Source organism: Micromonospora pisi (assembly GCF_003633685.1).
Classification (GTDB): domain Bacteria; phylum Actinomycetota; class Actinomycetes; order Mycobacteriales; family Micromonosporaceae; genus Micromonospora_G; species Micromonospora_G pisi.
Genome location: NZ_RBKT01000001.1, coordinates 7176765 through 7292107 on the forward strand (window position 1 = coordinate 7176765; position 115343 = coordinate 7292107).

The 115343-nt window shown below is 69.7% G+C and carries 73 protein-coding genes and 2 tRNA genes (2 of these 75 cut by a window edge); 42 read left to right on the plus strand and 33 right to left on the minus strand.

Going from position 1 to position 115343, the window contains the following annotated elements; all coding sequences use genetic code 11:
* On the minus strand, positions 1-299 hold the start of the coding sequence (locus BDK92_RS41320; RefSeq protein ID WP_211349425.1) for a GNAT family N-acetyltransferase. The gene continues 460 nt to the left of window position 1, outside the view; the window shows 299 of its 759 coding nt (coding positions 1-299); it begins with the start codon at positions 297-299; the stop codon falls past the left edge of the window.
* 401 nt (positions 300-700) lie between these two features.
* On the opposite strand from BDK92_RS41320, the gene BDK92_RS31060 reads away from it, so the two are divergent.
* Positions 701-2194, plus strand: a complete 1494-nt coding sequence (locus tag BDK92_RS31060; RefSeq protein ID WP_121159940.1) for a family 43 glycosylhydrolase — start codon at positions 701-703, stop codon at positions 2192-2194.
* A 259-nt stretch (positions 2195-2453) separates the two neighbouring features.
* Positions 2454-5999, plus strand: coding sequence for a rhamnogalacturonan lyase family protein (locus tag BDK92_RS40905; protein WP_211349426.1), 3546 nt, complete (start codon positions 2454-2456; stop codon positions 5997-5999).
* A 252-nt stretch (positions 6000-6251) separates the two neighbouring features.
* On the opposite strand, the gene BDK92_RS31070 is transcribed toward BDK92_RS40905, so the two are convergent.
* Positions 6252-6512: a DUF6766 family protein gene (locus BDK92_RS31070; protein ID WP_121159941.1), complete on the minus strand. Its 261-nt coding sequence runs from the start codon at positions 6510-6512 to the stop codon at positions 6252-6254.
* 213 nt (positions 6513-6725) lie between these two features.
* Here BDK92_RS31070 and BDK92_RS41325 point away from each other — a divergent pair, with 213 nt between their 5' ends.
* Together BDK92_RS41325 and BDK92_RS31080 are read left to right on the plus strand one after the other, a co-directional pair.
* Positions 6726-7181: a DUF6098 family protein gene (locus tag BDK92_RS41325; RefSeq protein WP_425462277.1), complete on the plus strand. Its 456-nt coding sequence runs from the start codon at positions 6726-6728 to the stop codon at positions 7179-7181.
* Positions 7182-7345: 164 nt separating this feature from the next.
* The gene (locus BDK92_RS31080) at positions 7346-9607 is read left to right on the plus strand and encodes a catalase (protein ID WP_121159943.1); all 2262 of its coding nucleotides are present in this window, start codon (positions 7346-7348) and stop codon (positions 9605-9607) included.
* Here BDK92_RS31080 and BDK92_RS31085 read toward each other — a convergent pair.
* A complete protein-coding gene (locus tag BDK92_RS31085) occupies positions 9568-9828 on the minus strand; it encodes a PRC-barrel domain-containing protein (protein WP_147457177.1) in 261 nt (86 codons plus the stop codon). The two genes, BDK92_RS31080 and BDK92_RS31085, sit on opposite strands and share 40 nt — an antisense overlap.
* A 296-nt stretch (positions 9829-10124) precedes the next feature.
* Here BDK92_RS31085 and BDK92_RS31090 point away from each other — a divergent pair, with 296 nt between their 5' ends.
* The 5 genes from BDK92_RS31090 to BDK92_RS31110 all read left to right on the plus strand — a co-directional run bounded on the left by BDK92_RS31090 (position 10125) and on the right by BDK92_RS31110 (position 13291).
* Positions 10125-10541 carry a CBS domain-containing protein gene (locus BDK92_RS31090; RefSeq protein ID WP_211349427.1) on the plus strand — a complete coding sequence of 139 codons (417 nt, stop codon included), beginning with the start codon at positions 10125-10127 and terminating at the stop codon, positions 10539-10541.
* Between the two features lie 802 nt (positions 10542-11343).
* Positions 11344-11730, plus strand: a complete 387-nt coding sequence (locus BDK92_RS38635; RefSeq protein ID WP_147457178.1) for a hypothetical protein — start codon at positions 11344-11346, stop codon at positions 11728-11730.
* 13 nt (positions 11731-11743) lie between these two features.
* A tRNA-Met gene (locus BDK92_RS31100) sits at positions 11744-11817 on the plus strand.
* 486 nt (positions 11818-12303) lie between these two features.
* Positions 12304-12606, plus strand: coding sequence for a hypothetical protein (locus BDK92_RS31105; protein ID WP_121159947.1), 303 nt, complete (start codon positions 12304-12306; stop codon positions 12604-12606).
* A 181-nt stretch (positions 12607-12787) separates the two neighbouring features.
* On the plus strand, positions 12788-13291 hold the full coding sequence (locus BDK92_RS31110) for a MarR family winged helix-turn-helix transcriptional regulator (protein ID WP_121159948.1): 504 nt from the start codon (positions 12788-12790) through the stop codon (positions 13289-13291).
* A gap of 71 nt (positions 13292-13362) precedes the next feature.
* Here BDK92_RS31110 and BDK92_RS31115 read toward each other — a convergent pair whose 3' ends face one another.
* The 4 genes from BDK92_RS31115 to BDK92_RS31135 all read right to left on the minus strand — a co-directional run bounded on the left by BDK92_RS31115 (position 13363) and on the right by BDK92_RS31135 (position 19313).
* Positions 13363-14271 carry an LLM class flavin-dependent oxidoreductase gene (locus BDK92_RS31115; protein WP_121159949.1) on the minus strand — a complete coding sequence of 303 codons (909 nt, stop codon included), beginning with the start codon at positions 14269-14271 and terminating at the stop codon, positions 13363-13365.
* A complete protein-coding gene (locus BDK92_RS31120) occupies positions 14268-16538 on the minus strand; it encodes an LLM class flavin-dependent oxidoreductase (protein WP_246017343.1) in 2271 nt (756 codons plus the stop codon). Before BDK92_RS31120 ends, BDK92_RS31115 begins: the two co-directional genes overlap by 4 nt.
* A gap of 761 nt (positions 16539-17299) precedes the next feature.
* Complete coding sequence (locus BDK92_RS31130) at positions 17300-18718, minus strand: amidohydrolase family protein (protein WP_211349428.1); 1419 nt, start codon at positions 18716-18718, stop codon at positions 17300-17302.
* A gap of 139 nt (positions 18719-18857) precedes the next feature.
* A complete protein-coding gene (locus tag BDK92_RS31135; RefSeq protein WP_121159953.1) occupies positions 18858-19313 on the minus strand; it encodes a hypothetical protein in 456 nt (151 codons plus the stop codon).
* Positions 19314-19462: 149 nt separating this feature from the next.
* Here BDK92_RS31135 and BDK92_RS31140 point away from each other — a divergent pair, with 149 nt between their 5' ends.
* Positions 19463-20341, plus strand: coding sequence for a LysR family transcriptional regulator (locus tag BDK92_RS31140; protein ID WP_170208748.1), 879 nt, complete (start codon positions 19463-19465; stop codon positions 20339-20341).
* A gap of 317 nt (positions 20342-20658) precedes the next feature.
* Here BDK92_RS31140 and BDK92_RS41330 read toward each other — a convergent pair whose 3' ends face one another.
* Both BDK92_RS41330 and BDK92_RS31155 read right to left on the minus strand, forming a co-directional pair.
* Positions 20659-21915: a transposase gene (locus tag BDK92_RS41330; protein WP_121159955.1), complete on the minus strand. Its 1257-nt coding sequence runs from the start codon at positions 21913-21915 to the stop codon at positions 20659-20661.
* 122 nt (positions 21916-22037) lie between these two features.
* The gene (locus tag BDK92_RS31155) at positions 22038-23105 is read right to left on the minus strand and encodes a LysR substrate-binding domain-containing protein (RefSeq protein WP_121159956.1); all 1068 of its coding nucleotides are present in this window, start codon (positions 23103-23105) and stop codon (positions 22038-22040) included.
* Between the two features lie 140 nt (positions 23106-23245).
* Here BDK92_RS31155 and BDK92_RS31160 point away from each other — a divergent pair, with 140 nt between their 5' ends.
* From BDK92_RS31160 to BDK92_RS39260, 3 genes are all read left to right on the plus strand, one after another.
* Positions 23246-24256, plus strand: coding sequence for an aldo/keto reductase (locus BDK92_RS31160; protein ID WP_121159957.1), 1011 nt, complete (start codon positions 23246-23248; stop codon positions 24254-24256).
* A gap of 37 nt (positions 24257-24293) precedes the next feature.
* On the plus strand, positions 24294-24719 hold the full coding sequence (locus BDK92_RS31165) for an SRPBCC family protein (RefSeq protein WP_121159958.1): 426 nt from the start codon (positions 24294-24296) through the stop codon (positions 24717-24719).
* Between the two features lie 271 nt (positions 24720-24990).
* Positions 24991-25091: transfer RNA gene (locus BDK92_RS39260), tRNA-Met, on the plus strand.
* A 524-nt stretch (positions 25092-25615) separates the two neighbouring features.
* Here BDK92_RS39260 and BDK92_RS31170 read toward each other — a convergent pair.
* Positions 25616-26884 carry an MFS transporter gene (locus BDK92_RS31170; RefSeq protein WP_121159959.1) on the minus strand — a complete coding sequence of 423 codons (1269 nt, stop codon included), beginning with the start codon at positions 26882-26884 and terminating at the stop codon, positions 25616-25618.
* A gap of 91 nt (positions 26885-26975) precedes the next feature.
* Between BDK92_RS31170 and BDK92_RS31175 the strand changes: the two genes are divergently transcribed.
* The 3 genes from BDK92_RS31175 (at position 26976) to BDK92_RS31185 (ending at position 29999) form a co-directional block, all read left to right on the plus strand.
* Entirely contained in the window at positions 26976-27617 is a 642-nt protein-coding gene (locus BDK92_RS31175; RefSeq protein WP_121159960.1) for a CGNR zinc finger domain-containing protein, read from the plus strand.
* 428 nt (positions 27618-28045) lie between these two features.
* Positions 28046-28636, plus strand: a complete 591-nt coding sequence (locus BDK92_RS31180; RefSeq protein ID WP_121159961.1) for a DinB family protein — start codon at positions 28046-28048, stop codon at positions 28634-28636.
* Between the two features lie 460 nt (positions 28637-29096).
* Positions 29097-29999 (plus strand): LysR substrate-binding domain-containing protein, encoded by a 903-nt coding sequence (locus BDK92_RS31185; RefSeq protein WP_121159962.1) that lies wholly within the window; start codon positions 29097-29099, stop codon positions 29997-29999.
* Positions 30000-30274: 275 nt separating this feature from the next.
* Here the strand turns inward: BDK92_RS31185 and BDK92_RS31190 are convergent, their stop codons facing one another.
* A complete protein-coding gene (locus BDK92_RS31190) occupies positions 30275-31114 on the minus strand; it encodes an oxidoreductase (RefSeq protein WP_121159963.1) in 840 nt (279 codons plus the stop codon).
* Between the two features lie 705 nt (positions 31115-31819).
* On the opposite strand from BDK92_RS31190, the gene BDK92_RS31195 reads away from it, so the two are divergent.
* Together BDK92_RS31195 and BDK92_RS31200 are read left to right on the plus strand one after the other, a co-directional pair.
* A complete protein-coding gene (locus BDK92_RS31195) occupies positions 31820-32287 on the plus strand; it encodes a nuclear transport factor 2 family protein (protein ID WP_121159964.1) in 468 nt (155 codons plus the stop codon).
* A gap of 241 nt (positions 32288-32528) precedes the next feature.
* A complete protein-coding gene (locus tag BDK92_RS31200; protein ID WP_121159965.1) occupies positions 32529-32951 on the plus strand; it encodes an ester cyclase in 423 nt (140 codons plus the stop codon).
* 172 nt (positions 32952-33123) lie between these two features.
* Here BDK92_RS31200 and BDK92_RS31205 read toward each other — a convergent pair whose 3' ends face one another.
* The 3 genes from BDK92_RS31205 to BDK92_RS41335 form a co-directional block, all read right to left on the minus strand.
* Positions 33124-34080 carry a cyclase family protein gene (locus tag BDK92_RS31205; protein WP_246017344.1) on the minus strand — a complete coding sequence of 319 codons (957 nt, stop codon included), beginning with the start codon at positions 34078-34080 and terminating at the stop codon, positions 33124-33126.
* Between the two features lie 166 nt (positions 34081-34246).
* A complete protein-coding gene (bla, locus tag BDK92_RS31210; protein WP_121159967.1) occupies positions 34247-35191 on the minus strand; it encodes a class A beta-lactamase in 945 nt (314 codons plus the stop codon).
* A gap of 152 nt (positions 35192-35343) precedes the next feature.
* The gene (locus tag BDK92_RS41335; RefSeq protein WP_121159968.1) at positions 35344-35703 is read right to left on the minus strand and encodes a response regulator transcription factor; all 360 of its coding nucleotides are present in this window, start codon (positions 35701-35703) and stop codon (positions 35344-35346) included.
* A gap of 219 nt (positions 35704-35922) precedes the next feature.
* Between BDK92_RS41335 and BDK92_RS31220 the strand changes: the two genes are divergently transcribed.
* Both BDK92_RS31220 and BDK92_RS31225 read left to right on the plus strand, forming a co-directional pair.
* On the plus strand, positions 35923-36501 hold the full coding sequence (locus BDK92_RS31220) for a hypothetical protein (protein WP_121159969.1): 579 nt from the start codon (positions 35923-35925) through the stop codon (positions 36499-36501).
* 390 nt (positions 36502-36891) lie between these two features.
* Positions 36892-37473 carry a lytic polysaccharide monooxygenase auxiliary activity family 9 protein gene (locus BDK92_RS31225; RefSeq protein WP_246017345.1) on the plus strand — a complete coding sequence of 194 codons (582 nt, stop codon included), beginning with the start codon at positions 36892-36894 and terminating at the stop codon, positions 37471-37473.
* 116 nt (positions 37474-37589) lie between these two features.
* Here the strand turns inward: BDK92_RS31225 and BDK92_RS31230 are convergent, their stop codons facing one another.
* Both BDK92_RS31230 and BDK92_RS31235 read right to left on the minus strand, forming a co-directional pair.
* Positions 37590-38276 carry a response regulator gene (locus tag BDK92_RS31230; protein ID WP_121159970.1) on the minus strand — a complete coding sequence of 229 codons (687 nt, stop codon included), beginning with the start codon at positions 38274-38276 and terminating at the stop codon, positions 37590-37592.
* A complete protein-coding gene (locus BDK92_RS31235; protein ID WP_246017346.1) occupies positions 38255-39439 on the minus strand; it encodes a sensor histidine kinase in 1185 nt (394 codons plus the stop codon). Before BDK92_RS31235 ends, BDK92_RS31230 begins: the two co-directional genes overlap by 22 nt.
* A gap of 132 nt (positions 39440-39571) precedes the next feature.
* Here BDK92_RS31235 and BDK92_RS31240 point away from each other — a divergent pair, with 132 nt between their 5' ends.
* Positions 39572-40993 (plus strand): alpha/beta fold hydrolase, encoded by a 1422-nt coding sequence (locus tag BDK92_RS31240; RefSeq protein WP_246017347.1) that lies wholly within the window; start codon positions 39572-39574, stop codon positions 40991-40993.
* A gap of 49 nt (positions 40994-41042) precedes the next feature.
* Here the strand turns inward: BDK92_RS31240 and BDK92_RS31245 are convergent, their stop codons facing one another.
* The 8 genes from BDK92_RS31245 to BDK92_RS31280 form a co-directional block, all read right to left on the minus strand.
* Complete coding sequence (locus BDK92_RS31245; RefSeq protein WP_121159972.1) at positions 41043-41561, minus strand: hypothetical protein; 519 nt, start codon at positions 41559-41561, stop codon at positions 41043-41045.
* Entirely contained in the window at positions 41558-42598 is a 1041-nt protein-coding gene (locus tag BDK92_RS31250) for a WXG100-like domain-containing protein (protein ID WP_121159973.1), read from the minus strand. Before BDK92_RS31250 ends, BDK92_RS31245 begins: the two co-directional genes overlap by 4 nt.
* A gap of 17 nt (positions 42599-42615) precedes the next feature.
* On the minus strand, positions 42616-42948 hold the full coding sequence (locus BDK92_RS31255; RefSeq protein WP_121159974.1) for a hypothetical protein: 333 nt from the start codon (positions 42946-42948) through the stop codon (positions 42616-42618).
* Entirely contained in the window at positions 42945-43286 is a 342-nt protein-coding gene (locus BDK92_RS31260; protein WP_121159975.1) for a YbaB/EbfC family nucleoid-associated protein, read from the minus strand. Before BDK92_RS31260 ends, BDK92_RS31255 begins: the two co-directional genes overlap by 4 nt.
* A gap of 90 nt (positions 43287-43376) precedes the next feature.
* On the minus strand, positions 43377-44030 hold the full coding sequence (locus tag BDK92_RS31265; protein WP_121159976.1) for a response regulator transcription factor: 654 nt from the start codon (positions 44028-44030) through the stop codon (positions 43377-43379).
* A gap of 55 nt (positions 44031-44085) precedes the next feature.
* Positions 44086-44811, minus strand: a complete 726-nt coding sequence (locus BDK92_RS31270; protein ID WP_121159977.1) for a helix-turn-helix transcriptional regulator — start codon at positions 44809-44811, stop codon at positions 44086-44088.
* Positions 44811-46109 carry a type VII secretion protein EccE gene (locus BDK92_RS31275; RefSeq protein ID WP_121159978.1) on the minus strand — a complete coding sequence of 433 codons (1299 nt, stop codon included), beginning with the start codon at positions 46107-46109 and terminating at the stop codon, positions 44811-44813. The genes BDK92_RS31270 and BDK92_RS31275 overlap by 1 nt, the downstream gene beginning before the upstream one ends.
* An 11-nt stretch (positions 46110-46120) precedes the next feature.
* Positions 46121-47893: an AfsR/SARP family transcriptional regulator gene (locus BDK92_RS31280; RefSeq protein WP_170208750.1), complete on the minus strand. Its 1773-nt coding sequence runs from the start codon at positions 47891-47893 to the stop codon at positions 46121-46123.
* Positions 47894-47982: 89 nt separating this feature from the next.
* On the opposite strand from BDK92_RS31280, the gene BDK92_RS31285 reads away from it, so the two are divergent.
* The 6 genes from BDK92_RS31285 (at position 47983) to BDK92_RS31310 (ending at position 56113) form a co-directional block, all read left to right on the plus strand.
* The gene (locus tag BDK92_RS31285; RefSeq protein ID WP_121162740.1) at positions 47983-48648 is read left to right on the plus strand and encodes a response regulator transcription factor; all 666 of its coding nucleotides are present in this window, start codon (positions 47983-47985) and stop codon (positions 48646-48648) included.
* Positions 48645-49895 (plus strand): sensor histidine kinase, encoded by a 1251-nt coding sequence (locus BDK92_RS31290; RefSeq protein ID WP_211349432.1) that lies wholly within the window; start codon positions 48645-48647, stop codon positions 49893-49895. Before BDK92_RS31285 ends, BDK92_RS31290 begins: the two co-directional genes overlap by 4 nt.
* A 62-nt stretch (positions 49896-49957) precedes the next feature.
* Complete coding sequence (locus tag BDK92_RS31295) at positions 49958-51859, plus strand: fibronectin type III domain-containing protein (protein WP_121162742.1); 1902 nt, start codon at positions 49958-49960, stop codon at positions 51857-51859.
* Positions 51856-52809, plus strand: a complete 954-nt coding sequence (locus tag BDK92_RS31300; RefSeq protein ID WP_121159980.1) for an AAA family ATPase — start codon at positions 51856-51858, stop codon at positions 52807-52809. The genes BDK92_RS31295 and BDK92_RS31300 overlap by 4 nt, the downstream gene beginning before the upstream one ends.
* 2 nt (positions 52810-52811) lie before the next feature.
* The gene (locus BDK92_RS31305; RefSeq protein ID WP_121159981.1) at positions 52812-53957 is read left to right on the plus strand and encodes a DUF58 domain-containing protein; all 1146 of its coding nucleotides are present in this window, start codon (positions 52812-52814) and stop codon (positions 53955-53957) included.
* A gap of 2 nt (positions 53958-53959) precedes the next feature.
* Positions 53960-56113 (plus strand): transglutaminase-like domain-containing protein, encoded by a 2154-nt coding sequence (locus BDK92_RS31310; RefSeq protein ID WP_121159982.1) that lies wholly within the window; start codon positions 53960-53962, stop codon positions 56111-56113.
* A 7-nt stretch (positions 56114-56120) separates the two neighbouring features.
* Here the strand turns inward: BDK92_RS31310 and BDK92_RS31315 are convergent, their stop codons facing one another.
* Positions 56121-57605: a serine/threonine protein kinase gene (locus BDK92_RS31315; protein ID WP_121162743.1), complete on the minus strand. Its 1485-nt coding sequence runs from the start codon at positions 57603-57605 to the stop codon at positions 56121-56123.
* 235 nt (positions 57606-57840) lie between these two features.
* Between BDK92_RS31315 and eccD the strand changes: the two genes are divergently transcribed.
* Genes eccD through BDK92_RS31330 form a run of 3 tightly spaced genes read left to right on the plus strand, consistent with a single transcriptional unit; the run spans position 57841 to position 61085 of the window.
* Positions 57841-59223, plus strand: a complete 1383-nt coding sequence (gene eccD, locus BDK92_RS31320) for a type VII secretion integral membrane protein EccD (protein WP_121159983.1) — start codon at positions 57841-57843, stop codon at positions 59221-59223.
* Position 59224: 1 nt separating this feature from the next.
* Positions 59225-60646: a type VII secretion protein EccB gene (gene eccB, locus BDK92_RS31325; protein ID WP_121159984.1), complete on the plus strand. Its 1422-nt coding sequence runs from the start codon at positions 59225-59227 to the stop codon at positions 60644-60646.
* A 46-nt stretch (positions 60647-60692) separates the two neighbouring features.
* Entirely contained in the window at positions 60693-61085 is a 393-nt protein-coding gene (locus BDK92_RS31330) for a hypothetical protein (protein WP_147457180.1), read from the plus strand.
* A gap of 55 nt (positions 61086-61140) precedes the next feature.
* On the opposite strand, the gene BDK92_RS31335 is transcribed toward BDK92_RS31330, so the two are convergent.
* The 6 genes from BDK92_RS31335 to eccCa form a co-directional block, all read right to left on the minus strand.
* Positions 61141-61509 (minus strand): hypothetical protein, encoded by a 369-nt coding sequence (locus BDK92_RS31335; protein ID WP_211349434.1) that lies wholly within the window; start codon positions 61507-61509, stop codon positions 61141-61143.
* A 4-nt stretch (positions 61510-61513) separates the two neighbouring features.
* Positions 61514-62662, minus strand: coding sequence for a WXG100-like domain-containing protein (locus tag BDK92_RS31340; protein ID WP_121159987.1), 1149 nt, complete (start codon positions 62660-62662; stop codon positions 61514-61516).
* Between the two features lie 10 nt (positions 62663-62672).
* Positions 62673-63002 carry a hypothetical protein gene (locus BDK92_RS31345; RefSeq protein WP_147457181.1) on the minus strand — a complete coding sequence of 110 codons (330 nt, stop codon included), beginning with the start codon at positions 63000-63002 and terminating at the stop codon, positions 62673-62675.
* Between the two features lie 26 nt (positions 63003-63028).
* On the minus strand, positions 63029-64438 hold the full coding sequence (locus BDK92_RS31350) for a hypothetical protein (RefSeq protein ID WP_121159989.1): 1410 nt from the start codon (positions 64436-64438) through the stop codon (positions 63029-63031).
* A 34-nt stretch (positions 64439-64472) separates the two neighbouring features.
* Entirely contained in the window at positions 64473-64814 is a 342-nt protein-coding gene (locus BDK92_RS31355; RefSeq protein ID WP_121159990.1) for a type VII secretion target, read from the minus strand.
* A 120-nt stretch (positions 64815-64934) separates the two neighbouring features.
* A complete protein-coding gene (gene eccCa / locus BDK92_RS31360; protein ID WP_121159991.1) occupies positions 64935-68900 on the minus strand; it encodes a type VII secretion protein EccCa in 3966 nt (1321 codons plus the stop codon).
* A 191-nt stretch (positions 68901-69091) separates the two neighbouring features.
* Here eccCa and BDK92_RS31365 point away from each other — a divergent pair, with 191 nt between their 5' ends.
* Entirely contained in the window at positions 69092-69427 is a 336-nt protein-coding gene (locus BDK92_RS31365) for a WXG100 family type VII secretion target (protein ID WP_121159992.1), read from the plus strand.
* Between the two features lie 26 nt (positions 69428-69453).
* Complete coding sequence (locus tag BDK92_RS31370) at positions 69454-69750, plus strand: hypothetical protein (RefSeq protein WP_121159993.1); 297 nt, start codon at positions 69454-69456, stop codon at positions 69748-69750.
* Between the two features lie 102 nt (positions 69751-69852).
* Here the strand turns inward: BDK92_RS31370 and mycP are convergent, their stop codons facing one another.
* Together mycP and BDK92_RS31380 are read right to left on the minus strand one after the other, a co-directional pair.
* Positions 69853-71136 carry a type VII secretion-associated serine protease mycosin gene (mycP, locus tag BDK92_RS31375; protein WP_246017348.1) on the minus strand — a complete coding sequence of 428 codons (1284 nt, stop codon included), beginning with the start codon at positions 71134-71136 and terminating at the stop codon, positions 69853-69855.
* A 115-nt stretch (positions 71137-71251) separates the two neighbouring features.
* Positions 71252-74371 carry an AfsR/SARP family transcriptional regulator gene (locus BDK92_RS31380; RefSeq protein WP_170208751.1) on the minus strand — a complete coding sequence of 1040 codons (3120 nt, stop codon included), beginning with the start codon at positions 74369-74371 and terminating at the stop codon, positions 71252-71254.
* A gap of 237 nt (positions 74372-74608) precedes the next feature.
* Between BDK92_RS31380 and BDK92_RS31385 the strand changes: the two genes are divergently transcribed.
* From BDK92_RS31385 to BDK92_RS40560, 10 genes are all read left to right on the plus strand, one after another.
* The gene (locus tag BDK92_RS31385; RefSeq protein WP_121159995.1) at positions 74609-76933 is read left to right on the plus strand and encodes an exo-alpha-sialidase; all 2325 of its coding nucleotides are present in this window, start codon (positions 74609-74611) and stop codon (positions 76931-76933) included.
* A gap of 156 nt (positions 76934-77089) precedes the next feature.
* Positions 77090-78637 carry a CHAP domain-containing protein gene (locus BDK92_RS40550; RefSeq protein WP_246017349.1) on the plus strand — a complete coding sequence of 516 codons (1548 nt, stop codon included), beginning with the start codon at positions 77090-77092 and terminating at the stop codon, positions 78635-78637.
* Positions 78638-78731: 94 nt separating this feature from the next.
* Entirely contained in the window at positions 78732-80234 is a 1503-nt protein-coding gene (locus BDK92_RS31395) for an FG-GAP repeat domain-containing protein (RefSeq protein ID WP_121159996.1), read from the plus strand.
* A 460-nt stretch (positions 80235-80694) separates the two neighbouring features.
* Positions 80695-81528, plus strand: coding sequence for a shikimate dehydrogenase family protein (locus BDK92_RS31400; RefSeq protein WP_121159997.1), 834 nt, complete (start codon positions 80695-80697; stop codon positions 81526-81528).
* Between the two features lie 101 nt (positions 81529-81629).
* Complete coding sequence (ccrA, locus tag BDK92_RS31405; RefSeq protein WP_121159998.1) at positions 81630-82991, plus strand: crotonyl-CoA carboxylase/reductase; 1362 nt, start codon at positions 81630-81632, stop codon at positions 82989-82991.
* Entirely contained in the window at positions 82988-84004 is a 1017-nt protein-coding gene (locus BDK92_RS31410; RefSeq protein WP_121159999.1) for a 3-oxoacyl-ACP synthase III family protein, read from the plus strand. Before ccrA ends, BDK92_RS31410 begins: the two co-directional genes overlap by 4 nt.
* Positions 84001-84861 carry a 3-hydroxybutyryl-CoA dehydrogenase gene (locus tag BDK92_RS31415; protein ID WP_121160000.1) on the plus strand — a complete coding sequence of 287 codons (861 nt, stop codon included), beginning with the start codon at positions 84001-84003 and terminating at the stop codon, positions 84859-84861. Before BDK92_RS31410 ends, BDK92_RS31415 begins: the two co-directional genes overlap by 4 nt.
* 176 nt (positions 84862-85037) lie before the next feature.
* The gene (locus BDK92_RS31420; RefSeq protein ID WP_121160001.1) at positions 85038-100670 is read left to right on the plus strand and encodes a type I polyketide synthase; all 15633 of its coding nucleotides are present in this window, start codon (positions 85038-85040) and stop codon (positions 100668-100670) included.
* A gap of 25 nt (positions 100671-100695) precedes the next feature.
* A complete protein-coding gene (locus BDK92_RS40555) occupies positions 100696-111525 on the plus strand; it encodes a type I polyketide synthase (RefSeq protein ID WP_121160002.1) in 10830 nt (3609 codons plus the stop codon).
* A gap of 8 nt (positions 111526-111533) precedes the next feature.
* On the plus strand, positions 111534-115343 hold the 5' end (the start) of the coding sequence (locus tag BDK92_RS40560; RefSeq protein ID WP_121162746.1) for a type I polyketide synthase. Its footprint extends 13014 nt past the window's final position; only the first 3810 of its 16824 coding nucleotides appear in the window; it begins with the start codon at positions 111534-111536; its stop codon lies beyond the right edge, outside the window.

The window sequence follows — 115343 nt, forward strand, 5'->3', positions numbered from 1 at the left end:
AGGAATCCGACAACCGCACCCGGGGCAACCGCCGGGTCAATAACGACGTAGCCGACGCCGTGTCTCGAGTCGAGGAATGTGCGCTGCCAGCGACGGACAAAGCGGGCACCGAGTGACGGGAACATCCCAAACGGAAGCAGAGAAACGTGGGCACGGGACGTGGCTGGAAGGTCTTCTTCCGTCATCAGGCGCAGGACGAGTTGGCCGGGAGTTGGATTGGTTGCCGCAGAATCGGAGGTTGGCAGCGATGCCGTGGTGCTGGTGCTGGGACTGTTCTTGATCCTGCTGAGTAAGCGCATAACCTCGACAACCTCGATGTCAGGACGGAGACTCGGCCCGCCGCAGGTCACCCACCTCACCCTTGCTGGTGTATCTATCCGGCCTTCGGGTTCCTCCGGTGAGGGCACCCGTACACCACTGTCCCGTCCTGCCTCCACATCGCGCCAGCGCCGCGTACCCGTGGCCCCCGGTGTTATGCGTGCCGTAGCCAGCTGGCAGGGCAGCTGAACTGATTTGATTGATCAACCTGTGCGCTGTCCCTGGTGGCCGGCACCGGATGTTTGGAAGACCGCAGTTGATGACCCTGACGGGCGTGCCGGACGTCGTCGGTGCCGAGGTCATCAGCGGACGGCGTCTTATGGGTGTTTGTAGCGCGACCTGACGCTTGACGACATGAAGTAACACAGGCAAATATTGCTGAATGTCAATACTTGGAGGCATCCTCGGTAAGGTCGTTGCCGTCGCGGGAGTGCTCGCCGCCACCGCGGCGGCCGCTCCGGCGTCGGTCGCGCTGCCGGAGTACAGCACCGCCGAGGCGGGCAACCCGATCGTGGCCGGGTGGTACGCCGACCCCGACGTGGCGATCTACAACAACCGCTTCTACGTGTTCCCGACCGCTTCCCGCACGTACGCGGAACAGACCTATCTCGACGCCTTCTCCTCGACCGACCTGATCACCTGGACCAAGCACCCGAACGTCCTCAGCGCCGCGAACGTGAGCTGGGCGCGGTACGCCGTCTGGGCGCCCGCCCCGATCGCACGCAACGGCAGGTACTACCTGTACTTCGCGGCCAACGACATCCAGAGCAACAGCGAGCTCGGCGGTATCGGGGTGGCGGTGGCCAACCAGCCGGAGGGGCCCTACACCGACGCGATCGGGCGGCCGTTGATCGCGCAGTTCGTCAATGGAGCCCAGCCGATCGACCAGGACGTCTTCATCGACGACGACGGGCAGGCGTACATCTACTACGGCGGCTGGGGGCACGCCAACGTCGCCAAGCTGAACGCCGACATGACAAGCCTGGGCACGTTCGCCGACGGTACGACGTACAAGGAGATCACTCCGAGCGGGTACGTCGAGGGCTCGCAGATGTTCAAGCGCAACGGCAAGTACTACCTGATGTGGTCGGAGGGCGGCTGGACCGGGCCCGACTACTCGGTGGCGTACGCCATGGCCGACTCACCCACCGGCCCCTTCACTCGTCTCGACAAGGTCCTGGCGCAGGACCCCGCGGTGGCGCGCGGCGCCGGGCACAATTCGGTGCTGAACATCCCGGGCACCGACACCTGGTACATCTTCTACCATCGCCGGCCGTTGTCGGAGACCGGCGGCAACGCGCGGCAGGTCGCGTACGACCGGATGAACTTCAACGCCGACGGCACGATCCAGCGGGTGAAGATGCTCGTGGAGGACAACTTCGCCGACGGCAACTCGCTCGGCTGGAAGACGTACGGCGGGGTCTGGTCGGTCAACGGCGGCCAGTACCGGACGACCGCCTCCTACGGCGGCAAGTCACTGCTCGACGACAACCACGTCAACGCGACCTACGACCTCGACGTCACGGTCACGTCGGGTATCGGGGACGCCGGGCTGGTGTTCCGGGCCTCCAACGTGGGTACCGGAACCGACGCCTACCGTGGCTACTACGCCGGGATCACGCCGGCCGGGCGGGTGATTCTCGGTCGGGCAAACAACAGCTGGACCTTGCTCGGCTCGGCGCCGCTGCCGGTCGTCGCCGGCCAGCGGTACCACCTGCGCGTGGTGGCCAGCGGCTCGTCGATCAAGGTGTACGTCGGTGACCTGACCTCTCCCAGGATCTCGGTCACCGACGCCACCTACACGTCCGGCAGATCGGGCGTTCGCGTCTTCAACGCGGCCGCCGCCTTCGGCAACGTCGCTATCAGCAACCAGTAGGTGCCGGGCCGCGAGCGGGCTGAATCGCTAGGGCCAGGTGCGATCGCCTCGGCGGCTTTCCCCCCGGAGTACCAACACGCGGCTTGTCGAGGACGCGTTGGCCTGCTCGGCGACGGAGGCGAGCTGCGGATCGCGAAGTCAACGTTCGATCTTGCGGGACGGAGCGGGAGGCGGCAGGATGCAGGAAAGCGCTTGCCCAACGGAGGGCGATGCGAGATGGAGAACAAAAGTGCGAAAACCACTGCGTAAACTCGTTCCCTTGCCCCTGTCCCTGATGCTGGCCGCGAGCCTGTCCCCGTTCGGCTTCAGCTCTCCGGCTGCGAGCGCTGCCCCCGCGTCCAGTCTGCGGCAGATGGAGCATCTGACCCGTGGCTTGGTCGCCGCCCAGACCTCGAACGGAATATTCCTGAGCTGGCGTTTCCTGGGCAACGAACCTGACGGCATCTCCTGGAACGTCTACCGCAAGGATGGTGACGCGGACTTCGCGAAGATCACCACGATCGCGCCCAGGGACGTTCAGCCCGAGAGCAACTACGCCACGAACCCCGGCATCGTGAAAGAAGACGTCACCCCGTCCAACTACACCGACCCGGACGGCGCTCTGACCTCCATCTACGAGGTCGCTCCGGTCGTCGGCGGCGTCGAGGGCGAGCGGCAGGGCATGAGCGTGCCCATGCTGTCTGCCCTGGCCGGCCAGGCAGGCCAAGCCAACAGGGGCGCGGCGAGTTACATCCCGCTCAAGCCCGCGCCGGCTCCCGTACCGCTCGCGCACTTCACCTACCGCAACCAGCGCTTCGGCCCGGGCACCAACCTGAACGCGGCCAACATGGTCGTCCCGGGTACCGGGAACCAGAACTGGTACGTCGTCGACATGGATCTGCTGCGAGGCTTCCGTGTGGCGTATGACGATCAGGCAACCGTGACGCAGGAGCAGCTCGACCGTTGGGTCGCCACGCTCAACGAGCGCAACATGACCCCCAACGCTCTCGGCGTCGCCACCTACGCCACCGCTCGGCCGCTGATCAACTCCCTCGTGAACGGCAAGATCACGGAAGCGCTGTACAAGGAGCTGGAAGCCGAGTTCATCAAGTATGTAAAGAACCTGGATGCCGGCACATCGCTTCCGTACGCGAAGACCGGGACCGGCGCGATATACACGTCGCAAAGCAGCGCCTACTCCACGCATGACATGACGGTGGGTGATTTTGACGGCGACGGTGAGTACGAGATCGTCGTCAAGTGGCGCAGCACCCAGCAGGATCCCATGTACTCCGAGCCGATTTTCGGCGGCAGTAACACCACCACCGCCCCCGAGTACATCGACGTGTACAAGGTGGACGGCACCCTGCTGTTCCGTGTCGACATGGGCTACAACGTGCGGGCGGGCAACGACCACGAGACCACCCTGTTCGCCGAAGACTTCGACCGTGACGGCAGGTCCGAGCTGATGCTCAAGACCGGCCTGGGTACCCGCATCGGCAACTGGGACGAGGCGTCGCAGTCCGTCGTGTATCCGGACACCCTCAACACCGTTGTGGGCGGCGAGGACGGCCTGAACACGACCACGGACAAGTTCGAGGAATACTTCGCTACCGGCAACACCGGTGCTCTCGACACCTACTGGTCGCTCCTGAACAGCTTCGCCATCAGCTACCGCAGCCCCGTGGCGGGAGGCGGCAACGACGGAGTCAACGATCCGGCGGTCAAGCGGTGGATCAAGACGTACCACGTCGGCCCGATCGGCCCGGCAAAGGATGACCAGGAGTTCTTCTCGGCCTTCAAGTGGGACGCCGACGCCGGCAAGGGCGTGCTCGTGGACAGCGCCAGGTACCCGTTCCCGTACAAGGGCAGCGTCGACGGCGACAACTGGGCCATGACGCCCGCCACCCAGCGGGGCAACTTCTCCTATCTGGCGTACCCCGGCCCAGGTGCCGGCAGCGGCCCCGCCGACTACAAGTCGCAGATGATGGCCCCCTCGGAGGCCTATTGGCTCGAGCATCCGTGGAAGGCAGCCTCGTGGGGCGACGCGCAGGGCAACCGCGCCAACCGCTACGTCGGCGTCGTGGCAGCCCTGGACGGCAAGAACAACTACGCGGTGTCCCAGCGGGGCTACTACGCGAGGACGACTTTCGCCGCTTTCAACATCGTGAACGGCAAGGTCAACCTCCAGGCCAGCTTCGACTCGGCCGACCCGCAGTACTGGTCCCTGGGCGGCACCGCGTACGACTACCAGAACCGCGGCAACCATCAGACCCAATCCGGCGACCTCGACGGTGACGGCCGGGACGAGATCGTGATGAAAGCCATGGTCCTCGATCTGAGTGCCGACGGTACCAAGATCCTGCCCGAGGTGGTCAACGGCGACACCATGCCCACGATCGAGGGGCAGAACAGCGTCCCTCCGGTTGCCGGCAGCTTCGAGTTCGCCACCGACGCGGTCCGGAACAACCCGCTGAACAGGTGGGCGCCGCTGCGCCACGGCGACCGCAGCGCGCTGCTTCCGGTCGACAAGGACAACAGCATCCGCATGTGGTCCGGCAGCGAGGAGAACCTGCTGGACGACATCCGTACCGGCAGGCAGTTGGGCTGGATCCCTGGCCCGGAGGCCCACGACCCGATGAAGGGTCAGCGCCGCAACGACCAGGGCGAGATCGTCCACGAGAACTCGATGGTCTTCGGCGTGTACGCGGGTACGGACGCCGAGGGCGCGGTGGCGGGCAACTTCTCCAACCGCTGGCCGGGCGCGCAGGGACAGTCGCAGAACGGTGCCCGGAGCATGGTCACCGGCGAGCTTCTGAACGGCAGCAACAACCTGAGCAGCGGCCAGTACGCCATCTGGTTCGGCGGTGGCCTGACGGCTATGGCCGCCAGCAACGCGACCATCAGTACGGTCGACGACCTGACCTTCGCGACCTCCTCATACCTCGCGACCGGCCTCACGTCGACCGGCAACAAGAGCACTCCCACGCTCAAGGCCGACCTGATGGGCGACTGGCGCGAGGAGCTCGTGCTCCGTGCCTCCGGCAACCGTCTGGCCATCGTTACGACCCTGTCGCCGACCGAGTACGGCATCCGTACGCTGATGCACGACCCGATGTACCGCATGGGAGTCGCGAACAAGAACACCGGTTACGACCAGTTCGGTTTCGCCAGCTTCTACCTGGGCGACGAGGCTGAGCTGCCCGCGATGAGGACCGACATCGCTGTTCCGGCCGGGCCCGACAAGACCGCTCCGACGATCTCGGTGAAGCCGGAGTCGGAGGGTAAGGACGGGGTCTACAGCAGCGTTTCCTTCAAGCTGTTCGATGCCGGCAAGGTCGCCAAGCTCACCCTGAACGGGGTGGAGAAGGACCTGACCGATGACACCTACTCCGATCTCAACGGGGTGAAGCCCGGCGTGTTCGGGGCGGTACTCGGGGCGAACGAGCTGAAGGTGTACGACGTGGCGGGCAACGTCACGACCCTGACCTTCACACTGGTCGAGCCGAAGCCGGCGGTTCCGGCCTGGGACTCGAAAAAGGCCTACAACACCGGCGACCAGGTGTCCTACAACGGGGCGATCTACATCGCCCAGTGGTGGACGCAGAACGAGAAGCCAGGTAGCAGTGCGACCGGCTCGTGGAAGGAGCAGGGCGTCCTCGTCCCGGCGGCCGGGGCCGACGTCCGGGCCTGGACCGCGTCCTGGGTCTACACCGGCGGCGAGACGGTCGCGTACAACGGCCACACCTGGAAGGCCAGGTGGTGGACCCGGAACCAGCAGCCGGGCGATCCCAACGGCCCGTGGCAGGACCTCGGCACCTACTGACAACTGACGCCAAGGGGGGAGGGTCGGTCCGTAAGGGCCGGCCCTCCCTGCTGCACCAAGCCACGAATCGCACCCTTCTGCGCACACCAGTTGCGGCTCTCCGCGACCCACGAATGGCCGCCGTTGGTCCGGCTCGTGGTGGTCGGCCCGGACGGCACTCTGCGCGACGACAACGGAGCGGCCGGCCGCCCGGCATTGCTCCGGTTCAGAGGTCGTGCTTGTAGTTGATCTAGGTGTGGAATCCGAGGAGCCTCACTTGTCTCGGTCAGGGCTGTTGGGATCCAAATTCCGTTCCCGTAGCAGGGCGTCCAGTTTCGCCTCGATCCGTTCGTCCGACTCACGGGACTGCGACGAACCCCAGTAGTAGAAGATGGCCAGGTCGGCGGCCTGCCAGATGAGTTGCAGGAACTCGGATTGCCAGTTCTCGAAAGTCGATGAGAAGAACTGTGGTGGAAACTCGCTCCACGTGAAGGTCTGCCCGTGCTGCTGGGATTCATTGTTTACGGTTATCAACTGAAAGATGAGCCCAGGTCTGGCAGATGTTGCGGCGGAGCGGCGCCGTCCGGCACAGGGATCTGATACTCCCAGGTCGGGCAACCTGCCGGGCGTATCCGGCCCGCTGCGGGGCTGCCGGGCGCAAGGCTGAAGGAGGGGCGGACGACAGGAATGAGCGACCCGCGTTTCGGGCAATGCGGGAGGGTGGAGCGAGAGCATAATGATGCGGAAATGGACGTCATTGAGGATCTTGAGCAACTGGCCGCGCGCGTACGCGGAGCGGGCGAGGATCAGGAGCTGTATGTACGGTGGTCCCGTGGCCCGATGGCCGACCTGGCTGCCGGTCGGCGGAAAGAGCAATCCAGCCGGGATGCCTTGACCGGGGTTACGCTCCCGGGTCTCTCGGCCAATCCACTACGGGTGGAGCCCTGGTGGGGGAACCGATCCGTCCGACTGTGGGTCGCCCGCCGGCTTTACGACTACCGCCACCTCCGTGATCTCCGCCGTCCCGGCGCATCTCCCTGGGTATTTGTTGGCGAACAGTGCGGCCGGGGACCTGACAACGAGCCACTGGTGATCTGTCACCAACCAATTGCCTGGGTCTCCGAGAAGGCTCTCCAGGAGGCGGACGTCGCCATACGCGAGCAACACTCCGACGAGTGGGGACCGCTACATCGCAGCAACTAGAAGTTGATCGGGTCGACGCGGTCGGGGCGGACGGACTCTCTCAGGCCCGGTACAGGCGCAGCCCGGACAAGTGGGGTGTTTCGTATGCCCGGTCATGGGTAGGGCCCCCAGTTACGTGCTCGCCTAGTTTCGTGCTCGTCGCCGATCGAGAAGGGAACGTCCAGATGGATTCCAGCAAGCCGGCCAAGGCGGTCAAGGATGTCGTGGGGGCCGCCGCAGAGAAGGTGGCCGAGGTCCTGACCCCGGACGTTCCCGGCGCACCCGGCAGCGTTCCGCCAACGGTCGAGGAACCGACGGCCCCGCGTGACCCGTTGCCCCCGAAGGCGGAGCAGGGGGCTCCAGAGACCCGTACGCCGACCGGCGCGGAGACCGGCGCGCAGACAACCACGAACGGGCAGCAGGGCCGCTTTCTGACGACCGCGCAGGGAGCGCGGCTGCGCGACACCGACCACTCGCTGAAGGCCGGACCGCGCGGTCCGGTCCTGCTCCAGGACCACCACCTGCGCGAGAAGATCACGCATTTCGACCACGAGCGCATCCCCGAGCGGGTGGTGCACGCACGTGGCGCCGGAGCACACGGCGTGTTCGAGAGCTACGGCACAGCCGAGGAGATCACGAAAGCAGGCTTCCTCGCGAAGGGCAGGAAGACCGACGTCTTCGTCCGATTCTCCACCGTCCTCGGCTCACGCGGATCGGCCGACACGGTCCGCGACACTCGCGGCTTCGCGACAAAGTTCTACACCGACGAGGGCACCTTCGATCTCGTCGGCAACAACATCCCGGTCTTCTTCATCCAGGACGCCATCAAATTCCCCGACATCATCCATGCCGGGAAGCCACACCCGGACCGCGAGATCCCACAGGCCCAGAGCGCGCATGACACCTTCTGGGACTTCGTCTCCCTGCACACCGAGGCCCAGCACCACACGATGTGGAACATGTCCGACCGTGGCATCCCTCGCTCGTATCGGATGATGGAGGGCTTCGGCGTGCACACCTTCCGGCTCGTGAACGCGGGTGGGGAGACAGTGCTGGCGAAGTTCCACTGGAAGCCCAAGCTGGGCGTGCACTCCCTGACCTGGGAAGAGGCGCAGCTCCTGGGTGGCATCGACCCCGACTTTCACCGTCGGGACCTCTACGACGCGATCGAGGCCGGCGCGTACCCGGAGTGGGAGCTCGGCGTCCAGGTATTCCCCGACACGCCCGAGGAGACCTTCGCCGGGATCGACCTGCTCGACCCGACGAAAATCGTGCCCGAGGAGCTCGCGTCGGTGCAGCCGCTCGGGAGGTTGACGCTCAACCGCACGCCGACGAACTTCTTCGCCGAGACCGAGCAGGTCGCCTTCCACGTCGGCCACCTACCGCCGGGCATCGACGTCACCAACGACCCGCTGTTGCAGGGCCGGCTCTTCTCGTACGTCGATACCCAGATCACCCGGTTGGCCGGCCCCAACTTCTCGCAGATACCGATCAACCGTCCGCATGCCCCCGTCAACGACATGCTGCGAGACGGCTTCCATCAGCAGGCCGTGCACGCGGGTGTCGCCCCGTACCGACCGAACTCGCTCGACGGCGGCAATCCCTTCCCGGCGGGCGACAAGGACAACGCGTTCGTCGACGTACCCGTGACGGTTGCCGAGGCACCGAAGGTACGCCAGAACCCGGCCTCGTTCGACGACCACTTCAGCCAGGTTCGGCTGTTCTGGCAGAGCATGTCGCCGGTCGAGAAAGAGCACATCATCCGCGCCTACACCTTCGAACTTGCCAAGTGTTACCACCAAGCGATTAAGGAACGTCAACTCCAGTGCCTCGCCAACATCGACCCGGTGTTGTGTGCGCAGGTCGCCACCGGTCTCGGTCTTCCCGCCCCGGAGCCGACCGTGCCACTCGCCGAGGTCGCGCCCAGCCCTGCGCTGTCGCAGCTGGGCAAGGAGTGGCCCTCCGACGGTCGGACGGTCGGGATTGTCGTCGACCCCGACGCCGGCCCCGACAACATTGCCCAGTTGCGCGGAGCGGTGTTCGCGGCCGGCATGGTGCCCTTACTGATCGCCCCGCACGGCGGCACGGTCGCCGGCGTTCCCGTACAGCGGACCTTCGCCACCGCCCGATCGGTCGAGTTCGACGTACTCCTGCTGGCCGCGGCACCAGCACCGGCAGCGGACGCGATCCCCGCACGCGACGCCAAGGCGGGAGCGGCGAACACGGCCACAGTGGATCCCCGGGTGCTGCTCCTGGTCGACGAGTGCTGGCGGCACGCCAAGGCGATCGGCGCGTGGGGCGGTGGCGTCACGGTCCTGGAGCAGTCGGGACGGGCCGGCTCGCCCGGTGTCGTCACGGGTGATTCCTGGTCCGAGGTCTTCACCGCGGTGGAGCGGCTGCTGACCAATCACAGGGTATGGGAGAGATTCGCGGTGTCGGTCGCCTGACGTACCCGCTTGCCGACCCTGGGTGCGGTGGCGCCGTCGGCGGATTCCGCCTGGGCATCCGGCGACGCGCCCACCCGGGGCGGCGCGACGGGCGGTGCGGCCGGTAGCGAAAGCCGGGAGCCGGTGACCGGGGGCCGCCGGTCCCGTAGGTCGCGTACCGTCCCGATCGGTTTGCCGTCGACGCCGTAGACGGTCGCGCCGAGCAGGTCGGTGGCCCTCACGAGCCCGCTCCGGGGATGCGGTCGATGATGTGGTCCCCGGGTCCAGTCCCGGAACCGGTCGGCGTCCAACGGGTCGCGGGATACGGTCAGCCGCACCTGCAGCCGGTCGGTTTTCGCTCGTCCCAGCCTCGGCACGCCCCAGCACCCGCCGGCCGCGCAGCAGGAGGCGGCGGGGAAGCAGGCGCGTACGGGACGGACCATTCCGAAAGCGGAGAATCAGCGGTTGGCAGGATTGGACGCCGCATCGACGGGTACCGCTTACGAAAGCCCCCGACGAAGTGGAAGAGGTTGGACCAGTGACTACCGCACGAGACATCATGACTCCCGGTACCACCTGCATCGGCGAGGACGACGACATGCTGACGGCGGCCCGCCGGATGGCCGAGTTGGGCATCGGCTCGATGCCGATCTGTGGCAGCGACAATCGACTCAAGGGAATGCTCACCGATCGCGACATCGTGATCAAGGTGCTCGCGGAAGGCCGTGATCCGGCCAGCGTGACGGCGGGCGAACTCGCCCAGGGCAAGCCCGTGACGATCGGCGCGGACGACGACGCCGAGGAGATCCTCCACACCATGGGCAGCTATCAGGTACGGCGCCTGCCGGTCATCGACGGTCACGAGTTGGTCGGTGTGGTCGCCGTCGCCGACGTGGCCCGCGCCATGTCCGACCGTCCCGTGGGCGACCTGATCGACGCCATCTCGCAAAACTGAGGCCCACCGCGCATGTCTCAACAGATAACCGAGGCGACCACACCGACCCGCCCCACCGCATTGGCGGGGCGAAGGGCCTGAAACGTCAGCATCCGCGCATCGCGGTCGACGGTCCTGAGCCGAGCCGGCAGCGGTCCTGCCCCCGCAGCATGGGGCCACGAGCGGTCGCGGGCTCGCCGCCCACGGCGGCGAGCCCGCGACCGGGTTGCGAGCACGACAGTGAGCGGCCGTGGCACTTGCCGGTGTCGCTGCCGTATGGGGTGGCGCCGGGTATCTCACTACTGCCCCTACCGACTATCACGACTACCGGATCATCACCGTCCACTCCGCACAGTCCGCCTACAACGCGGTCGCCACCGCGCAGCTCGCGGGCCGGGGCCAGCAGCTCCGGCCTCGGCGTTGTCCTGCTCGCCGGTGCGGCCGGACTGCTCGTACCGACCGCCGCAGCCACCGGCAAACTCGTCGCCGCCGCCGTCATGGGCCTGAGTGCCCTGCGCTTCGCTGTCACCGGCATCGCCGAGATCACCGCATTGCCAGACTGGAGTAGCGCAGCCGGCTGGTGCGGCCTGGTACTGGCAGTGGTCGCGCTCCGCCTGTCACCGCTTGGACCGCGGATGCCGCCAGGCATGCCTTCCCGAGGCGCGGGTCGTCCGGCTCGGCCACAACGCCGGTGCCGCGGCTCGCGATGTCGGCGTCGAGTTGGCCCGCACTCCGTTCGTCGCCTTGCCGACGACGACTCCTACTGGGCCGGGAGCCCGACTCGTTGGAACATGCGGCGCGGCTCTTTCGGACTCATCCCCGCGTGCGCTTGCTGGCCAGGCATGTGCCAGTCGGCCCGGGGCAGCGCCTCGACCCGGTGTCGGCGGCGATGGCCGAGCAGCCGCTCGGAACGCCGCCAGACCTGCCCGGTCCGGCGGTTCTGGACTTCCTGGCCTGCGCGGCGGTCGTCCATCGCCGGGCATTCCGCCAGATCGGCGGGTTCTCGTGGCAATGTCCGAACGGGGTACTACAACGGCGCGTTGATCGCGCCCGTCGTACCAGTATCTATTTCCGGGCGATTGACCACGCCGCCGTCACGCGGGTGCACGATTCGGGCCCACCGGGCGAGCCGGCAGCCGTCTCGGCGTCGTGGTCGGGCGTGACGGGTTCGGATCCATCCGACGAAAGTGCGGACGGGCGACTGCGCTAAGCTCATCAGGCATCGCGGGGTGGAGCAGCTCGGTAGCTCGCTGGGCTCATAACCCAGAGGTCGCAGGTTCAAATCCTGTCCCCGCTACAAATGAAAGTGCAGGTCAGAGCCTGTCCCGATTTTCAGGGGGCGGGCTCTTGATCTTTATTCCGGGCGTAGTCCGGGCACACGAAAAGCGCGAGGCGACACGGGATGGCGGGACGTCGATCTTTTGCGTGTTGGCCGTCGGATCGAAACCCATCCTTTTCGATGCCTCTGGGGCCCCGTGCTCCGTCGGTCCCGATCCCCGAACTTGAGGGGCATCGATCCCGAGTGGGATATGGGGTTACCCCTGCCGCCTTCGCCAGCGGCCGACCTTGTGCCATGGGTCCCCACGTTGACTGCGGTTCCGGGCGCTGGGCGTGTATTGCCGGCACGGCGGCGCGGCCCTGTGGTTCGTCGGTGTAGAGGTCCTTCGCCATGTGGGAGCTTCTGCCGCTGGCGGAGAAGTACATCACCGCCGCGGAGTGGAAGGCGATGGGCGAGCACGGAATGCGCGCGACCCCGAAGTAGTACCTCGCGCTGATCACCGGTATGACGATGTACGAGGGGGACCCCGAGGTGATCAAGGGTGTTCTCGCCGAGGCTCCGCTGGTGATCCGGCTGGTCATGCCGATCATCGGTCGGCGCGCCTACGCCGCCCACGCCAAGCGGATCCACGGCACCGCGACCCCACAGCGCTTCTCCACCCCCCGCTCGCTGAGCCAACCTGCTCCCGGACCGGCAGTGGACAGCGCCACACCAGGTCCACCTCCGGCAGCCGCGATGAGCTACAAAGATCCACAAGCCGGTGAGCGCGATTCCCGGCCGGTAGTTTCCGGTGTTCAATGCGACTGATTGTGGTTGCCCTGACGAAAATCGATCCGTGGCTGAAGATCGATCCGTGGCAGACCGTCACAGCCGGGAACGACCAACCGAGATGCCCGTTGACACCCGGGCAGCACTCAGGGGGCTGGTGCGCCAGCGGGGCTCTCCCGGAAGGCTGATGCGTCAACAAGTCCGAGGTAGGCTGCCAGGTATGACCGAACCGCGCTGGCTGAACCCGCAGGAACGGCGGACCTGGCGGGCGTACCTCCGGATGCAGCGTGCGGTGGAGGTCGCCGCCGACCGGCAGTTCGGTGCGGCCGGGATCTCCCGTCCCGAATACGAGGTGCTCGTTCCGCTCTCCGAAGCTGAGGAGCGGACCCTGCGCGTACGGGACCTGGCCAGGTGGCTTGGCTGGGACCGCAGCCGGATCGCCCACCAGCTCCGCCGGATGGAGCAGCGGGGCCTGATCACCCGGTCCGACTGCCCGGAGGATGCCCGGGGCACGATGGTGCGGCTGACCGACCAGGGTTACGAGGCCGTCGCCGCCGCGGCGCCCGGACATGTCGAGATCATCCGCAGGGTCCTGATCGACCTGATCGACCCCGACGAGATGGCCCAACTCACCGCCATCGCCGAACGGGTGGCAGCCGCCGCCGGCTACGCCGACCTGCCCTATCCGGAATCGGGCGGTGGGTCGGCTGGCCAGCGGTTGTAACATCTCGGGACCGGCGCAAAACATTCTGCCGACCCGTTCGTCAGTGGCCGCCACCACGAGCGGTGCGACCGTCAACGCTGGACGGTGTTCCGCTCCGCGGCGACCAGTTCCCGGGTAGCCGGAGCGACCTCCGCAGCGAAGATCTCCACCGTGGCGGGGTCGTCGGCGGCCAGGATGAACGCACTCACCCCGTCCTTCAGGGTCAGGCCGGCGAGCTCTTCCGCCCACTGCACGGGCGGGCCGTCGAACTGCGCGCGACCGCTCGGTGCGAACCGCCCGGAGACGTTGAGCATCCGCCGAACCTCGGCCGGGTTCCGGCCAGCCGCCGTCGCGCTCGCGTCGATCTGCTCGTTCATGCCCGCGAGGTCGGCTGTCCCACCTGGCAGATAGGAGAGGCTGGGCAGCCAGCCGTCAGCGATCCGGGCGGTCAGCCGCAGCATCCGGGGTTGGTACGCGCCGAGCCAGACGTTGACGGGGTGGGCGGGGGCGGGTCCGCGCCCAGCGCCGTCGAGCCGGTAGTGTTCGCCCTCAAGGCGTACCCCGCCCGGCTTGTCGACTGCCCAGAGTTCGCGGATGAGGTGGACGGCCTCCCCGAGCGCCGTGATCGCCTGGCCCGGCGAAAGCCGCCGGCCGCCCATCGCCGCGATCCCGTCCCAGAGCGCCCCCGCGCCGATACCGAGTTCGAACCGGCCACCACTGAGTAGGTCGAGACTCGCCGCACTCCGGGCCACCACCGCCGGGTGCCGCAGCGGCAGGTTGAGCACGTTGGCGCTGAGATGAACCCGGTCGGTACGCGCGGCGACATAGCTCAGCAACGTCCAGGTGTCGTGGAAACTCGGCTGGTACGGATGGTCCTGGAAGGTGACCAGGTCCAGCCCGACACGATCGGCGAGCACCGCCAGGTCCACGGCGTGCCGGACTGGTTGCACGGTGGGTGTGGTGAAGATGCCGAACATCAGGTCGTGTCCGTAGTCGGTCATGACGCCGTCCTTAAAGTGGTGCCAGGGGTCAGGGTGACGTTGTCGTCGAAGAGGTTGTCCGGGTCGTACTGCGTCTTCAAACCGCGCAGCCGGGCCAGGGTCGTGGGCGCGTATGCCTCGGCGAGCCGTTCTGGACGCCCGTCGACCTCGAAGTTGAGGTAGTTGCCGTCCTGATGCTCGGCCATGACGGCGTCCCAGACCTCGTTCAGTCGTTTCTGGCTCCGGCCGAGCACGGCCAGGTGGAAGTTCGCGGTGCGGTTGCTCCAAGCGGTGGCGTCCGCGTCGATGTCGTTGACCGCCCCGCCGACCGCACGGATGTGGAAGTAGAAGACGGCACCGCTGCTTAGCAGGCGGGCGGCAGCCCGGGCGACCTCGGGCGTGAGGTGGGTGAAGAGGCCGGACCGTATGACCGGTTCGCCGTGGCCGTGGTGTGGGCCGTCGCTCGCGTTGGCCAGCACCGAGGCATAGGGCGTGATGACGACCCGCTGGTCGTAACCGGGTGCGATGTCGGCGATCGGCTGCAGGTGACGGACGATCGTGTCGGGGTCCGCCGAGTCGACCAGCGCGGACACCTGTGCCACGGGCTGCCCCGGTCCCAGGACGAGCGCGCTGGTCACGTCACGGGAGGACGCCTCGACGAAGGCGCCCCAGCGGGTGATGACCTCGGCCGGGTCGCTGGCGTCGAGCGTGAAGGTCGCCCAGCCGACGTCACCGATTTCGTCCACCTCGAACTCGAAGGCGGTGGCGACGCCGAAGGCCGCTCCGGCGCCGCGTACCGCCCAGAAGAGGTCCGGGTGTTCGGTCTCGCTGGCACGCACCGGGGTGCCGTCGGCGAGGACCAATTCAACCGCGCGCAGGTGGTCGATGGTCAGTCCGTGTTTGCGCGCCAGCCAGCCGACGCCGCCGGCGGTGGCGAGGCCGCCGACGGCCACCCCGCCATGATCACCGGAGGTGAGCGCCCAGCCGTACGGTTCGAGCGCGGCGGCGACGTGCATCCACCGCGCGCCGGGCCCGAGGCGGACCCGGCGCGTCGCCTTGTCCAGCACCTCGATTTCGTTCATCAGGCCGACGTCGATCACGATCCCGCCGTCGTTGGTGGACCGGCCGCGCAGGCCGTGCCCGCCGCTGCGGATACCGAGCGGCACCTCCCGATGCGCCCGGGCGTAGGCGAGCGCCTCGGCGACCTCGGCGGGGGTACGCGGTCGCAGGACCAAGCCGGGCGCCCCGCCACGGAAAAAGTTCGACCTGACCCCGGCGTACCCCGGGTCACCGGGCTCCACGGCCGTGTCGGCGAGCGAATCCGGCACCTCGTCATAGGCGATGCCCGGACGCCGCTGGGCGCAAACCGCCGCGCCGCGTCGCGGGCCGCGCGATGGGGCCGGGAGCGTCTGCTCGGCCGCCGCCCGCAGCGCCGGCGCCACCTCCCCGGCGAACCGTGCCATTGCCTCCACGTCGTCGCTGGCCAGGACGATGGTGCGGACGCCGTCGGCGACAACCAGTGGTAGCAGGTCCTCGACCCAGCCGGCGGCCGGCCCGTGCAGGAAGCCTTGGCGGGTGCCGGAGAACTCACCGGAGATGGTCACCAGCCGCCGGATCCCCGCCGGGTCACGACCCGCCTTCCTGGCCGCCTCGTCGATGATTCGGTTGCCCTTCCGGAGGTCGTCCGGCCCGTCTGGGCCGAGCGTGGTGAGCCACCCGTCGGCCTTTGCGGCGACCAGCCGCAGGAGTCGAGGGGCGGTGCCGCCGAGCCAGATCGGGATCTCGTGCGCCGGCAGCGGGCCGCGCGGTGCCCCGTCGAGTCGCAGGTGCCGGCCGGCGTAGTGCACCGGTCCTGGCTCGCCGGCGGCGAGCACGGCGCGGATGACGTCGACCGACTCGCCGAGCGCGTCGATCGCGCCGAGCGGGTTGAGCCGCGGGCCAGCCGGCGCGACGACGACCGCCTGGTTGGCGGCGCTGAGAGCGAGTGCCAGCCGTCCGCCGGAGAGCAGGTCCAGGCTGGCTGCGGATTGGGCGAGCACCGTCGGGTACTGCGGCGGTCCGCTGATCAGGTTCGCGGCAAGGCGGATCCGTTCGGTCCGGCCGGCGATCCAGGAGAGCAGCGTCCAGGTGTCCAGGTGTGCCGGCTGGCCCGAGATCCCGGCGAAGGTGACGAGGTCGAATCCGAGCGCCTCGCTGTGCCGAGCGAGTTCCACCGGCGTCTCGGGCGACGTGCTCACCGGTGTGACGAGCGTGCCGAACTCAAGGCGGTGGGTATTGGCAGATGACACGATTACCTCTTCGATATGCTGATGTGTCAGCAACATTACGACGCTCGCCCACGAAACAAGAGGTGACGCTCGCCACCCGGACCGGGGGTCGGGTGCCGTACCGCCGCCCGTGGACCTGCCTCGACCGGACGGCGGTGTCGCGGTGTGCGCGGTGCTGGCCGGGGCGTGCACGTTCGCCGCGGTCAGTAACTGGGTGCGGGATCTGGACCGGCCGGCCTGGGGACGGCTCGGGTTCACCGACCGGATACCAGCGGCCACGACGGTGTGGCGGCTGCTGACCGACCGGCGCCGGCCGCCGCTGGACCATGCGTTGGAAAGCACCCCTGAATGCCTTCCAGATCACCTTCGAAGGCCGACTCGACCCGGCCAACCACTGACTACCTCATTGACCTGCGGTCGAGATTGATCACCGACAACAGACAATCGATGGATACGCGGTGCGGCGATACCTAAGGTCATGGCATCGCCGCACTGCGGCGTCAGTGAACCGCGAAACCGGCTTGGCGTGGGCCTCGCACTCGGCGATCGCAGCATGCCGTGCCGCGTTCCAAACTCGACCCGGGTAGCTGGACATGCAGCCAGGGGGTTCCGTCGGCCTTGGTACCGGAGGGCCCCGTCGGCGGGCGGCGGCGACCAGGTTCTGCAGCCCGGTGTCGATCACCGCATGCTGAGTCTCCATGATTTCGACGAGTGGCCGTACCTCGCCGGGGCAACGCTCACACGATTTCGGAGCGCGGCCTGCCTCCGCCGCCCATCCAGTCTCAGCCGAGAAGGTTCCGGCGTACGCCCGCGGCCTGGAAGAGATAGTCGCGTGACTCCTCGAGTTCGTGGCCGAGCCGGTCCAGGTCGGCGTCGAGCAACTGTCCCTTCCACTTACGGATCTTGCCGGCCACGATCACCGTTTCCACGTTGGTACGGTCCATCAGCGATACCACAGCGCCGGGCGCGTTGTTGACCGGCACGACGTTGAGCGCGGTGGCGTTGAGCAGGACGATGTCGGCTTCCTTGCCAACCGTCAGAGAGCCTGTCCGGTGGCCGAGGCTCAGGTGGTCGGCACCGTTGACAGTGGCGAATCGCAGCACGTCGCGGGTGCCCAACAGCGGAGGCGTAGCGGGCTGGTTGCCAGCCTGGTCGAGAACGGCTTGATTGACGAGCATGCGCTGCACGGTCATAGCACTACGCATGAGCGTGAACGGATCGGCGGTCATCGTGGTTTCGACGTCGGAGCTCAGCGACGGCTCCATGCCCAGTTCCTGCATCTTCAGCAACGGCGGTGTGCCGTGCCGCATAACCATCTCGACGGGCACGGCCAGGGAGACCTTCGCGCCGGCGTCCCGGACTGCCTTCCAGGCGAAATCACTCATCCCGGTCATGTGAATGAGCAGCACGTCCGGGCCCAGCCTGACCTTCTTCGCCCCGCCTTCGCCGCGCACCAGCGTGTCGAAGAGCGAACTCCCCCCGGAGCTTCCGATGACGTGTGCCGCGATCGGCAGGTCCAGGGCGCGGGCGATGGTCCAGGACCGCGTGGGCACGTCGTCGCCGAGATACATCTCGCCGCCCATGACCATCGTCACCAACTGGTCATCCGAGGAGAACCACTCGTTGCGGACTCGATACGCGTCGTCCGGATAAGCCGCTCCAGCGCGGCCGTCGCCCTCGAAGTAACCGAACGCCGACCGGCGCCCTGTATCGACAAGAGCCTGAATCGCCGCGTCGGTGTGCTCGGGCGAGTGATGGATCTGCGAGACGTCGAGAACGGTCGTGACACCGGCGTCGAGCTGAGACAGCCCGCCGAACAACGAGTTAATATACACGTCCTGCGGGCGGTAGACAGGCGAGAACTTCTGCAACACGTACTCGAAGTACGAGGGATCGGCGCTCGGCGTACCGGATCCGTCGTTGAACAGCAGCGCGTCGGGCAAGAAGGAGCGCAACGCGGTCTCGAACAAATGGTGGTGCGTGTCGACGAACCCGGGCACAACGATTCGTCCGCGGGCGTCGATCACCTCCGCGTCGCCGGTGTCCAGCTCAGGGCCGATCGCGACGATGCTTTTGCCCTCGACAAGAACATCGGCGGTTTCGAAATCGCCCGCGGCGGGGTTCATGGACAAGACCGTGCCGCCGCGGATGACGTAGCGGCGGCCACGAGGCGGTGCTGACGGGACAGTGGTGTCAGGCACGAAACTCTCCTGTGATGAAGGGGATGGTGGGTAGGGACATCGCGCGGCAGCGCGACTTCGGTGCCTCAAGCGATCACTTTGTCGGCCTATTTCGGCCCGCATGTGGTCGAGGACGATTTTCAAATGCAAGGAGGACTGCTCAATTCAAGGATGCCGTACCCATCCGCGATCCGCCCGGCATTCGGGTCAGCAGCGGTATCGCGGTGCACAGGGCGATCGCGACGGTGACGACGGTGAAGCCGATGAGGGCCGTGGTGAGTGAGACCGCCAAGGTCGCGACACTGATGCCGACCACCGGCAAGGTAAGTCCGATGTAGCCGATCAGGAAGATGCCGGCGAGTACATCACCGCGATGACTGGCGTCGGCCAGCGAAGCGGCCACCGCCAGGGCTGCCTTGAACAACGGGCCACCACCGGCGCCGGTCAGGATGCCACCGGCGCCGAGATGCCCAGCGAGGAAGAGGCTGATCACCACACCGGCCGCGTACGCCGCGAATGCGAATGTGATCGCGAGCGTCGAGAAGCCATCGCGTTCCTGGTACAGCGACCAGGGCGGCGTCGGCACGGTGCTGTATGCCATGACGACCAGGAACATGACTGCGGCGATCCAGAACCCGACACCGTGGGTGACACTCCGGCCCTTCGGGGTTGTCTGAGCAGTTGCCACGTACACAACCGTCCCGCCAACAGCAATCGCTTGCCACGATATAATCCGATTGCTTCGATCGGAGATGGAGATAAATGATGGACAGGCGACATCTGGAGGTTTTCGTTGCCGTGGCGCTGGCGGGAACTTTCACCCGCGCCGCCGTCGACTTGCATCTGGTGCAGTCCGCAGTCTCCGCGACGGTCGCCGCACTCGAGTCCGACCTGAACGAGCGGTTGTTCGACCGGTCGACCCGGCGAGTGCGCCTGACGGCCGCGGGCCACGCCCTGCTGCCGAAGGCGATGGCAATCCTGGACGCCTTCCGAGATGCCCGTGAGACCGTGGACGCGGTAGGCGGCGGCCTCTCCGGAACGCTTCGCATCGGTTACATGACCAACGTGACCCTGTTCGACGTCCCACGCCTGCTCGGTCGGTTCCACGCCGACCACCTCGGTGTCACCATGCACCTGGCGCCGGCCCCGACCGGCACCGCAGGGCTGGCCGAGGGCCTTCGCGCCGGCGACCTCGACCTGGCCTTCCTCAGCGCCAAACCGGAGGACTATCCCGACCTGAGCGTCGCCATGCTGGCCAGCTCGCCCATGGGGCTGGTCGTTCCGGCAGGTCACCCGCTCGCAGACCGAACCCGGATGCGGCTGGCCGACACCGTCTCGGAACGCTTCGTCGACTACCGCACGGGGTTCGGGACCCGAACCCTGGTCGACGGCGAGTTCCGGCGCCGCGGCCTATGGCGGAACATCCAGATCGAAACTTCGGACGTCAACGATGCCACGGCTCTGGTCCGCAACGGGCTGGGCGTGGGTTTCCTGCCCCGATACTCGGTCGAGGGTGACAGCGGCCTGCACTGGATAGACATCGAGGACGCCGCGCTCGAGGCCGTCGTCAGCGTCGCAACCTACCGCGGCCGCAAGCCGAGCGCGGCCGCGTCTCGTCTGGCCGCCCTCGCTACGGTTTCCTAGGGCTGCCCTGCCGAAGTTCGTGGCGGGGTTCTCCCCTTCATGAGGCGCTGGAGCCCACTCGGTCGGTGGATTCCGGAGTCGGGATGTTCGGCATCCCATTCTTGGCGTGTTTGAGCGATGGCATCGCGGTGTTCGGCCGACCAGTACGTAAGGGCTTTGACAAGATGTGTGAGGCTGTGGCCCATCGTCGTGAGCCCGTACTCGACCTGCTGTCCGGGTACGGCTTGGAGTGCAGAGCTGCGTACGGGTAGAAGGGCTCTGGCGCTGATCTTGCGACGGGTTCCTCCACGCCCTACATTGCGGCCTTGTCAGGTTGGTCATGCAGTCGCTGGGCGGTATTCCATGCCTTCGGGACCGGGCAGCAGGGTAGCGGCGTATTGCTTATCGGTGGTGATGTCGGTGTCTTCGTCGATCTCGAAGCCAATGAGGGCGCGCTGGAAGGGCACGTCGGCGTGCACGGCGACGGCCACGTCGGCGAGCCATCGGTCGAGCGGTGCCCGCCAGGTCAGTGACTCAACACCGCTACGTTGATCGAAGGGATATCCGCCGGTCCTGCGGTCGAGTCGGGCCAGCGCACCGAGCGGTAGGTAAAGCTCGATGCTGTCGGTGCCCTCGTACCGGTATGAGTAGCCGCCACAGACCACCCGGCTACCGGACGGCAGGGCCAACGTCCCGCGCAGATGCCCATCCACCTCGAACGCGGCCGCACCAGGCTCGACGTCGACCAGTCCGGGCCCTATGCGGCACTCGCGGACACCGGCGGCCCGCCACAGAGACCGGATGGCTCGGTCGAACCTGGCGTCGTCGGTTGGGCCGAGGACCAGCATCAGTTCGTAGAACCCACCTGCCCAGTTTTCGGCGTCGTTCATGTCGTCCGCGGTTGCCATCGCACCAAGATTCACGATTCGGCAACCCCTGTCATCCGGGTTCCCCAGCGCTCCCAGCAGCGGCGCCCGCATCGGCGGCGAACCGATGGTCTCGGCTGAGGCGTCTTCGGTGGTGAAGGCCAGTTTGATACAGCGGTGATGAGCGGCGACCGTCTTGTCGACGGCTTCCCCGACGTTGTGCCACAAGTGCCAGCGGTCGACCACCTGCCGGGCCTGCGGAGCGGCTGTCCGCGCGGCCTCGGCGTAGGCCCTCGCGCGGTCGCGGCAGATGATCTCAACCTCGGGGTGCTGGGCGAGCCAGGCGGCCACCGGCTGCGCGTCCCGTCCGGCAGCACGTCGACTGGTCGGGGGGTCTCCAGGTCGGCCAGGATCGTCGCGTACACGTGTCGGCGGCGCAGCGCGAAGTCGTCGACACCGAGAACCCGCACTGTGGTCGAGGGATTTTCTGGCAGGGACCGGATCAAGCGCAGCACGGTGTCCTTCGCTGCTGGGTGGCCGAGTCGTCTGGCGAGTCTGACCGCCGGCCGAGCCGCGAGCGCCGTCGCGATGGTCGTCAACGATTCCCGGAGCATGGCGGTGTGCCGGGCGTACGGTCGGGGCGGGGGTGTCTACCTGTTCGGCGAACGTCACCACAGCGCATGCTGCCGATCCGCACTTGAACCGTCGGACCAGCAACTCGATGACCACTGGCGTGCCCTGCTGATGACCGCGCTCGGCTTCTCAGACGAGATGCGCGCCGCCGCCCGTACAGGGGCCAGCACAAACACAGGCAGGCTCCCTCTGTGTCATCCACGAGGGAGCGGGGCTGGTCAAGTCGGGGGAGTTTGTGCCTTTCGCCCTGCGGCCGTGCCTCCCTGCGGGCAGGCGGGAGTGCCGGGCGTAGCTGCGGTTCGCTGGTGGGGGATCTCTGGTTGTGGGTTGGTCGTCGTCGCCAGAATCCGGGTGATGTCGGAGGGCAGGCCGAGGGCTCGGCTGCCGGTCAACGCACCCTGTTCCGCGAGGACTGTTTCGCGGAATGACGCCACCACGGGCCGAAGATCGACCCGGTGCCAGGCCGCCCACAGATGCACGGACCCCCCGTGCCAGGGAAGTTCACGCACGACGATGCCCTCGGCGGTGCCACGTACCATGCTCCGCTGGATGAGCGCGAGGCCGAGACCGGAGGCGACCAGGCCCAGCGCGGTGAGCGGATCGGACGCGTTGAGGCGGATGTCCGGCGTGAAGCCGGAGGCCACGCACGACGCGACGAACGTGTCACGCCAGGCCGGGTCCTGTGAGTCGCCCACCGCGATCCACGGCTGCCCGTTCAAGTCATTGGGCGTCAACTCCTCCTGCTCTGCAAGGAGATGACTCGCAGGCAGCGCGAGCAGCAGCGGATCCTGAAGCAAAGGGGACGCCTTCAGATCCGGGTCGTCCTCGGGCGGCGGTGTGCGGACCAGTGCGATGTCCAGACTGCGCTGACGCAGGCCTTCGAACTGCTCGGCAGACTCCTGGTCGTACAGCGCAACATGAATCCCGGGGCGTTCCTCACGTAGGGCGCGAAGGGCAGTGGGCAGGACGCCCGTGTGCATGGCGCTGGCCACGTAGCCGATGCACAGGCCGCCCTCCTCGCCGCGGCCGAGCCGCCGGCCGAGGTTCTCCAATCTGTCCGCGTGGCGCAGCAGAGCGCGGGCCTCGGTCAGGAAGACGCGGCCGTCGGAGGTCAGCCGGATGCGCTGCTGGCTGCGCTCGAAGAGGGTGAGGCCCAGGTTCTTCTCGAGCTGGGCGATCTGCCGGCTGAGCGGCGACTGGGAGATGTGCAGCCGGTCAGCGGCGCGCCCGACGTGTTCGGCCTCGGCGACGGCCACGAAGTACCGGAGTTGTCGGAGGTCAAGCATGTGGGACCCCGAAGGACTCAAGTGAGTCCAAGTAAGTCTTGGACAGTCTCATGCATGGATCCTAGCCTTGAACCCGCAAGGCCGATCAATCGTACAGTAGCTCCTATATCGGTCTAAATCGACATCAAGAGGACTATTCCATGACCATCACCTCTCTCCTTCCTGGTGCGCTCGGATTCGGCACCGCGCCGCTCGGCAACATGTTCCGCGCCATCCCCGACGAAGAGGCAGTGGCCACCGTCGAAGCCGCATGGGACCAGGGCATTCGCTACTTCGACACCGCACCCTTCTACGGCGCGGGTCTCTCCGAGATCCGGCTCGGCGACGTACTGTCACAGCACCCGCGCGACGAATTCGTCCTCAGCACCAAGGTCGGCCGCGTCGTCCTCGACGAAATCGAAGACACTGCCACCCGCGACCTCGGCGAGAAGGGCGGCCTCTTTGAGTACGGCCGTCCGAACAAGATGGTCAACGACTACACCGCCGAGGCCACCCTGCGCTCCATCGAGGACAGCCTCAAGCGCCTCAGGACCGACCGCCTCGACATCGTGTGGGTGCACGACGTCGCGCAGGACTTCTACGGAGACGACTGGCTGGCCGCCTACGAGACGGCCCGCACGGGCGCCTTCCGCGTCCTGCAGAAGCTGCGCGACGAGGGCGTCATCAAGGCATGGGGTCTGGGCGTCAACCGCGTAGAGCCCCTGGAACTCACCCTCGATCTCAACGAGCCGAAGCCCGACGCCTTCCTTCTCGCCGGCCGCTACACGCTCCTCGACCACGGCCGGGCCCTGCAGCGCCTGCTGCCGGCCGCCTCGGCCCAGGAGGTGGACATCGTCGTCGGTGGCCCTTACAGCTCGGGAATCCTCGCCGGAGGCACGCACTTCGAGTACCAGAAGGCGCCCGCAGCCATCATCGACAAGGTGGAGCGGATCAAGGCACTTGCCGAGCGACACGGGGTCGGCGTCAAGGCCGCCGCACTGCAGTTCTCCCTCGCCCACCCGGCCACGGTCGCCGCAATCCCCGGCGCCACGAGGCCCAGCCGCATCGCGGAAGACGTGGCCGCCCTCGGCGAGACGGTGCCGGCCGCCTTCTGGACGGCCCTGCGCGAGGAGAAGCTGATCGCCGACTCCGCGCCCGTACCTGCCGCCTAACCCTTCATCCCCTAACTCAGTTCTTCAGGAGAATCCCGTGGCCACAACCACCGAGTCCATTGACATTCCCGTCTCGCCCGACCGCACCTGGCAGCTCATCGGCGGCTTCGACTCGCTTCCCGACTGGCTGCCCTACATCCCCACCAGCGAACTCAGCGAGGGCGGACGCGTCCGCACCCTCGAGAACGAGGACGGCGGCGTCATTGTCGAGCGTCTCGAAGCCTTCGACAACACGGCACGCACCTACAGCTATTCCATCCTCCGGGCCCCCTTTCCCGTCACCGGCTACCTCTCCACCCTTACCGTGCACACCATGCCCGGACAGGACACGGCCCGCGTGCAGTGGTCAGGCACCTTCACGCCGCATTGCGTAAGCGACGAAGAGGCCATCGCCCTGTTCCACGGCATCTACAGGGATGGCCTGGCCGCACTGCACCAGACACTCACCGTGGATGCCGCCTGACCGTTCAGGAGCGGGCATCGACGCAGACAAGAAGATCGTCGGATGTAACGCGGCATCGAGGGGTGTGCCGAGCGGTGAGGGCTGTCGCGACTTCTGGCCTAATGCTGGTCGAGAGGGTGGATCGCTCGCCGCCCTACCGAACAGGTCGTCGACGCTCCATGTTGGTAATTTTTGATGTCCCCGAATGCGAGCCAAGATCATCTCTTCGGGCAAATTCCGGACAGACGTCCCGCGATCGGGCGGCACCAGACATCATGGGGGATCACCCAACAGTAGGGTTGACCTGCGAAAATCGATATAAAGCAATCAGATTTTGACTCCCTCGTTGGGCTCATAACCCAGAGGTCGCAGGTTCAAATCCTGTCCCCGCTACAAATGAAAGTGCAGGTCAGAGCCCGTCCCCGATTTTCAGGGGGGCGGGCTCTTGATCTTCATTCCGGGCACAGTCCGGGCGCGGGGCGACACGGGATAGTAGGGCGTAGATCTATTTCGCGGTTGCTCATCGAGCTACAGTCCCCCTCTCGATGTCCCGGACAGTTCGACGCACTGTTCGCGGCGCCCTGGCAATCAAGAGCATCGATCGAAAGGTGTCGACGATTCGATCCCAGCTCCGGTCATGCGAGCGGCACGGATGGCATGAGAGAACTACTCCACATGAATCTTGCCGGACCACCGACTTTCTCGCCTGGCTGAACCACGCGAGACGGAACCTAGTCCGACGGCGTGTCTCGGTGTCTCCGCCTCAAGCGGAGGAGACGTTCGGCGAACGGGGGACGGTGGCTGGTGGTTGGTGCTTGTGGAAGCGCGCTTAACATGAGGCAGCCCTCGTATCGCCGTCCGTCGTCAGGTCTCATCGCTGCGAGCGCGGTGCCGATACCGGCGATGTTGTCCACGTACTACCTGGCCTCTCGATCGTGTGCCGCCGCACGGTGATGGTGCGTGTCGGTCGATCCGGATTCGGTGGTGCCCTCGTAGTCGAAGCGGCCAAGGGCGATCGTGCCTTCGACTGCGTATGCGCCGATGACCCGCCTGCTGAAGCCACCGGCGACCATAATCAGCGCGACAACGCCGAGCAGGGCGCCGATCAGCACCGTGCTGTGCACGCCGTGGCTTGGTAGTGCGAGGCCCGCGACCAGGGCCCCGCCGGTGATGCCGACGTTGACAGCGGCGGAGACGGTGGCGGCGGCGAGGTCGGAGCGTCCGGGCGCCACCTGCAGCACGAGGCCACCGAGGGTCGCGGTGAACGCCGCGAACGCCAGTCCGGCCAGGGCGAGCAGGCCGACGGCCGCCGTCGGCCGGTGGCCGAGCGTGTACAGCCCGAGCAGTGCGACCGACTGCAGCGCGATGGTCGCGATCAGGACGAGCCACGGGCTACGGTCCACCACCGCTCCGACGGCGAGGATTCCGAGCACGCTGGCGACGCCACGCGCCAGCAGGATGGCCCCGACCGACGAGGCGGAGAACCCGCTGACCTCGGTGACGAAGAGGGCAACATAGGTGTAGGCGACGATGGCACCGGCGGTCGTCAGGACGGCCACCGCGACCAGTAGCCAGAAGCGGTAGATGTCGGGTGCCGCGCCCCGGGCAGCATGTCCCTGGTTGGGCGGCGTCGAGGGCAGCAGTGAGGCCACCGCGACGAGCGTGATCGCGCCGAGCCCGGCGACCGCCAGGAACGACACCCGCCAGCCGGCGCGTTCGCCCAGCCAGGTGCCCGCAGGCACCCCCAGGACCAGAGCGACGTTGCCGCCGGCGAACACGATCGCGACCACCCGTCCGCGTAGCCCGGGTCGGAACAGCTCGGCCGCAGCCGGCACCACTACCGCCCAGAACAACGCATGGGTCGCCGCGGTTGCCATCCTGGCCGTCAGCAGCAGCGTGAACGTGCTCGCGAACACCGTGGTCGCGGTGCTGACGACGAAGCCGGCCAGGAGCGCCGACAGTAGTAGCCGGCGAGGGACTCTCCTGGCCAGCGCCGTCAGCGGGATCGAGGCGACGACGACCACCGCGCCGTACGCGGTGACGAGCATGCCCACTTGCGACGGCGATACGGCCAGGTCCGTGGCCATCGGGAGCAGCAGCCCGATCGGCAGCGCCTCGGCGGTGGTGTAGAGGAACGTCCCGCCGGACAAGCCGATCAGCGCTCCCACTGCCCGCCTGTGCCCCATCCGACCCTCCCATCGTTACCAGCTAAACCAGGTATGCCAGCAACAGGCTAGTGGTGCCCCCAATACGGGTCAACTGGTAAAGTCGGTTTTGATGGAAACAGTCGAGGACGTCACGCGGATGCACCTGGTGGGCGGCAACCTCGCCCTGGACTTCATCAACACCCGTACGGGTCCACCTGTCGGGCCCTCGGACGACGACGTGCTTACGGGCTATCCGGAGTTGGTCGCCTGGGGCGTGTACGCGGGCGCCCTCACCGACACGGAGGCGACAGTGTTGCGCCGGCTGTCTCGCGACGATCCTGACGGCGCTCACGCTGCCTTCGCGCGAGCGCTGCGCACCCGCGACTACCTCGACGAGGTATTCCGGCCACTGGCCGCCGGCCGAGATCCAAGCACGTCCGTACTGGCCCGGCTGCGGGACGACGAAGCAGACGCGCTCGGCCACGCACAACTTGAGCGTGGGAGCAGGTTCGTGTGGGCCTGGCGGGATGACCACACGCTTGCCCGGCCTCTACGGCCAGTGGTGCACGCAGCGGTCCAGTTGCTGGCCACGGGCACGCTGGACCGGATCAAGGGGTGCGGAGGCTGTCGTTTCATTTTCAACGACGAGAGCAAGAACCGCAGTCGCCGCTGGTGCAGCATGGATGACTGCGGAACCGCCGAGAAGATCCGCCGCTACGTCGCCGCGCGACGTACGCGTGCGCCTGGTGATCGGCCGCCGCCGGCTGTTTGATCATTAACGGGGGGCTGTATCCGGGCTCCGGTGACCACGTGTTCGTCGCCGGCACTCGCCATCGACCAACTGAAGCACGCGGAGACCGCGCCGTTGACGTTCGTGTCCGAAGGGGTCGAGGCTGCAATCGCGCAGGCCCGTGCGTTCGCCGGCCTTGACCGTGATGTCGACGTTGCAGGCGAGATCGGCGGGGTACCGTACTGCCCCGTGGTTCGTCTGCGCCGTGGTCGGCGCGGCCACAGCGGCCGGATTCTGGGCGCTGCTCACCGTCCCGCGCCGAGCCTCAGGCCATGCCGATGTGTTCCTGGAGAGCGAGTCGCCTCTCCTGGCCGGGGGAGAGAGCCGGGACGCCGAACCGTTCAGTCGCGCTGACCTTGCAGACGGCACCTCGAACGAATGGCTCGGGCGCATAAGGAAGACTGGCAGGCATGGCTGATCTGGGCGACCCGAAGGCTGCGCTGCACCACTACCTCCAGGCGACTCGGGACGACCTGATCTGGAAGCTCGACGGGCTGAGTGAACGCGAGGCCAGGCTGCCCCGCACCGCAACCGGTAACAACCTGTTGGGAGTCCTCAAGCACTGCCTCAATGTCGAAGCCGGCTACTTCGGGCCTACCTTCGGGCGCGAGTTCCCGACACCTGAGGAGCTGGTCCCCATGCAGGCGTACGAGGAGGACCCGCAGGCAGACTGGTACGCCCAGGAGGACGAGACAAAAGACGGGCTGATCGATCTGTATCGCCGTGTCGGGGTGTTCGCGGATCAGACGATCGAACAGCTACCGCTCGACGCGCCGGGGCAGGTGTCGTGGTGGCGGCCAGGTAGACAGGTCGTGACGCTGCAAAGGATCATCATCCACGTCACCTGCGACCTCGCCCGTCACGCCGGCCACGCCGACATCATGCGCGAGCAGCGCGACGGGACGATCGGCTTGCGGCGGGAGAACACCAACGTCCCCCACGGCTACGACTGGCCGGCGTACGTCACCAAGCTGACAAAGCTCGCTGACCGGTTCGGATAGCCCGCCCGATCCCCAGAGGTACAGGCCATCGGCTCGATTCGTGCGCTGAGCGCAACGATCTCCACCGTCACATGCGGTGCCCGTGTGCCATCAGGAAGACCACGCGTGCGGGATCGACGCGAAGACGTACGCCGTCGCCCTCGACGACTGGCCACTTGAGACACCCGGTTGGAAAGACGGGAGCTGTACGTCGTTCTGGTTTGCGGAACGCGTGGCGGACAACGGGACGACAACGCCCTAATGGAGAACTTCTGGTCCCCCTTCGCCTACATCCACCGCTGCTAGCGCCAGTTTGCGGCCGAAACCGGAGGAACACCCGGTGACGAACCAGACCCGCCCTGCATGTTGTTCTGCCTCGCCTTGCTCCCGTTACCTGTCGTCGTGAACAGGGAAAATGCTGCCGGCGGACGGTTGGTTACGGCCAACACCGGGTTACCTGGTGCGGCGGTAATCTCGGACTATGACCCCTGATCTTCGGCAGCTCAGATACTTCGTCGCCGTCGCTGAGGAGTTGAGCTTCACCCGTGCCGCCACGCGACTGATAATCACGCAGCAGTCGCTGTCGCAGCAGATCAACGCACTGGAACGGATCCTCGGTACGAAACTGTTCGCCCGGGACAGCCGGGGTACCAGACTGACCGAGACCGGGGCGTTGTTCCTGCCCGAGGCCCGCGCGGTGCTGGCCCGGGCCGACGAGGCCGTGGCCGTGGTTCAGCGGGCCGCGCGCGGCGAGATCGGCCAGCTGCGCCTGGCGTTCCTGGCCACCACCGCGAACCACCTGCTCCCACCGGTGGTCCGGGCCGCCCGGGAAAATCTTCCCGGTCTGGAGCTCAGCACCGAGGAGACCGCCATCGGGCCGCTGGTCGAGGGCCTGTTCGACGGCCGGTATGACCTCGCGTTCACCCGCCCGCCGCAGGTGCCGGGCCTTGCCGCCCGGACCATCGCCACCGAACAGGTGTGCGTCGTCGTTCCCGAGGGACACCCGCTCGCCAACCGCACCGAACTGACCCTGTCCGAACTTGCCGGCGAACGTTGGGTGATGACCCCGCGCAGCTCCTGGGAACCCTGGCACCATTCGTTCGACGAGAACTTCCGTGCCGCCGGATTCACCCCCGACATCGTCGCCCGGGACGCCAGCGTGCAAGGACTGCTCGGCCTCGTCGCGGCCGGCGTCGGGATCACCCGACTGGGCTGGTCGGCACACAACCTTCGTCGTACCGGCGTGGTGTTCGTACCGCTCGCCAAGGAGACCATGCCAACCGAGATGGTCTGGCTGCCGGACAACACCTCACCCGGACTACGGCGGATGGTGGACGTGGTGACCGACCTGGCCGGCACAACGGACCTCACCACCACCGGCTGACCATCAACCGGCCTGCCGGCCCACACCGCCGCTGGCCCCGTTCCCGGCCGACTGGCCCTGGCGGGTCATCGGTGGACCAGCGTGGGCAGCCGAAATCGCGCCACCGGGTCATCCGAACCCGGGGGCCGACCGCGTTGTGGGCATGGCGAGGCAGTCGGCGTTCCCACGGCCGGACGTGCACGCACGTCCGGCCGTGCAGCGCGAGAACTCAGCCGGAGTCCAAGACCCCGGCAGTAAGAATCAAGCCGGCCAGGCTCAGCCACACGCACAGCGGGTCAGGACGCCGCGGTCGATCGGCTCAGCTCTTCCCAAGCGGTCAGGTCGGCCAGGCGCGATTCGAGTTCGGCGCGGAGCCCGTCGACCGCGTCACCACCCAGCGCGAGTCGGAGGGGCGGATTGTCGCTGTCAACCGCGGTGACAATGGCAGCTGCGGCCTTGGCGGGGTCGCCTTCCTCGGAGCCTTGCATCGCGTTGACGTAGGTGCGGAAAGCCCCGGCGGTCCCACTGTAGGCGTCGATGACCGATGACTCGGTCTTGTTGCTGTTGATCTGGGTGCGGAAAGCTCCCGGTTCCACCATCAGGACTCGCACCCCAAGTGGGGCGACTTCTCCCGCCAGCGTCTGGGACAGGCCTTCCAGGGCGAACTTTCCGGCATGGTAGGCCCCGAAGGCATGGAAGCTTGTCTGCCCACCCATCGAGCTCATCTGCACGATCGTTCCGCTACCCCGCTCGCGCATGCTTGGCAGTACAGCCTTGGTGGTTTCGGCGGCGCCGAAGAACAGGACCTCCATCTGCTCGCGCAGCTGTTGCATGGTGATTTCCTCGACGGCGCCCATCATGAGGAATCCGGCGTTGTTGACCAGGATGTCGATCCGGCCGAATAGTTCGAGCGTCGCCTTCACCGCGACCTGAATGGAGCTGGGATCGGTGACGTCCAGAGCGTGGGTGCTCACCTGCCCGTTGCCGAGATCGACGAGGTCTTGAAGAGTTTCGGGACGGCGGGCTGTCGCCATCACTCGGTCACCTGCGGCCACTGCGGCGCGCACAATCTCGCGGCCGAAACCGCTTGAGCATCCGGTAATAAGCCACACGCGGTCCTGGGCTTGGTCTGTCATGTCTTTGCTTCCTGATCGGTGACGGTTTTCTGTAACGGCTTACGAGAACCATCCTGACCACAGGCGCGCGGAGCGGTCCAACACTCGTTTCCTGGAGCAGTGACAGGTTGCTCCTGTGACGTCCCCTGAGCTGCGGCAAACTGAGCTTTCTCGCCTGGCGCACGAAATAGGTTTCACGCTGGCGACCACCCTGACGATCTTCGAGGTGCCGCCTGTTCCCGAGGCCCGCTTGGCACATGATCGCGTCGGGCGGCCTGAGCAGGTCGTCGCAACCATGGGACAAGCCGTACGGCGAGGCCGGCCAACCTGCGTCCCCATGGTGATCGGCGCCCACGTCACCCCGACGCCGCCTCGTACGAGCCCTCAACTTCAGGGCAATGGGCAGCGAGAACAGGCTTAGACTGTGGTTGCCACAGGAAGAAGGTGTTGGACGCGGCAGCCTCCTTCGGGAATCATTTGTCTTGTCGGCCGACGGGCGGTTCAGGATGCCAAGGAGCGAGGCATGACGACCGAAACTCCGGCTCGTGCCCCGTTGATCAAATTGGTAGCGGACACCGGGCCGGGTGGCCCCGCCGGGGCGGCAGCATTGCCCAAACGCACCGTGCGGGCAGGGCCCGGCGTTCACCCGCCGCCAACAACGCCGAGGTGGCGAGTCAAGTCAGTTCGGCCACCGACAAACTCTTGAATATCCGCAAAGGAACAATAATGCCTTCGGAAGCCTCTCTTCAGCAGTTCGCCGACCGCTATGCCCTGCGCGATCTGGTCGATGCCTATGCCCATTGTGCAGACGTGAATGATTTCAGGGGCCAGGCGGCGCTGTACGCCGAGAATGGTCGGGTCGCCGTCTACACCGGCGACCCCGACACGAATGAACCAGTCCAGGTACTGACCGGCCGGGACGAAATCGAATCCGGTATTACGGCGACTTTACAGGACTTCGAGCAAACCTTTCACTTCAACGGTCAGAGCACGGTGTTGACGCTGAGCGGTAACCAGGCGACGGGCGAAAGCTACTGCATTGCCCACATGGTGGCCAACGTGGCCGGTGAGCGAACCCTGACGGCGATGACCATTCGCTACCGTGACACGTTCGCACGTGTCGACGGAAGGTGGCTGTTCGCCGAACGGCTGCTCATCATCGGCTACACCGACCGGCGCCCACTGGTTGCCTGAACCATCTTGGCGCACTTCGGATAGCAGTTGAAGGAACCTTCTCGAACATCAACAACGGGTGGGCTGCCGTCCTGTATGAACATCAGGTTGGCGCTCGTCGTGGCGGATCTAGTTCTCGGGACAGGCGGCGAAGGAATCATCTCCCAGCGGCCTCCAATCAGAGCCGACACCGCAAGCCGCCAGCGGCACTGGCAGCCCACGCGCGCCCGACATCAGAGGTAGATAGGAAGCTGGTACCGCCATGGTTCGCAATGATTCAGTGGAACTCGTGCATAATTTCTGGTCTGAAGTTTGGCAGCCGCCGCACAACTTGGATGCCATCGACCGGCTTGTCGTGGAGGATTTCGTCCTTACGTCAGGCGGCGAAGAGATTGTCTCCCGTGCGGCGTTCAAGCGTTGGGTCGCTGGTTTTCTGTCGCAGGTCACGGATCTACACCTCAACCCGGTGGAGAGTTTCCAGAACGCGGATGGTAGCCGCGTGGTGTCACGATGGGTTGCTGTTGGAAAAAATGCGGGCATCATGGGTACTGCTCCCAACCAGGAACCTATCCGTTTGACCGGCATTGCGGTGTGGGCGGTCCGGGCAGACGGGATGCTTCTGCACAACTGGGTGGAGCGGAGTTCCTGGGAGCTCTACCGACGGCTCACTGACGGCTCCCACTGACACGAACGGGCTGTCGTCGGCTCGGGCAGCACCTCGCCGTGGCCTGCGAGCACGCCTTGAGAGGCTCGTGCCGCCTGGTTCCCGACCAGTACGGCGTGTCCTCACCGACCACGACCGCGTTCCAGATGCGGGTCGGGCCGTTCAGGGCATCGCGCCCCCTCATGAACCGAGGTCAGAACGTGGCGATCGGGTTGACCAGGCTGCCGGACGTACCGGCGAAGCGGATCGGCGCGACTGCGAGCTGGAAGTCCCACTGGCCGAGCTCGGCAGCGGTTGTCGCGCACATCTCCAGGTCGCAGTTGTCGAGCAGCCACAGACCCATCGCGACGAGACTCACGGCGTGAACCGGCATCAACACGTCTTCGTACCCCGAGGGCTGAACGTCCTGGGGAGTGTCAGCGCCGATCAGCGCGACGTCGCGTTCATGTAGCCATGGCAGGCAGGACGCGTGCCAGCCGGCCTGCGTGAAACCGCTGGCCTCACCGGCCTCGTGCCGGACGCGGCCATAGCCGGTCCGCAGGAGTACCGCATCGCCGGGTCGCACCCGTACACCCTGGCGACGCTCGGCCTCTTCGAGATCGTCGGGGAACACACCCTGTCCCGGTTCCAACCACGGCACATCGCGGACCCTCGCGATGTCCAGCAGGACGCCACGCGTGACGATGCCGTTCGCCGCCGCTGTGACGGCCGCCCACGCCGATCCCGTTGCGGCGTCGACCAACGAGTGCGGCCGCCCGTTGTACATCGTGCCGTCCCAGAAGATGTGGCACGGCGAGTCGACGTGGGTGAGGGTGTTGCCGTGGAACGTGATGCCGAGCCGCTCGGACGAAAAGCCCCAGCGCCGGTCGTTGCGGAATGCGGGCACCGGTATGTTCTCGGCACCCGGCATGTCGGCGGCGCACGGGCACGTCGTCGTCGACCGCTCCATGTCCTCCGGTACGGCGACCTCCCATGCGCAGGACACGCTCCTGCCGTGGCGCACGGCCCGCGCCGCCGCCAGTCGGACGTCGTCGGTGATGTGGTTCAGAGTGCCGAGCTCGTCTTCCTCGCCCCACCGTCCCCAGTTCGACAGCATGTTGAAGTATCCGAGCACGTCGTCCTGTGTCGGCATCGGTCGCCCTGCCGTCATCCCAGCATCGACTCCTCCGGTCAGGCGGTTCGGGACACCGCAGGTAGGGTATCCCGCCGCTGGATCGAAGGCCGCAGTGACTGGTCGATCAGACGGCTCGTCCGCACCGCCGGCCGCTACCGCGTCATCGAAACTGCCGCACCTCCTCGGGTGTCTCGGTCGAGGGCTACGGCCGCAAGGCCGAGGTCACCACCCTTGCCGCCTCCGCGATCAACGCGTCGTCGTACGTGGCGTCCTGCTTGTCGCGGGTGGACAGGATCGCGAGCACGATCGGTTCCCGATCGGGTGGCCACACCACCGCGATGTCGTTGCGGGTGCCGTACCCGCCGGAGCCGGTCTTGTCGCCCACCACCCAGCCGGCCGGGACGCCGGCCCGGATCAGTTTGTCGCCGGTCGTGTTGCTCCGCAGCCATCCGGTCAACACGGCGCGGTCCTCGGCATCGAGCGCCTCCCCGAGGACGTACGCCCTGAGGTCCCCGACGAGGGCCCGTGGCGTGCTCGTGTCACGCGTATCGCCCGGCGTTGCCTCGTTGAGACTGGTCTCGGTCCGCTCGGGGTCGGTGGTCCGGTCGCCGAGACCGCGCAGTGCCCGCTCGAGGCCGTCCGGTCCGCCGAGTCGCTTCAACAGCATGTTCCCGGCCGTGTTGTCGCTGTACCGGACTGCGGCGTCGGCCAGTTCGCGCAGGCTCATACCGGTCTCCACCCGCTTCTCGGTCACCGGTGAGTAGGTCACCAGGTCGGCGGCGGTGAAGCGGACGACCTGGTCGAGTTCTGCCGTTGACGTCTCGGCCAGCACCGCCCCGGCCGCCAGCGCCTTGAAGGTCGAGGCGTAGGCGAACCGCTCGTTGGCGCGGTGCTCGACCGTACGGCCGGAGCCGGTGTCGAGGGCGTAGACGCCGAGCCGGGCACCGAATTTCGCCTCCAGGTGTCCGAACTCGGGACCGGTCGTCGGTCCGGACGCGGACGTCGGGCTCGGGGCCGTGGTCGGTGCCGACGGAGCCGGGGTAGGCGCCCCGGTGGTCGAGCAGCCGGCCAGCGGGACGAGCGCAAGCGTGGCCGAGAGTACGATCGCGGCCCCACGGGGCGAGGGGAGCAGAGAGCGGACCAGCATCGTCGACTTTCCTTTCCTGTTCCGATCCGGCCGACATGAGGGCCGTCGGCCGATCCGTTGGAAACGGGCCCACCAAGCCAAGAGGCGGAGCCCGTCGACTACATCATGGGTACGGAGGACGCCCAACACGAGGCAGTTCCGTCCGTGGATCGTCAGTCCGGCACCGGAAGGCCGTGCCGGTGCGCCATGGCCGCAGCCTCGGTCCGGCTGGACGCGTGCAGTTTGGCCGGGATGTTGGAGACGTGGTTGCTGGTCGTCTTCTGCGAAGTGTGGAGCTCATTGGCGATGCGGCGGTTGCTGTGAGCGTGATGCCGGCCAAGTTCGTCACGCCGAACTGATCCGGGTTCAACGCGGGTCTCGGCGGCGCAGCCCCATCGATGCCGACAGGTGGGCCGGGCCGAATCCGCGCTGAGGATCGTCGATGTTGCCGGGGCGGATCCAGGTGTGTTGGAATGACTCACATCGCCGCAGCGCGGGGGCAACCGTGCTGGGAACGGCCAGCGCGGGAGCATCGCAGTGCCGGCAGCGCGCCGCTTCGGCAGGCGCTCGCGTGCCGCATCGCCGGGCCATCTCTACGACGACGGGCGTCTTGCCGGGCAGGCATCCCCGCCCGACGTACGTATCCCTGGCACGTGTCTCCGCGACGGCCGACGCGCTCGACGTCTGACACGCCGGGGCGTCCGATGCGGTCTGCCAGTGCACCAGAACCGGCGACGAGGTGAGAAGCAATCATGATTTCCTGGGAGAGTTTCGCGGGGTGGTACCGAAACCGCCTGGTGTGGGTGGCGGTGATCCTGCTGGTGGTGTCGGTCGGTGTGGTCGTACTGGTCAACCGGGCCGGCCCGGAGGCGGAGCCGGCGGATCTGCAAGGGCAGATTGTGGCGCGGATGCGTACGACGCTCGAACAGGCGGACCCGGGGCAGCACAACCACGCCGGACACGGTGTCCAGCAGGCGACCACCGAGGAGAAGCCGGCGGTGATCTGCGGGGTCCGGGTTTACGGCCACGAGCCGGCCGAGGTGACCGTGCTCGCCGACGTGCAGAAGGTCTACGGCTTCCACCTCTGCGGGGTCGCCGAGCAGAAGCGCCCCTGGGACGTGGCGGTCAAGCTGGCCGGCCCGGTGATCATGGATATGTCCACCAGGCCTCCGGGTATCCAGGTGGTCGAGTCGACCGCCGACGTGATGTTCGTCGACCGGCTGCGGGAGATGTTCCCGGACAAGTACGCAGAGCTGGCACTCAAGGAGGCGCTGGCCGACTCGGAGGTGGCCGACCTGCGCCGCCGGTACGACGCCGCAGCCGGGCTTTGACCGTGCTGGGCGGCCGGGCGGAGCGGTGGTACCCGTACCCGCCCGGTTGCTCGGACCGAGCCTGCGAACCAGAGGCTGGACAGCTAGAAGACCAGCTCGCCGTGAAGCTGTCGGCAGTCCCGGTTGTCCGGCGTGGACAGCTTTGGGAGCTGGGCTCGACGACGAGTCAGGTCGGCTCGATCCAGATCCGGTCATAAATAGATCAACGTTGATATTTGAGTTCATGAATGTAATAGTTGTTTGGGAGCGTTCCCATTGTGATCTCTGGTACCGAAGAACGGAGGATGAACAGTGCGTTCAAACAAGTCCGATCAATCCGGCGGACGATCCCGGTCAGCCGTCCGTCAGTCCCTCCGAGGGCTCGTCCTGCTGTTCGCCATGGTGGTCGGTATGGTGCCCTGGACCGGCGCAGCCCAGGCCCACGGCACCATCATCAACCCGGCAAGTCGCGCCTACCAATGCTGGAAGACCTGGGGCAACCAACACACGAACCCGGCCATGCAGCAACAAGACCCCATGTGCTGGCGGGCGTTCCAGGCCAACCCCGACACCATGTGGAACTGGATGAGCGCGCTGCGGGACGGCCTTGGCGGCCAGTACCAGGCCCGTACCCCGGACGGACAGCTGTGCAGCAACGCCCTCTCCAGGAACGACACCCTGAACCAGCCCGGAGCCTGGAAGACGACCACCGTCGGCAGCAGCTTCACGGTTCAGATGTACGACCAGGCCAGCCACGGTGCTGACTACTTCCGGGTCTACGTCACCAAGCAGGGGTTCAATCCGACCACCCAGCGTGTCGGGTGGGGCAACCTCGACTTGATCACGACGACCGGGCGCTACGCGCCAGCGCAGAACATCTCGTTCAACGTCTCGGTGTCTGGGCGCAGCGGAAACCACGTCCTCTTCGTGATCTGGAAGGCGTCGCACATGGACCAGGCCTACATGTGGTGCAGCGACATCAACATCGCCTGATCCAGGACCGACAGCGCGGCAATACTCCGGCCCAGGGCATTGACGTCCTGGGCCGGATTGTCTTCTGCTAACGCACTACCGCGAGTGCGCGCTCGTCGCCCTTGCCGGCGGTGCTCTCACGGGAGCAGTTCGGCGTCGTGGATGAGCAGCGCGACCTGGACGCGGTTGTTGAGTTCCAACTTGGCCAGCAGCCGAGAGACGTGGCCCTTGACCGTGGGCACGCTCACGCCCAGCGCGGTGCCGATCTCCGCGTTCGACGCCCCGTGCCCGAGCGCGACGGCCACCTCGTGCTCGCGGTCGGTGAGCGTGGCCAGGCGCCTGCGGGCCTGGGCCCGCCGTGGGCCCGCCGCCGGGTCGGCGATGTGGTCGATGAGCTGACGGATCACCGTCGGAGACAGGCTGGCCGCACCTGCCGCGACGGTGCGGACGGCCTCGATGATGTCCTGCGGCGGGGTGTCCTTGAGCAGGAAGCCGCTGGCCCCACCGCGCAGCGCCTCGAGGACGTACTCGTCGGCGTTGAAGGTGGTCAGCACGATCACCTGCGGCGGCGATGGCCGGCACCGGATGCGTTGCGTGGCAATCAGACCGTCGACCCGGGGCATCCGGATGTCCATGAGGATCACGTCCGGCCAGTGGGCGTCCACGAGCAACACCGCCTGGGCGCCGTCCCCGCCCTCCGCGACCACCTCGATGTCCGGGGAGCCGCCCAGCAGGATCCGCAGCCCGGCCCGTACCAGTGGGTCGTCATCGACGATCGCCAGCCGGATCGGCCGGTCCCGCCTCAGCTCGGCCACGGTAGCCATGCCCGGAGCCGGAACGTGTCGCGGTCGACGCCGTACTCGACCCGGCCGCCCGCCAGCGCGACCCGTTCACCGAGGCCGACGAGTCCCATCCCCGCACCCGGTATCACCGGCGCCCCGGACGTGCCGGTGCACGGGTTGGTGATCGTGATCCGGAACTCCTCGCCGGGGGTGCCGGCGAGCAGCACCTCCACCGCCGCGCCCGGCGCGTGCTTCCGGGCATTGGTGAGGCCCTCCTGCACGAACCGGTACGCCGTCCGGCCGAGGACCACGGACGGGGCGGTTGGCGGCACCCGGCAGGTGTAGTCGACAGTCATCCCCGTCGTGCGGGCGCTCTCGACCAGGTCGGGTAGGTCGGTGAGGCCCGGCTGCGGCGGCTCCGGCCGTCCGGCCGCGCCCTCCCGGAGCACACCGACGACGGTTCGCAGCTCCTGCAGCGCCTCGTGCGCGCTGGCCCGGATCGCCCCGGCGGCGAGGGCCACCTCCTCCGGCCTCGCGTCAATCCGGACCTCCAGGGCGCCGGCATGCAGGCTGACCAGCGACATACGGTGGGCGAGCACGTCGTGCATCTCACGGGCGATCCGCGCGCGCTCGGTCAGCCGCGCCTGTTCGACGCGCAGGTGCTGTTCGGCCTCGACCCGGGTCGCGTGGTCGCGCAGTGACCGGGCCAGCCTCCGGTACGCCTGCACGAACAGCCCCCACCCTGCGGCGGCGGCGCTGATCACCAGACGCATGACGACGTCGAGCCAGAGCGGGTACGGCGGATGGTCCTGCAACAGGAAGTAGACGACACCGGTGAGGACGTTCACGGCGCCGAGCAGGAGCACCACCGGCGCCCGGCAGCGGATCGCGACGGTGAACAGCGCGACGGTGATCGCGCCGGTCGCCATGACGGACACCGCGCCGAACGGCAGGAGCACCAGAGCGAGCCGGAGCGGCCAGCGTCGGCGTACCGCCAGGGCGAACGCGCACAGCGTGCCGATTCCGACGTCAACCGGCCAGGGCAGCGCCGCCCCGGGCGCGGTCGCGTCTCCCAGCGGCACCATCAGCGCGCCGTAGCCGCAGGCCAGCCCGATGGCGATGCCGTCGGCGAGCCGGTTGCGCCGCGCCGACCGGCTGCTGCCCGTGGGCTCGGGCACGAGCAGGGCGAAGAGCAGGGCCGACATGTGCGCAGCCTACGAGGTCCGGGTGCCGGGCGGGACCTACCAAAGTCGTGGTCGCGAACGGATCGGGTGAAGGGTGCCGGACCCGACCGTCAGCCGATGTGCGGCGGAAGCCGACGGGCCATTCTCGGCCCCATGACAAGCAGAGAAATGTGGCGGATGGCCGCGGTGGTGGCCGCCGCGACAGCCTGGGGAGTCGTGGCGGCCCGGTGGACACCGCGCGGGCCGCTCACCAACGCGCAGGCGCTGTGGTCGATCGGGATCAGCGTCGCCGTGGGTCTGGGCGCCGGCTGGTGGAGCCGTTCGCGGTGGGCGATGCTCGCGGCCCCGGCGGCCTTCGTGGTGGCACTGGAACTGACCCGGATCGGGGTACGCGGACCGTCCGTGGACGCACCGCACCTGAGCCCGTTCGGGATGGTCGCCCTGCTCGCCGGTCGGGGTGTGCACGGTGTGCTGTCGGTCCTGCCGCTCGGACTCGGCGCCGCCTACGGTGCGGGTCTCACCCGCCGGGGCCACCGGGGCAGCAGGATCCGGCGGGCCGGTACGGCCGTGCTGACCACCGTCCTGGTCGCGGTCACGGTGGCCGTCTCCGTTCCGGCCCGGACGGCGCCGTTCCCGGGTCCGGGCGGCGTCGCCGAGCTGGCCCTCGTCGACGTCGGCCCGTACCGGCTCGGCATGATGATCCGCGGTGCCGACGTCGGGGCGCCGGTGTTGCTGTTCATCCCCGGCGCACCGGGCGGCACCGAGATCGGTTCGACGCGTCAGCAGCTCGCCGCGCTGGAACAGCGCTTTGTGGTGGTCACCCTGGACCGGCGCGGCGGTGGCTCGTCCTATCCGGCGCTGGAACCCACGGACACGGTCACCCTGGGCGGGGCGGTCGCCGACACCGTGGCCGTCACCGACTACCTACGGGACCGGTTCCACCAGGACAAGATCTACCTGCTGGGACACTCGGGCGGATCGATCATCAGCGTGCTCGCGGTACAACGCCATCCGGGGAAGTACCACGCCTATATCGGCACCGGTCAGGCGGTCGACCTCGCGGCCAGCGACCGGTTGTTCTACCAGGACATCCTTGCCTGGGCGGGTGCGACGGGCCACGACAGCCTCGCCCGGCGGCTCACCGACCAGGGCGCCCCGCCGTACGCGGACGTTTACCTCTACGAGCCGATCATGACGTACGCACCCCGCGTGTACGACTACGACCACGGCCCGAACGCGAAGGGCGCCACCGGGTTCGGTCTCGACGTCCCCGAGTACACGCTGCTTCAAAAGATCCACATGATGAACGGGGTCCTCGACACCTGGAGCGCCCTGTACCCCGACCTGCAGCACGTCGACCTGCGCCGCGACGCACCGCTTCTGGAGGTACCGGTGTACTTCGTGCAGGGCGGGCACGAAATGCGTGGTCTGGCGACGGTCTTCGACCAGTGGTACGAGCGGCTGCGGGCGCCGCGAAAACACCTGGACGTCTTCGAGACAGCCGGGCACCGGGCCATGTTCGAACAGCCGGACCGCTTTGTCGCGGTGATGGACCGGGTACTGACCGGACGGTGACGCGCGGACCTGTCGGGAGACGATCGTGATTCGGCGCGTGCGGCCGGGCTCAGCCGGGTCGTACGGTGCCGACCACGTTCACCAGGTGCAGGGTGTAGGTCTCCCACTCCGACAGGTGCTCGGTCGAGATGCCGAACAGCGCCATCGTCTTGCGGTGCGGCAGCGGCAGGGCCACCTGCATCTGCCGGACACCGTCCCGGTGGTGGCCGATGGCCAGCATCCGCCCGAGACGGGTGTCCAGGTCATGTACCTCGGCGTGCGGGCGCAACGCGTCCGCGAGCGGGGTCAACGGGTCGGCGATGTCGACGCGGTGCAGGCTGACGGTGAACAGACCGGTCGTGGGCACGGCCGGCTCCAGGACCGTCGCGGCGTACCGCACGCCGTTGGACCGTAATCTCTCGATCAGCAGTTCCTGCGTTGAGGTGATCGCATCCCGCTGACCCTCGGTACTGTCCGGCCACACCTCGGCCATCCGCCGGGTGGTCCGTTCGATCCGGTCCTCCGGGCTCGAGGCCAGATCCAGTGGGGTGAACTGCGTCGGCACGTCGAACCGGAACGGTAGCGTCACCGCAGTATCCGCAGCGTTTCCAGGGCGGGCTGCGGTACGAGCTTCGCACCGTTGATGGCGACCTTGGCCCAGGTCGCCTCGCTCTTGGCATCCTGCGCGTCGATGTCGCCCGGATGCGTCCAGGTCAGCACGGTCGGCACCTGCGAGGCGGCGGTGGCGCCGGCCTGCAGCGCCACCGCACCCTCGAACTGCTTCACCGGGTTGGTCGTCACGAGACCGGCGAGGTCCTCGAAGGTCCGCGCGGGGCTGGACGGGGTGCTGCTGCCCTTCAGCAGCCCGGCGAGGTTGTCCGCGTTCTGCGCCGCCTTCACCAGGTTCCCGCCGAAGCCGAGCAGGTCGCTGGCGAGGGTGACGCTGGTGGTGGGGGCCTGGTCGCCGTTGACCGCCATGTCCAGGCCGTGGGCGCCGAGCGCCACGGCGTTGCCGAGCAACGCCAGCGGCACGGCCACCGCGGTGGCCCCGGGAATGAACGCGGCCAGGCTCGCGACGGAGGAGAACACCGAGGCGGCGTCCCCGATCGTGCCCAACACCGTGGGTTCCTTCGGCAGCGGCGGCGGCTCGAACGGCGCCGGCGTCGGCCCCTGCCCGGCCAGTGAGTCGAGCATCTCCTGAATCCAGGCGGCGGTGTCGGTGACGAACCGTTGCTGCGCCGCGGGCGAGATCGCCGGGTCGAGCTGCAGGGTCAGGGCGTACGCCGGCAGGTTGCGCACGATGGTGTTGACGATCCCCTGCTTGGCGGCCGCGACGGTGTCGGCGAACGAGGTGACCAACGTCTGCAGGTCCCGCATCCCCGTACCGACGCCGTGAGTCGCGACGAAGAGGTCGAACATGCTGCGGCGGAAGGCGTCACCGGCCTGGTCGGTCCAGCCCACGAGGTCGCCCATGTCGAACTGGCGCAAGGTGTCCACGTGTCCGGCGGCCTCGCCCCACGAGGCGGCGAGTGCCCGTACCCTGTCCTCGTCGGTGTCGGGCCACTCCACCAGGGCGTTCACCCGTGGCCACAGTCCCAGGTCGGTTGGTGGCGGTGCGATCGGCATGGTGTCGTCCCGTCCGCTCAGCCGCCGGGGCCACGGGTGGCGAGGTCCGTGGCCGTACCGAACCCGCTGGCCCCGAACCGGTCTGCGGCAAGGTAGTCCTCGACGCATTGCCGCCCGACGGAGGCCCGGCCCAGGAAGGCGTCGGACAACTCGTCGGCGGTGCTGTTGACCGGGTCCGGCTGGTACCTGGGCAGGAAAGCCTGGGCGAGCTGCCCGGAGCCGATGCCGGCCTCGTCGGCGGCGATCCGGCCCTTGAGGGTGCTCCACGCGTTGCCGAACTCCCGCCCGGCGGTTTCGATCCCGTCCATCGCGCCGGCGGTGGCCGTGGTCTCCATGTGGACGAAGTTCACCGCCTGCCCCTCGCCATCCGGTCGAGGTCGGCCAGCAGCGGGTCGAAGTTCGGGTCGGTCGCCTCCGGTGGCATCAGGTGCCGGGTCAGGGCGACCACCTCGGCGTGCGCGAGGCCGGAGGCTTCCCTGACGGTGTCGAGGATGCGTCGGCTGAGCGCCCGCGCGTCGTGCTCCCGGTAGATGCGCGGGTCGAGCGCCAACTCCAGAAGTTCACCACGGCCGCCGACGGTGACGGTGATCAGGCCGTCCGATGATTCGGCGCTCGCCCGTACCTCGGCCATTCCCCGCTGTACGGCGCGGAGGTCCTCGGCGAAGCGTCCGTACGCTGCTGCGTCCATGTCCCCAGTGTCGACAGACGCGGCCGGGTTGCCGATCCCGCTGACCGCTTCCGGCCACCTTGGCAGCGGGGCAAGAACCGCCGGACCGCCTCAGCGGAGCAGGTAGCCGACGCCGCGCAGGGTGTGCAGGACCGGCGGGGTGCCGAGCTTGCGCCGCAGTCCGGCGATCAGCACGTCCAGCACGTTCGAGTTCGGTGCGACCAACTCGTCCCAGGCAACCGCGATCAGCTCGTCGCGGCGGACCGGATCACCCTGGGCGGTCACCAGCCGTTCCAGTACCACGAACTCCTTGGCGGTCAACGGAAGCGGCCGCCCGGCGCGACGGGCCGTGTACCTACCGGTGTCCAACTCCAGGTCACCATGCCGCAGCACCGGGGGCGATCCGGTGTCACCACGCCGGCAGAGGCTGCGAACCCGGACGACCAGCTCGGGCACCGCGAACGGTTTGCCCAGGTAGTCGTCGCCCCAGGCCAGTCCCTTGACCCGGTCGTCCGGCGTGTTTCGTCCGGTCAGGAAGAGCACCGGTACCGGCCAGCCGGCACGGCGCCGGTCCGCCACGTACTGCAGCGAGTCACCGGCCGGCAGGATCCGGTCGAACACGGCGCAGTCGTAGACGTTGACGCTCAGTGCCTCGTCCGCCTGCGGCAGATCGATCGCGGTGTCCACCGCGAACCCCGCGCCCCGCAGGGACGCGTCGACGGCCACCCGGAGATCCTCGTCGTCCTCGGTGACCAGTACCCGCACGACGCATACCGTAGCCGGCAGACGGGCGTTGTGCGATCAGGGCGGGTGCCGGCCGCTACGCCAGCCAGCCGCGGTCGGCGGCCTTCAACCCGGCCTGGAACCGGCTGCGCGCGCCGAGCCGGTTCATGATGGCGGACATCATGCGGCGTACGGTGCGTACGGAGATGCCGAGGCGGGCCGCCGCGGACTCGTCGGTGCAGCCCGCCGAGAGCAGCGCGAGCAGTTCTCTCTCGCGCTCACTCAGCCCGGTGCCCTCCGTCACCTCAGCGGCGGTGAGCGGCATCGCGGACAGCCAGAGTCGTTCGAACAGTTCGGTGACCGCGTTCACCACGCTCGGCAGCTGGAACATCGCGACATCACCCGGTCGGCCGTCCCGCCGGTCGCTGGGAAGCATCGCCAGGGCCTCGTCGACCACCGTCGCGTCAGCCGGCACATTGGGGAGCGTGCGGATCTCGGCCCCGGTCAGGCCGAGCCGGCGCAGCCGCATGGCCAGCACTGGAGTGTCCCGGATGTGGTCCGGCAGGATCACCCGGTAACGCAGCCCGCGCCGCAGGTTCTCATGGTCGGCACGGCGCAGCGGGTCGACCGGTTCACCCGGGCGCGCGCGGAGCGTACGGATGACGAGCACCTCGCGAGTCGCGGCGGCCACGGCGGCGTCGATGCTGGCGTGGGTGGACAGCACCGTCGGCTGCACGATCCGCGGGCTCGGCACCGGCTGCCACGCGGGACGTACGGGGGCCTGTCGGTCCCGCACGGTGGTGGGCAGGGATTGGACGGTCATCAGAGCGCTCCTCCGATCGGCAGCGAGGCCGTGACGGCCGGTCCGTGCAGACCGTCCAGCCGTTCCAGATGGACACCGAGGTCCGGGCCGAGCGACGTGAGCGACTCGACCGCCGCCTGCGCCGCCTCCGGTGTCGCGGCGGCGATCCGCAGTACGCCGGAGAGTTCCGTGCCCCCGGCGACCACCGCGACGGTGACCGCCACATCCCGTACGCCGTCAAGCAGCTGCTCCAGCACCTCGGCCGGCCCCGGTGACGGTGACGGTGACGGTGACCCGACGGTGGCCATCCGTAGCCCGATCTGGGTGACCGGGCCGGCCCGCCAGTAGTGCCAGTGCTCGCGAATCGCCTCCCGCCCCGGACCGGTGTGGGTCAACGAGGTCAACGTGGCGAGCAGTTCCCGCTCCGGCACCACTGTGAGGTCGAGGCCGGTATGGCGCAGCCGACGCCGCAGCCGGCGTACGGCGTTGCCGAGCGTGACCCGCAGCACCGAGTCCTCCGCGGCGTCCACGTCGCGCAACACCCGTACGGCGAGCCACGCGCGCGGGGCGACCTGCTGTGGGCCGCGGTGCAGCACCAGGTGCAGCCCGAGCCGAGGGGCATCGGGATCCCCGTCGCCCGACACGGCACCGGCGAGTACGGCCCGAACGAATGCCTCCGAACCGGGTCGTGCCGGTCGCAGGACCGCCACCAGTTCGTCAGCCCGGCTGACGATCCCGGCCTGGTCGCCACCGATCTCCGCCGTGTCGATCCGGGCACCGGGCAGCAGCAGCGCCAGCAGAGCGGCGGAACCCTCGGCGGCCGGCAGGTCGAATGCCCGACGGCGCAGCAGCAGGCGTGACCGCCGGCCGAGCAAGGTGGACAGCCACGTCCCCCGGACCCGGATCGCGGTCACCGCGAGCAGTACGCCGGCGGATCCGCCGAGCGCGACAGCGGCCGGCCAGTCACGTCCGACGGCGCCGGCACCCAGTACCAGAGCCAGCTGCCAGCACACGATCCGTGCCAGGGGCAAGGGCAGGGGGAGGCGCTGGGCGCGGGGGGCCGGGCGCACGGCGCCGGCCGGATCGGCGCCGGGATGGTCCGTGGCGGTGGAGGCACCCGCGTCGGTGGCAGGAACCGCGACCGTCGGCGGTGCGCCGGGAGCCGGTCGGACGCCTGGGAACAGGGGCGGTTGGCCACCGAGACGGGCGGCGGCGACCACGGTGCGGTTGCGGCGCGCGGCGGTACCGGGCGTGGTCGGTGCCGGCACCGGTGTCGTGGTGGCCTGCCGGACGCTCTCCGGCTGGGCGGTCGTGGCCATGCTCGTCCCCCTCATGCGACCCTGCGGTGCTCACGGTGGTCGTCCCGGGACGGCCGTCCCGCTGACGTCGCGCAACCGGCCAGATGCCGCAGCAGCACGTGGCTTCGGTAGCGCTCCGGCGAACTGACCGCCAACAGCCCCCGGTCGACCAGCTTCTCCAGCACCGGCCGGGCCGCCGTCGTGGTCATGCCCAGCGCTCGGGCCGCGACGGTGGCCTCGAACTCGCTGGGCAGGTCACCGAGGGCGTGCCAGGCGGCCACCTCCGGGCTGTCCAGCTGCGAGCTGGCGTCGGAGATCGAACGTCGGAGGGCGTCGGAGAGCACCCGGCACGGATCGTCGTCGAGTTCCTCGGCCAGCCGTCGTACGGTCCAGTGCGGCCGGGTCCGCAGCCGGGCGGCGGCGTCGCGCAGCGCGGCTGGCAACCCGCCGCAGTGGCGTACGACGGCAGCGACGGCCGCGTGGTCCACAACGGCCAGTGGGCCGCCGACCGCCGCCACGAGGAGTGCGGCGGCGGCCCTGTCGCCGAGCGGCTCCAGCCCGACCCGTACCGCGCCGTCCGGATGCCAACCCCGGTTGCTCGTCGTGACCAGGGTCAGGCATCCGGGTGCCGCTGGCAGCAGCGGCGCCAACTGGTCGCCGTCCGGCACATCGTCCAGCACCAGCAGTACACGTCGCCGGGCCAGTTCCGAGCGCCACAGCGCGGACCGTTCGTCGAGGTCGGACGGCATCTCCGCCGCGGGTGTGCCGATGCCGCGCAGCAGCCGGCCCAGCACAGCCGGCGCGGCCGGCGCCGAACGCGGGTCCGCACCCCGCAGGTTGACGAAGAAGTGGCCGTCCGGGTAGCCCGGTGCCAAGCGGTGCGCCGCGTGTACGGCCAGGGCGGTCTTGCCGACGCCGGCCATGCCGTCCACCAGCACCACTGGAGCCAGCTCGGTCGCGGCACGCCGTACGGCCGCCACCTCGGCCGTACGCCCGACGAGCGCAATGTCCCGGGGAAGCTCCCTGCGGGTCCGGGCCGGCCGCGCGACGCCCAGCACCAACCGCTGCGCCTCGGCGAGTACGGGCCCCGGCTCCACCCCGAGTTCGGTGGAGAGCAGTTCCCCGGCCCGCCGGCAGGCGGCAAGCGCCTCGGCGCGCATGTCGGCCGCGTGCAGGGTGCGGACGAGTTGCGCCCACGCTCCCTCGCGCAACGGGGCGTCTGCGGTGACGGTCCGCAGCGTGGCCACCGCGTCCTGACCGTGGCCCAGGACCAACTGCAACTCCGCGAGATGTTCCCGCAGTCGCAGGTGCAGTTCCTCGAACCGGGTCACCACAGCGGCGCAGACAGCCGCCTCGACACCCTCGAAGGGACGTCCCCGCCACAACCGCAACGCCTCCTGCACCAGGGTGAGCGCGGCGGCCGTGTCGTCGGTAGCCGTCCGCCTGGCCTCGCTGGCGAGTTCCCCCGCCCGGTCGGCGTCCAGGTCGCCCGGCCCGACCCGGAGCCGGTACGCGCCGGACCTGCTCTCGATCCGGGTACGCCCGTCGTGCTCCGGCAGCAGACGGCGCAACTGCCAGACGTAGGTCTTCAGGTTGGCCTCGGCCGACGCCGGCACGGCCTGTTCCTGCCAGGTGGTTTCGACCAGATGATCCACCGTCACCCACGAGTTAGGCTGCAGCAGCAAGGCCGCCAGCACCGTCGCCGGCTTGCTCGAGCCGAACCGGTGCACGGTCGCGTTGTGCACCTCGAGCGGCCCGAGTACGTGGAACAGCACCTTGCCCTGCACCTCCTCGAACGGCACCACCGGTTGGGGTGATCCTGTGCATCCATACGATCGGTCCAGGTACATGAGGATCAGATGACACAGCCATCGGGAGGCCGGTTGTGCGGGTGATGGTGGTCGAGGACGATGACGACCTGCGGCTCGCGGTGACCACCGAACTGGCCGGGACCGGGATGCGGGTCGACCAGGCGGGCGACATCGCCACGGCGCACGTCTCGTTGTCCACCGGGCACTACGACTGCGTGGTGTTCGACCGTATGCTGCCCGACGGCGACGCGATCACGTACGTGCACCGGCGCCGGCAGCAGGGATGGGCCGTACCGGTGCTCTTCCTGACCGCCCGGGACCGCCTCACCGACATCGTGGCCGGATTCGAGCACGGCGGTGACGACTACCTGGTCAAGCCGTTTGCCGTTGCCGAGATGACCGCCCGGGTGCTCACCCTGGGCCGGCGGGCCGGCACCGGCCGCCCGTCGGTGCTGCGCCACGCCGACCTCGAGATGGACTGCGCCCGCCGGCAGGCACGTCGGGCGGGGGTACTGCTCGGGCTGACCGCGAAGGAGTTCGCCGTGCTCGAGTACCTGTTGTCCCGGCCGGAGCAGGCCGTCGGCCGGGACGAGCTGATCGAGCACTGCTGGGACAGCAGTACCGACCCGATGTCGAACGTGGTGGACGCGGTGGTCCGGCGGCTTCGCGTGAAGCTGCGCGAGCCGGAGCTGATCCACACCGTACGGGGGCGCGGATACCGGCTCGCCGGCCCGGAGTCGGCGGCGTGAGGGGATCGGCGGTAGGTGGACTGCGTCGGCTGCCCCGGTTGCTCACCGCGCTGTTCACCGCGATGAACGCGGTCGGGCTGATCGTCTTCGCCTGGCTGCTGGTACAGGCCGACGCGCGCCAGGGTGAGCTGCGGCTGGACGGCGAGCTGCGCCGGGTCACGTCGAGCGTGGCCCGGTTGACGCAGTACGACGGCACGTTGGTCACGGCGTACGTCAGCGAGGACCCCCTGAACACGGGTTGCCCCGAGTTCGCGATCCTTCCCGGCCGGTCCGGGCAGTTCACCGGCCACTTCAGCCAGCAGGACTGCGTGTCGGTGGACCCGGCGAAGCTCGCCGGTCTGGCGGTGGAGGGGGTGAGCAGCGGCCGTCTGCTCAAGGGTTACGTCCGGGGGACCGACGGTGAGCTGATACGGGTCGGTGTCGAGCCGTTCGGCAACGACAGGGGGCAGTACATCGGGGCGGTGGTGGCGGTGACGGACGCCGAAGGCGAGCGGTCCCGGCACCGCCGGGTGGTCCTGACGGCGATCGGTGGTTGCGTGCTGCTGGTGGCCGCCGCCGCAGCCGCCGGTCACCTGTTCTCCGTCCGGGCGGTCCGTCCGGCGGTGGCCGCCCTGGAGCAGCAGGAGGTCCTGCTCGCCGACACCGCACACGACCTGCGTACCCCGGTGGCGGCACTGCGTGCGCTCGCCGAGACGGCGCTGCTCAACCCCGCCCAGCGGACCGAGCTGCTGCCGCGCACGGTGGAGCTGGCCAAGCGGATGGGGACCATCATCGACGGGGTGCTGATGCGGGCCAGGTTGGCCGCCGGGGTCGAGCCGTTGGCCATCCAGCCGGTGTGGCTGGACCAGTTGGTCAGCACGGTGGTGGAGGAAACCCCCACCGAGGGGGCGCGGGTGACGGTGACCACCGCGCCTACCAAGGTCAACGCTGACCCGGCCCTGGTCCAGCGGGCCATCGGCAACCTGCTGGACAACGCGTTGCGGCACGGCCGCGTGCCGGGCCGGGACGCCGTCGTGCACATCACCGTCGCCGGCGGGCGGGTGATGGTGGCCGATCACGGTCCCGGAATCGACGCCTCGGTCGCCCGGGAGACCTTCGACCGGTTCAAGAGCGCGGGCGGGTCGAGCGGACTCGGTCTGTCCATCGTGCGCTGGGTGGCCCAGGCCCACGGCGGTGAGCTGCGGGTATACAACGCCGAAGAGGGAGGGGCGATCTTCGAGCTGGTGTTGCCGCCCGGCGAACAGTGATCGGTTGTATCGGCTGTGGACCAATCATGTACCGCTTCTTCTATGCTCGCGGGGTGACCAGGATGGGCTTTCCGTGGCGCTTTGTTACCAGACTCGTGCGGGCCCGCGACCCGCTACGCCGTGGTCGACTGCCGCTGGTACTGCTGATCGGCACCTGTCTCGTCGCCGTCACGGCGGCGATGTCCGGTGCGGCCACGACGCCGCCGGGGCTCAGGTTCGCGCAGGTCGGGCACTGGGTCGCGAATCCGTCGCTGGGCATGATCTTCCACGTCAACGGTGCGGCGCGCACGGTGGACGCCCAGGCCGCGATCACCGGCATGGAGTCGGAAAGTCAGGTGGTGCAGGGCGACACCAGCGGCTATGTGGTCGGCCGATCCCGGATCATCGAGTTCGGCAAGTCGAACCTGTCGGTCGAGCAGACGCTGACCCCGCCGACCGGAGAACGCCCGGTCGCCATCGAGGCGAAGGGCGGGCCCTACCTGGTCTACCGGGAGGCCGGCAGCGTGGTGCGACTGGGCGACACGCCCGCGACCATTCCGGCCGGTCGCCTTCTCGGACAACCGGTCACCACCCCTGACGGCACCCTCTGGCTGCACCGCACTGATTCCAATGTGCTCTGTCACCTGGCCCCCAAGGCCGACCGGGTCTCCTGCCCGGCGACCGCGCCCCGTGGACACCCCGGCGCGCTGACCGTCGTGGACAAGCAGGCCGTCTTCGTCGACACGGAAACCGACACGATGAGTCCGGTCGCCGACGACGGTCTCGGCCGGCCGACCCGGATCGGTGTGGACCTACCGCCCACCGCCCAGGTCGCGGACGCCGACGTGAGCGGGCGGGTCGCCATCCTCGACCCCGCGGCGCGACGGATCCACCTGGTCGACGCCACCGGACTCGGTACCGACCGGGCGGCCGCCGCCCCGGTGAGCGTCTCCCTGCCCGATGGCACCTACTCGGCACCCACCGCCAGCAGGTCCTCCGTGGTGCTGCTGGACCTGCGGCACAACACGGTGCTCACCTACGACGGCGCGGGCCGGCAGCAGCAGGTCACCGCGATGCCACCCGAGACCGGTGAGCCCCGGCTCACCCGTGGCGAGGACGAGCGGGTCTACGTCGAGGGCGCCGAGGGCCGGCACGTGCTGGTCGTGGACCACGACGGCGGAATCGGCGTGGTGCCGGTGACCGGGAGCACGCCACCGACCCCCAGCCCCACGTTGGTGGCACCCCCGACCGAGCCGAGCCGGGGGCCGGAGCAGCCACCAACCGCTTCACGGCAGCCACCGGGGGAACCGGACCGCGCGACGGCCCCGACGGAGCAACGACCGCCCGCAGCAGGGAGCCGCACGGGCGCGCCGAACCAACCGACGCCCGCGCGCAAACCGCTGCCCGCCAGTCCACCGGGTATGCCGCCCGGTCTGAAGGCCACCGCCAACGGCGCGAACCTCGTGGTGACCTGGAGTGCCGCCGCCGCCAACGGCGCGACGGTGAGTGGGTACCAGGTGGCGTGGACGCCGACCTCGGGCAGCGGCGGCGGCTCGGCCACCCGGCCCGGCAGCGCGCGGTCGATGACGATCACCGGACTCACCCGGGGTACGGCGTACCGGATCACGGTGAGCGCGCAGAACTCGGCCGGTCGCGGCACCCCCGCCACCGCACAGGCGACAGTGCCGCCGCCACCCCGTTCGGTCACCGTGTCCCGGGGCCGCGCGACCACCTACCAGGACCTGTGCGACGCTCCGGACTGCGCGTTCATGCGGGTGGTGATGACGGGGTTCCGGCCGAACACCAACTACAGCATCAAGCCGCACTCGGACGAGTGGCCCAACTACAACCCGGGCGCCACGCTGCGGACCGACGCAAAAGGTAACCTCACGTTCCAGGACTTCCCGTTCGACGACGTCGGACAGCACGTCTGGGTCACCGTGGACGGCCTGGAGTCCAACCACTTCCTCTGGAGGGCCGGGTGAACAGCCCCCGGGCGGCCGAAGCCGCCACACTGATCGCGGAGAACGTGCGGCGGGTCATCCACGGCAAGCCGGAGCTGGTGCGCCTTACGGTCGCCGGGCTGCTGGCCGAGGGACATCTGCTGATCGAGGACGTTCCCGGACTGGGTAAGACGACCCTGGCGCGGTGCCTGGCCCGCAGCATCGGCGGGCGGTGGAGCCGGATCCAGTTCACCCCGGACCTGTTGCCCAGCGACATCACCGGAGTCACCGTCTACCACCAGCGCGACGAGCGTTTCACCTTCCACCCCGGTGCGGTGTTCGCCAACGTGGTCGTGGCCGACGAGATCAACCGCGGTACGCCGAAGACCCAGTCGGCGCTGCTCGAGGTGATGTCCGAACGCCGGGTGACCGTGGACGGCGAGACACACGAGGTCCCCCGGCCGTTCCTGGTCGTCGCCACCCAGAACCCGATCGAGATGGAGGGCACCTACCGGCTGCCCGAGGCGCAGCTCGACCGCTTCCTGATGCGGCTGTCGGTGGGCTACCCCGACCTCGACTCCGAGGTGCGGGTGGTCATGGGCGACCCCGCCGGCGAGAGCGACGACCTGCCGGCGGTGGTGGACATCGCGACGGTGCGGGAGGCGATCGCCGAGGTACGCGCGCTGCACGTCGACCGGGCGGTGGCCGAGTACGCCGTCCGGCTGGCCGCGGCCACCCGGGAGCACGCCGCCGTCCGGTACGGCGCCAGTGTGCGGGGCAGCATCGCGCTGGTGCGTACGGCCCAGGCACTCGCGGCGATCGACGGGCGTGCGTTCGTCACACCCGACGACATCAAGGACGTCGCCGTACCGGTGCTGGCGCACCGGCTGGTCCTCACCCCGGAGGCTGAACTGAACCTGCGCGGTACCGAAGAGATCGTCGCGGAGGTGCTCACCTCGACTTCCGCGCCGATGGCGAGCGCGGGCCGCTGACCGTGCCGCTGACCCGGCGCGGCATCGCCGTGCTCGTTGTCGCCGTGCTGCTGGTGATCGCCGGTTCATGGGGGCGCTACCCGTTGTTGGGTGCGCTGGGCGTGGTCCTGTCCGGTGCCGTTCTGGCCGCCGTCGGGCTCACCTCCCGCGGACTGCGGATCGACGTGCGGCGGTCGGTCTACCCGGACCGGGTGGAGCGGGGCCGACCGGCGCTCGCCCGGTTGCAGGTGAGTAACCCCGGTGGTCGCCGCCGCGCGGCGTTCCTGGCCACCGACACGGCGGGCAGCGTGACGCGTACCGTCCGGGTGCGCGGGCTGTTGCCCGGCGCCGAGGCGATTCACCACTACGAGCTGCCGACCAGCGTTCGCGGCCGACTCACCATCGGCCCGTTGATCCTGCACCGGGTGGACCCGTTCGAGCTGGCCCGCAGCCGGCTGCCCACCGGAGAGACCGCGACCCTCTGGGTACACCCCCGGCAACTGCCGGCGCGACCGTTGGCCGGCGGCCACCCGCGGCACCATCACGAGGGCGTCGGCACCGACGACGCGTTGCGCGGCTCGGTGGACCTTCAGGACGTCCGGGAGTACGTCCCCGGAGACGAGGTGCGGCACCTGCACTGGAAGGCGACCGCCCGGACCGGCCGGTTGATGGTGCGTGACCTGGCCGACCCGCAGCAGCGCCGGTTCACCGTACTGCTGGACACCCGGGCGCGGGTGCGGACCGACGACGGATTCGAGGAGGCGGTGGACCTCACCGCCTCCCTGCTCTGCGCGTCCGCCCGGGCCGGACAGCACACCCGCCTGATCACCTCGTCCGGTCTGGAACTGCCGGTGTCCGGTGGACCACAGGCCGTCCGGCGCCTGCTCGACGAGCTCAGCGAGCTGCGGCAGGACGGGGCGCCGGACGGCGCGGTGATCCCCGCACAGCTCTCCGCGAGCCGCGCTGTCGGCGGCGGACTGGTGGTGGTCACCCCCGATGGGGCCGGACTCGCCTCGCTGGCCTGGTTGCGGTCGCGATTCCCGACCATCTTCGTCATCGTGTTGACCGGTCCGGAGGGCGCCGCCACCGTCGAGGTGGCGGGGGCACGGGTGCTCCGGGCAGGCGACGCCGAGGAGGCGGTACGCCGGTGGAACGAGGCGATCAGGTGAGGATGCCAGCGCTGCGGGCCGTACCCACGGTGTGCCTGGTGCTCGCGGCGGCCATGGCCGGAATGCTGTTCGCGCCGGTGTTCGGCGTACCCGCGCTCCTGCTCGCGATCGCCGTGCCGGCAGCGGCGGTACTGCTGGTCGCGCTGCTCAGCGACGGGCGGAAGGCGGTGCGGGACTGGCGTGCACTGCTGGCGGTCCTGGCCGGTCTGCTCGCCGTCACCGAGACGGTGCTGTGGTCCACCACGACCGCCGGGCTGCCCACGGTGCGGACGGTGCGTGCCCTGGCTGCCGGCGTCACCGACTCCTGGCAGTTGGCCCTCCAGTCGACCTGGCCGGCGCGACCGGATCCGGCGCTGCTGCTCTTCGTCCCACTGCTGGTCGTCTTCGCGGCGGTCCTCGGCGTCGAGCTGTTGGACCGGGCGCGGGACCCGCTGGTGGCGCTCCTTCCCAGCTTCGCGGTCGTACTCCTGAGCCAGCTCTACGCGGCCCTGCCACCCCGCCCCGGCGCCGTCGCGGCGCTGGGCTACGCCACGATCGCCGGCACCGTGCTCGTGGCCAGCCGAACCGGACGCGAGGACGAGCGGCGACCGGTGCCGCAGCGGCGGGTGCTGCCGACCCTGGCGGGGTTGGCGCCGCCGATGGCGCTGGCCGTGCTGGGTGCGCTCCTGGCCGGGGCGCTACTGCCGGCCGCACCGGCCAGGTACTCGCTGCGGCAGGGGCAGGGCGCACCGCTCGCCGAGGCCGGGATCACCAGCCCACTCGATGAGATCGCCGGTCGACTCACCCACCCGGGCACCGCCGTGTTCCGGGTCGGCAACGCGACGGACGTGGACCGCTGGTCCCTGGTGGTGCTCGACGAATTCGACGGCGTGAACTGGACGCCGGGTGAGCGGTACCGCCGGCTCGGCGCCGAGCTGCGGCCGAGCCCGGCGGTGACCGTACCCTTGCGGTCCCGGACCGCGACGATCGACGCAGCCGGCACCGGAGGTCCGTGGCTGCCGAGCCAGACCCTGCCCGCTGAGGTCCAGGGCATCGACCCGCTGGTCGCGGAGGGGCACGGCACCCTGCTGCTGCCCGGATCGGACGGTACCGCCAGGTACGAGTTGCGCTGGTGGCAACCGCAACTCGACACCGAAACGTTGGCGGATGCGGGGATCGACCCGCTCGCGCCGCTCGGCGGTGTCGGCGTGGTGCCGCCCGGCGTGGCCGAACTGGCCGGTCAGGCGGTGCGGGGGATGCGCCCGTCGTTCCAGACCGCACTGGTGCTGGAGGATTTCTTCCGGAAGAACTATCGGCTGGCCGTCGGGCAGAATCTGCCGACCGGGCACGCCTGGCCCCAACTGACGGACTTCCTCCTGCACGGCAAGCGAGGCACGAGCGAACAGTTCGCCGCCGCCTACGTGGCGCTGGCCCGGATGCGCGGCATCCCGGCCCGCCTGACGGTGGGGTTTCGGGCGCCGACCCAACGGGATCCGGACGGGTGGTACACGGTCCGCAACGGCGACGTGCTGGCGTGGCCGGAGGTGGCGGTGCAGGGGATCGGCTGGGTGCCGCTCGACCCCGGCGGAGCGGCCTCGGAATCGGGTACGACGAACGGCGGCGGCCTGGCCGCGCTGGCGGAGCGGGTACGCGCCCAACTACCCGCGCCGGAGGACCTCCGCGATCCGCCGGTCTCGTCCCGGCACCGGGCCGGGGATGAGGGCTCGGACGGTGGCCGTGGCAGCTACGTACCGTGGGCGGCCCTGGTCGTCGTCCCGGTGGCGCTCCTGGTGGGCTGGTCGCTCGGCGTACCCGCGATCTGGTCGGTGCGGTCGTGGCGTCGTCGGCGCAGGCCGGGTGCGGGAGCGGTGGTGGGCGCATGGGAGGAGGTCCGGGACCGGCTGCGGGCGTACGGCGTCGTGGTGTCGCCCGGAATGACGATCCGTGACCTGGGCACCGGGGCGGCGGCCGTGACGGACCGGGCCACCGTCGCCGAGATCCGGAAACTGGGCTCCCTGGTGGACCAGACGCTGTGGTCCGGGACGGTGCCGGGAGAACAGCGCACCGCGCAGGCGTGGGCGGCGGTACGCGCGGTACGGCGTGGCCTGGCCCGACGCGGATGGCGGGTACGGCTACGTGCGTTGTTCGACCCGCGCGGCCTGCTGCCGCCCCGGTGAGCGGCGGTCACCTGCGGCAGGTGGCACCTCGGATCGGCTTGGACGGACTGACGTAGAACTGCTGTCCGTCGGTGGCCTGGATCTCGAAGCAGTACTTACGTACCGGGTCCACCGGCACGCGGTAGCTGGTGCTGCGATGAGCAAAGATTGTCCTGGTCTGCTCGCCCTCGCCGGCGATGATCACGGCGAAGTCGAACGGCTGATTGCTGCGCCAGGAGAGTTCCACGAAGTTGCCACGATCGGTAGGGTCGGTCAGTTCCAGCACCACGGCGGCCCTGGTCGGGGTCGGTACGGTGCTGGGCGCCGCGACCGGCGCGGGTGCGGTTGGCACGTCGAGTTCGTCGGGTCGGTTCAGCACGAGCAGCACCGTCACCACGCCCAGCACGGCGAGTGCGGCCGCCCCGGCCAGCACTGAGGGGCGGGCGATCCACCGCGGCGACCTCTTCGGACCGAACACGACGATCGGTTCGCCCCGCGGGCGGGGTGCGGGCACCGACGGTTCGGCCTCCGGCGCCGGAGGAGCCGCGAAATCGTCGAACTCGGGCTCCGGATCGTCGACGGGCTCCCCGGTGGGCTCGTGCTCCACCACCGGCGGGTCGGTCGTGGCGTCCGCCGCCGTCTGCCGCCCGGCGTTCTGCTTCCCGGGCGGCACGGGCTCCGGGGTCCCAGGCGGCTCGACGGGTGCGTCGGGCGGCGCGACCGCCGCGTACAGGGTGCTCAGTCTGCCGGCGACCGTGGTGGCGTCCACCGGACGGGCCGACGGTTCCTTCTCCAGCAACGCGGTGACCAGGTCCGCCAGCCCCGATGGCAGGTCGGCGCGCGGCAGCGGCGGCACTGGGCTGCCGAGCACCCGCAGCAGCCGCTCGCCCTCCTGTTCACCCGGTGCGCCCTGGTGCGGGGAATGACCGGACAGGGCCAGGTAGAGGATCGCGCCGAGACCGTAGAGATCGGAACGCTCGTCCACCGAACCGTCCCTTACGGTCTCCGGCGCCAGGAAGTCCATGGTCCGTGACGGGTCGGCGGGGAACGCGTGGCGCAGCGTGAGCCCGAAGTCGGCCAGCACCGGTTCACCGGAGGCACGGAAGAGGACATTGCCCGGGGTCACCCCGCCGTGCACGATCCCCACCTCATGCGCCGCCGCCAGCGCCTCCGCGAGTGCGGTGCCCAGCGCAAGTGTGTCCGGCACCGACAGTGGGCCGAACGAGGCGAGCAGTTCCGGCAGTGACTGGGTGCAGAGTTCCATCCGCAGGGCAAGCCGACCGTTGCCGAACTCCTCCAGCCGGTCGGGAACGAGGACCGGCGCGTGCGCACGCAGCGCGGACAGCCGGGCCAGCTCGGCTTCCAGCTCCGCCCGGGTACGCCGGTCGAGCCGGCCGGGGAGGACCTTCAGCGCGTACGCCGTACCGGTCTCGGTGTGTACGCCCGCCAGTACGGTCGTCATCGGACCGTCGCCCAGCGGAACCAGCTCGCCGTACTCCCGCTCGGTCGTCATGGTGGCGCTCATCCTCGTGCTCTCACGTCAGCTCCGCGACTGAAGTCTGTCATCTCGCCGACGGTGCGCGGGTGGGGTCGGACCGGGCGACGCCGGATCCGGCACATCATGCGGTGGCCGCTAGCTGCCGCGCCCCTTCTACCGCCAGGCCGGTTGCCCCATCGTAGGAACACGGGCCACGAGGCGGTGCGGGGCGGCAGGTTGCTGCCGCGGACCCGATCGGAGACGGGAAACGATGACGACCACGGGTGTGGTGCGGGTGACCATCGCCGCGCCGCTGCGCCGGATCGACCTGGCGCTGCCGGAGCGCGCGCCGGTCGCCGAGATGCTGCCGGGGCTGCTCCGGCACGCCGGTGAGAACCTCGGCGACGAGGGGGTGCTCGCCGGAGGCTGGGTGCTGCGTCGCACCGACGGCACGGCCGTCGAGGGCTCCCGGACACTCGGTGCGCAGCGGGTCAGCGACGGTGAGGTACTGCACCTGGTGCCCCACCAGATGCAGTGGCCGGAGCTGGAGTACGACGACCTGGTCGACGCGATCGCCGGGGGCGCCGGACGTACCGGGCGACTGTGGGGCCCGCGGCACAGCCGGCTCGCCGGGCTGACCACCGCGGTGGTGGCGGTGCTGCTGGCGTTCGTCGCGCTGCTGCGCGCCGGACCGCCGTGGCCGGCCCCGGGGTGGGCTGCCCTCGCTCTCGCGGTGCTACTGCTGGCCGCCGGTACGGCGATGGCCCGCGCTCTCGGCGACGCCGGAACCGGTGCTGTGCTCGCGGCGTCGGCGCTGCCGGCCGCGTTCCTGGGGGGCGGACTGGTTCTCGGTGACTCGATTCCGCTGGCCGATTTCGGCGCCCCGCAGGTGGTCGCCGGCTGTTCCGCGTTGCTGGCGGCGGCGGTCTTCGGCCACCTGGGCGCGGTCGACGGGGCCGCGCTGTTCACCGCTGCCGCCACCGTCGGTCTGTTGGGCGGGCTCACCGGTTGCGTGGTGAGCGCCGGGGTGGTGGACGCCACCGGGGCGGCGGCGGTGCTGGCGGCCACGGTGTTCCTCTTCTCGCCGCTTCTCGGACCGCTGGCGGTACGGCTGGGCCGGGTGCCGATGCCCGTGCTCCCGCGTACGGCCACGGACCTGGTCCGCGACGACCCGCAGCCGCCCCGACATGCCGTGTACGCGGCGGTGGTGCGTGCCGACAGCCTGCTCACCGGGATGCTGGCCGGGGCGGCGTTGGCTGTCGGCGCCGCCCAGGTGCTGCTCGCCCGCGCGGGGGGTACCGCGGTGGTCGTGCTGCTCGTGCTGCTGTTCCTGGGTTTCTGTGTGCGGGCCCGACTGTATCCGGCGATCCGGCAGCGGGTGCCGGTGCTCGGCGCCGGACTTGCCGGGGCCGCCTGTCTGGCCGCCGGGCCGTTGATGGCCCACCCGGAGAGGCTGCTCGGGCTCGTGGTGCCGGTGCTGGCGGGTGCCGCCGCACTCGCGGTGCTGGTCGGCCTCGTCTACAGCAGACGGGCTCCGACGGCCTTCCTCGGCCGGTACGCCGAACTGCTCGAGGTGGTGCTGGTGCTGGCGTGTGTCCCGGTCGTGTGCGCGGTGCTGCGGCTGTACGGACTGGTCCGTGGGTGGGGCGGCTGACATGGCGTCCAAGCGTGACCAGTTGCAGGCCCAGCGGTTCATCGGCCAACGGGTGGTTTCCGCGTTGGTCACCAGGCAGACCGATCCGGAGCAGCCGCCGTTCCGCCGGCCGTCCGGAGCGGCCATCGGCAGCATCGCGATCGCCGTGATCGTGCTCGCCGCGGTGGGCGTCTACGGCGTCATCGTGCCCGGCGGCAACCGGTCCTGGCAGGCCGGTGACGCGGTGATCGTGGTGAAGGAAACCGGAACCCGGTACGTGTACGTGGACGGCCGGTTGCACCCGGTGCTCAACTACGCGTCGGCGCTACTCGCGCTCGGGCGCAACGCGCAGACCCGTACGGTGTCCCGGGAGTCGCTGCTCGGCGTGCCGCGCGGGCCACGGATCGGCATCCCGGACGCACCCGACGCGCTGCCCAGGGCCGACCGGATGCTCGGCGGCGGGTGGACCCTCTGCTCCCGGCCCGGCGCCGACGAGACCGGGGCCAGGATCGACGAGTCGGCCCTGCTGGTGGGTGTCGAGCCGACCGGAGGACGTCCGCTGGACGACGCGGCGTTGCTGGTCGAGGTGCCGGAGACCGGGGACCAGTACCTGATCTGGCGGGGTCACCGGCACCGGATCCGGCAGCCGGACACGGTGACCGTGGGACTGGCGCTGCGCGCCGAGCCGCGCGCCCGGGTCGGCCCGGCGGTGGTGGACATCCTGCCGGCCGGCGAGGCGATAGCGCCGATCCCCCTGCCGGACGTGGGCAAGCCGTCAAAGGCGGTGCCCCGCCGTCCGGACCTGCGCATCGGGCAGGTGCTGGTGGCGCAGACCTCCGGCGGGGGAGTGCAGCACTACCTCACCGAGGTCGACCGGCTACGGCTGATCTCGGAACTCCAGTACGACATCCAGTTGGCGTACCGGGACACGGCGGGGGCGTACCAGGGCGCCGAACCGGTGGGCGTACCGCTGGGACTGGTCGCGGCGGCGGAGGCCCGGCAGGAGGCGCGACCGACGGCCCCGTCAGGGGCAGCCCCGGCGCGCCGTCCGGACTTCGCCGGTGCCGGCTCCGGGCCGGTGGCGGTCTGTGCGACGTACGATTCCGGCGCCGACGTGCCACGGCTACGGCTGGACGCGCGGCTGCCGGCGCCCGAGTCCATGGTGGCCACCGGTGCGCGGACCACCGAGGGGCTGCCGTTGGCCGATCGGGTGTACGTGCCGCCGGGGCAGGCCGCCCTGGTCGAGGTGATGCCGAGCGGCCAGGCGCCGACGGGCACCCTGGTGCTCGTCACCGACCAGGGGCGCGGTTATCCCTTGGCCGGTCGCGATGTGCCGGCCATCCTTGGTTACGACCGGGTCCGTCCGGTGCGCCTGCCCGCCGGGCTGGTGACCCGGGTGCCGATGGGCAGCGGCCTGGACCCGGTGACGGCCAGGGCGGCATGACCGCTGATCGAGGAACCGATCGACTCATGACTGGGGGCAGAAAAAGATGAATGGACCTACCGTCGCGACCACACCCCGTCCCGCCACGGTGACCGTCGCATCCATCCTGTGGATCATTCTCGGCGCGTTGACGACCGTCGGCGCGTCCACCATGGCCCTTCAGGCAGCGGGGAGCGGAACCCTCACCGAGCTGATCGCCGCACTGGCGGTCACCGCCCTCGGGATCTATCTCTGGGTCCTCGGGGTGCGGCTTCGCCGGGGCAGGGACGTCCGGGTCGCGCTGACCGTACTGGGCCTGGCGTACAGCCTTGTGATCTGGCCCGCGATCTTCGCCGTGCCGGCTGTTGTACTCCAGTACCGGCCGAGCAGCAAGCAGTGGTTGGGACGACAGGGTGAGGCGCCCGACGACGACGGCCGGGGCGATGTGGTGCGCGACTAGTGCGCGACCCGCGCCCCGTGCCGCGCCAGCCCGAGGTCCGTACGCCGGGACTCGATCAGCTACGGAAATCGGCAAAGAGGTCTCTGTCCTCCCAATCCGGTTCGAACGCCTCCAGTATTCTTTCGAACGTCCGAGCGGCGCGAGGGTCGTCAGAGACCAACAAGAGGTTCTCGGTTGCCGCGCGAACGGACGGCCAGCGGAGCAGGTGCATTGAATACTGCAAAATCTCCGTCTTGCCCGGGTTGTCGGATTGCAGCAGGGAGATGAACTCCTCCTCGAAGTCGGCCGTATGCCGTGGGTGCCCGGTCACTACGGCCACGAGGCTCCGGAGATCCGGCTCGATCTCTTCGTAGTTGACGCCGGGAAACTGCGCTTCGAGTGCCTCGCCGACGCGTGTGACGATGTGCCTGAACGAAGTGATCACCATGTCACCATGCCGCCTTGTACAGTCCGGAGATGTCTATTCCGATATCTGCGAAACCCGCCTCGGTGGCGGATTGCGCGGATTCGCCTTCGGGGCGGTAGTGGCCCGACTTGTTGTTGACCCCCCGGACCTCGCCGCCGTAAACCTTGAACTCGCCGGCAGCGCGTACGGGTTCCCCCTGTGCCAGGTCAATATGTCCCTGAGTGCTGGTCAGTCGACCTACGACAAGGTTTCCGTCCCTCGTGACCACGTAACCGAGGGTGCCGCTCTGGGACAAGATATCGCTGCTGTCCACCGTCTGTGCCGGTCGAATCACGTCATCGGCGTACTTGTTCTCGAACAGTACGTGCCCGTCGAGCTTGGGGGTGGATACGTCGTCGAGGTGGCTGAGCTTTCCGATGCCCTTGCCGCCTGCGACGAGTTCGATGGCGGAAACCAGGCCCCGGCCGATCGCCTCGCCCTGGTTCCCGTTCTTCCAGTCCGCGATGATGGGCTCGGTGGCGCCCTTCCAAACGTCCGCGAAAAATCCGCCCGGATCGTCCCGGAGCCGCTTCGCGATGTCGTCGACGTTGGCGGGCAGATGAACCAGGCCCTCGGCGGTCTCGAAAATCTGTTCGGCCATTCCCTTGAAGACGCCGCCGACATCCTTGATGGCTTCGACGAGGTTGTATCCGTCCTGACCCGAGTCCGAGATCCGTCCGGCGGCCTCGCCGATGAGCGCGTTGACCTCGCCGGCGAGCTGTGCCACGAATGCCTGCTGCACCATCTCCCGCGCACCCGGCAGCAGGAGCCCGGTCGTCGCGAAGGTCGCCAGGTTGGCGTGGATCAGTTCCCGGATACCGGTCTTCACCCGGGTGACCTCGCCGGCGAAGAAGTCCGTCCGGTCGGCCAGAACCGTCATGCTTTCGCCGCTGCGGGTGGCGGCGTCGAGGCTCGCCCTCGCCCGAGCCGCGAAGGCCGCTCCGGCGGCGTCCGGCCAGAAACCGGCCAGCCCGCCGATGTCGTACCGTCCGGCCTGGGCGAACCGCTCACCGCCGGTCCGCCAGCCCAGGGCGAGGGCGTGCATGGCGACCTCGTCCGGCTCCGGCCACCCGGTCATCGCCTTCACTCGGGGCCAGAGGCCGAAGTCGCTCGACGGCTCGGGAATGGTCATCTCCGTCGACTCAACCGGGAATGTCCGAGAACGCCGACGCACCCCGCGCGTCCGCGGCCCGGTAGTCAGCGACGCACCGCTCGCCGGTGGCGGCGTCGGAAAGAATCGCGGCCGGAAGGCGTTCGCCCGCCTGCCGCGTCGCGGTGCTGAGTTCGGCGTAGACGCTGCGGAACGCCTGCCCCAGCAGATCCGCGCCGATGCCGGGCTCGCTGTCGGCTATCGCGGCCCGGCTGTTGCTCCACCCGCTGTCGAGCGTCCGTCCGCTTTCGGCCAGCCCTCGCAGGATCGGTAGGACCGCACCGGTGTTCATCTGAGCGTATCCGCCGCCAGGTGTGGTCACGGCCGCTCTCCTCCCTGCCCTCGGCCTCAGCGCGCTCGGCGCTGGTTGGTCACCGGCGCCGGTGCCTGCTCCACCTGCCACAGCTCCTCGTCGAGGAGCTCCGGCGTACGGTCCGGATCGCTGTCTCGCCGGTCGGTCGGCCGACCCGCCCCGCCCAGGAACGCCGGGGTGCCGGCGAGCGTCCCCGACCGGCCACGCAGCCGTGGTGGTACGCCCGGCACGGCGCGCAACGGACGATTGCGGTGTCCACCGTCACGGTTGTCCGGTGTAGCGGCTCTCGGGGTGTGAGCGGCGCCGCCTCCACCGCCGGCCGGCGGCATCATCATCGGCGGCATCATCCGGCCCGTCCCGGTGCCGGTTCCCGCCGTACCGGGGCCGTTCGTGGCCGGCGGCGTCGGCGGCTGCGCACCCGCGAGTGGCGCGACGCCGCCGACCACCTTGCCCGCTCGGGGGATCGCGCCGCCGCCAGCGGTACCAGCGGCACCGACAAGCGGTGGGACACCCGCGCCGAACCGACCCGCCCGGTACGCCCCGGGAGAGCCGGATCCGAGCGCGGCGCCCGGAGGAACCAGCGGTGGCAGGGTCGGCATCGGCGGGGTCGAGACCGACGGAATCGTCGGCAGACCGCCGGGTGTCACGCCGACCGGGGACGGTGCGCTGACGCCGGCCAGCCCGGGTACGCCCCCGGCCAGCCCGGGTACGCCCCCGGCCAGCCCGGGTGCGGTCCCGGCCCCGCCCGACGCGGCGGTTGCGCCGCCCGTACCGCCCGCCGGAGCCGCATCGGCTGCGCTGCCCGGGCCGGCGGTGCTGCCCGTACCGCCTGCCGCTGCGGCGTTCGCCGCTGCGGCCGGCTCCGCTCCCGCAGCCCCGGCGGTGCCACCGGCCGCCGCGCCGGCCTGCGGACCGTCCCACGGCGTCCCGTTCGACGCCCCGCCGATCTGCTGTGCGGCCGTTGCGAACGCCTGGTCCAACTGCTGGAGCAGTTGGGCCGCCTCCTCGACCAGGACCCGCAACCGCGCGATGACCGCCTCCACCGCCGCGACCGCCGTCGGACCGGCGGCCACCTGGCCCAGCTGGGCGACCAGCGCGTCGAACTGTGTCTTCCGCTGGCTGACCCCGTCGAACGTGGTGTCGACTCGGTCCGCGAGTGCGGTCAACGTGGGCCCGACGTTCGCCGAGACCAGTGTCTGCTGCCAGGCCTGGACCGTCGCCGAGCTGCGCTGCATGCGCTGCGCGTACAGGTCCCCGGCCTGGTCCTGCCACTCGGGTCCGACCTCGCCGGCTCCGCGCCGCAGCAACTCCTCCGTGTCGCGCAGTCCCACCTGGATCGCGGCCCACCCGGCCTGGCTCCGCCGCAGCTGGTCGGAGTGCTGGAGCTGCGCCTCGGCCTGGCCGTACAGCGTGTACATCTGCTCGATCAACTGACCGATGTCCATTCGGTCACCTCCTCACCGCCGGTGGTGCGGGCGTTCAACGCCCGGATGTCGACTGTGGGGCGGCGGCGTGCTCGATCGCCGTACGCCCGGTTTCGTCCCCGTACACGTAGGCGGCGGCACTGTCCCGTGCGACCGACGCGTACGCCTGAATGCCCTGCTCGACTTCGACGCAGAAGGCGATGATCTGGTCGGTGACCCTGGTGACCGTCGCGTTGAACTGCTGACATCCGGGCAGTGGGTCGCCGCAGTCGCTCACCGTGCCCCGCACCTCGGTGGCCGCGGCCTTGGCGGCGGTGGCGGCCGACGGGTCCAGCTCGTCGGCGAACTGCTGTAGGAAACCGGTGTTGGCATGGATGGATCCCGACGCGGTGGCCATTTTCCCTCCGGGCGAACGAGGTCGTGTGTGGCGAGCCAACCAGTTTGTCGGCCCGTGTTGGGTGGTGCGGCAGCTTCCGGCCACCAGTGGTGGGGGCTTCGGCGGCCGCCGGTGGCCGGGCTATTCGGCAGGCGGTAGCCACGCCAACTGGAGAAGTTGTGGCGCCTGCCCCCGGACCACCAGCCGTCCCCGCCCGGCCGGTAGCGGCTCGGGTTTGAGCCCACCGAGCAGCGGACCCTCGCCCTTGTCCGCGGAGAGCAGCAGCCCGGGTGATCCGACGTCGCGGAGCCGGGCGAGGAACGGCTCGAACAAGGCCCGTCCCGCGCCGCCGGTGCGTCGGGTGACGACCACGTGCAGGCCGAGTTCGCGGCCCTGCGGCAGGTATTCCAGCAGTGGCTGCAACGGGTTGTCGAGCGGGCTCGCCACCAGGTCGTAGTCGTCCACCAGGACGAACAGCTCGGGACCGCGCCACCAACTGCGCCGGCGTAGCTGTTCCGGTGTGACGTCGACGCCCGGCGCGCGCTCGACCATTCCCCGGGCCGCCTCGGCGATCAGCCGCCGGGTGCTGACCGGGTCGGTGCCGTGGCCGAGCAGGTGTTCGGTGGTGATGTCGCCGAGCAGGCTCCGGCGGTGGTCGATCAGCACGATCCGTGCCTGGCTCGGCTGGTAGCTGTCGACGATCCGGCGGGCCAGCACCCGCAGGAAGCCGGTCTTGCCGGAGCGGGCGTCGCCGAGCAGCAGGAAATGCGGGTCGCTGGCGAAGTCCAGCCACACCGGGGCCAGATCCTGTTCGCCGATGCCCACGGTGATCCGTGGCCCGCCGTCGACGAACTCGTCGCGGGCCGGCAGAGCGTGGTACGGCACGGTCGACGGCAGGAGGCGTACGTGTGGCGCCGGCTCGTCCGGCCAGGTCGCGGCGATCGCCTCCACCAGCCCGGAGGTGGCCTCCCGCAGGCCGCTGTCGGCCTGCACACCGTCGATCCTCGGCAACGCCATCAGCATCTGGTGCTTCGATCCGGAGACGCCCCGCCCCGGCTCCCCCTGAGGTACGCGCTGCGCGGCGACCCGGTCGACCATGGTGTCGATCGGGTCGCCGAGCCGCAGCTCCGCCCGGCTGCCGAACAGGTCCCGGACGGCCGGCCGCAGGTCGAACGGTCGGGCGCAGGCGGCGATCACGTGCACGCCGTAGGCGAGACCACGGGCGGCCAGGTCGCAGACGACCTCCTCGAGGTCCTCGAACTCCTTGCGGAGCGTCTGCCAGCCGTCCACGACCAGGAAGACGTCGCCGTACGGGTCGTCGGGGAACTCGCCCCGCCCGCGGGCCACCCGGTAGCCGATGATCCCGTCGATGTCGTACTCGGCGAACCGCCGTTCCCGTTCCGCGAGCACCCCGGCGACCTGGGCCACGGTCCGTCGTACCGCGCCGGTGTTCTGACGGCGGGCCACCCCGCCGACGTGCGGCAGGCCACGCAGCGCCGGCAGCGAGCCACCGCCGAAGTCCAGACAGTAGAACTGCACCTCGCGCGGGGTGTGGGTCAGGGCGAGGCTGGTGATGACGGTACGCAGTGCGGTGCTCTTGCCGCTGCGCGGACCGCCGATCACCAACAGGTGTCCGGCCTCGGCGGAGAGGTCGAACTCCAGCGGGTCACGTCGCTGTTCCAACGGCCGGTCGACGATCCCGGTGACCGCCCGCAGCCGTCCGGTGAGGTCCTCGCGGGTGCTGCGCAGCCCGCGTCGCGGCTCGGACGTGAGCGGCCCGATCAGCCGGTCCAACGTCGGTGGCTCAGCCAGCGGCGGCAACCAGACCTGGTGGGCCGGGGTGCCCCGGTGGGCGAGCCGGTCCACCAGGATGTCGAGCAGGCTCTCCCCGGTGCCGTCGCCTTCGGCGTCCTGGGGCGACTCGGTGACCTGGGTCGGAGTGGCGGCGGGAGGGAGGTAACCGGTGGTGAACTCCAGCAGCTCCATGACGTCCTGCCCGGTTGGCTCCGCGTACGCCTCCGGTCGGCGGTGCACTCCGGAGACGTACGCGGAGCGGAACCGGACCAGCGGCTCGGTGCCGTACCGGAGGAAGCCGTGCCCCGGGGCGCGGGGCAGCTCGAAGGCATCGGTCACGCCGAGCACGCTGCGGCTTTCCATGGCGGAGAAGGTGCGCAACCCGATCCGGTACGACAGGTGCCCGTCCAGCCCACGCAGCCGGCCCTCCTCGAGCCGCTGGCTCGCCAACAGCAGGTGGACGTCGAGCGCCCGGCCAACCCGGCCGATCTGGACGAACGTCTCGATGAACTCCGGCTTCGCGGAGAGCAGTTCGCTGAACTCGTCGCAGACGACCAGCAGGGTGGGCACCTCGGGCAGCGGTGCGCCGGCGGCCCTGGCCCGCTCGTAGTCCCGCACCGACGAGAAGTTGCCGGCCGCCCGCAGCAGTTCCTGACGTCGGATCAGTTCGCCGGTGAGCGCGTCGGTCATCCGGTCCACCAGCGGCAGTTCGTCGGCGAGGTTGGTGATGACCGCGCTGGTGTGTGGCAGGGCGTCCATCCGGGTGAAGGTCGCGCCACCCTTGAAGTCGATCAGCACGAAGTTCAGCGAGTTCGGCGGGTGGGTCACCGCGAGCGCGAGCACCAGCGTACGGAGCAGTTCGCTCTTGCCGGACCCGGTCGCGCCGATGAGCAGCCCGTGCGGCCCCATGCCGTCCTGCGCGGACTCCTTCAGGTCCACCTCGACCGGGGCGCCGTCGGACTGGATGCCGAACATCACCCGTAACCGGTCGCGGTTCGGCCGTTGCTGCCAGGTCCGTTCCGGGTCGAAGAAGTACGGGTCCCCGAGGTCGAGCAGGTCCGCCAGGCCGAGGTCACCGCTGAGCGCCGGCTCGCCCCGTCCGGAACCGGTCAACCGCAACGGTGCCAACTGACGGGCGAGCGACTCCGCGCCGACCGCGTCCAGTGCGTCGGCCCGGCCGAGTTCGGTGCTGCCTTCCAGGGTGGAGGCGCCGAGTGCGCCGTCGGTGTCGACGGCGAGCACGACGGTGGCCCGGTCCAGTGACCTGGACGGCACGGTGCTCAGGTCGACGATGGTCACACCCTCCACACCACCGCCGGTCATCAGGTGGTCCGACCCGGTCACGCTGCCGCCGTCGAGCACCACGACGAGCTGCGGGCCCGCCGTACGTCGGCCGTCCGGGTCGAAGCGGGGGCGGGCGGCCAGCAGATCGTCCAGCATCGCCTCCACGCCGACCACAGTCGGGGCGACCAGCCGCAGCGGGCCGGCCGCGTCGGTGCGTTCCGGGTGCAGGGCGTGCGGTAGCCACTTGATCCAGTCCCAGTCCGGCAGCTCGTCCGGACCGGCGCAGACGGCGACACGTACGTCGTCCGGTGCGTGCAGGACGGCGAGCTGGGCGAGCATCGCCCGGACGAGCGGCAGCGTACGCGTGCGTTCACCGCGTACGTGCAGCCGGCCGAACCCGGTGAGCGCCACCGCGAGCGGCAGGTCCGGAATGGTGCTGAACGCCTTCAGGAACCGGCGCAGCGCCAGCGCGGAGAGCGGTTCGAGCTGTTCCATCGGTTTGGTCTCCGGCGCGATCAGGGCGGTCGCCGGGCTCTGTGGCCCGACGCCCACCCGCGTCACCGCGAAGTCGGCGTCGTCGATACGCCGCTCCCAGAGCCGGTAACTGGCGGCCAACGACCAGAGCTGGCCCGGTTCGGGATGCAGGTACATCAGCGAGTCCCGTTGCCGCCCGACGCTGCGCGTCAGCCGCAACCGGTGCTGGGCCAGCCTGCGCAGGTATACACGCCGGGCGTACCCCATCTCATGGCTGCTCGGGCCGCCGCCGCGGAGGAAGGCGACCAGCACCATGGCCAGCATCGCCACGCCGAACAGCCCGAACACCACCAGCCGCAGGGTGCCGGTGGTGGAACCGGAGAACATCAGCAACACCGCCGCCATGATCACGAACATCGGCAGGATGGTGAGCATCTGCGTCCACTGCCGACCGGCTGGTGGCGGGATCTCCGGTGGCGCCTCCAGCACGAGTTCGCCCGAGGGCATCTCCGGTGCCGGCCGGCGTACCGGCCGTTGCACAACCTTCGTCGCCACCGTGGCCCTCCCCGCTCTCGACGGGTCGATCCTCACCGAAGGCACGGCCGGCCGGAGCCGGCTGGCAGGAAGGTGACGAGGGGAGCCGTGGTCACGCGCGTGGACCTACGTTCGACTTGTTCCCCGTTCGACGGACGGGTCGACCGACAGCTACCTCGGCGCGAACCGACGAGGTGGGAAGGAGCGAGTTCATGGCGGCGGATCAGCTTCACGGTGTAACGGAGACGCTCGAGCGGGCGGCCGGAATGGCGGGCACCGTCTCGGGCAACATCGAGGGGCACCGGGCTTCACTGCGGCCGACGGTGGACGCCCTCAAGGGGCAGTGGGAGGGCACCGCGCGGCCGGCGTTCGACGCCGCACACGAGCAGTGGGAGCAGGGCATCACCCGGCTCGTCACGGCCCTGAACAGCCTGGGGGAGAACACCCGATTTTCCTCCAACACCTATCTGCAGGCCGACGAGGCCGGCCGGGCGAGCGTGAACCAGGCGCAGGGCGCGGGCGCCTTCGGCGGGGCGCTGCGGGCCTGACCGGACGACGGAGGAGAGAAAAGGAAATGTTGATCAAGGGCAACTTCGGACAGCTCGATGGTCTGGCCGAGCAGATCGTTTCCACGGTCGGGCGGGTGCAGCAGGAGATGGACAGCTGGCAGAGCACCTCCGGCGCCACCACGGCCGACTGGATGGACCGCGCGGGCTCCGAGTTCGAGGAGATCAGTCGGGCCTGGCAGCAGGTGTCCACCGCGCAACAGGCGATGCTCGAGGCGCTGCGGGGCGGCGTCCAGACCGCCAACAACGAACTGCAGCAGGCACTGGCATCTGCGGCGGCGCGGGTGGGCAGCACCTCGATCTGACCACCGCCGGGTGGTTTTCCGACGGTGGCGGATGTGGGCGGGGCAGGAGCATGGGCGTGGGGGGAACGGCCGGATGGCCGTTCCCCCCACGGCGGTTTCGGCTCAACCTCGGGGATGCGGGAGCAGGAACACCTGGTCCGGCGGCTCGGCCGGGGTCGGCTGCTCCGGCAGCGGTCGGGCCGGTCGGGCCCGCCAGCGGGCGCGCCGACCCCGACCGAGCAGCAGTGCGGCGATCAGGCCAAGGGCGACGGCCCCACCGGCCGCACCCAACGACCATCGGGCCGTACGAGCGGTGGCCTCCCACCGCGCCGCCGTTCGCGCCCGTTCGGGATCCTCCGCCGTCAGGGTCAGCGCGGCCAACCCGGCCGGCGGTGCGGTCACCAGCCCGTCGGTGACCGCCCGGTACGGGTTCACCAGGCCGGCACCGTACGCGGGGCTGCCCCGGCCGCCCGGAGCCGGCGTGGCGGTGGCGAGGATCCGTTCGGCGACCTGATCGGCGGTGAGCGTGGGCCAGGCCGCGCGCACCAGGGCGGCGGTGGCCGATACGAACGGTGCGGCAAAACTGGTGCCCTGCCAGTACTGGTGGCCGCCCGCCCTGGTGGCGCCGAGCACCGCGCCGCCCGGTGCGACCAGGTCGACGTGCGGGCCGATCTGCGAACTCGGCAGCCGGGTGCCGGTCTGGTCCACGGCGCCGACCCCGAGCACCCCCTCGTAGCCGGCGGGAAAGAGTGTTCGCTCGGTCGTGCCCTGCTGCCCGTTGCCGGCGACGGCAACCACGAGCGCGTCCTTGCCCCGGGCGTACGCGACGGCGTCGCGCACGTACCGGTTGTCGGCGGTGCCGGCCAGCGACAGGTTGATCACCTTGGCTCCCTGGTCGGCGGCGTACCGGATGCCACGGGCGAGCACCGCCGGATCGATCGCCGCCGCCTGCCCGGTGTCGGTGAGGTCCCGATCGGTCACCCGTACCGGCAGGATGCCGGCGTCCGGCGCGAGGCCGACGAAGCCGACCCCGTCCACCGGGTCGGCCGCGATGATGCTCGCCACGGCGGTGCCGTGGGAGATGCAGTCGAAGTTGCCGGGCAGGTTCCCGACGAGGTGGAAATCTCGGCCCCGCAGCACCGTTCCAGGGGCCTTGAGCTGCGGGTGGTCGGCGTCGACACCGGAGTCGACCACGGCCACCAGGACGCCCGCTCCCGTACTGTGTGGCCAGACGGACCTCGGATCCAGCATCTGCTGGGCCCACGGTTGGGCAGTCACCGGCGGTCGGGCCGGGTCGGGGTTGTTGCAGGCGCCTGCGGGTGGGGCCGCCGACGCGTCGGGCGTCGAGATCACGATGCCCACCGCGATCACGACCGTCATCAGTACGCTGCCGATTGTTCGCATCATCGGACATCGTCGCCGGACAGCGGGCACGGGAGGCGACGGCTGACCGCAACCGGCCAGCGGCGCTCTGTTTCCGGCCTCTGCTGGGACGCGCGGGTCCAACCACCAGACGCGTCGGTCAGCGCGGTGCCGTACCGGCGGCCGCCGCCTCCTGTTCCGACGCGGCTCCGGTCACACCGAAGATGTCGCAGGTGCAGCCCCACTGCTGCCGCCAGCCGGGCAGTTCGCTCGCCTCACGGGCGTCGAACGCGGTGAAGGTCTCCAGCGCGTTGCGCCACGCGTCATGCGCGGCGGCGCAGTCGCCGGCCGCAGCGTGCGCGGCGCCGATGTCGCGCATCGTCCGGGCCGCGCCCAGCCGGTGGCCGATCTCCAGCCACAGGTCGCGGGAGGGCAGCAGGTGCTGCAGGGCCACGCCCGGCTGGTCGGCCGCGAGGTGCATTTCGCCGATCGTGCGATGCATGAGCGCGATACCGAACCGGTCGGAGCGCTCCCGGACCACGGCGAGGCTTTGCTCCAGCGGCGTCCGGGCCCGCTCCGGCCGGCCCATCCGGATCCACACCTTGGCCAGGCTCTGTGCGGTGTAGCACTGCAGGTGCTTGTCGCCGTGCCGACCGATCATGTCGTGCGCGCGTTGGAACCAGTCCTCCGCCTCGGACAGTGCTCCCTGGGCCCGGCGCACCAGCCCGATGCCGCGGAGCGACATGGCCTCGCCGCGCCAGTGGGAGATCCGCCGGTACCCGGCCCCGGACTGCTCGAACGCGCGGACGGCCGACTCGTCCCGGCACAGCTCCCGGTGCACGACACCGAGGCTGTACGCCGCTTCGGCCGCCGCGGCGTACTCGCCCGCCTCCTCCATCACCGTGAGGGCCTGGTCCAGCAGCGGTACCGCCTCGGGGTACGGCCCGAAGTCCGACAGGATCCGGCCGAGACCGATGCACGCTATGGCGGCACCCCGCTGGTCTCCGGCCGTCTCGAACAGCTCGATGGCCGTACGGAACGCGCGTTGCGCCTCGTCGAACCGGTCCTGTACGCACAGGAGCCGGGCGATCCCGGTCTGGATCACTGCCTCGGCGCCCGCGTTGCCGGCCGTCTGGGCCGCCTTCAACGCGGCCGCGTGGGTGCGGTCCCACCGGTGGAGTTCGTTGCGCATCGCGAACGACGCGCGCATCAGCGTGTCGGCCAGGGCGCAGGCGGCCACGTCGAGGCCGAGTGCGGCGGCCCGCTCGACCAGCGACACGAGGCTGTCGCCCTCGGTCACGAGCCAGGTCGGCGAGTCGTCGACGACGGCCGCGTACGGGGTGTCGGTGGCGGCAGTCGCCGGGACGGGCAGCCGTGGCGCGGCGAACAGGGTGTGCTGCCCGACCTGCAAGACGATCGCCGCCGCGGTCCAGACCGCGCGGGTGACCGCCTCGCGCCCGGCGACCTGGTCGTCCTCCTCGACGGCGAGTTCCTGCGCGTAGAGGCGCACGAGGTCGTGCATGCGGTAACGCCCGTCGAGTACCTCGACCAGCCGGGCGTCGAAGAGAGACTCGAGCAGGTCCTCGGCCTCCTCGTGATCGGAGTCGAGCAGCGCGGCGGCGAGCCACGGCCCGAACGTCGTCACGCCGAGGAAGCCGACCAGCCGGAACAGTCGCCGGGCGTCCTCGGTCAGCCCGGCGTATCCGACCGCGATGCTGACCCGCACGGCCAACCCGTCGGCGGTCATCTCGTCGAGCCGTCGCCGTTCGTCGCTCATCCGCCCGACGAGCCGGGAGACCGGCCAGTGCGGTCGGGCCGCCAGCCGGGCGCCCGCGATGCGCAGGGCCAGGGGCATACCGCCGCAGAGTTCGACAAGTGACTGCACCATCTCGGGCTCGGCGGCGACCCGGTCCGGGCCGATGATCCGTCCGAGTAGTTCCGCCGACTTTTCCGGGGTGAAGAACCGCACCTCGACGTGGCAGGCACCGGACAGCGTGGTCAGCCGAGCCCGGCTGGAGATGACGAGCGCGGTGCCGGCCGAGCCCGGCACCAGCTCGCGGATCTCCCCGGCGGTGGGCGCGTCGTCGAGCACGATGAGGTACCGCCTGCCACTGATGGCCGCGCGGTAGCGGGCGATCTTGTCGGCGGGGGTACGCAGGCGGTGGGCGTTCGGCACGCCGAGTGCGCGCAGCACCCGGCCGAAGAGCTCGCCGGGCGCGTCCCGGTGTCCGTGCAGGCTGACGAAGATTTGTCCGTCCGGGAAATGGCCGCGCAACTGGTGTGCGAGGTGGATGCTCAGTGCGGTCTTGCCGAGGCCGCCCGGCCCGGAGAACATCACGACAGGCAGGTGGGGGGCCCGGTTCGCCGGTGCACCGGTCAGCGCCTTCTGCGCTGTCCGGATCTCGGCTTCGCAGCCGACGAAGTCCGACAGGTCCGCAGGCAGGTGACACCCGGGCGAGACGTCCTCCTGGGTGTCCTCCGGAGCCGGGGCCGGGGTCGGGGCCCCGGTGGGTGTCAGCGCGCGTCCGTCGCGTTCGACGACAAGAGGCTCCCGCAGCATCGCCTGGTGTAGGTCGCGAAGCTCGGCGCTCGGCTCGACGCCCAGCTCTTCGGCGATCCGGTGTCGGGAGCGGGCGTACAGGGAGAGGGCCTCGGCTCGACGGCCGCTCTGCTGGAGGGCACGCATGAGCAGCACAACGAGGGGTTCGGCGAGTGGGAACTTGTCGACCGCGGCGGCGAGCCGGTCGCTGACCGGGCCGAAGTGGCGACGGGCCAGTTCGCCGGCTGCCCACTCGGTGAGCACGCCCACGTACTGCTGACTCAGCGACTCGCGTACCACGGCGGCCCACTCCCCGGGCAGGCCGGCCAGGGGCTCGCCGCGCCACAGGTCGACGGCCTGACGCAGCAGCGCCTGCCGGGCGTCGGGTTCGGACGACTCCCGCGCGCGGGCGCGCAACCGGCGCAGCAGGAGCGCGTCGACCTGCTCGGCGGTGACGTCGAGCCGGTAGCCGCTGGACTGGCGGACGATGACCGGGCCGCCGTCCGTGGGCTGTGCTTCGGCCAGCTGCTTGCGCAGCCGGGCGATGTACGTGTGCAGGACGCCGCGCGCCTCGACCGGCGGGGCGTCCCCCCACACCCGGTCGACGAGCGCGTCGGCCGTCACGAAGTGGTCGGCCTCGACCGCCAGCACCGCCAGCACGGTCTGTTGTTTCGCCGAACCCAGCTTCAGCGCACTGTCCGATACCCGTACCTCGAGGTGCCCGAGGATGCGGAACTCCACTCTTGTCGCCCTCCCCAAGAGCCGGGGAACCACGGCCCAGGACGTTCAAGTTTTGTTCAAGAATCGCTATGGAACCGGGGACGAACCTTGCAACTGTACGGTCGCGTGCCCCAGGCGTTGTCGGCTGGACTCTAGCCGGGATCGGTGAACGCCGATAGTGCTGATCGATATCTTGCTGCCCCTCCGAGGACCTGGTGCGCGACAAATCATCACATTCATCGCGCACGAGAGGTCTGGATGAGAATCTCCAAACGCAGGCTTGCTGCCGGGCTGGCGTACGCCACGCTCGCCGGCGTCACGCTGCTCCCCATCACCGTGGCCGGGGCTCCGGGCGGTGCGGGGCCGGCCATGGCCGCACCCAACGACGACACGACATGCGGTAGCCCGGTCACCGGTTCGCCGGTCCGGTCGTCCGGGCCCCCGGCCGCCGGCTACGCGCTCAACGTAGGTGGTTCCGGCGAGCTCGGCACGGTCTGGGATCCGCCGGAGAACCCGCAGGTCGCCATGCCCGGCGTCACCGGTGTCGACATCGTGCGCCCGGACGGCACGCCCAGTCGGAAGGTGATGGTCCAGTTCGCCGAGAACCTTGACCTCGGTGGTGTCACACCGGTCAACGGCCGGGTCTCCTCCACCGACGGCGGCGCGACGTTCCCGGCCGGCAGCTACGACCAGAAGCCCACGGGCACCCGGCTGCGCGACGGCAGCCTGCTCGGGGTCGACTTCAAGCCGCTGTCGGGCGTCGGCACGGACACCGTGACCGTCCAGGTGCACCGGTCGTACGACGAGGGCGCGACGTGGACCACCACCCCGTCGGTGTTCCGTCTCGGCGCCACCCTGGTGCCGACCGCACTGCCGCGCACCCACGGCAGGGTCGTCGAGCTGTCCGACGGCACCCTGCTAATGAGCGTGTACGGCTCGTTCACCGACGCCGCCGGCACCCGCTCGCAGGTGCAGGCGAGCACCGACGGAGGCCGTACGTTCACCCGGCGTGGCGTGATCGTACGGTCCGACGCCACCCACTCCTATCCCGAGGCGGCGATCGAACTACTGCCCGACGGCAGCCTGCTCTCGGTCGTACGGCATCACATCTCCGGCGAGTTGGCCACACCGGTGGTCACCCGTTCTGTCGACGGCGGCGTCACCTGGGCGGCGACGCAACCGCTGAGCGTGTCGTTTCCCAACGGCTACGACCCGTTCGACGACGCGTCGCCCGCGCTGCTCGGTGTCAGTCCGCAACTGCGGCTCATGCCGAACGGCGTGATGTTGCTCAGCAGTGGCCGGCCGGACAACTGGGTGGCGATGTCGACCAACGGCCTGGGCACCGGCTGGATCGGCCAACTGACGTACCGCAACTGCCCGCAGAAGGGCTACCGGCTGCACGGCTCGACCGGTAACACCGGCGTCGACTGGGTGAGCGGCAACCGTGCGGTCGTCGTCGGTGACAACTGCGAGCTGACCTGGGCCTGCGACGAGGCCGACGAGGGAGACTTCACGATCGACAAGGACAACCGGATCTGGCGGCGGTACGTGGACGTGCTGACGCCCGACACCGGGAAGATCGATCTGGCGACGAAGTACCGCCTCGGCAAGGTTGCGGTCGGCGGCGACCTGCGTTCGGCGGTCACCGGGCACCCTCGGGCGCGGGTCGACGGCGCGTTCGACGGCAGCACGGAGTACTGGTCCAGTGCGGTCCGGGCCAGCGGCTCCGGTGTGGCGTCGTTCGTCCTGCGGCTGGACCGGCAGTACAACCTGACCCGGGTCGGACTGAGCCTGCGCAACGGGCGGCAGACCACCGGCCGGGTCTACACGTCGCTCGACGGGGTCACCTGGTCCGGACCGGTCGTCACGGCCCTGAACCGTACGCACCACGCCCTGGAGTACTTCACCCTGCCGGCCACAGCGGCCCAGTACGTCAAGGTCGAAATCGGCCCGTCCACCAACTGCGACAGCGGACTCGGTTCCGGCTGCGCCTTTCTCAACGAACTAGAGGTGTACTCCTTAGTGGACTCTTTCGAGAACGACCCGGTGAACAACCGGCCCCGCGGTTGGTCCGACATCATGTCCGGCTGGGTCACCCGCTACGGCATCGGGGACAACGACAGCGCCTCCGCGCTTCGCATCTCCGACAACGACGGCACGGCGCAGGCAAGAGCGACCTGGCCGGCGACGCCGGCACCGACGGGGACAGCGGAGTTCCGGGTGAACCCGATGGCCCTACCCAGTCGTTTCCTGATCACCATGCTCGGCCGCGATGCCTCCGGTGCCACCACGTCGGCGTACCAGCTCGCCGTCGAGCCGGACGGCAGCCTCACCCGGTGGGCTGGCGGCGGCGCCTGGGCGCAGATCGCGGCGGCCGGGACCGTCAAGGTAGGTGCCTGGCAGACCATCCGGGTCACCGCGACGACGAGCGAGGCATCGATCGGGGTCGACGGTACGACGGTGGCCGACGGGATGGCGCCGTCTGCGGCTGTCACCGCGCTCGCGGGCATCACATTCGCCAGCGCCGGTGCGGCCGCCACGGGTGTCAACGTCCTGCTGGATGACGTCGCGTACAGCGTCTGAAAGAACCGCTGACCAGCGGCCGGGGTCGTCCCACGACGACCCCGGCCGCGCTCGCTTTCGGGGTTCTGTCAGAGCCGTACAGGTTCGTTCAGGATTCCCTCCAGTGGCGGGGCCGAACGTGGTGGCAGGACAGATCGAGACGTCATGGAGGCAGCGATGTCCTTTCCACAACCGGTCGAGGTGAACCTCACCCACCAGCCGCACGCGTCGACCCACCGTCGGACGAGACAGGTGATGTCACGGGCGCTACAGCGCGTCGGCATGCTCATGCTCGTGCTGGTGACCGCGATCGGCGGGGTGTCCCTCGCGGTGGCTGAGCCCGCCGCCGCCGCACCCTCGCGTTCGGCCATCGTCAACGCCGCGGAGGCACAGCTCGGCGGCTCCGCCTGCGACCCGGGTTACTACAACAGCTGCGGCATCGAATGGTGTGCCGAGTTCGCCCGCTGGATCTGGAAGCGCGGCGGCGTGACCGACGTCAGCGGTCTCGACGCGTGGGCGCAGTCGTTCAAGAGGTACGGCCAGAACCGAGGGACGTACCACGCCCGGTCCAGCGGGTACACGCCACAGCCGGGCGACGCCATCGTCTTCGACTGGGACCGTGGCCCCGACGACCACCCGATCGACCATGTGGCGATCGTCGTCAGCGTCACCAGCTCCACGGTCAACACGATCGGCGGCAACCAGGGCCCCGACAGCCGGGTCACCCGTGGCAGCTTCCCCCGTAGCGAGATCGACATCGACGGGTACGTCGAGCCGTCCGGCCTGGACAGCGGTGGCAGGGCCACCGCCGACTACGACGGCGACGGCTACAGCGACATGGCCCTCTACCGGCCGGACGCCTCGAACGGCTCGACCTGGTGGGCCAACAGCTACAAGAAGGGCGGTCAGATCCTCAGCGACGTCAACTACGGCGGCGCGGCGGACATCCCGTTCTCCGGCGACTTCAACGGCGACGGTCACGCCGACCTCGCGCTGTTCCGTCGGGACTGCACCAACGGATCCACCCTCTGGATCAAGGACCAGCGCAACAACACGCAGCTCGCGCCGGGCGTCAAGGTGGGCGGCTGCAAGGACATCCCGGTGCCGGCCGACTACGACGGCGACGGCAAGACCGACTTCGGGATGTACCGTCGCGACTGCACCAACGGCTCGACCTGGTGGGCGTACAGCGTGGCCAAGGACGCCCAGGTCCTCGCCGACCACAACTACGGCGGCTGCAACGACATCCCGGTGCCGGGCGACTACGACGGCGACGGCATCGGCGACCTCGCCCTGTTCCGGCCCGACTGCGCCAACGGCTCGACCTGGTGGGTCAAGGACGTCCGGCACGACCAGGACATCTTCGGCGGTCTGAAGTGGGGCGGCTGCAACGACATCCCCGTCTCCGGTGACTTCGACGGCGACCGCTCCGCCGACCTGGGCCTGTACCGGCAGGACTGCGCCACCGGCTCGTCCTGGTGGGTCTACAACTCGATGGACCGCAAGCAGACGATCGGTGGCCTCAAGATCGGTGGCTGCGCCGACATCCCGGCCCCGGCCGACTACGACGGCGACAAGGTCACCGACCTGGGCCTGTACCGCCAGGACTGCACCAACGGCTCCAGTTGGTCCCTCTACGACTCCGCCGAGAACAAGCTGCTGCTCAGCGGCCACAAGTGGGGCGGGTGCAAGGACATCCCCGCCACCAGCACCAAGACGGCCTGACCACCGAGGCACCTGAACGGGCGGGCCGCCCCTTCCCGGGGCGGCCCGGCCCGCGACCCCGCACGCCCATTCCCCCCAGGCAAGGAGCCATCCCATGAAGCTAGCCCGCAGCGTAGCCCTGCTGGCCGGCGCTTTTGTCGCCGCGGCCGCCAGCGCCGTCGCGGTTCCGAGCGCGGCACACGCGGCCGTCGTCCCGGACTGCGTGGCCTCCGGGCCGACCAGCGCCGACTCCGCGCTCGCCGCCCGTGTCAGTCCGATCCTCACCGCCAAGCTGCGCAACGCGTTCAACGCGAGCAAGGCATCCTGTTCCCGCGAGATCGTACGGGTCGTCAAGACTCGCAACCTGCCCCAGCGTGCCGCCACGATCGCCATCACCACTGCCATCGTGGAGAGCTCGATCCAGAACATCACCCACGGCGACCGCGACAGCGTGGGGCTCTACCAGCAGCGTGCCTCGTGGGGGAGCGAGGCGAACCGGCTCAATCCCGTGTGGTCGACCAACGCTTTCCTCGACAAGATGCTCCGGGTCTACCCGAACAACAGTTGGCTCTCCGCTCCCGTCGGCGAGGTGGCCCAGGCGGTGCAGGTCTCCGCCTTCCCGGAGCGGTACCCGGAGGAGGCGGGCGACGGCGCGCGGATCGCGCAGTCGCTCTGGACCCCGGACACCGGGAAGATCGGCGCGGACTACGACGGCGACGGTGCCGCCGACATGGCCCTGTACCGGCCGAACGCGACCACCGGCTCCACCTGGTGGGTCAACAGTTACAAGAAGGGCGGTCAGATCCTCTCCGACCACAGCTACGGTGGCGCCGAGGACATCCCGGTCTCCGGCGACTTCAATGGCGACGGTTACGCCGACCTGGCCCTCTTCCGCCGCGACTGCGCCGCGGGGTCGAGCATCTGGATCAAGGATCAGCACAACAACAGCCAGCTCGCGGCCGGCCTCAAGTGGGGTGGCTGCAAGGACATCCCGGTGCCCGCCGACTACGACGGCGACGGTACGACGGACTTCGGCACGTACCGCCGGGACTGCACGAACGGGTCGTCGTGGTGGGCGTACAGCGTCTCGAAGGAGTCGCAGATCCTCGGCGACCACAGGTACGGCGGCTGCACCGACATTCCCGTCCCCGGTGACTACGACGGGGACGGCGCCGGCGACCTCGCGCTGTTCCGGCCCGACTGCACCAACGGCTCGAGCTGGTACGTCAAGGACTACCGCAACGACCAGGACATCTTCGGCGGCCTCAAGTGGGGCGGCTGCAACGACCTGCCGGTCGGCGGGGACTTCGACGGTGACCGTGCCAGCGACCTCGGCCTCTACCGTCAGGACTGCACCAGCGGCTCGTCCTGGTGGGTCTACAACTCCGCCGACCGCAAGCAGACCATCGGCGGTCTGAAGGTGGGTGGCTGCGCCGACATCCCGGCGCCGGCCGACTACGACGGCGACCGCGCCACCGACCTGGGCCTCTACCGCAAGGACTGCGGCACCGGCTCAAGCTGGTCGATCTACAGCTCCACCCCGGCCAGGCTCATCCTCAGCGGCCACAAGTGGGGCGGCTGCAACGACATCCCGGCCACCAGCACCAAGATCAGCTGACCACCCCACCCCGAGACAGCCGGGTCACCCTTCCCCAGGGGTGGCCCGGCCCTTCGGGGTTTGAACGTGCGGATGCCGTTGACCGTCCCGTCATGTGCCCCGGACGGTCCGAGTGTCCGGGCGTCCGGGCGTCCGGGCGTCCGGGGGTTCGGGCGTCGGCGGTCGTGGTCGTGCCCCCCCGGGCGGCCCGGCCCCGCCCCCTACTGCGTTTGCCGTTGGTTAGGGGCGCGAAATTGCTAGGGGTTGCCGCTCCCGTCCCCGGCTGGCAGATTTCCGACGTGGAACCGCCGTTCGCTTATTGATTTGGCGACCGGATCCGGTCGGCGTTGCCGTGGTCGGTCAACGGTGCGGGTGTAAATCTTCATCCTGGGGGGAGGGGCGCGGTGGCGACAATCCTGTTCCATTTGGCTCCGGCTTTCCATGCCTCATGTCGGGTCGTTCGGCAGGAGTCGGTCCAGTGATGACGAACGCCTCCGCCGTACCGAGAATCACGGGTACGACGCGACTGTTCTCCGTGCTCGGTGACCCTGTGACGCAGGTGCGGTCGCCAATGTTGATTAATCCCATGTTTGTTCGGCTCGGCATTGACGCCGTGTTGGTGCCCGTGCACGTCGCACCGGAGCATCTCGCGGAGGTGTGCGCGGGATTGAAAAGGATCGGCAATCTTGACGGCATGTTCATCACGGTGCCGCACAAGGTGGCGGTGTGCGGGCTCGCGGACCGGATGAGCCCGGCGGTCGAAATTGCCGGTAGTGCGAACGTGATGCGGCGAGAGTCGGATGGCTCCTGGTACGCGGACAATTTCGACGGGGTCGGTTTTGTCGAAGGGCTCGTCAGTACCGGCAACTCGCCGGTGGGCAAACGGGTGCTGCTCGTCGGCGCTGGTGGGGCGGGTGCGGCCATTGCCGCGGCTCTGCTCGCCGCAGGGGTGTCTGAACTGTCCATCCACGACCGTGACACCGCGACGCTCGACGCTCTCCTGCGGCGGCTCGGGTCACGCTGGCGGGTCGGGGTGAGAGGACTCGCCGCGCCCGACACCGGTGCCGTTGACATCGCTGTGAACGCGACACCGTTGGGGCTGCGTCCGGAGGACCCGCTGCCGTTCGCACCACACGGGCTGCCACCCGGTTGCGTCGTGGCGGACATAGTCATGAAACCCCGGGAGACGCCCCTGCTCGCAGCCGCTGCGGCGCTCGGCTACCGCGTTCACCACGGCTCACACATGCTTGATCATCAATTGGACTGTTACCGGAGGTTCTTCCGTCTGGGCGAGATTCGCACCGGACCGACCTGAGTGGGCCGGGCTGGGCGCGACGGCGCGCCTCGCTCGTCGGCTCAAGGATCCGGAGTCCCTGACGGTGACGTTCGCTGTCCCGTGATGAAAGAAGGGTGTCGATGAATTCGATCGTTGAAGCGCTCGCGGGGGGTGTGACGGCCGACCAGTTGGAGCGCTTGGAACTCCCTGCGGAATACACGGCCGCCCATCTCCGGGTCGAGGACGTCGACATGTTCCGTGGGGTGACGGACAAGGACGTACGGAAGTCGCTGCGGGTCGGCCCGGTGCCGATGCCGGACCTTGCCCCGGACGAGGTCCTGGTCGCCGTGATGGCAAGCTCGATCAACTACAACACGGTGTGGTCGGCGATGTTCGAGCCGATCCCGACTTTTCGCTTCCTTCGGCAGTACGCGAAAGAGGGAGGCTGGGCGGCGCGACACGATCTCCCGTACCAGGTTGTCGGGTCCGACGGTGCCGGGGTCATCGTGCGAGTGGGCTCCGGCGTGCGCCGGTGGCGGTCCGGCGACCACGTCGTCCTCAGCCCCGCCTATGTCGACGACCAGGAACCGGGCACTCATGGTGACGGCATGCTCGGCAGCGAGCAGCGCGCCTGGGGCTTCGAGACGAACTTCGGCGGCCTTGCCCACTTCGCGGTGGTCCGAGCCAGTCAGCTCATCCCGAAACCCGCGCACCTGACCTGGGAGGAGGCGGCCTGCAACACGCTGTGCGCGGGTACCGCGTACCGGATGCTCGTCGGCGAGCGGGGCGCTCGTCTCAAGCAGGGTGACGTGGTGTTGATCTGGGGTGCGGTAGGCGGGCTGGGTGCGTACGCGGTCCAGTTCGTGAAGAACGGTGGCGGTATCTCGGTCGGCGTCGTCGGCTCCGCGCAGAAGGCGGAGGCGCTGCGCAAGCTCGGCTGCGACGTCGTCATCGACCGTAACGAGATCGGACTCGGTGATGATGCCGGCGATGACCCCGAACATGTCATCCGGGTTGGCAAGCGGCTTGGCGCGATCATTCGCAGGGAGGTCGGCGAAGACCCGAACATCGTGTTCGAGCATGTCGGGCGGGCCACGTTCGGCATCTCCGTCTTCGTGGTTCGACGAGGTGGGGTCGTGGTGACCTGCGGGTCGAGCACGGGCTACCAGCACAGGTACGACAACCGTTACCTCTGGATGAAGCTGAAGCGGGTGATCGGTAGTCACGTGGCCAATCTCCAGGAGCAGTGGGAGTGCAACCGGCTCATCGGGCTCGGCCGGATCATGCCCACGATGTCCGCGCTATACCCGTTGGCGGAGGTTGGCGAGGCGGCCCGGCTCGTACAGACGAATCAGCACATCGGCAAGGTGGCGGTGTTGTGCCTGGCGCCCGAGCCCGGACTGGGGGTGACTGACCCGGGCCTGCGCGCGCGGATCGGAGTCGACCGGCTCAACCCGCTCGGGTCGTTCGAGACGGTTCAGGCGGGGGCGGGTCGATCATGAGGGAAACCGCGGTCGGCATTCTGGGAACCGGCTCCTACCTGCCGGAACGGAAAGTGACCAACGAGGAGATCGCCGCGCGGGTGCCCGGCGTCACCCCGGAATGGATCGAGCGGAAGACCTTGATCCGCGTCCGCCGTTATGCGGCGGAGGACGAGGCCACCTCCGACCTCGCCGTGCGGGCGGCGGTCGAGGCGCTCGACCGGGCCCGGACGGTGGCCGCGCAGCTCGACTACATCATCGTCTCCACCTCGACCGGCGACTCCCCGCAGCCGCCGACGGCCTGCCTCGTGCAGAACGCCCTGGGGGCCCACCGGGCCGCCTGTTTCGACATCAACGTCGTGTGCGCGGGATTCGTGTACGGCATCGCGCTGGCCCGGAGTTTGGTGATGGCCCACCCGGGCGCGAAGGTGCTCGTCGTCGCCGCCGACGTCTACTCCAGGATCCTGGATTTCGACGACCGGAGCACCGCCGTGCTGCTCGGTGACGGTGCCGGTGCCGCGGTCGTCGGGGCGGTGCCGCAGCGGTACGGAATCCTCGGCGTTGACCTCTCCACCTGCGGCGAGGCGCGCGACCTCATCAGGGTCGACGCGGGAGGCAGCCGCATGCCGAGTTCGCTCGAAACGGTGGCGAACGGGGATCACCTGTTCAAGATGCATGGCCGTGGCGTGCGTGACTTCGTCATGGAGAACGTGCCCCCGGCCGTGGCGGGGCTGTTGGCGCGGGTCGGTACGGGGACAGCGGAAGTCGACCACTTCGTGCCACACCAGGCCAACGGGGTCCTGCTGGGCGAACTGGTGCAGCGCTGCGGACTCGGGGGTGCGCGGACCTGGCGCACCCTCGAGGAATACGGCAACGTGGGTAGTGCGTCGGTTCCGGTGGCGTTGAACGACGCGCATCGGTCGGACTCCCTCGGTGACGGGGACCTGGTCCTGCTCGCCGGGTTCGGCGGGGGAATGTCGATGGGGGTCTGTCTGCTCCGGTGGTGGAGCCTGCCCGCAGGTGCGGCGTCATGACGGCGATCAGCAGGGTGGGCGTCGTCGGCTGCGGCGTGATGGGCGCGGGATTCGCGGAGGTGTGCGTACGGTCCGGCGTCGACGTACTCGTTGCCGTGTCCGGCCCGGACGCGCTGGTCCGGGGGCGGGACCGGGTGACCCGTTCGTTGGCCGGGGCCGTCAGGAAGGGCCGGATCACGGAAGCCGAGCGGGATGCCGCCCTGGCCCGGCTCTCCTTCACCGTCGGTCTGCTGGACCTGGCTGACCGGGAGCTGGTGCTGGAGGCGGTTCCGGAGCACGAGCCGACCAAACTCGAGGTGTTCAGCGCCCTGGACAAGATCGTCGAAGACAGGGAAGCCATTCTCGCCTCGATCACGTCCTCCATCCCGATCGTTCGCCTGGCGCGGGCGACGGATCGGGCCGGTTACGTGGTGGGACTGCATCTGTTCAATCCGGCGCCGGTGCTGCCGCTGGTGGAACTGACCGGCTCGCTGCTCACCCACGAGTCGACCTGCGCGCGCGCCGCGTCATTCGCCACGGACGTACTCCACAAGGAAGTGATCCGGTCAACGGACCGTTCGGGATTCGTGGTGAACGCACTGTTGATTCCCTACCTGATGAGCGCGGTCAGAATGGTCGAATCCGGTTTCGCCTCGGCGAGTGACATCGACAAGGGAATGACCCGGGGTTGTGCCCATCCCACGGGGCCGTTGGCCCTGGTGGACCTCATCGGCGTGGACACCGTGGTCGCCGTCGGCAAGTCACTTTACGAGGAGTTCAAGGAGCAGTTGTACGCGCCGCCGCCGCTGCTGGTGCGCATGCTCGAGGCGGGTTTGCTCGGCCGGAAGAGCGGTCGAGGGTTTTACGACTACCGGTAGAAGGTACGAGACGTGGCAGCGTGGCCGGGAAATTCCCACCCCTGTCCGCCATGGGGCCCCTATTACTCGACCCCTAGCTGACACCCCTGATCCGCTATTTCTCTTGGTGCTGTTGCGGTAGTCATGTCCTGGGCGAGTCGCGTGCAGGATTCGTGTGCGCGGCAAGGAGGCTTTGAATGTTGCGTTCCGAACTGATCCGGCCGGTGCCCGAACTCATACGGGCGGGCGCCGATCGGCACGGTGACAAGATTGCTTTCCTCGACGCGCAGCGTGGCGTGACGTACCGCGAACTGGATCTGCGGACCGCCCGGTTGGGCGGGCACCTGAGTGGACTCGGGTTGGGCCGTGGCGACCGGGCGATGATCCTCCTGGACAACCGCGTCGAGGTGGTGGAGAGCTATCTGGCCATCACCCGCGCCAGCGCGGTCGGGGTGCCGGTCAACCCGCACCTGTCCGCGACCGAGGTGGCACATGTACGCGACGACAGCGGTGCCCGGCTGATCATCACCGATTCCGCCCACCTGAACCGGGTCGAGCCGCTGATGTCGGGACCGGACGGCCTGAAGGTGGTGCTGGTCGGGTCGGTCGAGGATGCGACGCGGGCCGGTTGCTCCCACTTCGAGGAACTGGCGACCACCGAGCCGGTCACGCCGACCAGGGACGACCTGGGATTGGACGAGCCTGCCTGGATGCTCTACACCTCGGGCACCACGGGGCAGCCCAGAGGCGTGCTCTCGGCGCAACGCGCCGGACTGTGGTCGGTAGCGGCGTGTTATGCCCCGATCCTCGGTCTGTCCGACAAGGATCGGCTGCTCTGGCCGATGCCACTCTTCCACAGCCTCGCGCACGTACTGTGCGTGCTCGGTGTGACAGCGGTCGGGGCGACCGCACGGATCTTGCCCGGCTTCGCGGCCGAAGAGGTGCTCGACGAGCTTCGCGACGGTTCGTGGACCGTGCTGGCGGGCGTTCCAACCATGTACCGCGAGCTTGTCCGTGTTGCCGGTGGCCGGGTGGAGGCACCCGCGTTGCGGGTCTGCCTCTCCGGCGGGGCCGTCACACCCCCGGAGCTCTGGAGAACCGCGGAGGACGCGTTCGGCGTGCCGTTGATCGACAACTATGGCAGTACCGAGACCTCGGGCGCGATCGCTACCACCTGGCCGACGGGCACCCGGCTCTCGGGCTCGTGCGGCCTGCCGGTCCCGGGACTGGCGGTGCGTCTGGTCGACGCGCGGACCGGGCGCGACGTACCGGTCGGCGCCGAGGGGGAGGTGTGGGTCAGCGGTCCGAACGTGATGCTCGGCTATCACGAACAGCCGGACGCGACCGCCGAGGTGCTTACCGACGGCTGGTACCACACCGGTGACCTCGCCACCCGTGACGAGCTCGGCTACCTCACCATCCGGGGACGGACACGCGAACTGATCATCCGCGGTGCGGAGAACATCCACCCGGGGGAGATCGAGAACGTCCTGCGCGCGATCGAGGGCGTGGCCGACGCGGCCGTCCGTGGGGTGCCCGACGAGGCGCTCGGTGAGGTCCCCGTCGCGTTCCTGATCCCACGGGTACCGGGTGCGCTGGACGCCGACCGTGTCTTCGCCGAGTGCCGGCAGCGGCTCGCCTACTTCAAGGTGCCCGAGCGGCTTCACGAGGTGAGCGAGATCCCCCGCACCCCGTCGGGCAAGACCATCCGCTACCTGTTGGACGAACTGCCGGCCACGCTGTTGGCGTCCCGTACCGAGCAGTCCGAACCGCCGCGCCGGGAGCCCGACAGCTCCGTCGCGGCGACCGAGTTGCGACAGCGTGTGGGACAGATGAGCACGGTGGACGTGCGTGCGTTCATGGTCGATCTGGTGCTGACCGAGGTGGGCAACCTGGTCGGTCGCCCGGAGGTCACGGCCCGCCCGTCGGACCTCGCGTTCCAGGAGCTCGGATTCGACTCCCGCGCGGTGGTCGAGTTGCGCAACCGGTTGGTGGCCGCTACCGGCCTGGACCTGCCCGCCACCGTGGCGTTCAACCACCCGACGCCGCAGGCACTGGCCGAGCGACTGACCGATGAACTGTTCGGCCGACCACGGCCGACCAGGACGGCTCCGGCACCGCAGGCTCCGGCCGACGAACCGATCGCGATCGTCGGAATGGCCTGCCGCCTGCCCGGGGGCATCCGATCGCCGGAGGACCTGTGGCGGCTCGTGTCCGAAGGCGGCGAAGTGATCACCGCCTTCCCGACCGACCGGGGCTGGCCGTTGGAGAGCCTCTACGATCCCGACCCGGATCAGCCCGGCAAGTCGTACGTGCGCCAGGGCGGTTTCCTGGACGGTGCCGGCGACTTCGACGCCGACTTCTTCGGGATCTCGCCCCGGGAGGCGCTCGCGACCGACCCACAGCAACGGCTGCTGCTGGAGGCGTCCTGGGAGGCGTTCGAGCAGGCCGGAATCGACCCGGAGCTGGTCCGGGGCGACCGGGTCGGCGTGTTCGCCGGAGTGATGTTCCACGACTACGCGTTCCGGCCGGACGAGGTGCCCGATGACGTACAGGGCTACCTCAGCGTCGGTAGCGCGGCGAGTGTGGCGTCCGGCCGGGTGGCGTACACCCTTGGGCTGACCGGGCCGGCAGTGACCGTCGACACCGCCTGCTCGTCTTCACTGGTTGCGTTGCACCTGGCGGGCCAGGCGCTGCGGCAGGGCGAATGCAGCCTCGCCCTGGCCGGCGGAGTGAGTGTGATGGCCACGCCGGACGCGTTCATCGCCTCCAGCCGGCAGCGGGCGTTGGCTCCCGACGGCCGGTGCAAGGCGTTCGGTGCGGAGGCGGACGGGACCGTCTTCGCCGAGGGCGTGGGCATGCTCCTGCTGGAGCGGCTCTCCGATGCGCGCCGCAACGGGCACCAGGTGCTCGCGCTGGTGCGTGGCTCGGCAGTGAATCAGGACGGCGCCAGTAACGGCCTGACCGCCCCGAGCGGAGCCGCCCAGCAGGCAGTGATCCGGCAGGCACTGAGCAACGCCGGGCTGTCCTCAGCCCAGGTCGACGCCGTGGAGGCGCACGGTACGGGCACCCGGCTGGGCGACCCGATCGAAGCCGAGGCGCTGCTCGCGACGTACGGACAGGACCGCTCGGCCGACGTACCGCTGTGGCTCGGGTCGGTCAAGTCGAACATCGGGCACACGCAGGCCGCAGCCGGCGTCACCGGCGTCATCAAGATGGTGCTCGCCATGCGGTACGGCGTCCTGCCGCGCACGCTGCACGTCGACCGTCCGACGCCGCACGTCAACTGGTCCACCGGCGCGGTGTCGCTGCTCGCCGGGAGCGAGCGGTGGCCACAGCTCGGTCGACCCAGCCGGGCGGGCGTGTCTTCCTTCGGCGTGAGCGGCACGAACGCCCACGTCATCCTCGAGGGTGTACCCGCGCCGCCCGACCGGGTCCGGCCCGACGGCGTCGGCTCGGCACCGGGTCCCTGGCTGCTGTCCGGTAGGGGCGAGCAGGGACTCCGGGCACAGGCCAGACGGCTGCGGGACCACGTCGAGGCGTACCCCGATCTGAATCTCACTGACGTCGGGTTCTCGCTGGCGACCCGGCGGGCCAGGTTGTCGCACCGGGCGGCGGTGCTCGGCGGTGACCGGAACTCGATCCTGGCGGGCCTCGCGGGGATAGGCAGCGGCGAGGCTCGTCCCGACGTCGTGGAGGGCACCCCGGTCGTCCACGGCGACCGGGTGGTGTTCGTCTTTCCCGGGCAGGGATCGCAATGGGTCGGAATGGCTCGGGACCTGCTTCACTCGTCGCCGGTGTTCGCCGAGTCGGTACGCGCCTGCGGGCTGGCGCTGGCCGAGTTCGTCGACTGGTCCGTGGAGGATGTGCTTCGCGGGCTCCCAGGAGCACCGTCGATGTCCCGGCTGGACGTGGTACAGCCAGCGCTGTTCACCGTGATGGTGTCCCTGGCCGCCGTGTGGCGCTCGTACGGCGTCCAACCGGCGGCGGTGGTCGGACATTCACAGGGCGAGATCGCCGCCGCGTACGTAGCGGGTGCCTTGTCCTTGGGCGACGCCGCCCGGGTAGTCACGATGCGTAGTCGGGCGTGGTTGCGGCTCGCCGGTCAGGGCGCGATGATCTCCGTGTTGGCGCCGGCCGCCGAGGTGGCCGAGCGGCTCGTGCCCTGGGGCGACCGGCTGGCGGTGGCCGTGGTCAACGGGCCCGCCTCGGTGGCGGTGTCCGGTGACGTCCCGGCGTTGACGGAGTTGCTGGCCACGCTGGACGCGGCCGGTGTCCGGGCCCGGTGGGTGCCCGGCGCGGACGGCGCCGGACACTCGGCGCAGGTCGAGGTGTTGCGGGAAGAGCTGCGGGAGGTGCTGTCCCCGGTCGCGCCGCGCGCATCGAGCATCCCGTTCTATTCCACGGTTGACGGGGCGCCACTGGAGACGTCTGCGCTCGACGGCGAGTACTGGTACCGCAACATGCGGGAGACGGTTCGATTCGAGCAGGCTGTCCGGAGCCTGGCCACCGACCTGTTCGGCACGTTCATCGAGGTCAGCCCACACCCGGTGCTCACCACGGCGGTGCAGGCGACGGTCGAGGAACTCAACGGCGCTCCGGACACTGTCGCCACCGTGGGCACCCTCCGCCGCGACGACGGTGGTCTCGACCGGCTGCTGGCATCGGTGGCCGAGGCGCATGTGCGTGGGGCTTCCGTCGACTGGCACGCGGTGTACGCCGACCGGCTCGCGCGTGGCACGGACCTGCCGACGTACGCCTTCCAGCGGCGGCGTTTCTGGCTGCCCAGCGGCGGCGGACCCGCCGACGCCGCCAGTCTCGGCCTTGACCGTAGCGACCACCCGTTGTTCGCCGCGTCGCTGGAGCTGGCTGAGGAAGGCGGGCTGGTCCTCACCGGTCGACTGTCACGTAGGGAACAGCCATGGCTCGGTGACCACGTGGTGATGGGCACGGTGTTGATGCCCGGCGCCGTGTTCGTGGAGCTGGCGATCCGGGCTGGCGACCATCTCGGGTGCGACCGCCTCGACGAGCTCACCATCGAGAACCCGCTCGTGCTGGACGAAGAGGGGGCGGTACAGGCTCAGGTCGTCGTAGGACCGGCGGACAGCGAAGGACGCCGTGCCGTCACGATTCATTCCCGACCCGAGGGGCCGACGAATCCCGGACGGTGGGTACGGCACGCCAGTGGATCGTTGAGTGAGACGGGGCAGCCGGCGCCTGCGCCGCTGTCGCAATGGCCGCCGGTGGGGGCGATTCCGGTGCCGGTGGAGGACTTCTATCCACGCCTCGCCGCCGTCGGTGTCGCGTACGGCCCGGTGTTCCAGGGGCTGCGAGCGGCCTGGCGGCGGGACGCCGAGATCTTCGCCGAGGTCGCGCTCCCATCCGACCACCAGGACGAGGCGGCCGAGTACGGCCTGCATCCCGCGCTCCTCGACGCCGCGTTGCAACCGACGGAACTCGACCCGACCGGCCGGGACGCGGAGAACGGGCGGCTCGCCTTCTCCTGGGCCGGAACGACCCTGCACACGGCCGGGGCGTCCGCGCTGCGGGTACGGCTCACCCCCGTGTCCCCGGACGTGATCTCGTTGATGGCGACCGACGAGTGGGGCAGCCCCGTCCTGTCGGTCGAGGCCCTGACACTGCGGCCCGCCTCCGCCGAACACCTGCGCGCCGCCGGCGGCGAATCGGACGGTGCCCTGTTCCGTCAGGACTGGGTGGCGGCGCCCGCCGGTCCACTCTCCCCGACCATGACGCCCACCTGGGCCGTCCTGGCCGGCGCGGAGGCCGTCGTCGGCACGACGTCAGCGGCCGGCTATCCCGATCTGGCGGCCCTGACCTCGGCGCTGGAGACGGGCGCGGCAGTGCCCGACCTGGTTGTCGCGGCACCAACCCTGCCCGGACCAACGGGCGACCTGCCCACGGCGGTACGCGCCAACCTCCTCGCGGTACTCGAACTCCTCCGCGCCTGGCTCGCCCAGGACCGGCTCGCCCACGCCCGGTTGGTGCTGGTGACCAGGGGCGCCGTCGCTGTTGGTCCTGAGGAGATCCCGGATCCGGTGGGTGCCGCCGTGTGGGGCCTGGTGCGATCGGCGCAGTCCGAGCATCCGGACCGGATCCTCCTGGTGGACGTCGACGAATCGGTGTCCGGCGCGATCCCGGACCTCGCCGATCGGCACGAACCGCAGCTCGCGGTCCGTGCCGGCGACGTGCTGGCGCCCCGGCTGACGCGGTTGCCCCGGGCGGGTGACGGGCCGTCGTCGGTGTGGGACCACCGTGGCACCGTTCTGGTAACCGGCGGCACGGGGGGACTTGGCCGACTCGTGGCCCGTCACCTGGTCACCCGCTGGAACGTACGGCGGTTGCTGCTGGTGAGCCGGAGCGGACCGGCCGCGCCGGGCGCCGAGACGCTGGTGGCCGAACTCGTCGCGCTGGGCGCGGCGGCGGTCGTCGTCGCGGGCGATGTGGCCGATCGGGAATCCCTGGCCGAGGTGCTGGCGTCCGTGCCGCCCGAGCATCCCCTGGTCGCCGTCGTGCACGCGGCCGGGGTCGTGGCGGACGGCGTTGTCGAGAAGCTGACGCCGGAACAGCTCGACCGGGTGCTGGCACCGAAGGTCGCGGGCGCGATCAACCTGTACGAACTGACCAAGCACCTGGACCTACGCGCCTTCGTACTGTTCTCGTCCGCGGCGGCGGTCCTCGGCGCGGGCGGACAGGGTGGGTACGCGGCGGGCAACGCCGTCCTGGACGCGCTCGCCCATCGGTGGCGGGTCGCCGGGACACCGGCCCACGCGCTCGGCTGGGGTATGTGGGCCGAGAGCGCGGGCATGGCCGGCCGGCTGGCCGAGCACGACCTGCGGCGCCTGGAGCGGCTCGGCACCGCCGCGCTCACCGCCGAACAGGCCCTCACCCTGTTCGACCTCGCCGTCGGCGGTGCCGAGGCGGTGGTCCTCCCGTTGCGGTTGCAGGCCACGGCACTGGCCACCCAGTCCCAGGAGGGGACCCTGCCGGCGGTGCTGCGAGGACTGGTCCCCGCCGCGGTACGCCCAACCGTGCGGTCGAGAACCGACGGGCGGCGCGACCCGGTCGTCGACCGTTTCGCCGGCGTGTCCGGACCCGAGCGGGAACGGTTGCTGGAGGACCTTGTCCGCCGGAACGCCGCCGCCGTGCTGGGCCACACCTCGGTGGACTCCGTCGCGTCCGACCGTGCCTTCAAGGATCTCGGCTTCGACTCACTGACCGCCGTGGAGCTGCGCAACAGACTCCGTACCGCGACCGGGCTGCGGCTGCCGGCAACCCTGGTCTTCGACTACCCGACCACCGACCAGCTCGCGGCCAAGCTGAACGTACTGCTGGGCGGAGCGGCTCCGGCGGACGTCGGGGAAGCCCCCACCCCGCCCGCTGTGGCCGACGACCCGATCGCGATCGTCAGTGTCGCCTGCCGCTTCCCGGGCGCGAACTCGCCGGACGACCTGTGGCGTCTCCTCGTCGAAGGCGGTGACGCGATCACCGATCTGCCAGATGATCGCGGGTGGGACACAGCGAGTCTGTTCGACGACGACCCGGACGCGCCGGGCAAGAGCTATGTGCGTTCCGGTGGTTTTCTCACCGGCGTCGCCGACTTCGACGCGGAGTTTTTCGGGATCTCGCCCCGCGAGGCGGTGGCGATGGATCCGCAACAACGCCTGCTGCTGGAGCTGGCGTGGGAGGTGGTGGAGCGGGCCGGAATCGACCCGTTGTCGTTGCGGGGCAGCCAGACCGGGGTGTTCGCGGGGACCAGCGGCCAGGACTACACACCCCGCGCCGACCAGGCGCCCGAGGAGGTCGAGGGCTACCTGGCGACCAGCGGCATCAGCAGCGTCCTGTCCGGCCGGGTGTCGTACGTGCTGGGGCTCGAGGGTCCGGCCGTGACGGTCGACACCGCCTGTTCGTCGTCGTTGGTGGCGCTGCACCTCGCCGCGCAGGCACTACGTCAGGGCGAGTGTGACCTTGCTCTGGCCGGCGGTGTGACCGTCATGGGATCCCCTGCGGCCCTGGTCACGTTCAGCCGGCAGCGTGGACTCGCGTCGGATGGGCGGTGCAAGCCGTTCGCCGAGGCCGCCGACGGCTTCGGCGTCTCGGAGGGCGTGGGGGTGATCCTGCTGGAGCGCCTCTCCGACGCGGTACGCCACGGTCGCCGGATCCTGGCGGTGGTACGTGGGTCCGCGGTCAACCAGGACGGCGCGTCGAACGGGTTGACCGCCCCGAACGGCCCTTCGCAGCAGCGGGTGATCACCCGCGCGTTGGCGAGTGCCGGAGTGTCGGCCGCCGACGTGGACGTGGTGGAGGCGCACGGCACGGGCACGACCCTGGGCGACCCGATCGAGGCGCAGGCGCTGCTGGCGACGTACGGGCAGGGCCGACCGGCGGACCGGCCACTGCTGTTGGGGTCGGTGAAGTCGAACATCGGCCACACCCAGGCGGCGGCTGGCGCGGCCGGTCTGCTCAAGACGGTGCTGGCGATGCAGCGCGCGACGGTTCCCCGGACCCTGCACGTGGACTCGCCCACCTCACGGGTGGACTGGTCCTCCGGCGCGGTTGAACTGGTCACGTCGGCCCGTGCCTGGCCGGACACCGACCGGCCCCGTCGGGCCGGGGTGTCGTCCTTCGGTATCAGTGGCACCAACGTGCACGTCATTCTCGAACAGGCCCCGCCCGCCGTGGCCGACATGCCGGCCCAGACCGGACGCGAACCGCTGATCTTCCCCATCTCCGCGAAGTCCGAGCAGGCGCTGCGGGCGCAGGCGGAGCGGCTGCGGTCCGTGGTGGAAGGGCAAGCCGAGCCACGGCTCGCGGACATCGCCCGGTCGCTCGCCACGACCCGGTCGGCGTTCGGGCAACGGGCGGCGGTCGTCGCCCGGGACCGGGACGACCTGCTGTCCCGGCTGTCCGCGCTCGCAGCGGGCGCGGATGCCGCCGGCCTGGTGCGGGGCGTCGCCAAACCGGCGGCGAGCCGGGTCGTGTTCGTCTTTCCCGGGCAGGGGGCGCAGTGGATCGGCATGGGTCGGGAACTGCTCGACTCGTCTCCCGCCTTCGCCGACTCGATCCGCAGCTGCGCCACGGCGCTTTCCGAGTTCGTCGGCTGGGACCTGATGGCGGTGCTGCGCGGAAGCCCCGACGCACCGTCGACCGACCGGGTCGACGTGGTGCAGCCGTTGTCGTTCGCGGTGATGGTGTCGCTGGCCGCGCTCTGGGAGTCGCACGGTGTATGGCCGTCCGCCGTGGTGGGTCACTCCCAGGGCGAGATCGCGGCGGCGTACGTGGCCGGGGTGTTGTCGCTGCGCGACGCCTGCCGGGTGGTGGCGTTGCGCAGCCAGGCACTGTCGGCGCTGGCCGGACGCGGCGGCATGGTGTCGATCGCGCTCGCCGAGGAGATGGTGCACGACCTGATCGAGAGGTGGCACGGAGCTGTCGCCGTGGCGGCGGTCAACGGTCCGACGTCGGTCGTGGTGTCCGGTCACGCTGACGCGTTGGACGAACTGGTCGGCTGGTGCGCCGGCGAGGGCGTCCGCGCCCGGAGGATCGCGGTGAACTACGCCTCCCACTCCGCCGCCGTGGAGGAGATCCGGGACGAGGTGCTCGAGCTGATCGGCCCGATCGAGCCGCTCCCCGCACGGGTGCCGCTGATCTCCACCGTCGACGGTGAGTGGATCGACGGCACCGGAATGGACACCGAGTACTGGTATCGGAACCTGCGCCAGACCGTACGTTTCGGCCGTGCCGTCGACGTTCTGCTGGCCGCGGGGCATGAGGTCTTCGTCGAGGTGAGCCCGCATCCGGTGCTCGGTGTCGCGGTGCAGGAGGCCGCCGAGCTGGCTGGTGTCGTCGCGACGAGCCTGGGCACCCTGCGACGCGACGAGGGAACCCGGTTCACCACCTCGCTGGCCGAGGCGTGGGCCGCGGGCGTGCGCGTCGACTGGGCCGGGGTCTTCCCGGCCGGCGGGTGGGTGGAGCTGCCCACCTACGCGTTCCAGCGGAGACGGTACTGGTTGGGGGCCGGGCCGGCCAGGTCGGACGCGGCCAGCCTGGGACTCGCAGCGGCCGGTCATCCGATGCTCGGTGCGGCCGTCCGTCCGGCCGGCGGCTCAGGTCTCCTGCTGACCGCGCGCCTGTCGCGGCAAGCGCACCCCTGGCTGGCCGACCACGCGGTACGAGGCCGGGTCATCCTGCCGGGCACGGCCTTCGTCGAGCTCGCGATCCACGCCGGGGACATGGTCGGTTGCGGTCGCCTGGAGGAGTTGACGCTCGTCAGACCCCTGCCGGTGCCGGCGCTGGGCGCTACCCAGCTCCAGCTTTCGGTCGGCGCGCCGGACGAGTCGGGCCGGCGAGCACTGGAGGTGTACGGACAACCCGCGGACACCGGCCCGGACGAGCCGTGGACCGCGTACGCCGCAGGCGTTCTGAGTCCGGACACCGGTCATGCCGCCGTCGATCCGGACCTGACGCAATGGCCGCCCGGTGACGCGTTGGAGCTCTCCGTGGATGGTTTCTACCAGCGGCTGGCGTCGACCGGCCTCGAGTACGGTCCCGTGTTCAGGGGGCTGGAAGCGGTCTGGCAGCGCGGCGACGAGATCTTCGCCGAGGTACGGCTACCGGCCGGCCTGGACGGCGAGGCGGCCCGCTTCGGCCTGCATCCGGCGCTGCTCGACACGGCGTTGCAAGCCTCGCGGTTCCTTGGGACCGACGAGGACGAGCAACGGCTCGCATTCCTGTGGAGCGGTATATCGCTGCACCGCGTCGGCGCGTCGCAACTACGGATCCGGCTGGCCCGGCTCGGTCCCGGCGAGTTCTCGCTCACCGCGGCCGACGCGACCGGGCAGCCGGTCGCCACGGTGGCGTCACTCGTCACCCGACCGCTCGTAGCGGACCCGGACGGCGACCCACCGGTCATTCCGCGTGATTCGTTGTTCCGGGTGGAATGGCACCCCGTCCCGCCCGTGGCGCACCACGTCGGGGATCTGGTCGAACTGCCCGACGGCGGAGTCACAGCGCTCAGCAGCGCTCTCGGGGAGAACGGTCCGTGGCCCGCGACGGTTGTCATGAAATCCACGGCGCGGCCGGGGCACGACCTGGCCGTGGAGGTGCGCGAGACCACGCGAAACGCGGTGACACTGCTGCGGGACTGGCTCGCCGAGGAACGGCTGGCCCGGTCGCGACTGGTGTTCCTGACTCATGGGGCGGTCGCCGCGCGACCCGGTGACGATGTGTCGGACCTCGCCGGCGCGGCGCTGCACGGCTTGGTGCGTACCGCCCAGTCGGAACATCCCGGTCAGTTCTTCCTCGTAGACGTGGACGATCCGGCCGAAGCGGACCTTGCGCAGGTGCTGGCGGTCGCGGTGGGCTCGGCCGAGCCGCAGCTCGCCGTACGCGAGGGACGGGTGCTGGCCGCGCGGCTGGCCAAGGTTGCCTCACCGTCGCGAGAGACAGGACCGTTGTTCGGACCATCGGACGTGGTACTGGTGACGGGTGCCACCGGCGGACTCGGCCGTCTGGTCGCGCGGCATCTGGCGGTCGAGCACGGAATTCGTGACCTGGTACTGGTCAGCCGCAGTGGCCGGGAAGCCGAGGGCGCCCAGGAACTGGAGACCGAACTCACCGCGCTCGGGGTCAACGTGCACCTTCGGGCGTGTGACGTGACCGACCGGAACGCACTGGCCGCCCTCTTCGCCCAGCACCGGATATCGGCCGTGGTGCACGCCGCCGGCCTGCTCGACGACGGCGTGCTCGAGAACCTGACCGCGGACCAGGTCGACCGTGTCCTGCTCCCGAAGGTGGACGCGGCGCTGCACCTACACGAGCTGACCAGAGAGCTGGACATCTCCGCCTTCGTCCTCTTCTCCGCCGCCGCCACCACCTTCGGCAACGCGGGTCAGGCCGCCTATTCCGCCGCCAACGGATTCCTGGACGCGTTTGCCCAGCACCGCCGCGCACAGGGGATGCCGGCCGTCTCCCTGGCCTGGGGCCTGTGGGCGGAGGAACACGGCATGGGGGCGCGCCTGGCCGAAGCGGACATTCGTCGGGTTGTCGAGAAGGGCACCGCTGCGATCCCGATCGCCGACGGTCTGGCCCTGTTCGACGCGGCGTGCGGACTCGGCGAGGCGGCCCTGGTGCCGGTACGGCTGAATCTGGAGCACCTGCGTGCCAAGGCCCGTACCGAGCCGGTGCCGGCACTGCTCCGGCACCTCGTACCGGCCACGACAAGGGCGGCCGCCCGGTCGGCCAGCGAGGAGTCGGGACTCGCCGCACGGCTCGCCCGGATGGCACCGGACGAGCGGGACCGCGTACTGCGGGACCTGGTACGAGCGAGCGTCGCGGCAGTGCTCGGCCACTCCTCCGCCGAGGAGGTGCGACCGGATCGCGTGTTCAAGGATTTGGGATTCGACTCGTTGACGGCGGTCGAGCTGCGAAACCGGCTCAACGCCGCGACCGGACTCCGGCTACCGGCGACGCTGGTGTTCGACCATCCGACGGCGGCGTCTGTCGCCGACTACCTGCGGGAGCGCCTGACGGAAGGGACGGCCGACGCGCCCGCTGCGGCGGCACCCGTTCCGGCGGATGCCGGCGACCCGGTGGCCATCGTCGCGATGGCCTGCCGGTTCCCCGGCGGGGTCAGCAGTCCCGAAGAGCTGTGGCAGTTGCTTGTCGACGGTTCGGACGCGGTCACGACGCTGCCGACCGACCGGGGTTGGGACATCGACCGGATCTTCGACCCGGAGATGTCCCGCCCAGGTACGACCTACACGCAGTTCGGCGGTTTCCTCGACTCTGTGGCCGACTTCGACCCGGGCTTCTTCGGTATCTCTCCCCGCGAGGCACTGGCGATGGATCCGCAGCAGCGGTTGCTGCTGGAGACGTCGTGGGAAGCGGTCGAGCGCGCCGGCATCGACCCGTTGACGCTCAAGGGAAGCCAGACCGGGGTCTTCGTCGGGTCGGTGTACCAGGACTACGTGCGGCGGGTGCGTGAGGCGCCCTCGGGGCTCGAACCGTACCTGGGCAATGGCAGCGCCGCGAGCATCGCGTCCGGCCGGATCGCCTACGCCCTCGGGCTCGAGGGTCCCGCCGTCACCGTCGACACGGCGTGTTCGTCGTCGCTGGTCGCGTTGCACCTCGCGGTGGAGGCGGTGCGGCGGGGCGAGTGCGATCTTGCCTTGGCCGGTGGTGTGACCGTCATGTCCACCCCCGAGGCGTTCATCGAGTTCAGCCGGCAGCGTGGCCTGGCGGCCGATGGGCGGTGCAAGGCGTTCTCCGAAGCGGCGGACGGGGCCGGCTTCGCCGAGGGTGTGGGTGTGCTTTTGGTGGAGCGTTTGTCGGATGCGGTGCGGGGTGGTCGTCGGGTGTTGGCGGTGGTGCGGGGTTCGGCGGTGAATCAGGATGGTGCGTCGAATGGTTTGACGGCGCCTAATGGTCCGTCGCAGCAGCGGGTGATTCGGCGGGCGTTGTTGTCGGCGGGTTTGTCGGTGTCGGATGTGGATGTGGTGGAGGCGCATGGTACGGGGACTCGGTTGGGGGATCCGATTGAGGCTCAGGCGTTGTTGGCGACGTATGGGCGGGGTCGTGTTGGTGGTCCGTTGTTGTTGGGTTCGGTGAAGTCGAATATTGGTCATACGCAGGCGGCTGCTGGTGTGGCTGGTGTGATGAAGATGGTGTTGGCGTTGGGGCGTGGGGTGGTGCCTTCGACGTTGCATGTGGATGTTCCGACGCCGGAGGTGGATTGGTCGTCGGGTGGGGTGGAGTTGGTTCGTGAGTTGTGTGATTGGCCGGTGGTGGGCCGGCCGCGTCGGGCGGGGGTGTCGTCGTTCGGTATCAGCGGCACGAACGCGCACGTCATTCTCGAACAGGCACCCGAAACGGCGGAGGCCGATTCCGGCGGCGGCGCGGACGGACCCTTCCTGCTGCCGCTGGCCGCTGTTTCGGGCAGTGGGCTCCGGGCCCAGGCCGCCACGCTCAATGAGTTCCTGACGCACCGACCCGAACTGGCACTGGGAGACGTCGGGTGGTCTCTCGCGTCCACCCGCGCCGCCCTTGGCTACCGCTCCTTCGTCGCAGGCACGGACCGCGCCCAGTTGCTCGGCGGCCTCGCCGAACTCGCCGCCGGCGAGGTCGAACCCACGTCGGCGGTCGGTGACCCGCGGGTGGTGTTCGTGTTTCCGGGGCAGGGGACGCAGTGGGTGGGTATGGCGGTGGAGTTGTTGGATTCGTCGGTGGTGTTTGCGGATTCGTTGCGGGCTTGTGCGGAGGTGATGGGTTCTTTTGTGGATTGGGATGTGTTGGAGGTGTTGCGGGGTGTGGCGGGTGCGCCGTCGTTGGAGCGGGTGGATGTGGTGCAGCCGGTGTCGTTTGCGGTGATGGTGTCGTTGGCGGCGTTGTGGCGGTCGTGTGGGGTGGAGCCGGCGGCGGTGGTGGGGCATTCGCAGGGTGAGATCGCGGCGGCTTGTGTGGCGGGGGTTTTGTCTTTGGTGGATGCGTGTCGGGTGGTGGTGTTGCGGAGTCGGGCTTTGCGGGTGTTGGCGGGGCGGGGTGGGATGGTGTCGTTGGGGTTGTCGGTGGGTGAGGCGGAGGGGTTTGTTTCGGGGTGGGTGGGGCGGTTGTCGGTGGCGGCGGTGAATGGTCCGTTGTCGGTGGTGGTGAGTGGTGATGTGGGGGCGTGTGAGGAGTTGTTGGTTCGGGCGGGTGAGGTGGGTGTGCGGGCTCGGCGGGTGGCGGTGGATTATGCGTCGCATTCGGTGGCGGTTGAGGAGATCCGGTCGCGGGTGGTGGGGGATTTGGCGGTGGTGGTGCCGGGTCGGGCGGAGGTGCCGTTTTATTCGACGGTTTCTGGTGGGTGGTTGGATGGTGGGGAGTTGGTGGGGGAGTACTGGTATCGGAATCTGCGTGAGCGGGTGGGTTTTGAGCAGGCGACTCGGGCTTTGCTTGCTGAGGGGCACAACGTCTTCATTGAGGCGTCCGCACATCCGGTGCTGACGACGAGCATCCAAGACATGATCGAGGACACCGGTTCCACCGCCCACACCGTCGGCAGCATTCGCCGCGACGACGGTGGCCTGGACCGGTTCCACGCCTCCGTCGGCGCGAGCTGGGCGGCCGGCGCACCCGTCGACTGGGCCGCGTTGTTTCGCGACGCCCGCCGGGTGGACCTGCCGACCTATCCATTCCAACGGCGGCGCTTCTGGCTCGACTCCACACCGTCGTACGGGGAACTCGCCCCAGCAGACGCCCGGTTCTGGGCCGCGGTGGAACGTCAGGACCTCACCGAACTCGCGACCACCCTCGGCGTCGCCCAGGACGACCTGCGTGCCGCTCTACCCGCGCTCGCCTCGTGGCGCAACCGCCACCGGGCGGAGGTCGAACCCGTCCTGGACGAGACACCTCCCGATGCGGACACCGCCTTGCGTACCCGCCTGGCCCGGGTTCCCGGGCAGGAGCAGCAACAGTTCCTCGTCGACCTGATCCGGGAGCGGGCCGCCGCCGTACTCGGACACGATCGCTCCGACGAGGTGGAGCCCGGACGCCGGTTCCTGGAGATCGGCTTCAACTCGCTCAGCGCGGTGGAACTACGGGACCGGCTCGCCGCCGTAACCGGCCTGAAATTGCCGTCCACCCTGCTGTTCGACCACCCGACGATCACCGCCCTGGCGACGCATCTGCGTCAACGACTGCTCGACCAACCCCCGGTCCATGACCCAGAACCGGCGGAGCGGGACACCGCCCACCTGGGCGAGGACGACGATTCCCGCATCGACGAAATGGACGTACGCGACCTGATGCAGATGGTGCGCGAAGGCCGGGAGAGCTGATGAACCGGGAAGGTACGAAGCGCTGATGGACACATCCACCGAGGAGATCGTTGCCGCGTTGCGCGATTCCGTGAAGGAGGTGCACCGGCTGAAACAGCAGAACCAACGGTTGACCGGTGCCGCCAACGAGCCGATCGCGATCGTGGGCATGGCCTGCGCGCTGCCCGGCGGCGTCGACAGCCCGGAGGCGCTGTGGGATCTCGTGATCCAGGAGCGCGACGCGGTCGGACCCTTTCCCGGCGACCGGGGCTGGGATATCGGCGCGCTGTACCACCCCGACCCGGATCACCCCGGCACGACGTACGCGAGGGAGGGCGGTTTCCTCGATCGCGCCGGTGACTTCGACGCCGAGCTCTTCGGAATCTCGCCGCGTGAGGCACTGGCCATGGATCCGCAGCAGCGGCTCCTGCTGGAGACGTCGTGGCAGGCACTGGAGCGGGCCCGGATCAACCCGTACTCCCTCCACGGCACCGACACGGGCGTCTTCGCCGGACTCGGCGCGGCCGGATACGCGGCCCGACTCGACGCGGTGCCGGACGACGTCGGCGGTTATCTCGGCAACGGCACCTCGATCAGCGTCGCGTCGGGCCGGATTTCGTACACCCTCGGGCTGGAGGGGCCCGCGGTCACGGTCGACACCGCGTGTTCGTCGTCGTTGGTGGCGGTGCACCTCGCGGTGCGGTCATTGAGGCACGGCGAGTGTTCTCTCGCGCTCGCCGGCGGCGTGAGCGTGATGTCCAATCCCGGAGCGTTCGTCGACTTCAGCAGGCAGCGGGGACTGGCCGCCGACGGCCGGTGCAAGGCGTTCTCGGCCTCGGCCGACGGTACCGGTTGGGCCGAAGGCGCGGGCGTGCTCGTACTCGAACGGCTGTCGGAGGCGAGGCGACACGGCCGAGAGGTGCTCGCGGTGATCCGGGGCTCGGCGATCAACCAGGACGGTGCGAGCAGCGGTCTCACCGCTCCCAGCGGCCCGGCCCAGCAGCGGGTCATCCGGCAGGCACTGGCCGCAGCCGGCCTGTCGTCGGCTGACGTCGACGCGGTCGAGGGGCACGGTACCGGCACCAGGCTGGGCGACCCGATCGAAGCACAGGCGTTGCTGGCCACGTACGGGAAGGACCGCCCGGCCGACCGCCCCCTGTTGCTCGGATCGCTGAAATCCAACATCGGACACACCCAGACGGCAGCCGGGGCGGCGGGTGTGATCAAGATGGTGCTGGCGCTGCGGCACGGGCTCCTGCCCCGGACCCTGCATGTCGACACGCCGACCCCTGAGGTCGACTGGTCGGCCGGTGCGGTGCGGCTGCTGACCGAGACGCGGGCATGGCCCGTGCTCGGCCGGCCCCGGCGTGCCGGCGTTTCGTCCTTCGGCGCGAGCGGCACCAACGCGCACATCATCCTCGAAGAGGCGGAGACGGCCGGATCCAACGCCGTGCGGCCGGTGCCGGTCGGTCCCGACGACGTGCCTCCCGAGCCGGCCGGACCGGTGCTCTGGCCGCTGTCGGCCAGGTCGGAGCAGGCCCTGCTGGGGCAGGCGAGCCGCCTCCGTGACCACCTCGCGGCGGACAGCTCGGTCAGGCCGGTCGACGTCGGCTGGTCCCTTGCCCACAGCCGGGCGAGCCTGGACCACCGAGCTGTCGTGGTGGGGGACGAGCCGGCGCAACTCCTCGCCGCCCTGGACGAACTCGCCATCCGGGGCGTGACTGGCACCGGCGGCCGGCTGGCCTTCCTCTTCACCGGACAGGGCGCTCAGCGGCCGGGGATGGGACTTGGCCTCGTTGATCGGTACCCCGCCTTCGCCGAGGCGTTCGACCGGGTGTGTGTCGAGCTCGACCGGTGGGTGGACCAGCCGGTCAGACAGACCATCATGGGTGACCCGGATCGGCTCGGTGGCACGGGTTCGGCCCAGCCCGCGCTGCTGGCCCTCGAGATCGCCCTGTTCCGGTTGGCCGAGTCGTGGGGCCTGCGGCCGGACTACCTCGCCGGGCACTCCGTCGGTGAACTCGCCGCCGCGCACGTGGCCGGCGTGCTGTCGCTGCCCGACGTGAGCCGGCTGGTGGCAGCCCGGGGCGCGCTGATGCAGGCACTGCCGGAGGGCGGGGCGATGGCGGCGGTGCAGGCCACCGAGGACGAGGTGGGCGAGCTGCTGGCGACCCTGCCGGGCGGCGCGGAGCAGGTCGGTGTGGCGGCCGTCAACGGACCCCGGTCCGTGGTCGTGTCCGGTGACGCGACCGGGGTGGCCGAGGTGACGGCGCATTTCACCGCCATCGGACGCAGGACCCGCAGGCTGCGGGTCTCGCACGCCTTCCACTCACCGCTCATGGATCCGATGCTCGCCGGGTACCGGGAGGTGGTCGAGCAGGTGACGTTCCATCCACCACGTCTCCCGATCGTGTCCACCCTGACCGGTCGGCTCGCCGGCGACGAGCTGTGCACACCGGAGTACTGGGTCCGGCACGCGCGGGAGCCGGTTCGCTTCGCCGAGGCGGTGGACGTGCTCCTACGTTCCCGGGTACGAACGTTTGTCGAGCTGGGCCCGGACGCCGTACTCGCGCCGATGGTCGCCGAGTGCCTTGGCGGGGTCGACGACGTCCACGTCGTTCCGACGCTCCGGGCCGGCCGAGCCGACGAGCACCAGGTGCTCACCGCGCTGGGAGAGCTCTACGTACGGGGCCGTGACCTGGACTGGAGCGCTCTGTACGCGACGCGGGGCGCGCGACTGGTCGACCTGCCCACATACGCGTTCCAACGAGATCGCTACTGGTTGAGCAACCCCGCTGGGGCGGTCAACGAGATCGACTCGGTCGGCCTGAATGTGGTGGGCCACCCCTTGCTGGGAGCGGCGCTGGAACTCGTCGACGGTGACGGCGTGCTGTTCACGTCCCGGCTCTCGGCCCGGTCGCAGCCATGGATCACCGAGCACGTGGTGCTGGGGGCGGTACTCGTACCCGGCAGCGGCCTGGTGGAGCTCGCGCTGCGCGCCGGTGACGAGGCGGGATGTCCGCACCTTGAGGAACTCACGCTCGGTAACCCCCTGGTCCTGCCCGAGGAGGGTGCGATCGACCTGCGGGTCTGGATCGGCCCTGGCGACGAGAACGGGCGGCGTCCGCTGACGGTGCACAGCCGGCAGGCGGGCGCGGCTCCCGATACGACGTGGACCGCGAACGCCACCGGCACCCTTTCCGCCGAGCAGCCGTTGCCGCCCCGACTTCCCGCTCCGCCCAACTGGCCCCCGGCGGGCGCGACGCCGATCGCGATCGACAACCTCTACGACCGATTCGCCGAACTCGGCTTCTCCTACGGTCCGTTGTTCACCGGAGTGCGCGCGGCGTGGCGGCACGGTGACGAGGTGTACGCGGACGTCGCCCTGTCGATCGACACCGACGCCGACGCCGACCGGTTCAATCTGCATCCGGCACTTCTCGACGCGGCCCTGCCTCAGGCACTGGCGCTCGGCACCTGGGTCGACGACGGCGACGAACAGGGCCGACTGCCGTTCTCCTGGACTGACGTGCACCTCTACCGGACCGGGGCCACCGCCCTGCGGGTACGGCTGGCCCGGACGGACGCCGGCGGCATCTCGCTGGCCGCGGTCGATCCCGACGGTGAGCCGGTCGTATCGGTCGGTTCGCTCGTGCTGCGCCCCGTGTCGGCCGCGCAACTCGGCAGCACTGCCGGACGCGACGAGTCGCTGCTGTACCAGGACTGGGTACGGATGACAGATCATCCGACCCCCGCCGGACCCACCGTCGTGCTGGGCACGAACCCGTACGACCTTCCCGTCACGGCCGCTGTCGTGGATCTGGCCGCTCTCGCCGACCAGGCGACCGGTGATCCGGGCGGGCTGACCGCACTGCTCTGCGTTGGCGCGGCAGCCGGTTCGGACGTCTCAGCGGCGGCGCGGCAGACGACGATGGAGGTCCTCCGTACGCTGCGGGACTTCCTGGCCGACGAGCGGCTCGCGCCGGTGCGGCTCGCCATCGTGACCCGGGGCGCGGTGATGGTCGGCGACGGCCCGCTCGACCTGGCGCTGGCACCGGTGTGGGGCCTGCTGCGGTCGGCCCAGGCGGAACATCCGGAAAGGTTCGTGCTGGTCGACCTGGATCCCGTCGACGGACTGTCGAAGCCGGCGTTCCTCGCGGCGCTCGCCGGGCACGAGAACGAGATGGTGATTCGCGGCGAGCACCTGTACGTGCCCCGCCTCGCCCGGATCTCCGCCGGCCCGACCCTGGTTCCGCCACCGACGCCGCATTGGCGCCTCGACGTGACGACCAGGGGAACGATCGAAAACCTGGCCCTGCTGGCTCACCCGTCGGCGGCACGGTCGCTCGAACCGGGCGAGGTGCGGATCGCCGTACGCGCGGCGGGACTGAACTTCCGTGACGTACTGATCGCGCTCGGAATGTATCCCGGTGACGCGGAGATGGGTGGTGAGGGTGCCGGGACGGTCGTCGAGGTGGGGCCCGGGGTGACCGGGCTGGCACCGGGAGACGCCGTGCTCGGGTTGCTCTCCGCGGGATTCGGACCGCTGGCCGTGGCGGACCACCGGACGCTTGTCCGGATCCCCGACGGGTGGTCGTACGAGCGGGCCGCCGCCGTGCCGATCGCGTTCCTGACCGCCGCGTACGGCCTGCTGGACCTGGCCGGGTTGGCCAGTGGCGCGTCCATCCTGGTGCACGCCGGTACGGGCGGGGTCGGCATGGCCGCGGTCCGCCTGGCCCGGCACCTGGGAGCGGAGGTGTACGCCACCGCGAGCCCCGCCAAGTGGGACGTGCTGCGTGAGCTGGGCCTGGATGACGCGCACATCTCGTCGTCCCGGGACACCGAGTTCACGGCGAAGTTCCGCGCCACCTCAGCGGGGCGGGGTGTCGACGTCGTACTGAACTCCCTCGCCGGCGAGTTCGTGGACGCGTCACTGCGTGTGCTCGCCCCCGGCGGCCGGTTCATCGAGATGGGCAAGTCGGACGTGCGTCAGCCCGAGCGTGTGGCGCAGGACCATCCCGGCGTCACGTACCGGGCGTTCGATCTGATGGAGGCCGGTCCCGACCGGCTGGGCGAGCTCCTGACGGCGATGCTGGACCTGTTCGAGCGGGGCGCCGTCGAGACGCTGCCGGTGACCGGTTGGGACGTACGCCGGGCGGGGGCAGCCTTCCGGCACGTCAGCCAGGCCCGACACGTGGGCAAGGTGGTACTCACCATGCCGCGCGCGCTGGACCCGGCGCGGGCCGTACTGGTGACCGGCGCGACCGGTGGCCTCGGCCGCCTGGTGTCCCGGCATCTCGTCGTCGAGCACGGCGTGACCGACCTGCTGCTGGTCAGCCGCACCGGTCCGCGAGCGGAGCACGCGGACGACCTGGTGGCCGAACTGACCGCGCTCGGTGCCCGGGTCACGCTGCTCGCCTGCGACGTCGCGGACCGGACGGCGCTCGCCGAGCTGCTCGACGGCCGGCGGTTGACCGCCGTCGTGCACCTTGCCGGCGTGGTCGACGACGGGGTGGTCTCCTCGCTGACGGCGGAGCAGGTGGCCCGTGTGTTCGCCGCGAAGGTGGACGCGGCCTGGAACCTGCACGAGCTGACCAGGGACATGGACCTCTCCGCGTTCGTGCTCTTCTCCTCCGCGGCCGGGCTCTTCGGCGGCGCCGGGCAGGGCAACTACGCGGCGGCGAACGTCTTCCTCGACGCGCTGGCCCAGTGGCGTCGGGCGCGGCAGCTTCCCGCCATCTCGCTCGCGTGGGGTCTGTGGGCGGAGCCGGGTGGTATGGCCGCGAGGTTGAGCGGCACGGATCGGTCGCGGGTCGCACAGGGCGGCGTGCTGGCGCTTGACTCGGCCGAGGGACTGGAACTGCTCGACACGGCGCTCCGCGTCGACCAGGCGGTGGTGGCTCCACTGCGGCTCGACCTGACGACCATGGCTCGGCGGGCGGAGGTTCCCGCGTTGCTGTCGGGTCTGGTCCGCACCCGTACCGGTCGCGGCGTCCGGGCCAAGGGCGGACGCGGCGCCGAGGCGCCGCTCGCCGCCCGCTTGGCGGCCGTGCCGAGCGACGAGCGGGAGCGTTTCCTGCTTGATCTGGTACGTGATCAAGCGGCCGCCGTGCTCGGGCACGCCTCGACCGATGCGGTGTCCGCCAGGCGTGCTTTCAAGGACCTCGGATTCGACTCGTTGACAGCCATCGAGTTACGCAACCGGATCAACTCCGTCACCGGCCTGCGCCTACCGGCGACCCTCATCTTCGATCATCCGACGCCCGCTGCGCTGGCCGAGCACGTGTACGCCGGACTCGCCGGCACCGCGACCGCGCCGGTCGCCGTGATGCCGGGCCCGATCGTGAACGGCGACGACCCGATCGCGATCGTCGCGATGGGGTGCCGGTTCCCGGGCGGGGTGCGGACCCCCGAGGATCTGTGGGCGCTGCTGGCCACGGGCACGGACGCGGTGGTGGACTTCCCCACGGACCGGGGCTGGAACCTGGACGCCCTGTACGACCCGGACCCCGAGACGCCGGGTACGACGTACGTGCGCTCCGGTGGTTTCATTCGCGATGTCGCCGATTTCGATCCGGGCCCGTTCGGGATTGGTCCTCGTGAGGCGCTCGCCATGGATCCCCAGCAGCGGCTGTTGCTCGAAGCGTCGTGGGAGGTGCTCGAGCGGGCCGGCATCGACCCGCACTCCCTGCGAGGTAGCCGCACCGGCGTGTTCGTCGGAACCAGTGGCCAGGATTACGCCGGGTTGTTCGGCGCGACCGGACAGGACGCCGATGGGCACCTTGTCACCGGTAACGCCGCCAGTGTGCTGTCAGGTCGGGTCGCATACACCTTCGGCTTGGAGGGGCCTGCGATCACCGTCGACACGGCGTGCTCGTCCTCGCTGGTGGCGCTGCATCTCGGGGCGCAGGCGCTCCGTCAGGACGAATGTTCCCTCGCGCTCGTCGGCGGGGTGACGATCATGTCGAGTCCGACGGCCTTCCTCGACTTCAGCAGGCAGCGGGGCTTGGCCGCGGACGGCCGGTGCAAGGCGTTCTCCGCGGCGGCCGACGGCACCGGCTGGGGTGAGGGCCTGGGCCTGCTGCTGTTGGAGCGGTTGTCGGACGCGCGTCGGCAGGGCCATCCGGTACTCGCGCTCGTTCGCGGCTCAGCCGTGAACCAGGACGGGGCCTCGAACGGCCTGACCGCGCCGAACGGCCCGTCCCAGCAGCGCGTCATCCGGCAGGCGCTGTCGTCGGCCGGACTGTCACCGGCGGACGTGGACGCGGTCGAGGCGCACGGCACCGGTACGAGGTTGGGCGACCCGATCGAGGCACAGGCGCTGCTGGCCACCTACGGCCAGGACCGGCCGGCCGATCGTCCGCTCCTGTTGGGCTCGCTGAAGTCCAACCTTGGCCACACTCAGGCCGCCGCCGGTGCCGCAGGGGTGATCAAAATGGTGTTGGCGATGACCAACGGCGTGCTGCCCATGACGCTGCACGTGGACACCCCGACGCCCGAGGTGGACTGGTCGGCCGGCGGGGTGCGGTTGTTGACCGGACGGCACGACTGGCCGGAGACCGGGCGACCGCGCCGGGCCGGGGTGTCGTCGTTCGGTATCAGCGGCACGAACGCCCATGTGATCCTCGAACAGGCCGATCCGTCGCCACCACCATCGGCGTCCGCCTGGCCCGGCCCGGCCCTGTGGCCGCTGTCCGGACACTCCGACTCGGTCGTGCGGGCGCAGGCCGAGCGGCTGGCCCGGGGCGTCGCGGCGGACCCGATGGTACGACCGGCGGACATCGGTCGGGCGCTCGCGACGACGCGGCCGGCGCTGCCGCATCGCGCTGTCGTGATCGGTGAGGGGCGGGACGAGCTGCTGGCCGGTCTCGCCTCACCGTCGGTGCGAGGAGTCGTACGTACCGGTGGGCGGCTGGCGATGGTGTTCACCGGCCAGGGCGCGCAGCGGCTGGGTATGGGAGCCGACCTCTACCGGCGCTTCCCCAGGTTCGCGGAAGCCTTCGACGCGGTGTGCGCCGAACTCGACCCGCTGCTGGACCGGCCACTGCGGGAGGTCGTCCACGGCGGCGAAACGGTCGACCAGTCCACTGCACTGGACGAGACCGGCTACACCCAGCCCGCGCTCTTCGCGGTCGAGGTCGCCCTGTTCCGGCTCGTCGAGTCGTGGGGTGTCCGCCCGGACGTGGTGGCCGGGCATTCCGTGGGCGAGCTGGTCGCGGCGTACGCGGCCGGAATGCTCTCCCTGCCTGACGCCTGTCGGCTGGTCGCCGCGCGGGGCCGGTTGATGCAGTCACTGCCGTCGGGTGGCGCGATGGTGGCGGTACAGGCGGCCGAGCACGAGGTACTGCAGGCTGTGGCCGATCACCCGGAGCGGATGTCGATCGCCGCGGTGAACGGTCCGGCAGCGGTGGTGCTCTCGGGCGAGGACAGGATCGTCGGCGAAGCCGCCGAGAAGCTGGCCGCGCAGGGACACAAGGTCCGCCGGTTGCGGGTGTCGCACGCCTTCCACTCGCCGCTGATGGAGCCGATGCTCGCACAGTTCCGGTCGGTCGCCGAGGGGGTGGTCTTCGAACCGCCACGGATCCCCCTCGTGCTCAGCGATCCCGGGGCGGATCCGGCAACGGCCGACTACTGGGTACGACAGGTGCGGCAGCCGGTCCGGTTCGCCGATGTGGTGGCCGAATTGGAGGCCCGTGGCGTCGACACGTTCGTCGAGGTCGGGCCGGACGCGGTCCTGTCGGCGATGGTGGAGGACTGCCTGGCCGGCCGGGACGAGCAGTCGGCGATCCCGCTGCTGCGTCGGGACCGCCCCGAGGTGGTGCAGGTGCTGACCGCAGTGGCCGAGCTGTTCGTACGTGGCCGGGAGCTGGACTGGGAGGCGTTGTACGACGGTGCCCGGTCGACCGGCGTCCAGTTGCCGACGTACCCGTTCGAGCGACGGCGGTACTGGCCGACGGCGGTGACCGACGACGCCCGGCGGGACACGGTCCCTCCACGGTCGCTGCGACACCGGGTGGTCTGGAAGCCGGTGCCGACCCCGGCCACCACCCGCCTGGCGGGGACCTGGCTGGTGGCGGTACCCGCCGAGGCCGCGGGTGCCGCACAGGTCAAGGCGGTGACAAGCGCTCTCACCGCGCGGGGCGCGCACGTCGTACGGGTGGAACTCGGCGCGGTGGGCGGCGACCGGGGCGAGTACGCCGAGCGACTCCGCGCGCTGGAGGTCGAGCCGCTCGGTGTTCTGTCGCTGCTCGCCCTCGCCGGCGAGGCCGGTGCACAAGCCACCGTCGCGCTGGTCCAGGCGCTCACGGATGCGGGGATCGACGCCTCCGTCTGGTGCGCGACGACCGGGGCGAGCGGACCGGAACAGGCCCTGGTCCAAGGTCTGGGCAGGGTGATCCGTCTCGAGTACCCGGACCGTTGGGGTGGCCTGATCGAGCTGCCCGAGGTGCTCGACGAGTCCACGTCGCGCTGGTTGTGCGACGTGCTCGCCGACCCGGGGGGAGAAACGGATCTGGCGATCCGGCCGGGCGGCGTCCTCGCCCGTCGGCTGGTACGGGCACCGGTCGACACCGCACCGACCCCGATCGCCTGGCGACCGGCCGGCACGGTGTTGATCACCGGAGGTACCGGGGCGCTCGGCGCGCACCTCGCCCGTGATCTCGCCCGTGCCGGCACCGAGCACCTGGTGTTGACCAACCGTAGCGGTCGCGGGGCCGCCGGCGTCGCCGCACTGGAGGCCGAGCTGATCTCGTACGGCGCGCGGGTGACGGTGACAGCGTGCGACGTGACTGATCGGGGCGCGGTACTGCGGCTGGTGGAAGGAATCACCAGCGAGGGTCGGTTGGCTGCGGTGGTACACGCCGCCGGTGTGCTCGACGACTGCGTCATCGACTCCCTCACCGAACAGAGACTCGACCGGGTGTTGCGGCCAAAGGTGCTGGGAGCGCGACACCTCGACGAGGCGACCCGCGAGCTGGAGCTCGAAGCGTTCGTCCTGTTCTCCTCGCTCAGCGCCACGCTCGGTAGCGCCGGCCAGGCGAACTACGTGGCGGCGAACGCCTACCTCGACGCGCTGGCCGAGCGGCGCCGCGCCGATGGCCTGATCGCCACGTCCGTGGCATGGGGCCCGTGGGCGGGGGGCGGCATGGCAATGGCCGACAAGGTACGTGGCCAGTCCCGACAGGGCGGGGTGTCACCGATGACACCGGATCTGGCACTCGCGGCACTGCGTCAGGCAATCGGAGAGGACGACACGCACGTGGTGATCGCCGACGTCGACTGGCAGCGGCTGCTCGCCGTACACCCGGATCCTCTGCTGGACGAGCTGGTCCAGACGGCCGAATCCCACGTCGAGCCGCAGCCAACCGATGACGAGCCAGCGCGGCTTCGCGACCGGTTGGCGACCGCTCCTCAGGCCCAGCGTCACCGAATCCTTGCCGGCCTGGTCCGGGTGCACGCCGCGCAGGTCCTCGGCCACCCGAACGTACAGACAGTCGATCTGGGCCAAGGTTTCCTGGAAATGGGCTTCGACTCACTCGGCGCGGTCAAGCTGCGCAACCGGCTGAACCGGGTGACCGGTCTCCGGCTGCCCAGCAGCACCCTGTTCGACCATCCGACCCCCTCGGCGTTGGCCGAGCATCTCGTCGCCGAGTTGGCGCCGGATTCGGCCACCACGGTGCTGGCCGAACTCGACCGACTCGAGGCGGCCCTGGCACAGGTGGACATGACAGCCCCGGCCTATCCGGTGATCAGCGGACGGCTGGCGGCCCTGGCGTCGGCCTGGAACCGGCGGTCGCCGGGCGAACGTCACGAGGAACTCGACACCGCGTCGCTCGACGAGGTCATGAATGTCATCGAGAACGAACTCGGCTTGTGAAGGCGGCCATGCAGACTGATGAAAAGGTAGTCGACTACCTCAAGCGAGTCACCGCTGAGTTGCGCCGTGCCCGCCAACGGGTCAGCGAGCTGGAATCGGCCGTCGACGAGCCGATCGCGGTCGTTGCGATGGGATGCCGATTCCCCGGCGCCGTGAACGATCCCGATCAGCTGTGGGACCTGCTGGTCAGCGATCGGGACGCCATCGGGACCTTCCCGTCGGATCGAGGCTGGGACCTCGACCACGTGGACACGGGTTACGTCAGCGAGGGCGGGTTCATCGACGGCGCGACCGATTTCGACGCGGCACTGTTCGGTATCTCGCCGCGTGAGGCGGTGGCGATGGATCCGCAGCAGCGGTTGCTGTTGGAGACGTCGTGGGAGGCGTTCGAGCGGGCCGGAATCGATCCGCTGTCGCTCAAGGGCAGCCGTACCGGGGTGTTCGTCGGGACCAGCGGCCAGGACTACCTCGCCCTGCTCTCCCAGGCGCCCGACGGCAGCGCGGGGTATCTCGCCACCGGAGTGGGCGCGAGTGTCCTGTCCGGTCGGGTGTCGTACGCGTTCGGCCTGGAGGGGCCGGCGGTGACGGTGGACACGGCGTGCTCGTCGTCGCTGGTCACGCTGCATCTGGCGGCACAGGCGCTGCGGCGGGGCGATTGCGACCTCGCACTGGCCGGCGGTGCGACGGTCATGTCCACCCCGACGGCGTTCGCGGAGTTCAGCCGGCAGCGGGGTCTCGCCCCGGACGGCAGGTGTAAGGCCTTCGCGGCGGCGGCCGACGGCACGGGCTGGGCCGAGGGCGTCGGAATGCTCTTGCTGGAGCGTTTGTCGGATGCGGTGCGGGGTGGTCGTCGGATTCTGGCGGTGGTCCGGGGTTCGGCGGTGAATCAGGACGGGGCGAGCAGTGGTTTGACGGCGCCTAATGGTCCGTCGCAGCAGCGGGTGATTCGGCGGGCGTTGTTGTCGGCGGGTTTGTCGGTGTCGGATGTGGATGTGGTGGAGGCGCATGGTACGGGGACTCGGTTGGGGGATCCGATTGAAGCTCAGGCGTTGTTGGCGACGTATGGGCGGGGTCGTGTTGGTGGTCCGTTGTTGTTGGGTTCGGTGAAGTCGAATATTGGTCATACGCAGGCGGCTGCTGGTGTGGCTGGTGTGATGAAGATGGTGTTGGCGTTGGGGCGTGGGGTGGTGCCTTCGACGTTGCATGTGGATGTTCCGACGCCGGAGGTGGATTGGTCGTCGGGTGGGGTGGAGTTGGTGCGTGAGTTGTGTGATTGGCCGGTGGTGGATCGGCCGCGTCGGGCGGGTGTGTCGTCGTTCGGCATCAGTGGCACCAATGCCCACGTGATTCTCGAACAGGCACCAGCACAAACAACCAGCGAACCGACCGCAACGGTCGGGCCGGCGATCTGGGTCGTGTCGGGTGCGACGGACGCGGCGATGCGGGAGCAGGCGACGCGGTTGCTTCCCTCGATCGGATCGCACTCGCCGGAGCAAGTGGGGCTCACCCTTGCCACGGCCCGCGCCGGTCTGGCGCACCGGGGTGCGGTGGTCGGTGTCGACAAGGCGTCGCTGCTCGGGGGCGTCGGCGCCCTGTCGGAGGGACGGTCCCTGCCTGGCGTCGTCCGAGGAACCGTCGTGCCCGGTGACCCGCGGGTGGTGTTCGTGTTTCCGGGGCAGGGGACGCAGTGGGTGGGTATGGCGGTGGAGTTGTTGGATTCGTCGGTGGTGTTTGCGGATTCGTTGCGGGCTTGTGCGGAGGTGATGGGTTCTTTTGTGGATTGGGATGTGTTGGAGGTGTTGCGGGGTGTGGCGGGTGCGCCGTCGTTGGAGCGGGTGGATGTGGTGCAGCCGGTGTCGTTTGCGGTGATGGTGTCGTTGGCGGCGTTGTGGCGGTCGTGTGGGGTGGAGCCGGCGGCGGTGGTGGGGCATTCGCAGGGTGAGATCGCGGCGGCTTGTGTGGCGGGGGTTTTGTCTTTGGTGGATGCGTGTCGGGTGGTGGTGTTGCGGAGTCGGGCTTTGCGGGTGTTGGCGGGGCGGGGTGGGATGGTGTCGTTGGGGTTGTCGGTGGGTGAGGCGGAGGGGTTTGTTTCGGGGTGGGTGGGGCGGTTGTCGGTGGCGGCGGTGAATGGTCCGTTGTCGGTGGTGGTGAGTGGTGATGTGGGGGCGTGTGAGGAGTTGTTGGTTCGGGCGGGTGAGGTGGGTGTGCGGGCTCGGCGGGTGGCGGTGGATTATGCGTCGCATTCGGTGGCGGTTGAGGAGATCCGGTCGCGGGTGGTGGGGGATTTGGCGGTGGTGGTGCCGGGTCGGGCGGAGGTGCCGTTTTATTCGACGGTTTCTGGTGGGTGGTTGGATGGTGGGGAGTTGGTGGGGGAGTACTGGTATCGGAATCTGCGTGAGCGGGTGGGTTTTGAGCAGGCGACTCGGGCTTTGCTTGCTGAGGGGCACAACGTCTTCATTGAGGTGTCCGCACATCCGGTGCTGACGACCAGCATCCAGGAGTCCGTGGACGCCGAGGGAGCCGTCGCCTCGGCGCTCGGCACCCTGCGCCGGGACGAGGGTGGCCAGGAACGTTTCCAACTGTCGTTGGCCGAGGCGTGGTCGGTCGGCGTACCGGTCGACTGGAGCGCGTTGTTTCCGCCGACGCCGGCGGTCGCCCTGCCGACGTACGCCTTTCAGCGCGAGCGCCACTGGATCGACCAGCCGGACAGCGCCGTCCGCAACGTAGCGGCAGCGGGGTTGAGCGCCGCCGATCATCCCCTTCTGGGTGCCGCCATTCACCTGGCGGACGGGGACGGCCTGCTGCTCACCGGACGACTGTCGCTGCGGACCCACCCGTGGCTGGCCGACCACGCCATCGGTGACACCGTCCTGCTGCCCGGGTCGGCGTTCGTCGAACTACTGATCCGGGCGGGCGACCGGGTCGGCTGCGACTACGTCGAGGAACTCACCATCGCGGCGCCACTGCGGCTGCTCGCGCTTGACCGGGTGCACGTGCAGGTGGCTGTCGGCAATCCGGACGAGGCCGGGCGGTGGCGGGCGACGGTCTACTCGCGGGCGGAGGACGCGGCGGACAACGCCCCGTGGACCCGGCACGCGGTCGGCGTCCTTGGCACACGCGGGCGGGCACCGGCTCCCGGCACCGACACCTCGGTCTGGCCGCCCGAGGCCGAACCGGTGGACCTCGATGGGTTCTATCCCGGTCTCGCCGCGACCGGGCTCGCCTACGGACCGGCGTTCCAGGGATTGCGGGCCGCATGGCGGCGTGGCGACGACGTGTTCGCCGAGGTGCGACTGGCGGTCGAGCAGCAACCGGACGCATCCCGGTTCGGCCTGCACCCGGCCCTGCTCGACGCCGCGATACACGCGGCCGGACTACTCGCTCCGGTGGAAGCGGACGGCGGTCAGAGCCGGCTCGCCTTCTCGTGGACCGGTGTGGCGCTGTACGCGACCGGCTCCACGGAACTGCGCGTACGAATCAGCCGGAAGGGCCCGGACGCGCTGTCGCTGCTGCTGACCGACTCGCACGGCCGGCTGGTGGCCACGGTGGACGAACTCGTGCTCCGACCGGTCGCGACCACGGCCCTGGACGAGGCGGCAGCGGACAGCCTGTACGAGGTGTCCTGGGTACCCGCGCCCACCGTCGCGCGGCAGCAGGTCGGGTGGGTCCCAGCGGGCGAGGGGCTCGACCTGGAGTCGTTGCTGTCAGCGGACGGGCCGGTGCGGGAGTGCGTGCTGCTCGCGGTGCCCGCCGGCGCCGACCCGCAGGAGTCCACCGTCCAGGTGCTCGAACGACTCCAGGCATGGCTTGCCGACGAC

Excerpts from the sequence above, each read along its gene's own strand:
- BDK92_RS31060 (WP_121159940.1), top strand. The coding sequence starts at position 701 with ATGTCAATACTTGGAGGCATCCTCGGTAAGGTCGTTGCCGTCGCGGGA.
- BDK92_RS41325 (WP_425462277.1), top strand. The coding sequence starts at position 6,726 with ATGGACGTCATTGAGGATCTTGAGCAACTGGCCGCGCGCGTACGCGGA.
- BDK92_RS31080 (WP_121159943.1), top strand. The coding sequence starts at position 7,346 with ATGGATTCCAGCAAGCCGGCCAAGGCGGTCAAGGATGTCGTGGGGGCC.
- BDK92_RS31105 (WP_121159947.1), top strand. The coding sequence starts at position 12,304 with ATGACGATGTACGAGGGGGACCCCGAGGTGATCAAGGGTGTTCTCGCC.
- BDK92_RS31110 (WP_121159948.1), top strand. The coding sequence starts at position 12,788 with ATGACCGAACCGCGCTGGCTGAACCCGCAGGAACGGCGGACCTGGCGG.
- BDK92_RS31115 (WP_121159949.1), bottom strand. The coding sequence starts at position 14,271 with ATGACCGACTACGGACACGACCTGATGTTCGGCATCTTCACCACACCC.
- BDK92_RS31135 (WP_121159953.1), bottom strand. The coding sequence starts at position 19,313 with ATGTTCCTGGTCGTCATGGCATACAGCACCGTGCCGACGCCGCCCTGG.
- BDK92_RS31140 (WP_170208748.1), top strand. The coding sequence starts at position 19,463 with ATGGACAGGCGACATCTGGAGGTTTTCGTTGCCGTGGCGCTGGCGGGA.
- BDK92_RS31155 (WP_121159956.1), bottom strand. The coding sequence starts at position 23,105 with ATGCTTGACCTCCGACAACTCCGGTACTTCGTGGCCGTCGCCGAGGCC.
- BDK92_RS31160 (WP_121159957.1), top strand. The coding sequence starts at position 23,246 with ATGACCATCACCTCTCTCCTTCCTGGTGCGCTCGGATTCGGCACCGCG.
- BDK92_RS31170 (WP_121159959.1), bottom strand. The coding sequence starts at position 26,884 with ATGGGGCACAGGCGGGCAGTGGGAGCGCTGATCGGCTTGTCCGGCGGG.
- BDK92_RS31175 (WP_121159960.1), top strand. The coding sequence starts at position 26,976 with ATGGAAACAGTCGAGGACGTCACGCGGATGCACCTGGTGGGCGGCAAC.
- BDK92_RS31180 (WP_121159961.1), top strand. The coding sequence starts at position 28,046 with ATGGCTGATCTGGGCGACCCGAAGGCTGCGCTGCACCACTACCTCCAG.
- BDK92_RS31185 (WP_121159962.1), top strand. The coding sequence starts at position 29,097 with ATGACCCCTGATCTTCGGCAGCTCAGATACTTCGTCGCCGTCGCTGAG.
- BDK92_RS31190 (WP_121159963.1), bottom strand. The coding sequence starts at position 31,114 with ATGACAGACCAAGCCCAGGACCGCGTGTGGCTTATTACCGGATGCTCA.
- BDK92_RS31195 (WP_121159964.1), top strand. The coding sequence starts at position 31,820 with ATGCCTTCGGAAGCCTCTCTTCAGCAGTTCGCCGACCGCTATGCCCTG.
- BDK92_RS31200 (WP_121159965.1), top strand. The coding sequence starts at position 32,529 with ATGGTTCGCAATGATTCAGTGGAACTCGTGCATAATTTCTGGTCTGAA.
- BDK92_RS31205 (WP_246017344.1), bottom strand. The coding sequence starts at position 34,080 with ATGACGGCAGGGCGACCGATGCCGACACAGGACGACGTGCTCGGATAC.
- bla (WP_121159967.1), bottom strand. The coding sequence starts at position 35,191 with ATGCTGGTCCGCTCTCTGCTCCCCTCGCCCCGTGGGGCCGCGATCGTA.
- BDK92_RS41335 (WP_121159968.1), bottom strand. The coding sequence starts at position 35,703 with ATGCTCCCGCGCTGGCCGTTCCCAGCACGGTTGCCCCCGCGCTGCGGC.
- BDK92_RS31220 (WP_121159969.1), top strand. The coding sequence starts at position 35,923 with ATGATTTCCTGGGAGAGTTTCGCGGGGTGGTACCGAAACCGCCTGGTG.
- BDK92_RS31225 (WP_246017345.1), top strand. The coding sequence starts at position 36,892 with ATGGTGCCCTGGACCGGCGCAGCCCAGGCCCACGGCACCATCATCAAC.
- BDK92_RS31230 (WP_121159970.1), bottom strand. The coding sequence starts at position 38,276 with ATGGCTACCGTGGCCGAGCTGAGGCGGGACCGGCCGATCCGGCTGGCG.
- BDK92_RS31235 (WP_246017346.1), bottom strand. The coding sequence starts at position 39,439 with ATGTCGGCCCTGCTCTTCGCCCTGCTCGTGCCCGAGCCCACGGGCAGC.
- BDK92_RS31240 (WP_246017347.1), top strand. The coding sequence starts at position 39,572 with ATGACAAGCAGAGAAATGTGGCGGATGGCCGCGGTGGTGGCCGCCGCG.
- BDK92_RS31250 (WP_121159973.1), bottom strand. The coding sequence starts at position 42,598 with ATGCCGATCGCACCGCCACCAACCGACCTGGGACTGTGGCCACGGGTG.
- BDK92_RS31260 (WP_121159975.1), bottom strand. The coding sequence starts at position 43,286 with ATGGACGCAGCAGCGTACGGACGCTTCGCCGAGGACCTCCGCGCCGTA.
- BDK92_RS31270 (WP_121159977.1), bottom strand. The coding sequence starts at position 44,811 with ATGACCGTCCAATCCCTGCCCACCACCGTGCGGGACCGACAGGCCCCC.
- BDK92_RS31275 (WP_121159978.1), bottom strand. The coding sequence starts at position 46,109 with ATGGCCACGACCGCCCAGCCGGAGAGCGTCCGGCAGGCCACCACGACA.
- BDK92_RS31285 (WP_121162740.1), top strand. The coding sequence starts at position 47,983 with ATGGTGGTCGAGGACGATGACGACCTGCGGCTCGCGGTGACCACCGAA.
- BDK92_RS31295 (WP_121162742.1), top strand. The coding sequence starts at position 49,958 with ATGGGCTTTCCGTGGCGCTTTGTTACCAGACTCGTGCGGGCCCGCGAC.
- BDK92_RS31310 (WP_121159982.1), top strand. The coding sequence starts at position 53,960 with ATGCCAGCGCTGCGGGCCGTACCCACGGTGTGCCTGGTGCTCGCGGCG.
- BDK92_RS31315 (WP_121162743.1), bottom strand. The coding sequence starts at position 57,605 with ATGACGACCGAGCGGGAGTACGGCGAGCTGGTTCCGCTGGGCGACGGT.
- eccD (WP_121159983.1), top strand. The coding sequence starts at position 57,841 with ATGACGACCACGGGTGTGGTGCGGGTGACCATCGCCGCGCCGCTGCGC.
- eccB (WP_121159984.1), top strand. The coding sequence starts at position 59,225 with ATGGCGTCCAAGCGTGACCAGTTGCAGGCCCAGCGGTTCATCGGCCAA.
- BDK92_RS31330 (WP_147457180.1), top strand. The coding sequence starts at position 60,693 with ATGAATGGACCTACCGTCGCGACCACACCCCGTCCCGCCACGGTGACC.
- BDK92_RS31340 (WP_121159987.1), bottom strand. The coding sequence starts at position 62,662 with ATGACCATTCCCGAGCCGTCGAGCGACTTCGGCCTCTGGCCCCGAGTG.
- BDK92_RS31350 (WP_121159989.1), bottom strand. The coding sequence starts at position 64,438 with ATGGACATCGGTCAGTTGATCGAGCAGATGTACACGCTGTACGGCCAG.
- BDK92_RS31355 (WP_121159990.1), bottom strand. The coding sequence starts at position 64,814 with ATGGCCACCGCGTCGGGATCCATCCATGCCAACACCGGTTTCCTACAG.
- BDK92_RS31365 (WP_121159992.1), top strand. The coding sequence starts at position 69,092 with ATGGCGGCGGATCAGCTTCACGGTGTAACGGAGACGCTCGAGCGGGCG.
- BDK92_RS31370 (WP_121159993.1), top strand. The coding sequence starts at position 69,454 with ATGTTGATCAAGGGCAACTTCGGACAGCTCGATGGTCTGGCCGAGCAG.
- mycP (WP_246017348.1), bottom strand. The coding sequence starts at position 71,136 with ATGATGCGAACAATCGGCAGCGTACTGATGACGGTCGTGATCGCGGTG.
- BDK92_RS31385 (WP_121159995.1), top strand. The coding sequence starts at position 74,609 with ATGAGAATCTCCAAACGCAGGCTTGCTGCCGGGCTGGCGTACGCCACG.
- BDK92_RS40550 (WP_246017349.1), top strand. The coding sequence starts at position 77,090 with ATGTCCTTTCCACAACCGGTCGAGGTGAACCTCACCCACCAGCCGCAC.
- BDK92_RS31395 (WP_121159996.1), top strand. The coding sequence starts at position 78,732 with ATGAAGCTAGCCCGCAGCGTAGCCCTGCTGGCCGGCGCTTTTGTCGCC.
- BDK92_RS31400 (WP_121159997.1), top strand. The coding sequence starts at position 80,695 with ATGACGAACGCCTCCGCCGTACCGAGAATCACGGGTACGACGCGACTG.
- ccrA (WP_121159998.1), top strand. The coding sequence starts at position 81,630 with ATGAATTCGATCGTTGAAGCGCTCGCGGGGGGTGTGACGGCCGACCAG.
- BDK92_RS31410 (WP_121159999.1), top strand. The coding sequence starts at position 82,988 with ATGAGGGAAACCGCGGTCGGCATTCTGGGAACCGGCTCCTACCTGCCG.
- BDK92_RS31415 (WP_121160000.1), top strand. The coding sequence starts at position 84,001 with ATGACGGCGATCAGCAGGGTGGGCGTCGTCGGCTGCGGCGTGATGGGC.
- BDK92_RS31420 (WP_121160001.1), top strand. The coding sequence starts at position 85,038 with ATGTTGCGTTCCGAACTGATCCGGCCGGTGCCCGAACTCATACGGGCG.
- BDK92_RS40555 (WP_121160002.1), top strand. The coding sequence starts at position 100,696 with ATGGACACATCCACCGAGGAGATCGTTGCCGCGTTGCGCGATTCCGTG.